At 34.1% G+C, this 115,343-nt stretch carries 94 protein-coding genes, 6 tRNA genes, 1 other RNA gene and 2 pseudogenes (2 of these 103 running past the window's edge); 65 read left to right on the top strand and 38 right to left on the bottom strand.

Features of this window, described 5'->3' with window-relative positions:
• From JJL45_RS06990 to JJL45_RS07080, 19 genes and pseudogenes are all read right to left on the bottom strand, one after another.
• On the bottom strand, window positions 1-353 hold the 5' end (the start) of the coding sequence (locus tag JJL45_RS06990) for a polysaccharide biosynthesis/export family protein (protein WP_068603123.1). The gene continues 430 nt to the left of window position 1, outside the view; the window shows 353 of its 783 coding nt (coding positions 1-353); its start codon is at window positions 351-353; its stop codon lies off the left edge, out of view.
• Window positions 354-377: 24 nt separating this feature from the next.
• A complete protein-coding gene (locus JJL45_RS06995; RefSeq protein ID WP_082935921.1) occupies window positions 378-1,466 on the bottom strand; it encodes an MraY family glycosyltransferase in 1,089 nt (362 codons plus the stop codon).
• Between the two features lie 186 nt (window positions 1,467-1,652).
• Window positions 1,653-2,405: a glycosyltransferase family 2 protein gene (locus JJL45_RS07000; RefSeq protein WP_068603121.1), complete on the bottom strand. Its 753-nt coding sequence runs from the start codon at window positions 2,403-2,405 to the stop codon at window positions 1,653-1,655.
• 15 nt (window positions 2,406-2,420) lie between these two features.
• Window positions 2,421-3,356: a UDP-glucuronic acid decarboxylase family protein gene (locus JJL45_RS07005; RefSeq protein ID WP_068603120.1), complete on the bottom strand. Its 936-nt coding sequence runs from the start codon at window positions 3,354-3,356 to the stop codon at window positions 2,421-2,423.
• Window positions 3,357-3,798: 442 nt separating this feature from the next.
• Complete coding sequence (locus JJL45_RS07010; RefSeq protein WP_068603119.1) at window positions 3,799-4,695, bottom strand: glycosyltransferase family 2 protein; 897 nt, start codon at window positions 4,693-4,695, stop codon at window positions 3,799-3,801.
• Window positions 4,688-5,239, bottom strand: a complete 552-nt coding sequence (locus tag JJL45_RS07015) for a transferase (RefSeq protein WP_068603118.1) — start codon at window positions 5,237-5,239, stop codon at window positions 4,688-4,690. The genes JJL45_RS07010 and JJL45_RS07015 overlap by 8 nt, the downstream gene beginning before the upstream one ends.
• Window positions 5,240-6,403, bottom strand: coding sequence for a glycosyltransferase (locus JJL45_RS07020; protein ID WP_068603117.1), 1,164 nt, complete (start codon window positions 6,401-6,403; stop codon window positions 5,240-5,242).
• Window positions 6,400-6,996 (bottom strand): acyltransferase, encoded by a 597-nt coding sequence (locus JJL45_RS07025; protein ID WP_202664359.1) that lies wholly within the window; start codon window positions 6,994-6,996, stop codon window positions 6,400-6,402. The genes JJL45_RS07020 and JJL45_RS07025 overlap by 4 nt, the downstream gene beginning before the upstream one ends.
• Window positions 6,996-7,154, bottom strand: a pseudogene (locus tag JJL45_RS16305) (DapH/DapD/GlmU-related protein); the annotation flags it as partial. The gene JJL45_RS07025 and the pseudogene JJL45_RS16305, both read right to left, overlap by 1 nt.
• Window positions 7,155-7,618: 464 nt before the next feature.
• Window positions 7,619-8,842, bottom strand: a complete 1,224-nt coding sequence (locus tag JJL45_RS07035) for a glycosyltransferase family 4 protein (RefSeq protein ID WP_068603115.1) — start codon at window positions 8,840-8,842, stop codon at window positions 7,619-7,621.
• Window positions 8,839-10,107 carry an O-antigen polymerase gene (locus tag JJL45_RS07040; protein WP_068603114.1) on the bottom strand — a complete coding sequence of 423 codons (1,269 nt, stop codon included), beginning with the start codon at window positions 10,105-10,107 and terminating at the stop codon, window positions 8,839-8,841. The genes JJL45_RS07035 and JJL45_RS07040 overlap by 4 nt, the downstream gene beginning before the upstream one ends.
• Window positions 10,092-11,378, bottom strand: coding sequence for an oligosaccharide flippase family protein (locus JJL45_RS07045; RefSeq protein ID WP_082935920.1), 1,287 nt, complete (start codon window positions 11,376-11,378; stop codon window positions 10,092-10,094). The genes JJL45_RS07040 and JJL45_RS07045 overlap by 16 nt, the downstream gene beginning before the upstream one ends.
• A 2-nt stretch (window positions 11,379-11,380) precedes the next feature.
• A complete protein-coding gene (locus tag JJL45_RS07050; RefSeq protein ID WP_068603112.1) occupies window positions 11,381-11,923 on the bottom strand; it encodes an acyltransferase in 543 nt (180 codons plus the stop codon).
• 6 nt (window positions 11,924-11,929) lie between these two features.
• Window positions 11,930-12,955, bottom strand: a complete 1,026-nt coding sequence (locus JJL45_RS07055) for an NAD-dependent epimerase/dehydratase family protein (protein ID WP_068603111.1) — start codon at window positions 12,953-12,955, stop codon at window positions 11,930-11,932.
• Window positions 12,956-13,599: 644 nt separating this feature from the next.
• Window positions 13,600-15,057, bottom strand: coding sequence for a UDP-glucose 6-dehydrogenase (locus JJL45_RS07060; RefSeq protein ID WP_082935919.1), 1,458 nt, complete (start codon window positions 15,055-15,057; stop codon window positions 13,600-13,602).
• Window positions 15,058-15,229: 172 nt separating this feature from the next.
• On the bottom strand, window positions 15,230-16,210 hold the full coding sequence (locus JJL45_RS07065; RefSeq protein WP_068603110.1) for a GDP-L-fucose synthase family protein: 981 nt from the start codon (window positions 16,208-16,210) through the stop codon (window positions 15,230-15,232).
• A gap of 172 nt (window positions 16,211-16,382) precedes the next feature.
• On the bottom strand, window positions 16,383-17,501 hold the full coding sequence (gene gmd, locus JJL45_RS07070) for a GDP-mannose 4,6-dehydratase (protein WP_068603154.1): 1,119 nt from the start codon (window positions 17,499-17,501) through the stop codon (window positions 16,383-16,385).
• Window positions 17,502-18,111: 610 nt separating this feature from the next.
• A complete protein-coding gene (locus JJL45_RS07075; RefSeq protein WP_068603109.1) occupies window positions 18,112-18,762 on the bottom strand; it encodes a hypothetical protein in 651 nt (216 codons plus the stop codon).
• 254 nt (window positions 18,763-19,016) lie between these two features.
• Entirely contained in the window at window positions 19,017-19,478 is a 462-nt protein-coding gene (locus JJL45_RS07080) for a UpxY family transcription antiterminator (RefSeq protein ID WP_068603108.1), read from the bottom strand.
• 1,523 nt (window positions 19,479-21,001) lie between these two features.
• On the opposite strand from JJL45_RS07080, the gene JJL45_RS07085 reads away from it, so the two are divergent.
• Together JJL45_RS07085 and istA are read left to right on the top strand one after the other, a co-directional pair.
• Window positions 21,002-21,316: a helix-turn-helix transcriptional regulator gene (locus JJL45_RS07085; RefSeq protein ID WP_068603107.1), complete on the top strand. Its 315-nt coding sequence runs from the start codon at window positions 21,002-21,004 to the stop codon at window positions 21,314-21,316.
• A gap of 198 nt (window positions 21,317-21,514) precedes the next feature.
• Complete coding sequence (istA, locus tag JJL45_RS07090; RefSeq protein WP_068603106.1) at window positions 21,515-22,978, top strand: IS21 family transposase; 1,464 nt, start codon at window positions 21,515-21,517, stop codon at window positions 22,976-22,978.
• A gap of 11 nt (window positions 22,979-22,989) precedes the next feature.
• Here the strand turns inward: istA and JJL45_RS16310 are convergent, their stop codons facing one another.
• From JJL45_RS16310 to JJL45_RS07105, 4 genes are all read right to left on the bottom strand, one after another.
• Window positions 22,990-23,229 carry an integrase core domain-containing protein gene (locus JJL45_RS16310; protein ID WP_082935928.1) on the bottom strand — a complete coding sequence of 80 codons (240 nt, stop codon included), beginning with the start codon at window positions 23,227-23,229 and terminating at the stop codon, window positions 22,990-22,992.
• Between the two features lie 9 nt (window positions 23,230-23,238).
• On the bottom strand, window positions 23,239-23,538 hold the full coding sequence (locus tag JJL45_RS07100; protein ID WP_262895037.1) for a DDE-type integrase/transposase/recombinase: 300 nt from the start codon (window positions 23,536-23,538) through the stop codon (window positions 23,239-23,241).
• On the bottom strand, window positions 23,498-23,773 hold the full coding sequence (locus JJL45_RS16315) for an IS3 family transposase (RefSeq protein WP_082935917.1): 276 nt from the start codon (window positions 23,771-23,773) through the stop codon (window positions 23,498-23,500). Before JJL45_RS16315 ends, JJL45_RS07100 begins: the two co-directional genes overlap by 41 nt.
• 95 nt (window positions 23,774-23,868) lie before the next feature.
• Complete coding sequence (locus JJL45_RS07105; protein WP_068603105.1) at window positions 23,869-24,135, bottom strand: transposase; 267 nt, start codon at window positions 24,133-24,135, stop codon at window positions 23,869-23,871.
• Between the two features lie 68 nt (window positions 24,136-24,203).
• Here JJL45_RS07105 and JJL45_RS07110 point away from each other — a divergent pair.
• Window positions 24,204-24,578 (top strand): annotated as a pseudogene (locus tag JJL45_RS07110) (ATP-binding protein); the annotation flags it as partial.
• 312 nt (window positions 24,579-24,890) lie between these two features.
• Here the strand turns inward: JJL45_RS07110 and JJL45_RS07115 are convergent.
• Entirely contained in the window at window positions 24,891-27,137 is a 2,247-nt protein-coding gene (locus JJL45_RS07115) for a T9SS type A sorting domain-containing protein (RefSeq protein WP_068603103.1), read from the bottom strand.
• Window positions 27,138-27,827: 690 nt separating this feature from the next.
• Here JJL45_RS07115 and JJL45_RS07120 point away from each other — a divergent pair.
• The 13 genes from JJL45_RS07120 (at window position 27,828) to JJL45_RS07175 (ending at window position 47,480) form a co-directional block, all read left to right on the top strand.
• Window positions 27,828-28,391, top strand: a complete 564-nt coding sequence (locus JJL45_RS07120; RefSeq protein WP_068603102.1) for an RNA polymerase sigma-70 factor — start codon at window positions 27,828-27,830, stop codon at window positions 28,389-28,391.
• A gap of 170 nt (window positions 28,392-28,561) precedes the next feature.
• Window positions 28,562-29,713: a FecR family protein gene (locus JJL45_RS07125; protein ID WP_068603101.1), complete on the top strand. Its 1,152-nt coding sequence runs from the start codon at window positions 28,562-28,564 to the stop codon at window positions 29,711-29,713.
• Between the two features lie 82 nt (window positions 29,714-29,795).
• Window positions 29,796-33,278 (top strand): SusC/RagA family TonB-linked outer membrane protein, encoded by a 3,483-nt coding sequence (locus JJL45_RS07130; protein ID WP_082935916.1) that lies wholly within the window; start codon window positions 29,796-29,798, stop codon window positions 33,276-33,278.
• Between the two features lie 11 nt (window positions 33,279-33,289).
• Window positions 33,290-34,792, top strand: coding sequence for a RagB/SusD family nutrient uptake outer membrane protein (locus JJL45_RS07135; RefSeq protein ID WP_068603099.1), 1,503 nt, complete (start codon window positions 33,290-33,292; stop codon window positions 34,790-34,792).
• 17 nt (window positions 34,793-34,809) lie between these two features.
• Window positions 34,810-35,847: a DUF4465 domain-containing protein gene (locus tag JJL45_RS07140; protein ID WP_068603098.1), complete on the top strand. Its 1,038-nt coding sequence runs from the start codon at window positions 34,810-34,812 to the stop codon at window positions 35,845-35,847.
• A gap of 49 nt (window positions 35,848-35,896) precedes the next feature.
• The gene (locus tag JJL45_RS07145; protein ID WP_068603097.1) at window positions 35,897-37,291 is read left to right on the top strand and encodes a TlpA family protein disulfide reductase; all 1,395 of its coding nucleotides are present in this window, start codon (window positions 35,897-35,899) and stop codon (window positions 37,289-37,291) included.
• Window positions 37,292-37,688: 397 nt separating this feature from the next.
• Window positions 37,689-38,468: a T9SS type A sorting domain-containing protein gene (locus JJL45_RS07150; RefSeq protein ID WP_068603096.1), complete on the top strand. Its 780-nt coding sequence runs from the start codon at window positions 37,689-37,691 to the stop codon at window positions 38,466-38,468.
• Window positions 38,469-38,659: 191 nt separating this feature from the next.
• On the top strand, window positions 38,660-41,131 hold the full coding sequence (locus tag JJL45_RS07155) for a T9SS type A sorting domain-containing protein (RefSeq protein WP_082935915.1): 2,472 nt from the start codon (window positions 38,660-38,662) through the stop codon (window positions 41,129-41,131).
• Window positions 41,132-41,194: 63 nt separating this feature from the next.
• Complete coding sequence (locus JJL45_RS16240) at window positions 41,195-41,326, top strand: hypothetical protein (RefSeq protein ID WP_262895031.1); 132 nt, start codon at window positions 41,195-41,197, stop codon at window positions 41,324-41,326.
• Entirely contained in the window at window positions 41,320-41,517 is a 198-nt protein-coding gene (locus tag JJL45_RS07160; RefSeq protein ID WP_068603093.1) for a hypothetical protein, read from the top strand. Before JJL45_RS16240 ends, JJL45_RS07160 begins: the two co-directional genes overlap by 7 nt.
• 217 nt (window positions 41,518-41,734) lie before the next feature.
• A complete protein-coding gene (locus JJL45_RS07165; RefSeq protein ID WP_068603092.1) occupies window positions 41,735-44,539 on the top strand; it encodes a M16 family metallopeptidase in 2,805 nt (934 codons plus the stop codon).
• 15 nt (window positions 44,540-44,554) lie between these two features.
• Window positions 44,555-46,525, top strand: coding sequence for a protein-disulfide reductase DsbD family protein (locus JJL45_RS07170; RefSeq protein ID WP_068603091.1), 1,971 nt, complete (start codon window positions 44,555-44,557; stop codon window positions 46,523-46,525).
• A gap of 46 nt (window positions 46,526-46,571) precedes the next feature.
• On the top strand, window positions 46,572-47,480 hold the full coding sequence (locus tag JJL45_RS07175) for a serine protease (RefSeq protein ID WP_068603090.1): 909 nt from the start codon (window positions 46,572-46,574) through the stop codon (window positions 47,478-47,480).
• 421 nt (window positions 47,481-47,901) lie between these two features.
• Here JJL45_RS07175 and ssrA read toward each other — a convergent pair.
• Window positions 47,902-48,296, bottom strand: a transfer-messenger RNA (tmRNA) gene (gene ssrA / locus JJL45_RS07180).
• A 542-nt stretch (window positions 48,297-48,838) separates the two neighbouring features.
• On the opposite strand from ssrA, the gene JJL45_RS07185 reads away from it, so the two are divergent.
• The 3 genes from JJL45_RS07185 (at window position 48,839) to JJL45_RS07195 (ending at window position 53,529) form a co-directional block, all read left to right on the top strand.
• Window positions 48,839-49,696 (top strand): DMT family transporter, encoded by an 858-nt coding sequence (locus JJL45_RS07185; RefSeq protein WP_068603089.1) that lies wholly within the window; start codon window positions 48,839-48,841, stop codon window positions 49,694-49,696.
• Between the two features lie 1,817 nt (window positions 49,697-51,513).
• Window positions 51,514-52,722, top strand: coding sequence for an NAD(P)-dependent oxidoreductase (locus tag JJL45_RS07190; RefSeq protein WP_068603088.1), 1,209 nt, complete (start codon window positions 51,514-51,516; stop codon window positions 52,720-52,722).
• 27 nt (window positions 52,723-52,749) lie between these two features.
• Window positions 52,750-53,529, top strand: a complete 780-nt coding sequence (locus JJL45_RS07195; protein ID WP_068603087.1) for an SDR family NAD(P)-dependent oxidoreductase — start codon at window positions 52,750-52,752, stop codon at window positions 53,527-53,529.
• A gap of 236 nt (window positions 53,530-53,765) precedes the next feature.
• On the opposite strand, the gene kdsA is transcribed toward JJL45_RS07195, so the two are convergent.
• Window positions 53,766-54,584: a 3-deoxy-8-phosphooctulonate synthase gene (gene kdsA, locus JJL45_RS07200; RefSeq protein ID WP_068603153.1), complete on the bottom strand. Its 819-nt coding sequence runs from the start codon at window positions 54,582-54,584 to the stop codon at window positions 53,766-53,768.
• Window positions 54,585-54,909: 325 nt separating this feature from the next.
• On the opposite strand from kdsA, the gene typA reads away from it, so the two are divergent.
• The 7 genes from typA (at window position 54,910) to JJL45_RS07235 (ending at window position 63,340) form a co-directional block, all read left to right on the top strand.
• The gene (typA, locus tag JJL45_RS07205; protein WP_068603086.1) at window positions 54,910-56,709 is read left to right on the top strand and encodes a translational GTPase TypA; all 1,800 of its coding nucleotides are present in this window, start codon (window positions 54,910-54,912) and stop codon (window positions 56,707-56,709) included.
• A 425-nt stretch (window positions 56,710-57,134) separates the two neighbouring features.
• On the top strand, window positions 57,135-58,451 hold the full coding sequence (locus JJL45_RS07210) for an O-antigen translocase (protein WP_068603085.1): 1,317 nt from the start codon (window positions 57,135-57,137) through the stop codon (window positions 58,449-58,451).
• A 36-nt stretch (window positions 58,452-58,487) separates the two neighbouring features.
• Window positions 58,488-59,447 (top strand): FemAB family protein, encoded by a 960-nt coding sequence (locus tag JJL45_RS07215; protein WP_068603084.1) that lies wholly within the window; start codon window positions 58,488-58,490, stop codon window positions 59,445-59,447.
• Between the two features lie 26 nt (window positions 59,448-59,473).
• Window positions 59,474-60,577 carry a DegT/DnrJ/EryC1/StrS family aminotransferase gene (locus JJL45_RS07220; RefSeq protein ID WP_068603083.1) on the top strand — a complete coding sequence of 368 codons (1,104 nt, stop codon included), beginning with the start codon at window positions 59,474-59,476 and terminating at the stop codon, window positions 60,575-60,577.
• A 3-nt stretch (window positions 60,578-60,580) separates the two neighbouring features.
• Window positions 60,581-62,068 (top strand): oligosaccharide flippase family protein, encoded by a 1,488-nt coding sequence (locus tag JJL45_RS07225; protein WP_068603082.1) that lies wholly within the window; start codon window positions 60,581-60,583, stop codon window positions 62,066-62,068.
• Between the two features lie 17 nt (window positions 62,069-62,085).
• Window positions 62,086-62,652: an acyltransferase gene (locus JJL45_RS16275; protein ID WP_082935913.1), complete on the top strand. Its 567-nt coding sequence runs from the start codon at window positions 62,086-62,088 to the stop codon at window positions 62,650-62,652.
• Window positions 62,653-62,941: 289 nt separating this feature from the next.
• Window positions 62,942-63,340, top strand: a complete 399-nt coding sequence (locus JJL45_RS07235; RefSeq protein ID WP_068603081.1) for a sugar 3,4-ketoisomerase — start codon at window positions 62,942-62,944, stop codon at window positions 63,338-63,340.
• Here the strand turns inward: JJL45_RS07235 and JJL45_RS07240 are convergent.
• Window positions 63,337-64,473: a glycosyltransferase gene (locus tag JJL45_RS07240; protein ID WP_068603080.1), complete on the bottom strand. Its 1,137-nt coding sequence runs from the start codon at window positions 64,471-64,473 to the stop codon at window positions 63,337-63,339. The two genes, JJL45_RS07235 and JJL45_RS07240, sit on opposite strands and share 4 nt — an antisense overlap.
• 38 nt (window positions 64,474-64,511) lie before the next feature.
• Here JJL45_RS07240 and JJL45_RS07245 point away from each other — a divergent pair, with 38 nt between their 5' ends.
• Window positions 64,512-65,606 (top strand): glycosyltransferase, encoded by a 1,095-nt coding sequence (locus tag JJL45_RS07245; protein WP_068603079.1) that lies wholly within the window; start codon window positions 64,512-64,514, stop codon window positions 65,604-65,606.
• Here the strand turns inward: JJL45_RS07245 and JJL45_RS07250 are convergent.
• Genes JJL45_RS07250 through JJL45_RS07260 form a run of 3 tightly spaced genes read right to left on the bottom strand, consistent with a single transcriptional unit; the run spans window position 65,603 to window position 68,576 of the window.
• A complete protein-coding gene (locus tag JJL45_RS07250; protein WP_202664360.1) occupies window positions 65,603-66,538 on the bottom strand; it encodes a glycosyltransferase family 2 protein in 936 nt (311 codons plus the stop codon). The genes JJL45_RS07245 and JJL45_RS07250 overlap by 4 nt on opposite strands.
• Before the next feature lies 1 nt (window position 66,539).
• A complete protein-coding gene (locus JJL45_RS07255; protein WP_068603077.1) occupies window positions 66,540-67,850 on the bottom strand; it encodes a hypothetical protein in 1,311 nt (436 codons plus the stop codon).
• 42 nt (window positions 67,851-67,892) lie between these two features.
• Window positions 67,893-68,576, bottom strand: coding sequence for a cell division ATP-binding protein FtsE (locus JJL45_RS07260; protein WP_068603076.1), 684 nt, complete (start codon window positions 68,574-68,576; stop codon window positions 67,893-67,895).
• Window positions 68,577-68,764: 188 nt separating this feature from the next.
• Between JJL45_RS07260 and JJL45_RS07265 the strand changes: the two genes are divergently transcribed.
• Both JJL45_RS07265 and JJL45_RS07270 read left to right on the top strand, forming a co-directional pair.
• The gene (locus JJL45_RS07265; protein WP_068603075.1) at window positions 68,765-71,785 is read left to right on the top strand and encodes a tetratricopeptide repeat protein; all 3,021 of its coding nucleotides are present in this window, start codon (window positions 68,765-68,767) and stop codon (window positions 71,783-71,785) included.
• Window positions 71,786-71,812: 27 nt separating this feature from the next.
• Window positions 71,813-73,540: a TonB-dependent receptor gene (locus tag JJL45_RS07270; RefSeq protein ID WP_068603074.1), complete on the top strand. Its 1,728-nt coding sequence runs from the start codon at window positions 71,813-71,815 to the stop codon at window positions 73,538-73,540.
• 153 nt (window positions 73,541-73,693) lie between these two features.
• Here JJL45_RS07270 and JJL45_RS07275 read toward each other — a convergent pair whose 3' ends face one another.
• Entirely contained in the window at window positions 73,694-74,392 is a 699-nt protein-coding gene (locus JJL45_RS07275; protein WP_068603073.1) for a class I SAM-dependent methyltransferase, read from the bottom strand.
• Window positions 74,393-74,767: 375 nt separating this feature from the next.
• On the opposite strand from JJL45_RS07275, the gene JJL45_RS07280 reads away from it, so the two are divergent.
• Window positions 74,768-75,259, top strand: a complete 492-nt coding sequence (locus JJL45_RS07280) for a YkgJ family cysteine cluster protein (RefSeq protein ID WP_068603072.1) — start codon at window positions 74,768-74,770, stop codon at window positions 75,257-75,259.
• Between the two features lie 33 nt (window positions 75,260-75,292).
• On the opposite strand, the gene JJL45_RS07285 is transcribed toward JJL45_RS07280, so the two are convergent.
• On the bottom strand, window positions 75,293-76,543 hold the full coding sequence (locus JJL45_RS07285; protein WP_068603071.1) for an exo-beta-N-acetylmuramidase NamZ domain-containing protein: 1,251 nt from the start codon (window positions 76,541-76,543) through the stop codon (window positions 75,293-75,295).
• A gap of 8 nt (window positions 76,544-76,551) precedes the next feature.
• Here JJL45_RS07285 and JJL45_RS07290 point away from each other — a divergent pair, with 8 nt between their 5' ends.
• Window positions 76,552-77,787 (top strand): ABC transporter permease, encoded by a 1,236-nt coding sequence (locus JJL45_RS07290; protein WP_067148829.1) that lies wholly within the window; start codon window positions 76,552-76,554, stop codon window positions 77,785-77,787.
• 7 nt (window positions 77,788-77,794) lie between these two features.
• On the opposite strand, the gene JJL45_RS07295 is transcribed toward JJL45_RS07290, so the two are convergent.
• Window positions 77,795-78,190, bottom strand: coding sequence for a DUF2721 domain-containing protein (locus JJL45_RS07295; protein ID WP_068603070.1), 396 nt, complete (start codon window positions 78,188-78,190; stop codon window positions 77,795-77,797).
• Between the two features lie 158 nt (window positions 78,191-78,348).
• On the opposite strand from JJL45_RS07295, the gene JJL45_RS07300 reads away from it, so the two are divergent.
• The 26 genes from JJL45_RS07300 to JJL45_RS07425 all read left to right on the top strand — a co-directional run bounded on the left by JJL45_RS07300 (window position 78,349) and on the right by JJL45_RS07425 (window position 101,575).
• The gene (locus JJL45_RS07300; RefSeq protein WP_068603069.1) at window positions 78,349-78,642 is read left to right on the top strand and encodes a type II toxin-antitoxin system HigB family toxin; all 294 of its coding nucleotides are present in this window, start codon (window positions 78,349-78,351) and stop codon (window positions 78,640-78,642) included.
• Window positions 78,643-78,644: 2 nt separating this feature from the next.
• Complete coding sequence (locus JJL45_RS07305) at window positions 78,645-79,001, top strand: type II toxin-antitoxin system HigA family antitoxin (RefSeq protein WP_068603068.1); 357 nt, start codon at window positions 78,645-78,647, stop codon at window positions 78,999-79,001.
• A gap of 238 nt (window positions 79,002-79,239) precedes the next feature.
• The gene (locus tag JJL45_RS07310; protein ID WP_068603067.1) at window positions 79,240-80,511 is read left to right on the top strand and encodes a DUF2851 family protein; all 1,272 of its coding nucleotides are present in this window, start codon (window positions 79,240-79,242) and stop codon (window positions 80,509-80,511) included.
• Window positions 80,512-80,546: 35 nt separating this feature from the next.
• On the top strand, window positions 80,547-80,774 hold the full coding sequence (locus JJL45_RS07315; protein WP_067148820.1) for a PspC domain-containing protein: 228 nt from the start codon (window positions 80,547-80,549) through the stop codon (window positions 80,772-80,774).
• Window positions 80,775-80,777: 3 nt separating this feature from the next.
• Window positions 80,778-81,797 carry a potassium channel family protein gene (locus JJL45_RS07320; protein ID WP_068603066.1) on the top strand — a complete coding sequence of 340 codons (1,020 nt, stop codon included), beginning with the start codon at window positions 80,778-80,780 and terminating at the stop codon, window positions 81,795-81,797.
• A 106-nt stretch (window positions 81,798-81,903) separates the two neighbouring features.
• The gene (locus JJL45_RS07325; RefSeq protein ID WP_202664361.1) at window positions 81,904-83,526 is read left to right on the top strand and encodes an alanine/glycine:cation symporter family protein; all 1,623 of its coding nucleotides are present in this window, start codon (window positions 81,904-81,906) and stop codon (window positions 83,524-83,526) included.
• 23 nt (window positions 83,527-83,549) lie between these two features.
• On the top strand, window positions 83,550-84,431 hold the full coding sequence (locus JJL45_RS07330) for a ComEA family DNA-binding protein (RefSeq protein WP_068603065.1): 882 nt from the start codon (window positions 83,550-83,552) through the stop codon (window positions 84,429-84,431).
• Complete coding sequence (locus JJL45_RS07335) at window positions 84,424-85,590, top strand: acyl-CoA dehydrogenase family protein (RefSeq protein ID WP_068603064.1); 1,167 nt, start codon at window positions 84,424-84,426, stop codon at window positions 85,588-85,590. The genes JJL45_RS07330 and JJL45_RS07335 overlap by 8 nt, the downstream gene beginning before the upstream one ends.
• A gap of 84 nt (window positions 85,591-85,674) precedes the next feature.
• On the top strand, window positions 85,675-85,869 hold the full coding sequence (gene rpsU / locus JJL45_RS07340; RefSeq protein ID WP_067148809.1) for a 30S ribosomal protein S21: 195 nt from the start codon (window positions 85,675-85,677) through the stop codon (window positions 85,867-85,869).
• A 449-nt stretch (window positions 85,870-86,318) separates the two neighbouring features.
• Window positions 86,319-87,209: a tyrosine-type recombinase/integrase gene (locus tag JJL45_RS07345; protein ID WP_068603063.1), complete on the top strand. Its 891-nt coding sequence runs from the start codon at window positions 86,319-86,321 to the stop codon at window positions 87,207-87,209.
• Between the two features lie 115 nt (window positions 87,210-87,324).
• Window positions 87,325-87,627, top strand: a complete 303-nt coding sequence (gene hpf / locus JJL45_RS07350; RefSeq protein WP_067148803.1) for a ribosome hibernation-promoting factor, HPF/YfiA family — start codon at window positions 87,325-87,327, stop codon at window positions 87,625-87,627.
• 101 nt (window positions 87,628-87,728) lie between these two features.
• Window positions 87,729-87,802 (top strand) — tRNA-Thr (locus JJL45_RS07355).
• 46 nt (window positions 87,803-87,848) lie between these two features.
• Window positions 87,849-87,930: transfer RNA gene (locus JJL45_RS07360), tRNA-Tyr, on the top strand.
• Window positions 87,931-88,002: 72 nt separating this feature from the next.
• A tRNA-Gly gene (locus JJL45_RS07365) sits at window positions 88,003-88,075 on the top strand.
• 81 nt (window positions 88,076-88,156) lie between these two features.
• Window positions 88,157-88,228: transfer RNA gene (locus JJL45_RS07370), tRNA-Thr, on the top strand.
• A gap of 67 nt (window positions 88,229-88,295) precedes the next feature.
• Complete coding sequence (gene tuf / locus JJL45_RS07375; RefSeq protein WP_067148799.1) at window positions 88,296-89,483, top strand: elongation factor Tu; 1,188 nt, start codon at window positions 88,296-88,298, stop codon at window positions 89,481-89,483.
• Window positions 89,484-89,546: 63 nt separating this feature from the next.
• A tRNA-Trp gene (locus tag JJL45_RS07380) sits at window positions 89,547-89,619 on the top strand.
• A 177-nt stretch (window positions 89,620-89,796) separates the two neighbouring features.
• Window positions 89,797-89,991 (top strand): preprotein translocase subunit SecE, encoded by a 195-nt coding sequence (secE, locus tag JJL45_RS07385; RefSeq protein ID WP_067148796.1) that lies wholly within the window; start codon window positions 89,797-89,799, stop codon window positions 89,989-89,991.
• A 24-nt stretch (window positions 89,992-90,015) separates the two neighbouring features.
• Complete coding sequence (nusG, locus tag JJL45_RS07390; RefSeq protein WP_067148794.1) at window positions 90,016-90,570, top strand: transcription termination/antitermination protein NusG; 555 nt, start codon at window positions 90,016-90,018, stop codon at window positions 90,568-90,570.
• A 74-nt stretch (window positions 90,571-90,644) separates the two neighbouring features.
• Window positions 90,645-91,082, top strand: coding sequence for a 50S ribosomal protein L11 (gene rplK / locus JJL45_RS07395; RefSeq protein ID WP_067148791.1), 438 nt, complete (start codon window positions 90,645-90,647; stop codon window positions 91,080-91,082).
• Between the two features lie 20 nt (window positions 91,083-91,102).
• On the top strand, window positions 91,103-91,792 hold the full coding sequence (gene rplA / locus JJL45_RS07400) for a 50S ribosomal protein L1 (protein ID WP_067148788.1): 690 nt from the start codon (window positions 91,103-91,105) through the stop codon (window positions 91,790-91,792).
• Between the two features lie 19 nt (window positions 91,793-91,811).
• Window positions 91,812-92,333, top strand: a complete 522-nt coding sequence (rplJ, locus tag JJL45_RS07405; protein ID WP_067148785.1) for a 50S ribosomal protein L10 — start codon at window positions 91,812-91,814, stop codon at window positions 92,331-92,333.
• 64 nt (window positions 92,334-92,397) lie between these two features.
• The gene (gene rplL / locus JJL45_RS07410) at window positions 92,398-92,772 is read left to right on the top strand and encodes a 50S ribosomal protein L7/L12 (RefSeq protein WP_067148782.1); all 375 of its coding nucleotides are present in this window, start codon (window positions 92,398-92,400) and stop codon (window positions 92,770-92,772) included.
• 124 nt (window positions 92,773-92,896) lie between these two features.
• Window positions 92,897-96,709 carry a DNA-directed RNA polymerase subunit beta gene (gene rpoB / locus JJL45_RS07415; protein WP_068603062.1) on the top strand — a complete coding sequence of 1,271 codons (3,813 nt, stop codon included), beginning with the start codon at window positions 92,897-92,899 and terminating at the stop codon, window positions 96,707-96,709.
• A gap of 71 nt (window positions 96,710-96,780) precedes the next feature.
• Window positions 96,781-101,082 carry a DNA-directed RNA polymerase subunit beta' gene (gene rpoC, locus JJL45_RS07420; RefSeq protein WP_068603061.1) on the top strand — a complete coding sequence of 1,434 codons (4,302 nt, stop codon included), beginning with the start codon at window positions 96,781-96,783 and terminating at the stop codon, window positions 101,080-101,082.
• 175 nt (window positions 101,083-101,257) lie between these two features.
• Window positions 101,258-101,575: a DUF3467 domain-containing protein gene (locus JJL45_RS07425; RefSeq protein WP_067148772.1), complete on the top strand. Its 318-nt coding sequence runs from the start codon at window positions 101,258-101,260 to the stop codon at window positions 101,573-101,575.
• 41 nt (window positions 101,576-101,616) lie between these two features.
• On the opposite strand, the gene JJL45_RS07430 is transcribed toward JJL45_RS07425, so the two are convergent.
• Together JJL45_RS07430 and JJL45_RS07435 are read right to left on the bottom strand one after the other, a co-directional pair.
• Complete coding sequence (locus JJL45_RS07430; protein ID WP_067148769.1) at window positions 101,617-101,844, bottom strand: (4Fe-4S)-binding protein; 228 nt, start codon at window positions 101,842-101,844, stop codon at window positions 101,617-101,619.
• Window positions 101,845-101,894: 50 nt separating this feature from the next.
• Window positions 101,895-103,484 (bottom strand): peptide chain release factor 3, encoded by a 1,590-nt coding sequence (locus JJL45_RS07435; protein WP_068603060.1) that lies wholly within the window; start codon window positions 103,482-103,484, stop codon window positions 101,895-101,897.
• 215 nt (window positions 103,485-103,699) lie between these two features.
• Between JJL45_RS07435 and idi the strand changes: the two genes are divergently transcribed.
• The 7 genes from idi to JJL45_RS07470 all read left to right on the top strand — a co-directional run bounded on the left by idi (window position 103,700) and on the right by JJL45_RS07470 (window position 111,370).
• The gene (gene idi, locus JJL45_RS07440) at window positions 103,700-104,224 is read left to right on the top strand and encodes an isopentenyl-diphosphate Delta-isomerase (RefSeq protein ID WP_068603059.1); all 525 of its coding nucleotides are present in this window, start codon (window positions 103,700-103,702) and stop codon (window positions 104,222-104,224) included.
• Complete coding sequence (locus JJL45_RS07445) at window positions 104,221-104,631, top strand: 6-pyruvoyl trahydropterin synthase family protein (protein ID WP_068603058.1); 411 nt, start codon at window positions 104,221-104,223, stop codon at window positions 104,629-104,631. The genes idi and JJL45_RS07445 overlap by 4 nt, the downstream gene beginning before the upstream one ends.
• A 131-nt stretch (window positions 104,632-104,762) precedes the next feature.
• Window positions 104,763-105,029 (top strand): hypothetical protein, encoded by a 267-nt coding sequence (locus tag JJL45_RS07450; protein WP_067148756.1) that lies wholly within the window; start codon window positions 104,763-104,765, stop codon window positions 105,027-105,029.
• Between the two features lie 62 nt (window positions 105,030-105,091).
• Window positions 105,092-105,165, top strand: a tRNA-Thr gene (locus JJL45_RS07455).
• 365 nt (window positions 105,166-105,530) lie between these two features.
• Window positions 105,531-107,924, top strand: coding sequence for an arylsulfatase (locus JJL45_RS07460; RefSeq protein WP_082935912.1), 2,394 nt, complete (start codon window positions 105,531-105,533; stop codon window positions 107,922-107,924).
• Window positions 107,925-107,988: 64 nt separating this feature from the next.
• Window positions 107,989-108,981: a transporter gene (locus tag JJL45_RS07465; protein ID WP_068603057.1), complete on the top strand. Its 993-nt coding sequence runs from the start codon at window positions 107,989-107,991 to the stop codon at window positions 108,979-108,981.
• Window positions 108,982-109,012: 31 nt separating this feature from the next.
• Complete coding sequence (locus JJL45_RS07470) at window positions 109,013-111,370, top strand: arylsulfatase (RefSeq protein WP_082935910.1); 2,358 nt, start codon at window positions 109,013-109,015, stop codon at window positions 111,368-111,370.
• A gap of 164 nt (window positions 111,371-111,534) precedes the next feature.
• Here the strand turns inward: JJL45_RS07470 and JJL45_RS07475 are convergent, their stop codons facing one another.
• A complete protein-coding gene (locus tag JJL45_RS07475) occupies window positions 111,535-112,233 on the bottom strand; it encodes a DUF4369 domain-containing protein (RefSeq protein WP_068603055.1) in 699 nt (232 codons plus the stop codon).
• A gap of 720 nt (window positions 112,234-112,953) precedes the next feature.
• On the opposite strand from JJL45_RS07475, the gene JJL45_RS07480 reads away from it, so the two are divergent.
• The gene (locus JJL45_RS07480) at window positions 112,954-113,619 is read left to right on the top strand and encodes a M15 family metallopeptidase (RefSeq protein ID WP_082935909.1); all 666 of its coding nucleotides are present in this window, start codon (window positions 112,954-112,956) and stop codon (window positions 113,617-113,619) included.
• A 3-nt stretch (window positions 113,620-113,622) separates the two neighbouring features.
• Here the strand turns inward: JJL45_RS07480 and JJL45_RS07485 are convergent, their stop codons facing one another.
• Together JJL45_RS07485 and JJL45_RS07490 are read right to left on the bottom strand one after the other, a co-directional pair.
• Window positions 113,623-114,864, bottom strand: a complete 1,242-nt coding sequence (locus JJL45_RS07485; protein WP_068603054.1) for a DEAD/DEAH box helicase — start codon at window positions 114,862-114,864, stop codon at window positions 113,623-113,625.
• 98 nt (window positions 114,865-114,962) lie between these two features.
• Window positions 114,963-115,343, bottom strand: the end of a protein-coding gene (locus tag JJL45_RS07490; RefSeq protein WP_202664362.1) for a B12-binding domain-containing radical SAM protein. 1,809 nt of this gene lie beyond the right edge of the window; the window shows 381 of its 2,190 coding nt (coding positions 1,810-2,190); the start codon falls outside the window, past its right edge — the gene reads right to left on this strand; its stop codon occupies window positions 114,963-114,965.

The raw sequence follows: 115,343 nt of genomic DNA on the forward strand, positions 1-115,343 counted from the left end.
GTATTTCCAGCGATATGAAGTTGCCCCAAAACAGGAAAGTTAATATTTCCATCGGTATCCACCAAATAGGGGAGCGGTCTAGCGGCATTCATATTCATAGAATTCGCAATGATGGGGGTTTCATACAAGTTAAAGGGTATGGCCGCTTCAGCGTTGGTAGCCGTAATGGTAATATTTAGAAGGTCACCCACTTGTATTTCAGGTTCGGTATGGGCTATGGAGTCGCTTAGCTTGGTATAGTCAATTTTTTGAAAGTACTGTACGCTTTCTCTAGAAGCACAGGCACCTAATACTATTGCTAAGCCTAATATGAAAATAAATTTTGAGAAGCTAAAAGGTATTGCTTTTATCATTGTAGAACTTTTGGTTAAGGGATTTTAATTTTGTTTGATTGGAATTTGTGTTTTGAGTTTATAAAAAACACTTAAAAATAAAAGAAAAATTACAAGGAGCATGGCCATCATACCCAAGCTACTAAATTGAGCAGAAAGGTAAATGATTAGTATGGCTAAAACATAATTTAGGCCACCTAAAATAACCGCGATTTTATAATGAGGCATCCCTAAATCTAGTAAGATGTGGTGCACATGATTTCTATCGGCAGTAAACGGGCTATGACCTTGTAATAAACGTACCCCTATAACCCGGAGCATGTCGAAAAAAGGCACCGCCAATACGCCAGTAATGATAAACAATTTGTTTTCTGGTTTAAAGGCAAAGTAATTATATAATAGGCTGTCTACCGTTAAAAAACGCAAACATAAAAATGCAATACAAAAGCCTATAATTAAAGAGCCGGTATCGCCCATGAAAATTTTACGTTGGTGTGAAAAATTATATTTTAAAAATGCCAAAAGCATGCTAATAAGGGTGAGGGCTAAAATAAAATAGAAATGTAAATCAATTTTGTAAAACATTAGAGCTAGCATGGAAAACACACTAATACCTATGGCTGAGGCAAGGCCATCGACGCCATCAATTAAATTGTAAGCATTAATGATAGTTAAAATGATTAAAATATGGAGGATATCAATAAGCAATTGTGGGGCCTTGTATATCCCTAGAAAACCATCAAACGATAAACTGTGAAATCCTGGATGGAAAAAAATGATGAAAATCGCTATAATTTCTACTAAAATGCGTGCTCTAGGTGTAGAAACCGCCAAATCATCCTTTAATCCTATGATAAATACTAAAGTAAGAGCCGCAGCTAAGTTTAAACCAATTTCGTCAATATCTAACTGTTTAAAAAGAAATAGGTTAAGAATAAGTGCCACAAAAAAAGCAAGACCACCCATGGTTGGGGTAGCTCGGGTATGGGAGCTTCTATGCCCCGGCTGTTCACTGAGGTTGTGGTGGTTCACCATAAAAATGATCCTAGGAATCAGGTAATTCACCAAGCCAAAGGAGCCGAAACAGCAAATGAGGGTTAATATAATAGGATTGGTTAAAATATTTGTAAGCATATTATTTTTTCTGATAGTCCAATTGTTGGCATAGTCTTATTTTTTCCGTCATGTTGAACTTGTTTCAGCATCTCATAAAACTTGTTAATATGAATAATTTATTGTGAGAACCTGAAACACCGTGCCTGTCGGCAGGCAGGAGTTCAGGTTGACACTATAGTTTATGATTGATTACGGACTTTCTAATTATTTTTTATAAAATTGGCTTAATTTTGAAACATTTTTAATGAATAAAGTAGACCACCCTCCAATTTGATTCTTATTAAGCGCTTTATAATCTTCTTTAGATTTGGTTATCACATTTTTTAGACTTCTATTGCTCGCTCCTCCAGTACGCATTTTTGTTATTACCATGGGTAAATAAATGAAATTTAACTGCTGGTCTTTAAAGATGCGTAAAATAAAATCATAGTCAGCCGCGATTTTAAAATTTTGGTCAAATATACCATGTTTTTTATAAATTTCCTGCTTTAAAAATAGGGTAGGGTGGGCCGGCATCCAACCTTTTTTTAAGAGTTTAAGGGTAAAGGGGCAACTTTTCCAATAACGCATGATTTTGTTGGTATTTTGTTTATCTACATATTCCAAATCACCATAAACGCCGTCGCATTTTTTCTTTTCAAATTGTGAAGCTATTTCACTTAAAACATTTTCTGAAGCCAAAAAATCATCCGAATGTACAAAACCAATCACTTCTCCAGTAGCCTTAGAAATCCCTTTATTTAAAGCGTCATATATCCCTTGGTCAGGTTCTGAAATTAATGTGATATGGTCATGTTTTTTTAGAAAATCTTTTACGATGTTAAGGGTGCTATCAGTAGAAACACCATCAATAATAAGATGTTCTACTTCTGGGTAATCTTGGCTTAAAACCGATTCGATACAGGTTTTTATCGAAGTCTCGCTATTGTATGTCGCTGTAATTAGGGTTATTTTCATGGAGATTTAAGCCATTTACAATTTGGTTTCAAAGTATTTTATAGTTTTGGTGAGGCCTTCTTCCAGTTCAATTTCAGGCTTCCAACCGCTTAATTTTTCTTTGGCCAGGTTGATGTCTGGCTGGCGTTGTTTAGGGTCATCTTGAGGTAATGGCATAAAAATGGGTTTCGACTTGGAGTTCGTGAGTCGTATAACGGCTTCAGCTAATTCCAGCATGGTAAACTCATTAGGATTTCCTAAGTTTACGGGGCCTAAGAATTTAGGGTCGGCATTCATCATTCTAATGGTACCCTCTACCAAGTCATCCACATATTGAAAGCTCCTGGTTTGTGTGCCATCGCCAAAAATGGTGATGTCTTCGCCTTTTAAAGCCTGCATGATAAAATTAGAAACCACACGACCATCGTTAGGGTTCATTCGTGGGCCATAGGTATTAAATATTCTTATAATTTTTATGGCCACATCGTTCTGGCTGTGGTAATCCATAAATAAGGTTTCGGCACAACGTTTGCCTTCATCATAGCAAGAGCGGATACCAATTGGGTTGACATTGCCCCAGTAGCTTTCGGGTTGGGGGTGAACCGCAGGATCGCCATAGACCTCCGAAGTGGAAGCTTGTAATATTTTTGCTTTCACACGTTTGGCTAAGCCTAAAGTGTTAATAGCACCCATCACAGAGGTTTTTATGGTTTTAATAGGGTTGTATTGGTAGTGCACTGGAGAGGCAGGACAGGCCATATTATAAATCTCATCTACCTCGGCATAATAAGGTTCGGTAATGTCGTGACGTACCAGTTCAAAAAAAGGATTGTTTAGTAGGTGAACTACATTTTCTTTATTTCCTGTAAAATAGTTGTCCAAACAAATGACATCATTTCCTTCGTTTAATAAGCGTTCGCATAAATGTGAGCCTACAAAACCAGCGCCTCCTGTTATTAAAATTCGTTTCATTTTCTACGTTGTAATTCTGTTATTTTAGTTTGAATTTGAAAAAACAAATACTCTTTGGATCTAGCAAAATGCACTCCAGTTATATGGTTAAAAGTGCCTAACTTAAAAAGATAAGTTCCCTAAAAATATAAAAAGGGAAGTAGGCCGGTTGTTAGTAAACCGTATTTTATTCGTTGTTCTAGCGTTCATTGCATGTCCTTTCTTTTTTTAGGTAAGGTAGAGGTAGGTTTGCCCAGAGGAATAGGCAATGTGTCTAGAAATATAGTGTTCTAAGCCTTAATAATCTTTATGTTATATAATGTTTTTTATTGTCACATCTGCTATTTCAATAATGAGGTGTTTGATATGAGGTAGTCTTGCTCTAAAACTGATTGAATGCAGAGTGTTATAGAAACTTTACTTTTGTAGGTCACCGTGAATAGTGTAATTTTTATATATTATCTTACAGTTCTATTTGATAGTGTTCTTTTAAATGTGCTTTTATTTTATGCACATCATCGCCACAAACCTTTTTTATCTCATATACTTTTGCATCTACCAAAGTTCTATACCACCAACCTTGTAAAAAATGCCACAAAAAACCTTCTTTCCCTTCAAGAAATCCTAATTTAAAGATATAACGGTATAAAAAGTATATAAAAGCCCTTAAAAACAAAGGTTGTTTTACATATTTATGTTTCAAATTCCTTTTTTGTAAGGCTTGAGTATCCAACGTCTCTTTTTTAGACTTACTTAATAAACTTAATTCAATATCTAGTAAATCTATAGCTTCACGGATAGCATAACCTATATGTTTTTGTGTCCACCAACTTAGATTATTTAAGTTGTCATCAGAAAAAGAACCTTGGAATTCTGTAATTTTTCCTTCTAATAAATTTATATGCTCATCCATCCATCGGTTTTCGGAACGTCCTTTTCCAGTTCTGAACATTCTTAACAAACGAATATTACCTGTGCCAAACTTGATTTCTCTATTCAAAAAAACTCTTCTAAGCGGGAAGGTTATACCATTCACATCATTCTTAACTTCAGATAAATTATTCTTTAACTCCTTCAAAAGATACTCACTTAGATATTCATCAGCATCAAGTCTAAGTACCCAATCTGTATTAACTTTTAAATTATCTAAGGCCCAATTAAATTGAACTGCATAATTAACCCAGGTATTCTGAAAAAACTCTGCTCCATTACTACGAGCAATCTCTAGTGTATTGTCTGTAGAAAATGAATCAACAACAACGATTCTTTCACACACCTTATTTAACGACTGCAAACACCTTTCTAAATGAATTTCTTCATTGTAGGTTAATACAATGGCCGTAATTGATTGCTTAGTCATTTAATTCTCTTTTTTTAATAAGTTTCGCAGGATTTCCTCCAACTATTTGCCAAGAGCTTACATCCTTATAAACGGATGCAGTAGCGCCTACAACAGATCCTTGTCCAACTACAACCCCCATTCCTATGTACGCCGCCGCTCCAATCCAGGCTTGATCTTTTATAACTATTGGTGCAGTCATCAGAGGGTTATTAGATTTTGTAATGTCATGTGAGGCTGTACACAAATAAGCTTTTTGAGACACCGTAGTATGTGCTCCAATAGATATTAAATCCACATTATAACAATCTACCTCAGGCGCTAGGCACGCATATTCCTCCATGATTAAATTCCAAGGGGCGAAAATTTTAACAGATGAATAAACTACAGCTGTTTTATGTATTTTGGCACCAAAACTTCTTAGTAATATTATTTTCCATGAACTAGCAATACTTCGTGGGAATGGTCTAGCAAAAAGAAACCAAACAGTTTGCCATAGCATACGTTTAAATTGATGCCCTCTTCCTAAAGCATTTTTATATTGCGATAAATCTACTTCAGCCATTTAATCTAATTTAACAAATTCTGGTTTATCTGCTTTATCTAAAAGCCAATTATACATTTGATTTGTTTTTTCTCCAACAATATCCCACGTGAATTGGTTTTTAAGCAAGTTCAATGCTCTATTACCCATCATCGACCTTTCTTCGTCACTTAACTTAAAAAAGTTTAATATTTGTTCACTCATAGACTTAGGGTCTGTAGTGATTCTATAAGCTGCTTTTTGCATAAAACCTTCAGGTAAATTGCATTCATCTGTTATAAGTGCGGGTAAACCAAAGGACCAAGCTTCTAAAACAGCCATTGGTAATCCTTCACTAAAAGATGGTAATATAAATACATCAGCACTTTCTAATTCTCGTACCTTTTCAATACCAAATATAGGTCCTATAAATTCGATCCTTTTATTTAGTCCATATAATCGAACTAATTCTTTCAATTCTTCTTCATGATTCATTTGTGACCACCCCGCTATTTTTAGCTTCCAGTTTTTAATTTCAGAAGAATTTTTAAGTTTGTTTAATGCATGAATCAACTCTTTCAATCCTTTTTTAGGATGAATGCGACCTATAAACAATATTGTTTTAGTACTATTGTTTTCTTTTCTTATATGCTGTTCTTCTCTAAGATTAAAACCATTTGGAATTATGGCTACAGGGTTTGTTAGTCCGTATTTTCTTATGGACCTATATTCAGACTCACACAAGGCATGAATACAATCTGCTTGTCTTAAATTCCTGTTTTCAAACAAGCTCCCCACCATTCTTTTTTTCCAATTTGAATTAGATAATGCCCATGGATCTAACATCCCTCTAGGCGCTATAACCTGTTTTACTCCTGTTTTATTTTTATACCTGTTAGCTATAAAGGAAAAAAACATCCATATACCTTGTTGGTGAATGATTTTTGGAGATTCAATGTGTAATTTTCGATATAAATTAAAAGACAACCCTAAACCCATTGAAGGTAATACCTTATATTTTTGAACCCTTAACCCTTTATATGTTGCGATATCTTCTTTACTATATTCATCGTCATACGACAAAATGGATAGGTTAAACTTGTCCTTTAAACTAAACCCTAGACTTTTAACACTGTTAAACAACCCTCCTGCATTTCTTGAATTAACGGCAGTTAACAAAGTTACCTTTACTTTTTTCTTGCTCATGACTTTAATTCTGTATTTCTATACTTAATTACTTTAGCAGGATTACCTCCAACTATTGCCCATTCTGGAACATCTTTTGTAACTATACTACCAGCAGCAATTATAGAATGGTTGCCCACTCTAACTCCCGGTAAAATAATTGAACGTGTACCAATCCATACATCCGATCCAATAATTACAGCTCTTCTGATTGGTGCGCCCTGCTGAGTCATAGGAATATCTATTCTATCAAAGTTATGACTCCCTGAAAGAATAGATACATTTGGCCCCATCATTACATCATCACCAATTATTGTATCATTAGCCACCCAAGCATTTTTATTGAAGGAAGAATTATTTCCTATCTGAATGTTAACACCAGTACCAAAGTCTACCCCTTGGTGGACCTTAAATTTAGCTGAGGTTTTCAAAAATATCTTTCTAGCCAAGCTAGCTCTTAACTTCATTCCAATTCCACTTAATGGTAATGGAGGAGATGGTAAGTGTTTAGCGAATATATAATACAACAAAATATATAGTGATTTTTGAACTCCAATGCCATGACGCTTAATAACATCATTTCCCTTATCTACAAACTTAGTTTCTTTTTTCACCTATTTTTAATAAATTTAGCAGGTATCCCACCTACAATAGTATATGGAGAGACATCCTTATTTACTAAAGAATTAGCTCCAACTACTGCACCTTTTCCAATTGTAACCCCAGGAAGTATTATACAACCTCTTCCAATCCAACAATCTTCTTCGATAACTATTTTTGAACCGAAATAATCTTGATTTTTAATTGGAGTTGAAGGGTTATCAAATTTATGATTATAGTCACGTATACTCGTATATTCGCCTATAGAAGTACCTTTTCCTATTTCTATGCTAAACATAGAAGTTATATAACAACCATCATTAACCGTTACATTTTTTGAAATTTGAATAACAGATGAAGGAGAACCTTGAAACACACAGCGTTTACCTATCCTCACATTATTAGCAATTCTAATATCTGCACATGGCCAAATAAACTCCACTCTACCATCTATCGCTACGTTCTTTCCTATCTTCCTAAATCCAAATTTACCTATTGATCTATAAAATAATAACCAATACTTTTGTCTAATATATCTTGTAAAATACCATATTAAGGCAAAAGGCAATCGAATTCCGAAATTATTCATTTTAGACCATATGGACCCCTTTACTTTTGAAACAAAACTATGGTTTTTCATTTTATTGCTTTTATTAAATTATCGCCATAACTATTTAAATCATAGTGTTTTACAGTTTTAATAGCCTTTTCTCCCATAGTCAAACGAAGGTCGCGATTTGTTATTAAAATTTTCAATTTTGATTCCATCATATCAACATCACCAGCATTAAATAAAAATCCTTCTTCGTCATCTGTAATGACACTTCCTGATTGGTGAGAAACTAGCACAGGTAACCCCCAACTCATAGCTTCGAACACCACTCTAGCCGACCCTTCAAGGAAAGAGGGTAAAAAGAAAATGTCTGACGATTCATATTGATGCATCAATACTCTTTTGGGCAATTTTCCTAAAATTTTTAAATTTGGTAAATTCAATTTATAAATCATTTTAGAAATTTCTTCTGAAACCTGACCTGCCATATTAAATTTTACATTTTTTTGGTTTTGGAATCTTTTTGCCATTTCAATTAATTCCATTACTCCTTTTCTATACCCTGCATTTCCCACAAAAATGATATTAATTTCACTATGACTTTTTGAAATTCTATTGGAGATAATTTTAGTGTAATCTTCTTGAGTTAAATTGGATTCATAGCCAAAAGGGACCAACTTTATTTTACTTTCGTCCAAACCACTTTTCAGCAATTCATTGTACACATATTTCGAAGGTGCTAAAACTTTGGTAGCCAAAGCCCATTCCTTTTGTTCTCGTTCAAGCATCAGCTTACAATACTCTATATTTTCTTTTTCATCAAATCCATACAAAGTTTGAAAAGATTCATACATTTCTATTTGACTTTTACGTGGTGCAACACTTTGATCTAAAATACATTGATTTCCATTTTTTCTTGCCCATTCAAACAATTCCAAACTTGAGGTATCAAAACCATATACGCCTCCTTTATAATCATTTAAGAATTTAACCGCTTTATTATTTAAACATTTATAAGCTGTAATTTGGCAATGATATTTCTTATAAATATCGGAAGTTCTCATTCCTAGCTTAAATTTTAAAGCTAAATTCCAATCATAAAAAACTTTCTCATGTGGAATCTGTGGGTTATATCTTTTGTAGGTTTCTACTATATTTTTTGGTAACACTCTGTCCAAAAAATTAAAAACTTTTATTTTATCGGGATTATAATAAGCATCGGTAAAAAGTACATCAAGTTCTCCGTAGTTATGAAGAATTTTAGGAACTGCGTAATCTCGTCTTGCTGTTAATTGTGTTACTATCATTTTAAATACCTTAGAGGAATGAGATAAAAGAAATAAAATAAACTACCTCCAATATATAATGCACTACCCGATCCTGACAGCACTACAATATATGGAGTTACAATAGAAACGAAAGCTACATAAAACGTATCATTTCTTCTTAGTAGTTCTTCTGATATTTTTCTTAAAAAATTAAAAAGAAAATAAATAAATAATGCGCCAAACACCCAGAACTCTTTGAATGTCTCAGCTAATATAGTATTCATTAATCCTGTACTAAAAGTTTCTTGTCCGTAATATCTATAAATATCATATTTAGGTTCTGACATTAATAATGATTCTTTAAGTCCTCTACCAACTATCTGTCCCGGTATGAATAAATTTATTATTCGATTCCAATGAATTGCTCCGTATGAAAAATCTAGATTATTATTGCTAACCTCAATTTGAGATATTGCGAAACGAAGTTCTGGTGCTCCTATTAGTTTTTCACTAAATGAACTTTGGTCTAATTGCGCTTGAACACTTTCTATATTAATCTTCTTTCCATGTATAAAATTAACATTGATAGACTCCCTTAGTTCACGTATATAAAAAACAAATAAGAAAAAGATTACACCGCCTAAAATAAGTAGTTTTCTGCTAATTTTATATCCTTTTATATAGTACAATAAAAACACATTAGAGCAGATAAAAATTAAGGTTTCTGTTCTTTTTAGTCGAAATAATAAAACACCTAATATTCCTACAAATACAATAATTGCTATTCTTTTTATAAATCGTTTATTTAACTTTAATGCTGTTACCATAATTAAAGCGTAACCCACATAAACTATTTTTGCAAATACTAAATACAAGACTGGTAACCCAGAATGTTCCCTAAGTAGTATATCTTCAGGTAGACTATAGTATTTATAAAAGAAATAAAACCCTAAAAGACAGTAAACCAAACCTAAACGAAATATATTTTTGTTAGAAGCTTTGCTTCTTTTAAAAACAAAATTAAATAACGAAGTGTTGATGTAGTTGTTCCTAGAAACATACCCTCTATAAGCACAAAACTGAATTGCTATTGCATAAAATAAGCTCCAAGAAATTGTTGAGTAACTAAAAGGGTTAGGATTGTAAAAAACTACTCCTAAATAACCAACCAACACTATACCTACGAAGGAAAAATTAAACAAAGAAAAGAAAGAAAGCAATCTTGCATAGTTCAATAACGACCAACCTATAAAATAAATTGATTGAATTAGTAAAAGTACAAATAGGATTATTGAGATTTCCATTTATTTTGCTTTAAATTAAGCTTGTTAAAAAGGTATTTAACATCAGCTACTCCAGGAATAAAATGGCTAACTCCGCCCTCATATTTAAAATTCTTTATCATTAATATTAAAAACATAAATTGAGCAACCACAAACGCTAAAGCCACTCCAATTAGACCTAAACTATCTGATAAAAGAACACCCAAAACCCCCATAAAAATAATTGATACTAATCTAGAAATCAAGCCTTTATAGGGGTTTCCAGCTCCTCTAATAGATTGTTCTATAATTAAGCCAAGACCTTGAAAACAAGATGAAAAAATTAATATAATAGAAGGTAAAACGGAAGGTTCAAACGCAGATCCGTAGACAAAAGGTATAAAGTACGGTAATAAAAACGCTAGAGGGACACCTAATAAAACATAAGCTAAAAACGTTAATCGAACTGATTTAATTACTTCTTTTTTTGAATGTTTATTTTGCGCAGAATGAGTAAATGCAATAGTGGCAATAGAACCTGAGATTACACTCAGTACACCAGCAGCTGTTAAGGCAACAGAATAAAACCCTAATTGCGTACTCCCTAAAAGGAATAACAATAAAGCTTTGTCAAAATATTGATATATTGGCATTAAAAAATCTGCCAGACCAAAAGAGAAACTCACTTTGAATATATTTTTAATTGTAACATGACTCTTAAGTTTAAATGAATTCAAATTTCCAATAAGTCGCAATATCAATACAATTGCACTAGAAAAAAATAAAGCATATATACATGTCTCTATTGTTAACTTACCCAACAATTTTAAGCTAATAAGAGACAGCAGATATATTGGGTTTAAAATCAACCTAAAGAAATTATACTTTTTAAAATTTCCTTGACCGTGTTCTATAGACAAAATAGCACTAGCCATATGATTAACTAAGATAAACAAACTAAAAAACTGTGTTAGCTTGACAAGTTCTATATCTGTTCCTTCCAATATTATTGGCACTAATAGATAGCACACTAATACACCTAGTGTTCCTGTTATTAGACCACTCAATATAGCAGGCTTAATCAAACCTTTTGATTTGCTTTTTGCTGCATAAATACTAATTCCTGACTTAGTTCCAAAATTGGAGAGACTAGCAAATAAATTTGGCCAGAGGATAATCGATTCAAAAGCTCCTTTACCAACAGGACCTAAAAATCTTGATACCAATATCCCCTGAAAAACCGTTAATACCTGAATTACCATATTGGTAAAAAAAGTACCTGAAATATTTCTTTTGCTAAAAACAGTACTCATGTCTATCGTTTTTTTATCAATTTGGCTGGTACTCCTGCAACAATAGAATCTGTTTCAATATCTTTATTGACTAAGCTACCTGCTGCTATCACAGATCCACTCTCAATAGTAATACCTGCTAGAATGGTAACATTAGCACCTATCCAAACATTGTCTTTTATTACTACTTGCTCAAATTTTAAACCCTGTTTATATATAGGCTGAACTTTGCTTTCAAACTTATGATTGGCTGAGTATATACATACATGGGGACCAATTCTTACATTGTTACCTACCTCCAATCCTCCTGATCCGTCTATAACATTATATGCACCTACAGAACAATTATTCCCAAATTTTATATAACCATTTAACGGTATAAAAATAGCGCCGTCTCTTATTGAAACATTATTACCAAAAGATATAGGATTTGATCCTTTAAACTTAACATTCCATTGTATTCGACTATTTTTTCCCACTTCTAATCTAGGGTTTTGGAGTTTCCCTTTGATTAAAACTAATGATGAAATAACGTTTCTAATAAATGATCTAATGAAATTATACATACTTTATTACTTAGTCTTATAGTAATTTAAAAACCAATCTACATAATTGGATACACCTTGTATTATACTAGTGGAACTATTATAATTATACTCTTTTTGGAGTAAATTTACATCTGCCCAAGTTTGTTCAACATCACCGGGTTGCATTGGTAACATTTCTTTTCGAGCAGTCTTCTCTAGTTTATTTTCTATGGCTAAAATAAAATCTAATAATTTTACAGGTTTGTTATTTCCAATATTGTATAATCGATACAGTTCTTCTTTTTTGTTTTTGTTTATAAGTAAAGTAGTTACACCATTAATAATGTCGTCTATATACGTAAAATCACGGGACAAGTTACCCTCATTAAAAACCTTAATTGGTTGATCTTTTTCTATAGCATCTGTAAATAAAAACATAGCCATATCTGGTCTTCCCCAGGGGCCATAAACTGTAAAAAACCTTAAACCTATAGTCTCTATGCTATATAAATGGCTATAAGTATAGGCCATTAATTCATTAGATTTTTTAGTAGCTGCGTATAAACTAATTGGACGACTTACATCATCTGATTCTTTAAAGGGAATACTATCGTTATTTCCATAAACACTAGAACTACTGGCATAAACTAGTTTTGGTTTGCCATTATGTCTACAAGCTTCTAAAAGGTTTAAAAAACCAACAACATTACTATCAATATATGCTTCTGGATTTTCTAATGAAAATCTAACACCAGCTTGGGCAGCTAAATTACAAACACTATTAAAAGTGAACTTAGAAAACAACTTTGGTAGTTCAGTTCTGTCTTCTAAATTCATTCTAATAAAACTCATTCGAGATCCATAAATTTCACTTTCAGTTATTTTATTAAAACATGTCGTGTCTTTTTGATCAAAGCCTAACTCCTTTAATCTGGAAAATTTAAGGTTTATATCATAATAATCATTGATATTATCTAAGCCTACGATATTATAGCCTTTCTTTAATAAGGATTTGCATAGATGGAAGCCAATAAAGCCTGCAGCTCCTGTTACTAAAATTGTTTGTTGCATGTTTGGTTATTTTTATTCGTATGATTTTAAACTTTATATATCATACCTTTTCTTTAATGGTTTATATTTATGAAGTATCTCAATATTTGAATTTGGATGGGTTAAAAAACAATTATTCAACAATGCTTCATGACTGTAAAGCATATTGTACCAGTTTCTTGATCAATCACTTCAAATCCTGCAGCGAAACAAATGGCATTCCCTGCTACAGTATCCTATTTCATGGTAGTAGCAAAGCGCGGATAGCAATCGGTAAGACCTTCAGCAATTATGTGTAGTTTTAAACTACTGTCTTTAGAAATGGTATCTATGGCTCCCTGTTTTTCTTTCATGGCATCAATAAAGTCTTATTTTTTAGAAGACAGGTTAGGTTTGTTGGCTACCTACTATGGTGAATTTATCCTATTTTAAAGGTATTGGTGATTTTTAGATTTATCGACCATTTGCTCTAACAAGACACCTATTACGGGGTATTTACTTAAACGCGTCTATTTCTGAAATTTAAAACCTTTACTTCGGTATCTATATATCACTAAGCGTATGTTTGTTATTTGCCACAAAGGAGATATTTAATGTAAACTCTTCATTTAATTTATTGGTAGTCTATGGTTTTTTTACATTTCTAGAGGAACCTATTAGGTATATTACCTACCAATAGATTGCACTTGAAATCCGATTGCCTCTAAAGCTTCTTGGTCTAACACGTTACGGCCATCAAAAACAAAGGCAGGCTTACTCATGTTATCGTAAATTTTTTGCCAATCGTATGATTTAAACTCATCCCATTCGGTTAGTACGGCAATCGCATGTGCTCCTTCTAAGGCTTTGTAAGGATCGGTTTCGGTTTGTAAGTAGTTGGCATTTTCTGTTTCCGTTCGAGTGTTCAGGTAATTTAGATCTGCTTGCATCTGTCTAGCAGAAACTTTAGGGTCGTACACCCAAATTTGAGCTTGTTCATCCATAAGGCGATCGGCTACGTAAATGGCAGCAGACTCGCGTGTATCGTTCGTATCTTTTTTAAAGGCCCAGCCTAAGAAGGCGATTTTCTTTCCCGAAACGGTATTGTATAAAGAGGATACGATATTGTTGGCGAAGCGATCACGTTGGTGGTTGTTCATGATGATAACTTGCTCCCAGTAATCGGCCACTTCATTTAAACCTAAAGATTTCGAGATATAAACTAAGTTTAGGATATCTTTTTGAAAACAAGACCCGCCAAACCCTACGGAAGCTTTTAGAAATTTCGGTCCGATTCGAGAATCCATACCAATAGCTCTGGCTACTTCTTCCACATTAGCTTCGGTAGCCTCACAAAGTTCTGAAATGGCATTTATAGAAGACACACGTTGTGCTAAAAAGGCATTGGCCACGAGTTTTGATAACTCTGAAGACCAGAGATTGGTAGTAATAATTTGTGCTTGAGGCACCCAAGCACCATACACATCCACTAAGGATTGAATGGCTGCTTTACCTTCTGGTGTTTGATCACCACCAATTAGCACACGGTCTGGGTTCGCAAGATCCGTCATGGCTGTACCTTCAGCTAAAAATTCTGGGTTTGATAAAATCTGGAATTTGACGCCATTACCTGTATTATCCAAAATACTTTTAATGGCCTGTGCTGTTTTTACTGGAAGGGTAGATTTTTCAACAACGATTTTATCTGTTGTAGCGACCTCAGCAATCTGTCTGGCACAAAGCTCCACATATTTTAAGTCGGCAGCCATACCTTTGCCCGAACCATAGGTTTTAGTAGGTGTATTCACCGAGATAAAAATCATATCAGCCTCATCAATGGCTTGATTAACGTCAGTAGAGAAAAATAAGTTTCTTCCTCTAGCTTCCTCAACCACTTGATCTAAACCTGGTTCGAAAATTGGGAGTTTCGATAAATCGGCATCATTCCAATCGGCAATACGTTGCTCGTTTAAATCAACAACCGTTACCTTAATATCTGGATTCTTTTGTGCGATTACCGCCATGGTGGGTCCACCAACGTAGCCTGCGCCAATACAGCAGATTGATTTTATTGTTTTGTGGTTAGTGGTTGTTGGTTGTTGGTTGTTAGTTGGTGATGTTGTTTTTATGGTTTCTACGGACATAATATTTTTGACTATTGACTATTGACTATTGACTATTGATGGGTGACAGAAGACGGAGGACCGAAGACTGTTAACACTTCGACTGCACTTCGACAAGCTCAGTGTGACATTGCTCAGTGTGACAAACGTGATTTAGCATATAGCGTACGGCATACAGCTTATAACATATTGCCTACATCTTCACCTCTTTAAATGAATCTTCATTCTCCAAAAACCACTCATAAGTATCTCGAATGCCATCTTCTAAATTAATTGCTGCTTTCCAACCGAGGTTGTTCATTTTAGAAACATCCATGAGTTTTCTTGGTGTACCATCTGGTTTATTTGTATCCCAAATGATTTGGCCTTGGTGGCCAACTATTTTTTGAATAGTTTCGGCAAGGGTTTTTATAGTGACATCGGTGCCTGTGCCTACATTATATAAATGTTCTGGTAATTTGTTTTCTACGGCATATATTACGGCTTTTGCTAAGTCGTTAACATGTAAAAACTCGCGCATAGGGGTGCCGCTGCCCCATAAAGTGACCGTTGACTGTTGACTGTTGACCTTTGACGGTTCTTGGCCATTGACGTTTTTCGCTTCGTGGAATTTTCGAATCATAGCTGGTAAAGCATGCGATGATTTTAAGTCGAAATTATCATATGGCCCATAAAGATTGGTTGGCATAAGGCTTACAAAATCTTTACCATATTGATCTCTTATGGCTTTACACAAACGAACTCCAGAAATTTTAGCAATGGCATAACCGTCGTTTGTAGGTTCTAAGGGGCCTGTGAGTAAATAATCTTCTTTTAACGGTTGTGGCGCAAGTTTTGGGTAAATACAAGAGCTTCCTAAGAAAATAAATTTCGAAACGTCCTGCTTATGGGCAGCATCAATTAAATTGTTTTGAATTTGCATGTTTTCCAGTAAGAACTCAAACTGGTATTGACTATTCGCTAAAATGCCACCTACTTTGGCTGCAGCATCGATGATAACATCAGGTTTTTCAGTGCTTATAAAGTCATTTACCGAATGTTGGTTGCGTAAATCGAGTTCTTTACTGGTCTTACCGATTAGGTTGGTATATCCTTCGGCTTCTAAGGCGCACCATATCGCTGAGCCTACCATACCGCGATGGCCGGCAATGTATATTTTGGATGTTTTGGTCATAGGGGAAGGTTGTTTGTGGTTATCGTTGTCGTGAGATGCTGAAACAAGTTCAGCATGACGCTAGGTTGATTGTTTATACGTTTATTTGTTTAACTGTTTAATTAAGCTTGTTTTATTAATCAACCAAACATACAATTCGTAATCTCAACTTTTAACTTTAAACTGATTCAAACTATTCATAATAATTCAACGTCTTATAATCAGCATCAGCTAAATACTGGTCTTTTTTCATAAGGTGTAAATCGCTTTGCATCATGTCTTTTACAAGGTCTGAAAGTTCATATTGGCATTCCCATCCTAGTTTTTTATTTGCTTTAGAGGCATCACCAATTAAAAGTTCTACTTCAGTCGGTCTAAAATATCTTGGGTCTACCGCTAAAACCTCTTTACCGATTTCTAATTGGTATTCGGTGTTGTTACATGATTTTACATAGGCTTTTTCATCAACACCTTCACCTTTAAATTCTAACTCGATACCCACTTCGGCAAAACTTAATCGTACAAAGTCTCTAACGGTTGTGGTTTTTCCTGTGGCAATCACCCAGTCTTCAGCTTCATCGGCCTGAAGGATCATCCACATCATACGTACATAATCTTTGGCGTGTCCCCAGTCGCGTTTAGCGTCTAAGTTTCCTAAGTAAAATTTATCCTGCATCCCTAGGGCGATTCTTGACGTCGCGCGTGTAATTTTACGAGTTACAAAAGTTTCTCCTCGAATAGGAGACTCATGGTTAAATAAAATACCGTTACAAGCATATATACCATAGGCTTCACGATAGTTCACCGTAATCCAGAAGGCATACATTTTGGCAACAGCATAAGGCGAACGCGGATAGAAAGGCGTGGTTTCCGATTGCGGTACTTCTTGAACTTTTCCGTATAATTCGGAAGTCGAAGCTTGATAAATACGTGTTTTCTTTTCTAAGCCTAACAAACGAATAGCGTCTAACAGTCTTAAAGTACCAATGCCATCGGCATTTGCCGTATATTCTGGCATTTCAAAAGACACATGTACGTGACTCATCGCTGCTAAATTATAAATTTCATCAGGTTGAATCTCCTGAATCAAGCGAATAAGGTTCGTACTATCGGTCATATCACCATAATGCAAAATGAAGTTGCGATTTTCAATATGGGGATCTTGATATAAATGATCAATTCTATCCGTATTAAATAAAGATGAGCGGCGTTTTAAGCCATGTACGATATAACCTTTTTTTAATAAAAATTCACTTAAATAGGCCCCGTCTTGGCCTGTTACTCCGGTGATAAATGCAACTTTTTGACTCATTTTTTTTAATATTTCTTTTTTACGATAGGGCTTGCTAGGCCGGTTTGAACTGAATTGCAATGCTTCGTCATGCTGAACTAGTGTGTCATGCTGAACTCCTGCCTGCCGATAGGCACGGTGTTTCAGCATCTCATTATAATATTATGTTTTTTTATTAATGTTTTACTTTTTTTCATTGCCAAAAAAAGTAACAAAAAAGTCTAGGCTGACAAGCTTGTATCTAAATTTTTCGTTCGCCTCCTAAATTTTAGGAACTCGCTTGAATGTTTTCTACAAAATTGATTATGAGATGTAGCTCAAACAGCCTAAAATTTTACGGAGTCTTCACTTCAAATTTTACGATACCGCTTGCTAGGCCGGTTTTAACTGAAGTGCAATGCTTCGTCATGCTGAACTCCTGCCTGCCGATAGGCACGGTGTTTCAGCATCTCACATATTATATTTTTTTATCTAAAGTTTAAATTTTCACCTCATTTCTGTCCCCTTATGGATTACCGAAATGGAAATATTGTTTTCAACATCACTTCGACAAAATCAGTGTGACAAGCTCAATGTGACATTGCTCTTTTTATATGGTTCTCGTTAATGTGTTAACGAGAATAAATTATAATTAATCTCTTTTGGATAGTAAATAAACTAGCCCAAGGTTATACTGCAAATAATGACTCGTGTCTGGAGTGTAGGTGAATTTTGCAGATCCAGACATGTTAAGGGCTATGTTTTTAGTCATCCAAATATTTAGTCCCGCTGTTGGGTTAATGGTAAAACGGTTTTTAGGATCTACAGGTAATCCTGTAACGTCATTGGTATAATCACCAATAGTGGTATAACCTAAACTAGCGCCAGCGTAAAAGTCGAATACTTTCGATTTAATAAATTTTCTAAAGGAATATTTGCTTCCGATATCTACAGCGAAAAAATTAGGCTGGTTTTCAGGGCCTACCACGGTCCCATCGATAGATTTTCCTGATTTAAATTGATTAAAGGATGTGGTTGAAAAAAAACTAATGTTACTGTGCCAGTAATATTCTACGCTTAAAGTGATTGGGTTTTCGAAAGCCCAATTATAACGTCTGTTTTCTTTGATGTCGAATAAGTGATTAATAGCATTTCCAGAATCGTCAACGATATTTAGTCCGATTCCAAAACTCCAGTTGTTTTCAAATTGTGGATTTTCACTTTTAACGACACAGCACGATTGTGCTTTCGCGAAGTTGCAGCATAAGAAAGGTAGGAGCAGGGCTAGTTTTAATAATTTCATAAATGGTTTAGTAGGTTAAGGGTAAACTTTTAATTTGGGGTATAAAAAAAATCATAATTAGCGCATTTTAAAACAGTAGGTGGGCAAATGCGTTAAAAATGAATGTAGGTTATTGTAAATAAAAGATTTTCAGTCTTGTAGGTTCGTGTTTTGATGTTTTGTTCTCTAGTGATTCTTTCACTTCACTCCACCGCTCCGCCTCCTGAGTCACAGCAAAGGTTGGTATTCAAGGCGAAAAATACTTTAAAATAGGCTTAATTCCTATTAAAAGTAATTTTCATATCTAAATCCAAAAGTAATAATTGGATTCTATTGTTGCTAACTTCATGAACAAGTGCTTTTTTGCCTTCAAAAAGCCCTGTTTTAATTTTTATCCGGTCACCAGGTTGAATGCTTTCAACTTGGGCTTGGGTGTTTTTATGGCTAAGCCAATCCTTCATTACTTGTATGTCGCTATCCTTAACCATAGCAGGTTTACCCAACCAAAAAAGATAGCGTACCACTCCTGGAACTTGAAAAACCAAGTCGTGTTCGCTTTCTTTTATTTGAATAAGGACATAGGATTTTAGCAACGGCACTTCTACTTTTTTCTTCCTATCGGACCACTGACGAATTTCAGTTACCGAAGGGCAGTAGGCCGTTATGCCAAGACTAGAAAGCGCCGTAGCAACTTTCTTTTCAGTTCTTGGTTTAACATACAAGACTTTCCAATTCATTATTGTACTTTAATTAAATGTTAATTGTGTTTTTAGCAGCACATGATAACATATAATACAGATAATGATGAGCTAATAATTAGTAGGGAGAGAGAAATGATACTAATAAGTTTAATTTTTTTCACGTTTAAGGGATTAATGGATTAAAAATTTTATTTTATATCAAATTCATAATGTAATATTTCTTACAGCAAAGTTATGTAATTTTATTAACATCAGATTAACTAGATGTTAAAGATGACTGCGAATTTATGACTTTTGTGAGATGCCTAAAAAAATACTCGATATATTATCAATTTTCAAGGTTAACCGTGACTAAAATGTAAAAATGAAGTTTCAATAGTTATGCTATGTGGTATTGAAATTAGATGTCAAAGCAACTAATTGTCATAAACCTAATTTAACAGCTGTATAGTTTAACGATTTGATAACGTTAGCATCTGGTAGTTCTTTAGTTTGACTATATAATAACTCAACACTTGTGCTTTTCGTATAAAGTGATGTTGTTTAGTTTTTATCTAGTTGTTTTATCAATTTATTAATGTGGTAATTTGAAAATTTGAAAATGAAACAATGGAAGTTAAAAGTTAAATATTAGATATTAGAAGGGGAAGTTGGTTGTTAGTTGCAGCAGTTTGGATAAAAGCACGGAGTGGCAACGAGGTACAGCGATTACCCGATTAAACAAATCAACAGTTAAACGGTTAAACAATTTATTAATGAGGTAATTTGAAAATTTGAAAATGTAGAAATGAAAGGAAGAGGTTTAATATTAGATATTAAAAGTTAAATATTTGAAGGGGAGGTTGGTTGCTGGTTGTTGGTTTTTGACTGCTGTATTGGAGTAATGTTTTTGTTACAAATGAAGCGTAACGATTACCCGATTTAACAATGAAAGGTGAAAGTTTAGTGTTAGATATTAAAAGTTAAATATTAAATATTAGAAGGAGAAATTAGTTGATAGTTATAGAGGATTGGATAATAGTAGAGGATAAAAACGAGTCTCCGCGATTATCCGATTAAACAAATCAACAGTTACACAATTTATTAATGTGGTAATTTGAAAAAGGAACAATGGAAGGTAGAGGTTAAATATTATAAGGGGAAATTGGTTGCTGGTTGCAGCAGTTTGGATAAAAGCATAGAGTAAAAACGAGGTACAGCGATTACCCGATTAAACAAATCAACAGTTAAACGGTTACACAATTTATTAATGAGGTAATTTGAAAATTTGAAAATGTAACAATGAAAGGAAGAGGTTTAATATTAGATATTAGAAGTTAAATATTAGAAGGAGAAATTGGTTGATAGTTCAGTGGATTAGATAATAACAGAGGATAAAACCCAGGCTCCACGATTATCCGATATAACAAGTAAACAGTTAAACAATTACACGGTTACACAATTCACTTTTTATGAGTAAAGATTTTGGTGCGTTTTAATTAGTCTAAATTTGTAAATTTATTTTATAACGTGTATTATATTACTCAAAACAACTATATTTGTGTAATATATTACACGTTATGTCTAAAGTTAATTCAATATTATTACCAAAGTTAGAGCGTTTGTTGGAAGAAATGGGCGAGCAAATAAAATTAGCACGTCTAAGACGAAAACTAAGTACAGATCAAGTTGCCGAACGGGCAGGTACTAGTAGAAAAACGCTATATTCTATCGAAAAAGGGAAAAGCTCTGTTAGCATTGGTATTTACATTAAAGTTTTAAATGTACTTGGTTTGGAAAAGGACGTTTTGCACATAGCAAAAGATGATGTTTTAGGTCGAAAACTGCAAGATATTGGTTTAACAACTAAAGAACGCGCTCCAAAAAGAAGCTAAAAATGAAACGGACAATATATGTTTATGCCGATTGGTTGGAGTTAGGTGCAAAAAACGGTCATATTGAGCCACCCACAGCGGATTAAAGTGAGCATAGCTCGGCGGATGAAACTGAGCCACCTACAGCGGGCGAAAGTGAGCCACTAAAAAATCGATTCTATTTGTACGGCAATTCCGATCTTTTTAAACAAAAAGATCATGGCCAATAAACAGATAGATATGCGAAAAATAAAACTAATCTTTAAACTCTATGCAGCAGGTGTTAGTGTTCGTAAAATAAGCCTTCAGTTGGGGATTTCACGTAACACTATTGCTAAATATATTGCTTTCTTTAAGCGGTATCAATTAACTAGCTATGAAGTCTCAGCTATGACTTTAGAAGAGCTGGATAGGCTTTTTAAATCCGATCATAAACCAAAACCTGAGCAACTTGTTATTTTAGAAAAGTACTTCCCTTATTTTGATAGAGAACTTCGAAAAACAGGCGTCACCAAAGAACTTTTATGGGCGGAATATCACGCAAAACATCCCGATGGCTATAAGCTATCACAGTTTAGATATTGGTACCGTGAATGGACAAAAGAAGTGTCTCCTGTCATGCATTTTACCCACAAAGCAGGCGATAAATTATTTATAGATTTTACAGGAAAGAAGCTCTCTATAGTGGATAAAGACACTGGAGAAATACAAGATTTAGAAGTCTTTGTTTGTGTTTTATGTAGTAGTCAATACACTTATATAGAAGCTTGCCAGAGCCAGAAGAAAGAAGATTTTATGGCCTGTATAGAAAATGCTCTTTGGTTTTACGGAGGTGTACCACAGGCTTTAGTGCCAGATAACTTAAGGGCTGCCGTGAGTAAGAGTAGTCGTTACGAACCCAAGGTTAATGCGGATTTAGTAGATTTTGCTGCTTATTACGAAACCGCTGTATTACCAACAAGAGCTTACAAACCACGCGATAAAGCTATTGTTGAAAACACGGTTCGGATTATCTACACACGTATATTCGCTCCGCTTCGTAATGAGACTTTTCATAGCAGTACAAGCATTAATAAAGCCATACAAGAGCAGCTTAAAAAGCATAATAATATGTCTTTTAGTGGTAGAGAATACTCTAGACTCACCTTGTTTAACGAAATTGAAAAACAAGCCTTAAAACCCTTACCAGAGAAGCGTTACGAGATTAAACGACAATCCAGAGCTACGGTTCATAAAAACAGCCATATATACTTCAGTAAAGACAAGCATTATTACAGTGTACCTTACCAGCATATTGGCAAACGTGTAAAAGTTATATTCTCTGAGAGTACTATTGAGATTTACCATCAAAACGAATTATTAACTCTTCATGCCAGGCAGCGTAAGAAATACGCTTATACAACTATAAAAGAACATATGCTGTCCCATCATCAATTTATTAGCGAATGGAGCAGCGAGAAGTTTATCAGTTGGGCAAGCCAAATGGGGATACATTGCCAGACTCTAATCATTAAAATTCTAGACAAAAAACAACACCCAGAGCAATCATATAAATCCTGTTTAGGCATATTGCATTTAGTTAAAAAGGTAGGAAAACAACGTCTGGATAAGGCTTGTAAACGCGCTTTGGATTACGGTTCTTATAATTATAACATTATAGATCGCATCCTTAAAAATGTGTAGACTTCCCCTTTTTAGGACACCTTAAAGTTCGATAAATAATTATTATTTAGGTCAGATTTGATGAAGAATTTAAATTCTTCATCAAATCTGGGCATATATTCTTTAGGAGATTTTTTTCCTAGTGATTTATGCGGATGGTTAAAATTATAATCTTCTCTCCAATTATCGCTTATCTTTTGTAACTGATGTATGTCATTGAAGTAATAGGCATCTAGTATATCTTCTCTAAAGAAACGATTAAAGCGTTCTATATATCCATTTTACATTGGTTTTCCTGGTTGAGTATATTTGATTTCTATAAATTTATTTTTACACCAATTCATAAAGGTTTTAGATATAAATTCTGGCCCATTATCACACCTTATATACTTAGGCGTTCCTATTTCTTCTTTTAAACATTCAAGGGTTTCTACAACAGCCCTTGCTGGATATGATAGTCCTGCTTGAATAGCTAAGGCTTCCCGATTACAGTCGTCTATAACATTAAATACTCTAAGTTTTCTACCATCAGTCAAAACATCACTCATAAAATCCATACTCCAGTACTCGTTGAGTGCAATAGGGACTTCTAAAGGTTGTTTTACACGTTTGACTAAACGCTTTTTGTGCTTGCGTCTTAAAACTAAGTTTCATCTCGCGATACACTCGTAATACACGTTTTCTGTTCCATTTTAAGCCTTCACGACGGATTTTGTGATAGTATTCATCAAAACCTCTAGTGGGATAAGATTCGGCAAGTTCTGTGAGCTTATCAATCACTTCACTGTCATTTTTCTTGCTCTGATAGTACCACATTGACCTACTTAACCCTACAACCTTACAGGCACGTAAAATAGGTATGCTAAACGCTTTAACAAGGTATTTGACACGAACTCGCTTGTCGGAAGGCTTTAGAACTTTTTTGACAATATATCTTTTAGCATTTTATTGTCTAAACTAACATCCGCATACATTTGTTTGAGCTTGTTATTTTCTATTTCAAGCTCTTTCAGACGTTTAAGCTCTTGTTGTTCCATACCGCCGTATTTCTTACGCCAGTAATAAAACGTACTCTTGTCAATACCCAATTCTCTTGATAGATCACCTACGGATCTACCTTGTTGATTCTCCTTGAGAGCCTTGATAATTTGACTCTCGCTAAATTTGCTGTTTCTCATTGTGACAGTTTGAATTTAAAGTTAATAAATTCGAATTTTATGCTGTCCTATTTTTAGGGAAGCCTACAGCGTATGACAACACCTATAAACTTTTTACATTATTAAAAACAGCGAAGGCTGATGGTTCGTATTTAAAGCAAATTAGTAAACTGGAAAAACAAGATTTACTCATCTTAGATGATTTTGGACTTAAAGCGATGGACAATATTAATCGCCACGCTTTAATGGAAATTATTGAAGACCGTCATGGAAAACACAGTACCATAATTGCTTTGTAATTACCAGTAGAAACCTGGTATAAAATGATAGGAGAACAAACTATTGCGGATGCTATTTTGGATCGCTTGGTACATACAGCACACCGACTCGATATTAAAGGTGAATCTATGCGTAAAAAATTAATACTAAATTTAACCACAAAGGAATCGATTTTGAGCACTTAGTTTACTATGCTCAGTTTCATCCGCCGCACGTGGCTCACTTTGTCCGCCCCATCCAGGGTTTGATGCGATTAAATAATTTTAATTCATTTAACAGAAGTTGCATAGGTGTCCGATTTCTAATCCTATTGTTTATTTTCTTAAGGTTATCATTTTAGTTTTGGTACATTGTTAAATCAATGATTTTTAGTTATAGGTAGACAACGACCATTTTTTTTAAAATAATATGTTTGTCTACCCATTACTAAATGAGAGAAGTACTCATGCATACCACTAATGTTGTTTAGGTGATACATGAGTACTTTTTGGTAAATTTTATTTTTTAATAACTTTTCTTACAGCTACCTTGTTTTCTGTATTTTCAATTTTCAGCAAATAAATTCCTGCAGAAAATGAGGACATATCTATTGTAGTATTACTCGTTGTTAGTAATACTTTTCCTGAAATATTAAATATTTGAGCTTTTTTAAACTCTTGCTTTCCTTCTAAATTAATGAATAACGTATTTATTATTGGATTAGGATATACCTTAATAGTACTGTGGAAATTTTCATCTGCAATACTTAGCGTATTACAATCGATAGTACTATAATCTGCAGTTTCATCTTTATCCCAGTCACCAAAGTAAGTATGACCTTCATCTATTTGAATACAAGTTAAGTCAGGGTTATTTGTTGCATTAAGACCTAAGTTTTCATTATTTCCATTAGCAATATTTAAACTTGTTAAACTATTTGAAGAACAGTTTAAAGAGTATACTAATGGGTTTTGAGAAATATCTATACTAGTTATTTGATTTGTATTACAATTTAAAGTCGTTAATGCAGGGTTTTGAGAAACATCTAAACTCGTTAATCCATTTGAATAACAAGATATATAATATAATGCTGGTTTATTAGAAACATCTAAACTCGTTATACCAATAGAATTACAAGTTAATTTTTTTAATGCTGTATTTTGAGACAGATCTAAACTAGTTAAATTCATATTGCTACAAGATAACGTTTCTAATGCTGTGTTATTAGAAACATCTAAAGTTGTTATTTGATTTGTGTGACAAGTTAAACTCTTTATTGCTGTATTATTAGAAAGATCTAAACTAGCGATACTATTAGAAGAAAATGATAAAGTTTCTATTAATGGATTTTGAGAAATATCTAAACTCGTTACATTATTATTCGAAAAAGACAAATATGTTAATGCTGTATTATTAGAAACATCTAAACTCGTTAAACTATTATTAAAAGCATTTAAATATGTTAATGCTGTGTTTTGAGAAACATCTAAACTCGTTAAACTATTATTAAAACAATATAGTTTTGTTAAGCTGGTAAATGCTTCAATACCTGTTAGGTCTGTAATAGACTTGTTAGAAACGTTAATATCACCTGTAAAAGCAGTCGCTTCATCACAAGAAATCTCACCATCATCAGTTGTGTTTATTGCAGTATTGGCTAGCAATTCGGCTTTAAAGATGGCATCTGGTATGTTTACGATACAATCACAATTGGTATTGTAACTTGCAGTTGCATCTTTAGTCCACTCACCAAAGTATGTTACCCCTGCATCTATTTGGATACACGTTAAATCAGGATTACTTGTTGCATCAAGAGATAATCCATTAGCTACACTAGTTCCATTAGCAATATTTAGACTAGTTAAACTATTAGAAGAACAGTTTAAATTTGATAAAGCTGTATTATTAGAAACATCTAAATCTGTTAAATTATTCGAATCACATTTTAAATTTGATAAAGCTGTATTATTAGAAACATCTAAACTTGTTAATTGATTATTAGTAGAATAGAAGTAAAATAATGCTGGGTTATTAGAAACATCTAAACTCGTTAAACTATTATTTTCACAATAGAAATATTTTAAAGCTGACTGTACAGAAACATCTATAGTTGTTAAACTATTTTCTCCAACATCTAATTTTGTTAATGCTGTATTACTTGAAACATCTAAAGTAGTTAATCCCGTATTAGCACAAGATAACGTTTCTAATGCTGTGTTATTAGAAACATCTAAAGTTGTTAATTGATTTGTGTGACAAGTAAAACTCTTTAATGCAGTATTTTTAGAAACATCTATAGTAGTTATGCTATTCGAAGAAAACGATAAAGTTTCTAATAATGTATTTTGAGTAACATCTAAAGCCGATACATTATTATTAGAAAAAGACAAATAATCTAATAATGTATTTTGTGAAACATCTAAACTCGTTAAACTATTATTAAAAGTATTTAAATAGGTTAATGCTGTATTTTTAGAAACATCTAAACTAGTTAAACTATTATTAAAACAATATAGTTTTGTTAAGTTGGTAAATGCTTCTATACCTGTTAAGTCTGCAATAGACTTGTTAGAAACGTTTATATCACCTGTAAAAGCAGCCGCTTCAGTACAAGAAATTTCGCCATCATCAGTTGTGTTTATTGTAGTATCGGCTAGCAATGCTGCTTTAAAGTTGGCATCTGGTATGTTTACGTTACCTGTACATTGTGCATTTGTTTGTATGTAAACTAATACAAACAAGAATAAAGTTAATTTTGTTTTCATAAAAAAAAGAATTTGATTAAAAAAGTTAGTGTATACAAACTAGGTGTCGAAATTGGAGGGTACCCCCCAAAAGAATCAAATATTCCTCTATTTAGATTAACAAGAATTGCTGCTTAAGCCCCTCAATTAGACTAGATTCAATAATATGTATACAACAATAAAACATTCATGTTAATGAGTGAAATGGCACATATTTTATGTCTTCTTATTTCATTTTGGTTGATTATAATTTTTGTTTTTATTGTTTGTAGATGGTCTTTGAATTTTTATCTAGCTCCCTTTTTTCTATCTCATTAGCTTTCATCACCCAATTTGAAGCTAGGGCTTGCAATTTTTAACTTTGAATGTGCCACCAACACCCCAACCGATTACTAAATTGTAGTATTTTTTAGCTAAAATAATTGCCATTTTATTGGCAACTTACTTTCTTTATGGTTTATCTAGTTTATATAGCACTATTTATTCATTACTTGTTTCAATTAGAATAAATAATACATAAAACTACACCTGTTTTTTATTCGAATTATTAAAATAAAGACTTGATTTTATAGATTTAAAAAAAGAATAACTTGTAATTTTTTCTTATAGAATAAGGGCTTAACATTTAATTATTTTAATATATATTGGTTGAAATTTAAATTTTGTATAACTAAAATCATTTAAATATTATTTTTAGTGTTAAGGTAAATTATGTATAGTTCAGATAAAGATGTCATACAAGGATTAAAGAGTAACGATAAGAAGGCGTTAACAATATTGTATAATAATTACTGGAAAGTACTCTATATATCATCATATAATTTATTAAAAGATAAGGAAGTTTGCGAAGAAATTATTCAAGATGTTTTTATTGATCTGTGGAATAAACGCAAAGATCTTGAAATTAAAGTTTCTCTTCAAAGTTATCTTTACGCTTGTGTAAGATATAAAGTTTATGCCGAATTCCGCTCAAATAAAATAATGCGAGTTGAGTTATTTGAAAAATTAGACAAGCGATTTCAATATACAACTCCAGAAACAAAAATGATGCACAAAGAACTACAACAGTATATCGAATTTGTTGTTGAAAGTTTGCCAGAAAAATGCAAACGGGTCTACAAACTTAGTAGAAACGAACAATTAAGCCATAAAGAAATTTCAGAACAATTAGGGATTACAGTTAAAACTGTAGAAAATCATATTACAAATGCACTTCGCGTACTTAGGGTTTCTTTAGGGCCAGTTTTATTCGTTGCCCTGTTTTTAAACAACTAATTTCTTATTTATAACCTAAGTACATTGTACTTAGGTGCTGTTTAATTGATTTGTTTAGATGATGTCTTTCATTCTATTATAACAGTACTATAATTAAAAAAAGAAATAATGTTTTTTTTTTAGGGGATAAGCATCTTTTTAGACACCTACTTAATATATCTATAGATTATATGAAAGACAATCAAAATATAAATCAAGATTTTCAATTTTTAATTGAAAAATATCTCGACGGAAAAATTACGGTTGATGAACTTAAAAAGCTTGTAAACTATTATGAAAGTTTTCAAGAGACACATGATTGGGTTGAAGACTTAGGTTCCGAAAGTAAGATTAAAAATAAAATGCTTCTGCACATTCTAGAATCAATTCAAGAAACGAAAACGGTTAAGGTTATTCCATTTTATAAGAAGAGTATTTTTAAATATGCAGTTGCGGCCTGCTTGATAGCATTTGTAACATTTGGATCTATTTATAAATTTCAACAGAATAAGAACACAGATATTAAGGTGTCTAATTCTTCAATTCAGGTTGGGTCAGATAAGGCAATTTTAACTTTAGAGAATGGAAGCGATGTTATTTTGAATAAAGAGACAAATTACCAGTCTGCCACATTAAAAAGTAATGGTAGGTCTTTGGTTTATAGTAAATCTAAAGAGATGAGTGAAGAGTTAGTATATAATTATCTAACAATTCCTAGGGGTGGACAATTTTTTATAGAATTATCAGATGGTACTAAAGTGTGGTTAAACTCTGACTCTAAATTAAAATACCCCGTAAGTTTTATTAAAGGAAATCCGAGAGAAATTGAGTTAGTATACGGAGAAGCATATTTTGAAGTTTCAAAAAGTACTGAACATAATGGTGATGCATTTTATTTGAAAACCAATGAACAAAGTATACAGGTTTTAGGAACGGTATTTAATGTAAAAGCTTACCGAAATGAACATGATATTATTACCACATTGGTGGAAGGTAGTATCTCGGTAACAAATGATTTACATAAAAATGTTTTACAGCCCGGAGAGCAATCCAAATTATCTCAAGCGAAAAATGACTTCACAATTTCTGTAGTAGACGTAGAAGAAGTGGTTGCTTGGCGCCTAGGGGAATTTAGTTTTACAAATAAATCTTTAGAAGAAATTATGAAGGTTCTTTCAAGATGGTATGACGTGGATATAATAATAGAAAATGAAGAAATTAAAAGTATCGGTTTTACAGGAACTTTAAGTAAGCAATTACCTATAGAAAGCATAATGAAAATTATAAAACAAACCAACGATATGAACTACGTAATTGAAAATGAAAAAATTATAATAGAATAAAAAGGGGTAAAACTAAACATCTCACCGCCAGCGATACCCCTTATTCTGCATTGATTAATTAAAAAAACCAACATGTAAATTTATGAAAAAAAATATTACTAATATACTTCTCTTCCCCAAGAAAAGGTTTTTATCGTTCATCATGAAACTATTTATTTTTCTTTTTTCGATATCTGTCTTTAGTCTATCACCTAAATCCGGATTCTCACAAAATTCTAAAATTAAGATAAAAAACGATCAGGTTGTTTCAGTTGATCAAGTATTTAAATTAATAAAAGATCAAACAGATTACTCTTTTATGTATAGAGTATGTTTGTTTGAAAATTATCCAAACATCTCTTTAAAACAAGGTGTTTTCCAGGCAGATAAGCTTTTAGATATGGCTTTGTCAAAGGGCAAATTTGAATACGAGTTTTCAAAAGAAAAAACGATTCTAATTAAAAAAAAAGAACCAAAGATTGAGGAAATTCCTAACAAATTTAATTTTTTTCAAAATAGGGTAACCATAACTGGGACCGTTATAGATGAATTGGAAGAACCATTAGCAGGTGTGTCTGTGTTAGTAAAAGGTACTAATTTTGGAACTTATACAGATTTTGATGGTAAATATTCCATTGATTTTGACGAAAATAGTGAGCCTACTGTCTTGGTTTTTGTTTCAATGGGATATAAAAAAGAAGAGATAACGGTTGATAGTAAAAAAGTTATTAATATAAAAATGACCACTAGTCTAGATAATTTAGACGAAGTTGTGGTAATTGGATATGGTACTAGTTCTATAAAAGATGTTACGGGGTCAATTTCTAGTATATCCGCTAAACAAGTTGAAGAAGCACCTATGTTGGCCACTGTTCAAAGTTTGCTGCAAGGTAGAGCGGCAGGTGTTAATGTTCAAATAGCATCGGCATCGCCAACTTCGGATATAAGTATTATTATTCGTGGGCAGTCATCCCTTTCTGGTGATAATCAACCTTTATGGGTTATTGATGGTGTGCCACAATATTCAGAAACTAGTTCTGGAGGTGTAAACAATCCGTTAAGTAATTTAAACCTTGACGATGTTCAAAGCATTGATATTTTAAAAGATGCTTCTGCCACTGCTGTCTATGGCTCAAGGGCTGCTAATGGTGTAGTAATGGTTACAACTAAAAAGGGTAAATACAATCAAAAGCCTATCATTGAATTATCTACGCGGGTAGGACTTACAGTTATGGATTTTAATGAATCTCAATATTTTGGAGTAGACGATTATAAAAGGTTTATGATAGCAGCGAGTAAGGAATCTGTTCTTACTTCAGGCTTTAACGATTATAATTCAGCGTTTATAGATGAAAATGCTTTTTTAAATTTAAATACCACACAATATGATGCTTCAGATTTGCAAGTGTCACCAGGTGCCTTTTATGATAATGATATTAATTGGCAAGACGAAATGACGCAAAACCCTTTTGTAATGCAACATAATTTTGCGATAAGAGGTGGTTCAAGTGGAAGCACTTATTCAGCATCATTTAACTATAACGACGCAGAAGGTGTAATAAAAGGTGGAGATAGTGAGTTATTTGGTGGACGTTTTAATTTTAATACAAAAATTAGTGAAAGGTTTAAATTTGGTTTAAATGTAAATGCTAGTAAACGTACTACTAATAATAAGGATGGCTTATTAACTACATTGAAATATGTACGTCCTGATCTTCCTGAGTATAATCCAGATGGATCTATATTTACAGCAGATATATATACAGAGAACCCACTTACTTCCTTGAAAAACACAAATGCAGGAAAAGGAATTTTATTTAACGGGACAACTTCATTAGATTATGATATACTGGAAGGTTTAACCTTAAGAGGGGCTTTCACACATAATTACTTTGATACCGAGTCTTTAACATACCAGCGAATAGGGACTAGCAACAATAATCCTAATAATACTAGAAGTTTGTATCGTCTTAATTCATCATTTAATATTTTAGAAGGTACGTTGTCATATAAATTAGTTAAGAATAAACATGATATTAGTGCTTTAGCAGGGTATTCATCTGAGAATAGAAATAATGGAACATTATATATTTATGCAGAAGACTTTCCTGATGATGAAGTTCTTAATAATTTCACTTCAGCGGCAGAAATAGTTAGATTAACTGAGGAATTCACAGAAAATGCTTTGATTTCGCAATTTGCTCGGTTACATTATAAATTTGATGATCGCTATATTATTTCAGGAACAGTGCGTAGAGATGGATCTTCACGTTTCGGGCCAGACAAACGTTGGGGGGTGTTTCCTTCTGGAGCAGCAGCATGGATTATTTCTGAAGAAAATTTTATGAAATCTTCTAATATTAAAAAATATGTTTCTTTCTTAAAGTTAAGATCATCCATAGGTGTAACGGGATCTCAAAATCTCGGAAATTTTGATTGGGTGACTTTAACGAGTACTTCCACATACGACGATAGTTCTACTATTAATCCATCTACAATAGGAAACCCAACTTTACAGTGGGAGCAAACACAAATGTTAGATTTAGGCTTAGATTTTGGTTTGTTTGATCACCGCTTATCAGGATCGCTTGGTGTTTATGAAAAGATAAGTGATAATTTATTTTATGATCAGCCTATTCCATTGAGTTCTTCATTTGAAACTATTAAAGCTAATGTAGCATCAATCAGTAATAAAGGTTTTGAATTTGATATTAATTATAATATCATAAATACAAAAGATAGTCGATTAACGTTCAATTTCAATTTTTCAAAGAATGTCACCAAAGTTTTAAAAATTAATGGAACTATAGATGAATTATTTTTTCCAGGAAGTTGGGCGCCATACGTAAGGCTTACAGAAGGCGGGGAAACAGGTCAATGGTATGGATTACAAACCTCTGGGAGATTTTATGTTAATGCAGAAGATATGTATGCCATGAGAGGTAACTCAACCGAGACAGGGCAGACCACTTATTTGAGTACGGCACCAGAAACAGTAGGAGATCTTATGTTTATGGATCAAGATGGTGATGGCGTAATAACTAATGATGACCGTGTAAATTTAGGAAGTTCAACACCTTTAGGATATGGTGGTTTTGCTTTTGCTTATCAATACAAAGGCTTTAATGTTAATGCAAATTTTACTTATGCATATGGGCATAAGAGATTTTGGAATTTAACATATACAGATATAGCTAACACGCGTCATTATAATCAAAGTAATGTAATTGCAGGAGAAAGTACAATTTTAAATAATCCGTATGACGCTCTTTTTCCAAGACTTGGACCAGGCATGGCACAAAATGCTAGATTTTCTGATTTCTTTTTGTACGATGCTTCTTATGTGCGTTTAACGGCTTTAAATGCAAGTTATAAGATTCCTAGCATAACATTCGCCAATACGTCTATAAAGGGTGTTGAACTTACTTTTCAAGCTACTAATTTATTTACTATAACCAAGTACCCAGGGTTTGATCCTCAGGGTAATTTTTCTTCCTCAGCAGTGGGCTCAGGTATGTCAGTAGATTCTAGTAGATACCCGGCTGCACAAATATATAGTCTTGGACTTATTTTTCAATTTCAATAAAATTATTACAGATGAAAAAAATATTTTGTATTTTATTAATTAGTCTATGTTTTGGATTCATATCATGTGAAGATAATTTAGACTTGTCACCTACGTATATTTTAAGTGAAAAAAACGCAATAACTAATGCTATTCAAGCAAGAGCCGTTGTTAATGGAATTTATCAAACTATAGTAGATTCAGATCATTTTTCAGGTCAACTATATGCTTCTTTAGCTTCTAAATCGGGCTTTATTAATTGCTCAGATGGCGATTATAATATGGAGTACTCGGAATCAAACGAAACAACTACTAATATAACATATAGATGGTTAGATTATTATACAACCCTAAATACGGCAAATTTTGCAATTTTCAATATAGAAAAACTTACGGATTCACAAATAGAACCCAATGATAAAATCACATTGCTTGCTGAAGCTAAATGTTTAAGAGCATTTGCTAATATAAATCTTTTTTGGAATTATGGGCATTGGTGGTCTACTGATAATGCAAACACTAATGGCATATTGTATCGAGATAAACCAGTTACTTTTGGTACAGTGCAGGCAGCAAGATTAAATGTAGGAGAAAGTTATCAGAAGATATTTGATGATCTTGATTTTGCTATTATTAATTTACCTTCATTTACTAGTAATAGATATGTTTCAAAACAATTTGCTAAAGTTTTAAAGGCTAAAATACTGCTTTATAGAAATGGATTTAATGGCGGAACAGCCAATCTTAGTGAAGCTCTAGCCTTGGTAAACGATGTTTTAGAAAATCATGTTTCTGGATTTTCTATGCAAGGAGATTTAGCTAAGGTTTATACCGATTCATGGGATTCTAATGAAAATCTATTTTCTAGTTATATATCAGATAATGCAGATAGAGTGAATAACGTAAGTTCTTTTTACTCATATAGTTTGATTTTTAGTTATGCAACTCGTTTGCCTTTAGCTAGTGGTCAAGAACTTGATGCTAAACTAATTCATGGTTTCGATTGGTTTTCTGCAGATCCAAGATGGAATATTGTAACAGGCGAAGTTAGTTCGCCCATTATATGGGATCCTACTAAGCGATTTACTTTTACTAAATTAGCAAGACTTGGCCGACTTGATGGGCAAAATGCAAATCCCGAAGATTTAAAATATAACACCTATTTTTTTAGATATCCTGAGCTGTATATTTTAAAAGCAGAATTATTAGCAAGAACAGGTGCTTCTGTTGCTGAAGCGATTGCACCAATTAACGAGATGCGTTCTAAAAGAACAAATCCTGTTTTGCCAAGTTTAAATCCTCAAAACGAACAAGACTTAATGGATACGATTTTTAAAGAATATTTCTTTGAAACTTTCTTAGAAAATGGTAGTGAATATTTTGCTTCTTTAAGATTTAAAAATAATGCAGGCATTCTTTGGATTGAAGCTTTAAGAGATGGTGAAGTGTTAAATATTAATCGTCTGTGTTATCCTATTCCAAGTATTGAGATTGAACTTAATAAGGAAATAGAACAAAACACTGACTTAAAGTAATTTAATTAAAAAATAATATGAAATTTAAACCCAAATATATAGTTGCTATAATTAGTTTAGGATTATTATTTAGTTGTGAAGAGGAATTAGAACTTTTAGTACCTTATCCTAATGATATAACTTTTAATGAACTAACGTTGGGTAGGTTTACTTTTAAAACTTACAACGAGCCATTTGTTGCTGGAGATAATGAATCAGGTATAATTACCGCTAATGCTGTTAATACAGGTAATGGAACACATTCTGGTTTCGCATTATCTAATCAAAATTTACGTTCTTATCCTTGGTATTCAAGTCCGAAATTTGCACCAACCAGTCTTTCAGAAACAGAAAAGCAACAGTCTATTGATTCGTCAGCTTATAGTGTTTATACATATGGAGTAAATAGAACAGAAAATTATCTTGTGGGAAATACTACTGGAGATAATGCTTATTTTACCTTAGAAAAACCAGGTGTTGTAGAGCATGTACTAGTCGCTAATACCAGCTATAACTATCTTTTAATGCAATACGGATCTGTCTATTCTGGTACAATAGATTCACAAACGCAAACTTGGTTGATTAATGGTAATCCTGTTAAAAATCCTAATATACCTAACACAAGCACTGATTATTATGCAACTTTTAGACTCCCTTCTACAGCCGATGTTGAAGCTGTAAGACTTTCGGGACATGTAATTTTAGAGAAACGTAAAGTTGGAGAGATTGTTAGAGCAGCGGTTTTAGACTCCGGTGGTACAGAGGCAGAAGGAGAAACAGCTTATAAAGCGGCATATAAAGATTATAGTACAGGCTACCTTAAATTAACGATGGAAGGTTATTTAAATGGAAATAAAACAGGTGAGGTAGATGAATATTTAGCATTAAAACCAGGTGTAGATCCTGTAAATCCAGAATATAATTTTACATTAAATGACTGGAGAAAAGTAGATTTAACGTCTTTGGGACAAGTAGACAAGGTACTATTTAAAATGTCATCTTCCTATGTGGATGCTCAAGGAAAAATGATTTACCCAACTTTATTTTGTTTAGATGGAATTCGACTTTCAAAATAATAAAAATTAATTATCTCAATTTAAACTTCTAAACTTTTAAACTCCTAAAATGAAAAAAGGTATCTCTCTATTATTTTTTATATTATTCTTAACATCTAGTATAGCTCAAAAACAAACAGCAGTAAAAAAACAAAACAAAGATTACATATTATTTTCTGGAACGATTTTGAATGCCCCTTCCAAAACATTTAAACTTCGTGATGGTTTTGGGGAGTCAATTACTATTCAATTAGATAAAAATGGGTCATTTGCAGATACGTTAACTTCAGGTTCTAGTCATTATATTTTGTATGACCCAAGTCATAGATTAGATTTTTATTTTATTAATGGAGAAGAATACAATTTGAAAGCTGATTTATATAAATTTAAAAGTACAACAAATTTAACGGGAACAGATCTTGATGCCTCTAATTACATAATGACAAGAACAGCCAGATTTCAACAAATTAGAGGTGACGATGAAGAATTATACTATTTAAATGAAAAAGATTTTATAGCAGAAGTAATGGAACTTAATAAAAGTTATATTGCTTATTTAGAAAGTTTTCAAGGTATCCCCACTGAATTAGCTTTAAATGAACGTCAAGAAATAGAATATCTTCGGCTTTTAACCTTAATTAAATATCAAAATTTAAATCGATATTACACAGAACGACCTGATTTTAAGGTTTCTGAAAGTTTTACTAAACAGTTTGATAAAGTTAACTATTTAGATGAAAAGGCGTTTAGAGCTAAAGGCTATTATGATGATTTAGTGTCGGAACATTTTAATCTTAAAGCTCAGGAATTAGCAGAAAATACAGAAGTAACTATATATTTTGCTAGATTAAAAGTGTTTGGAGCAATTTCAAATGAGTTTATTAAAAATAAATTATTGGCATCTGTAGGTTCACGTGATATTGCTAAAGTAGACAATAAACAAGAGTATTATAATGCCTTTACTTCAGTCTCTACTTCAACTAAAAATAATGAAAAGGTTAAAGAAAAACATGAAGTTTTAAAACTTCAAGAAAAAGGGCAGCCTTCACCCGTTTTTACAAATTATACTAATCATGCCGGAGGAACAACATCTTTAAGTGATTTCAAAGGTAAATTCGTATATATTGATGTTTGGGCAACTTGGTGTGCTCCTTGTATTAAAGAAATACCTTCGCTTAAAAAAGTAGAACAACAATATCATGATAAAAACATTGTATTTATTAGTATATCTGTCGATGTAGAAAAGAAATACGATGCTTGGAGAGAAATGGTGTTATCTGAAGAATTGTCTGGGGTTCAGTTGCTTGCAGACGATGGTTTTAGAAGTGAATTTATAGATGATTATAAGATTAATGCCATACCTCGTTTTATTTTAATAGGACCAGACGGTACTATTGTAGATCGCAATGCGCCAAGACCATCAGACCCTAAATTAATTAACTTATTTACCGAACTTAAAGTTTAATTGAATTGAAATAGATAGATTTAAAGTAATATGTTCATAAGTAATTGTATTGTTATTAAATTATTTTTAAAAACATATATGAAATTAGAGAGGGTAAGGTGGGGCTGATCTAATTCGCTCTATCTATTTAAAACGATGTTTTAACTTACTAAAATATTAATAAGCTACACAAAAATAATCGTTGATAAGATTATAGTTTTTTCAGGTTTTATAGTGATTATTAGACTATAAGCGAGTGTCTTTTTTGTTATAACATTATAATTATTACTATAAAAGGAAAAAAAATGATTTTATTTTGGGGGGTATTAATCAATATTGACACTTAGTTAATATATACTTAACCAGATTACATTATAGAACTATAAATAAACCTTTTAACCATTTAATTATTTAATATATGAAGCATTTTTACAAAAACTATTTATTACTAGCTATTACATTAACAATTACGGGTTTAACTTATGCGCAAAATTCAGCAGTTTTTACCGATAATCGTACGGGATCACTTGGAGAAGTGCCGTTCAAAATTGATTTTACTGAAAAGCAGAATTCTACTTATGAAAGCCAAATAATAACTGAAAATCTTGACATATATTATTTTAGAGCGGCACGTTTGAGTTCTATACAACCTGTTTTTAATTACCCTTACGAAGTTTATAGTAATTTTTCTGTAACTTTTGAAAAACCTATTGAAAATTTAAAATTATACTTAGTGGGGACAAGACCTGTAGATATTAAGTTCAATCATCCATTTGGGTTTGCAGAAGGTGCTTATAATGTAACAGCTACAAGTGAAACTCAAATACAAGTTAAATACCCTGGTTATGCTATTATAGAGTTTACAGAACCAGTTACAACATTAACCTTTACGCCACTTTCTGTGCCAGGATCAGGTTATCAGTCACTTACATTTACAGACGGCGATTCATTATTAGGAATAGATGATATACTTCCTAATGTAAATAACCTTAGCTTATACCCAAATCCTTCTTCAGATTTCATCCAAGTTTCAGGATTAAATAAAACAGTAGACTACAGAATCTATAGCGTTTTAGGTTCAGAAGTTGGTTCGGGAACAGTATTTGAAAACAAAAAAATAGGTATAGCTAATTTAATAAATGGAATTTACTTTTTGAAACTTGAAAGTGGACACACAATTAAGTTTGTAAAGAAATAAACATCATTACTATTTGCTAACCATAATACATAATAGCAGTTAAGAACAAATTTTAGTTTTTAACTGCTATTTTAATAGCAAGAAGAAGATAAAGATGGTTTTAAATATCCCGAAAGTTCAAACATAGCAACAAGTTCTATAAAATACTTAATCTAAGTTTACATAATATTATTAGTAAATAAATCTCTTTAATGATGAATAAATTACTTAAAAATATAATTTTTACTATTCTTTTGGCTCAGACGGCACTGACTTTTGGTCAAGCTAGTTTTGATTTCATTGGTGAACCAGCACAAATTCACCCAGATGGAACTTTAGCACCAAACGACCCTTTTGTTTTTGTGGTTAGAGATGTTCCAAAGGGGCAAAGTAATGCAGTTTTATTTCGTCTTTACCCGTACCCTGATGGCGTTAATATGAATGCATATAGTAATGGCTGGCAAAATGGAAATAATAAAATTGAGATGCCTTTAGGTAATTTAAATGATATTGATGTAAATAATGGTTTTTTTAAAACGGAAACTGTAGACAATGGTGATGGGACATTTACAAAAACGTATACTGTCTCTAATGTTAGTAGAGATGTTACACTTGCTAGTACAGCTAAAAATGGAGGTATGACAGATGGTGTAAGTTACGCGCCAATCGTAAGAATAATACAGGCTAATGCACAGATCCTTGATTCTACAGGACAAATGGCTACAGGAGACAATCCTTTTGAAGTAGATCAAGCAAGTTTAGACAGAAGTCCTGATTACATTACAACCAGTTTTGCTTTTAGTTATTATCCTCCAGAAGAAAATGCAACAACAGGAGCAGGTGAACACCCTCACATTACAGCGACCTCTGCAATTGATTTATACACAGATGGTAATGGATCTGATAAACTAAATCAAATCATATCATTTTCTAATCAAGTATTTAAAAAATACTCTAACGATGCTCCTTTTAATATTTCAGCAACATCTAGTTCTGGCTTAACTGATATAACTTATAGCGTGGTATCTGGACCGGCAAGTATAAGTGGCAATACAGTAACATTAGACGGTAATAGTGGTGGTATTGTAACCATAAAAGCAACACAGGCAGGTAATTCAAATTATAATGCATCAGAAAACTATCTACAATTTGATGTTGTAGATTTAGGTCTTTATAATCCTACTATTACTACGAGACTTACCGAAGATTATTCAATAGAAATGCCGTCATTATATGCTTATCCTATTTATGTAACTTCGAGTATCGAAGAACCTAACCTATTAAGTATAGATAGGGTAGAGATTAGTGTTAACGATAAAACGGTTTCTTCAAGTGGTGAAAATGGAGAGTTTGTTGGACTCTGGACACCAACTTCATATGGGCTTCACACTGTAAAAATCATTTCATATGCTACTAATGGAACTAGTACAACAATTACAAAGAACATTGAGGTTACTAATAGTATAGCTTCTCAAAATGTACAAACTCTGGATGATGTTGTGATAGAGTATGGTGTAACTGGTCAATGGCACTACGGTACTTATACTTTACCACAACATGTTGGCAGTTATAATAAAATAATAGCAAACATGTCTGTAGAATGTCCATCAACCACAGGGGATTGTGATGATTGGGATCGTTTAGCCTATATAGATGTTATGGGACCTGATGGTAATTGGATTCAGATCATTCGTTATGCCACTCCATTTGGTGTTGGATGTAGCCATGCTATCGACTTAACTGATTATGAAAGTCTTCTTCAGGGAGAGGTACAGTTTAGAATGTATATTGCTACTTTCGGGTCTGGAGGTTGGCAAATATCATTAGATTTCGATTTTGAAAAAGGGACTCCTGAATATTTGTACTCAAAAGTTGATGAATTATGGGATGGGTCATGGGAATTTGGTAATCCAACAAACTTACAACCTGTACCAACTAAAACTTACACTTATAATTCTAATGTCTTAAAATCTCATTTGCGATTATCTACTACGGGTCACGGTTGGGGAGAAAACAATTCTCAAAATGCTGCTGAATTCTATGAAGCCTATCATTATATTGATATTGATGGGGCTACAAATTCCCTTCACTATAATTGGAATGAATGTAATCCAAATCCAGATAGTTGTACAGGGCAAAGAGGTTCTTGGGCTTATAACAGATCGGGTTGGTGTCCAGGTGCCATTTCACCACCAAACATTACAGATATGACTGCTCAGATAGCAAAAGGTACTGTTGATTTTGGATATAGATTTGACCCTAGATATGTGGATTATTGTCACCCTGATAATCCTGATTGTATTAGTGGTGTTACTTGTGAAGATTGTAATGATACATTTATAGCACAATATGTCGTTGATGGACAGCTTATTAATTTTAGCAATAATCCATTAGTAGAAGAAACTTTAGGTGTTGAGGATGTTAATAATACATCGAATTACAAGTTATATGCCTACCCAAATCCATCAAATGGGGTTTTTAACATCACTACAGCAAGTACTTTTGGTAAATCTGTAGTGAATATTGTATCTATTTCTGGTGAAATTATTAAATCGTATTCTATTAATTCTAGTGAAGAATTAAACCATACTACGTTCAACTTGACTTCTCTTGCAACCGGGCTTTATTTTGTAACTATTGAGAATAATTCAGGACAAGGAACTTTAAAACTTATAATCAATTAAGAATTGAAGAATCAGGTACTAGGCAGTGGGCTAATAACTGTATCCAAATCTACTGCTGTACGCATGACAAGAATAAAAAATATTGAAGAATATTACACTCTTTTTATGGTTGCTTCTACCGAAGAAAAACAGAAAAAGAATATCACAGAATTGTATGAAAGTTTAAAAGAAGTTGAAAAAGGAAAACAATGGTAAAAGAATATGAATTAGGAGGCATACAACATTTTGCCGATAACGTTTTTAAATCTAAGTTTATTAAGGATTACGCAATCAGTGATATTTCTAAATTTATTTTGTTAGATCTTTCAGAAAATATTGTTTCTGAAAATGCTCCAAGATCATCAAGCCTAGTTTTAATGTCATTATTCAATAATCTAGATATATAACATTTGTATGTAAACCAGGCTTTCTATTTTAAAATAATACAAACTAATAACAATCTCTCTTAGATTTTTTAAGAATGTCTCGCTTTGAATTAGTCATAGTCAATGTCTGGGAAAGGTTTAAAGGGTTATTTGAAAAAGTAACCCTTTTAAATTAGTTTAAAGTCATTACTTTTTTTTCAAAAAGAATTATCTCCTTAATTTTTAAAAAATACAATTCATGAAACATTTTTTTTCATTTTTAACGCTGCTATCTCTGAGCTTATTCGCGATGGGTCAGAATATAGATTTAAAACAACCTATAGCTGCAGACCAAAGCGTAATAAAAGGCGTGTTGCCTAACGGATTAACCTATTATATAAAAAGTACAGAGGTTGTAAAAGATGCGGCGAGTTATTACATCATTCAAAATGTAGGGTCTGTTTTAGAAAACGACGACCAACAGGGTTTGGCTCACTTTTTAGAACACATGGCTTTTAATGGGACGCAAAATTTTCCGGGAAAAAGTATGCTAAATACATTGCAAGCCCATGGTGCCGTTTTCGGAAAAGACATTAACGCATATACATCTTTCGACGAAACAGTTTATAATATGAATAACATTCCAACCAAAGATGGTTTGATAGATACCTGTTTAACGGTATTAAGCGATTGGTCTAATTATTTATTGTTAACCGATGAAGAAATAGATGCTGAACGTGGCGTGATTAAAGAAGAATGGCGAACCAGACAAAACGGACGCATGCGTTTGTTTGCTAAATCTCTGCCTATCACTTACAATCATTCTAAATATGCAGATAGATTACCTATTGGACAAATGTCTGTGGTGGAGAGTTTCGATTATAAGGCCCTTCGGGATTTTTACCACGATTGGTATAGAACAGACCTTCAGGCTATTGCCGTAATTGGTGATTTCGATGCGAAGGTTATAGAGCAAAAAATCATTGAAAAATTTTCTACAATTCCAGCTGTCGACAATCCTAGAGCGCGCTTTATAATCGATATTCCAGATAACAAAGAGATGATGTATAGCTTAGGGATGGACCCAGAGATATCAACAGCAAATATTGCATTTGGGATACGTCATAAAAAATCATTAGAAACAGAAACTGTGGCCGATTTAAAACGTTCAACGCTTCAATCTATGGCGGTAGGAATGTTAAATGCTAGAATTTCTGAATTGGCTCAAAAACCAGAGGCTTCATTTTTAGGCGCAGGAATGAGTTATAGGAGTATGTCTAGAACAACTAATGCTTTTAGTATCGGAATTTCACCAAAACCCAACATGCAAAAAGAAGCTTTTCAAGAGGTGTTAACAGCAGTCGAGCAAGGTGTAAAGTTCGGGTTTACGCAATCAGAATTGGATAGAAGTATAGTAAAGTACAGCACTTCCTACGAAAATAGAATAGCCAAGCAAGCGAGTATTAGTCATAAAAGTATTATAGGTGGAATAAAGAAAAATTATCTTGAAAATGAAACCATTTCAGATTTAGAGAAAGAATACGAAGTGGTGCAACAAATATTTAAGACCATAACAACAGAAGAGCTGCATACCACCCTTAAAGCAATGTATGCTAAAGACAATAGATATTTAAATGTTACAGGTGTAGAAGGACAAGCAAACTTAACGAAAGCAGAAGCCTTAGATATTATGAGTACTGTTGAAAATGATAAAACACTTCAACCGTATCAGGAAGCTATAGCAGGAAAAACCTTAGTTTCGGGGATTAATTTTGTGCCTGGTGAAATTGTAGAAACGACCGTTAATAACGAGCTGAATGCTACAACGTATGATTTAAGTAATGGTATTAAAGTACATTATAAATTTGTTGATAAAGAGAAAGATAAAGTCGCTTTAAACGCCTTTAGCTACGGTGGAACGTCATTATTGAATACAGAAGATTTACCTTCTGCAAATTTTGTATCGAGTTTAGCTCAGAAATCAGGTTTAGGCGATTTTAATGCTACAGACTTAAGAAAAGTATTAGCAGGAAAAACAGCAAATGTATCTATTGGTTTAGGAGCTATTAATGAAAGTATTTCTGGTGGATCTAATACCAAAGACGTAGAAACCATGTTGCAAATGGTGTACTTGAATTTTGTGAATCCACGTTTTGAAGCGTCTGCTTTTACCGTTCTAAAAAGTGGTTTAGATAATTATATTATTAGAAAATCGAATAGTGTAGCAGATAAAATGAAAGACAGTTTAACTGTAACGGTTTATGGTGAAAACAATCCTAAAGCGCGTCTTTTTACAGAAGACTATGTTTCCGACATTAAATTCGAAAAGATAAAATCGATTTACGACGCACGTTTTCATGACGCTTCAGACTTTGAGTTTTTTATTGTGGGCGATTTAAAAGCAGAACAATTACTACCGCTGTTAGAAAAATATATTGCGAGTATTCCAACATACAATACCACAGAAGCCTATAAAGATAACGGCCCTGAATGGAAATCAGACCATATTAAAGAAGACATTTATTTGGTTATGGAAGACCCAAAAGCGACCGTAAATATCGCTTATAAAAAAGAAATGTCGTATTCAACAGCGCATGCAATTTATACCAATGCGCTTGGCGATATTCTTCAGTTACGTGTTACAGAAAGTATAAGAGAATCTGAAGGAGGCGCATACAGCCCAAGAGCAAATGCAAGTTTGTCTAGAGAGCCAAAATCGCAATTAAACGTGTCATTTAGATTTGATTGTAACCCTGATTTGGCCGATAAATTAGTCGATATCGTGACTGCAGAACTACAGAATATAGCAGATGGAAACGTAAGAGAAGACGATTTAAATAAAACACGAACCAATTTCTTAAAGGAACGTTTACAGTCTAAGGATAAAAATAGTTACGATATGCGATTGCTAACTAGTTTCTATCGCTATGATTTAAATCTAAATGCCCCTAAGAATTTTGAAGATATCGTAAACAAGATGTCTATTAAAAACATTCAAGATATGGCGCGTGAAGTTTTAAATGAAGGAAAATCGTATCAAGTTGTGTTTAAACCAAAGCAATAATAAAACACCTAATTAATGAAAAACATACTAATAGCACTCGCTTTTTTAACATGTGGTTTTGTAAATAGCCAAGTCCTAGATCCTGTAAAATGGACCACTTCTGTAGAGAAAATATCAGATACAGAATATAACTTGATTGCAACAGCAAATATCGATGCGGGTTGGCATTTATATTCGCAAGTCGTACCCGAAGGTGGGCCGATAGCGACGACCTTTATCTACGATAATTCGGAAGAAAATTTTACTTTAAACGGTAATACTGTAGAAGGTGAAGGGCATACGGTTCAAGATCCTGTTTTCGAAATGGAAATAAAATATTTTGATGGTGAAGCAAAATTTATTCAAAACGTAAAAGTCACAAAATCAACCTCTACAATAAACGGATTTGTAGAGTTTATGGTCTGCGACGATACCCGTTGTTTACCACCTACAGAAATAGATTTAGAATTTCAGCTTCACGGAAATAAAGCTTTAGCTACAGAATCGACTGAAGCTGTAACACCAGCAGTCGCTACAGATAATACCATTAAAATTATCGAGGATTCAGCCTCTAATAAAGGACTTTTGTCAATCTTTTTTATTGCCTTTCTATCAGGGTTTGCAGCCTTATTAACACCATGCGTATTCCCTATGATTCCAATGACTGTGAGTTTCTTTACTAAGCAAAGTAAAAACAAAGCCGCTGGAATTAAGAATGCCATTATTTATGGTATTTGTATCATCGTTATTTATTTAGTGTTGGGGATTGCTGTAACCGGAATTTTTGGAGCCGATGCGCTTAATGCGCTAGCCACTAATGTTTGGTTTAATATTATTTTCTTTGTGCTTTTAGTCGTTTTTGCGGTGTCTTTTTTAGGTGCTTTCGAGATCATGTTACCAAATTCTTGGGCGAATAAAGTTGATTCTCAAGCAGATCGTGGCGGACTTGTCGGTATCTTTTTTATGGCCTTAGCCTTGGCTATTGTGTCCTTCTCATGTACAGGTCCAATTGTGGGAACTTTATTAGTGGAAGCGGCATCAAAAGGAGGAGTCGCACCAATAATTGGAATGTTCGGATTTTCATTAGCTATTGCATTACCATTTGCACTATTTGCAGCCTTTCCAGGTTGGTTAAACTCATTACCAAAATCAGGTGGTTGGTTAAACACCGTAAAAGTAGTTTTAGGATTTTTAGAATTAGCCTTAGCATTTAAATTTTTAAGTCAAGCGGATTTAGTTTTGCAGCTTCACATTTTAGAAAGAGAGGTATTTATCGCGATTTGGATTGCCATTTTTGGAACCCTAGCGTTTTATTTATTCGGGAAAATTAAATTACCACACGATTCTCCATTAACGCATATTTCGGTAGGGCGATTAAGTTTAGGACTTATCGTGTTAACCTTCACTATTTATATGATTCCAGGACTTTGGGGGGCACCATTAAATATTATTAGTGCATTCCCGCCACCACAAGATTATAGCGAATCGCCTTATGGAGTTGGCTTCTCTAAATTAGGATCAAGTGGTAGCGCATCCGCTCATGGCGATTTACCTGAAGGGGCACATTTATTAGCGCCACACGATATCATGGCCTTCAACGATTACGACACAGGTTTAGCTTATGCTAAAAAAGTAGGTAAACCTGTGATGCTAGATTTTACAGGTTGGGCGTGTGTAAATTGTAGAAAAATGGAACAAAATGTATGGCCTGAGCCAGAGATTTTAAATCTATTGAAAAACGATGTGGTTTTAATCTCGTTATATGTCGATGACAAACGAAAACTTGAGGCTGATGAGATTGTAGACTCTCAATTAAAACCAGGAAAAAAGTTAAAGTACATCGGACAAAAATGGAGTGAGATGCAAACCATTAAATACAAATCAAATTCACAACCATTTTATGTTATAATCGATCATAATGAAGAGAAGTTAGTAGAGCCCGTGGCTTATCTACCGGATGCTTCAGAATATAAAGCGTGGTTGGAATTGGGGCTTTCAAAATTCTAAATTATAATAATTAGTACATCATATTTTAAATAAAAACAAACTTAAAATGAAAATCAATTATATACTTTACTTATCTTTAATATTAGCTCTTAACAGTTGTAAATCAACCCAAAATGTTCCAGACACTACCGCTACTGCAGTTGAAATATTTGATGAAGAAGCCGAAAATGGCTCAGAGTTTGTTAGCGCTGCAAGTGTAGAAGTTAATAAATTAGTAGCGGCCAATTTGCATACGCCATTTACAAAACTTAAGGAAGACAGAACGAAAAACTTTGAAGTTAATTCAGGAGTTGAGATCGCACATATGAATTCAGATAAAAAGACAGGGAATCAAATGTATCATCACTTGCAGAAAAGCACATTATATATTGGATCTTCATACTTATGTGATAAATGTCCGAATGTACATTTAAGTGCAGCTTCAGGCTTTATAATTCACGAAGATGGCGTTATTGTAACTAACTACCATGTTATTTCACCTAAAGATACTATTGAGTATGATGGTCTTTTTGCAGTAGATCATGAAGGCACTGTTTATGTGGTAACCGAAGTGTTGTCTGCCAGTAAAGCTAACGACTTAGCGATTCTTAAAATTGATACAAAAAGGAAGAAATTAAATGCATTACCATTAGCAGAAACAGAACTTGTTGGAGAAGATGTATATATGATGGGGCATCCTTTTAGAAATACCTTCTTTATGACTAAGGGGATTATTTCTAGAAAATACGTAGCCTCTAAAAAGGCACAACCTAAAATGACCATTACAGCAGAATTTGGTCTAGGTGCGAGTGGAGGACCGGTAGTTAATGACTCGGGTGAAGTTGTTGGAGTGGTAAGTGCTACGCGTGCAAATTATACCGGAGAAGGGACGAAGGAAAAAGGAGATTTACAGCTTCTATTAAAAATAGTTATACCGGTAAGTCAACTTAATAAATACCTTAACGAGAGCGTTTAAAAATTATCATTTATTGTGAGCTTTACTGGAGGCTTTAGTTTTTAAAGCCTTGTGTTTATCTCCTTTAATAAAAGTTGATTTAGGATATGTTTTACTGAAAAAATGAAATTTTATCGATTGAATTTTAGGAAAATATCATATTTGAAATAATAAAAGGAAAAGTGTTTCAAATTATCATTTATGGTTAATGATGTAATATTTTAAATTTAAAAATAATGAGTATTATAAATTTCTTAAAGGATATTTTTAATTCAAATAAAACTTCGGTAACAGAATCCAATTTAGAACAGTTCGGTTTTAGGGGAAGCTTACACTACTACTTTAGCATATAACAACAAAATAAGATAAGAAAACAGAATTGTCAACGATTCTGTCAACGCAAAAATAAAACCCTCATAAACACTGGGTTTATAAGGGTTTTTAGTGGAGTCGGAGAGAATCGAACTCTCGTCCAAACAAGTAACCAAAGGGCTTTCTACACGTTTATTCTTTTCTTGTTTTTTCGATTATAAGCTGGTTAAAGACAACCTACTTATAACTTAGCTTCTTTAGTTTCGTAAAAGCATCAAAGCACTGCTTAAACTATATTGACATTTACGATGCCTCAAAATGGAACGCCGTCAATCAAGGCTTTCCGGAGACATAAAGCTTTCCCGCCTTGCGGGACTAGGCCAATCTTACTATAATTCAGATTATGCAGCTAAAGCGTAGTTATTCTCGCCGTTTAAAATTTGGTCTAGCCTTTTACGTGTTTCAATGCCATTACACGACGTGCTTACCGTTCAATTAATCTCGCTGTCAAAACCAGTCGACCCCAATATGCTTGCGCTAGCAAGTAATTTATAACTGAAACGTATTTTTAACTCAAAAATGCATTTAAAATAATACGGATGAACTTATCAAGTTTGTCGGAAAAACTTAAAAAAGCTATCACCTTCACATTACTTTTTAGAAAACAACAGTTTCATTAGAATGCGTTTTTTGGGCGTTTCCCTATCGGGTCAGGCTTTTCGCTATATCTTTTTTGTGCTGAACTTGCTTCAGTATCACATCAAATAAGTGACTCAGATCTAAGTTCGAAATCATTTAAAATTTTAAACTAAGCACAAAAAAGGATGCCGCTGCAATCCTTAACGCGGGCGTCAAAGGTATTAAAAAAGTTTCAACTTCAATAGGAGCATTTGTATTTCCCTCGAAAAATGGTTTTTTTAGAATATCAACACTAATAAAACTTACAAGTTATTCAGCCTTTAGTCTCCATACTTAGTTGTCCTCATCAACAATTTAATAAATTATAACATCGAGGCGTTTAAGCTATTTCATTTAAGATTAAATTTGGCAAAAAAAACGAATTTTCAATGAACAAACCAAGGGTCGCTTTAGTTGTTGCCATTTTATGCATCTCAATTTTTCCCATTCTTGTGAAACTAAAATTAACACCAGGTGTTATTTCAGCCTTTTATAGAATGCTTATTGCTTCTATCGTTATTTTGCCTTATGTGCTTATTACCAAGCAATATCAGATTAAAAGTAAAGCAGCTTGGGCACTTTCGGCTTTATGCGGCTTGGTGTTCGGCTTAGATGTAGCCGTTTGGAATATTGCCATACAAGAGTCTACCGCCACACAAGCGTCATTGTTAACAAACCTTTCTCCTGTTTGGGTGGGCATTGGTGCCTTTCTATTTTTAAAGGATAAGCCCAAACGTAACTTCTGGCTGGGGACTTTAGTGGCACTTTTCGGTATGGTTCTGTTAGTCGGATTTCAAATTTTCATGGATTTCGATTTCGACCGCGCGTTTTGTTTTGGCGTACTTTCGGGCATGCTTTATGCCGTGTATATGTTAGTTAGTAAAAGAGTACTCCGCACACTAAATGTGCCTACTTTTATGACCATCAGTTTGGTGTCTGCCTCCATATCACTTGGTGTAATAAGTTGGAGTATTGGGGAGCCTTTTTCTGGGTTTTCAACCTCGGGTTGGTTGGTGCTTTGTGTACAAGGTATGGTTTGTCAGCTGCTAGCATGGTTGCTTATTAGTTATGCTACGAAACATATGAGGGCAACAAGAGTGTCGGTGAGTTTATTGGGACAAGGGATTTTAGCCTCTATTTTTGCTTGGTGCTTTTTAGATGAAGCCATAAGTTTTCAGATGGTCGTTGGCGGACTCATCTTACTTTTAGGCATTCGGATTACTTTTTTTGAAAAGCCTTTGGTTTAAAAGGGAGTTTTTAAAGTTGTTTAGTAATAAAGTTAAAAGGTTAAAAGGTTGAAAAGTTACAGGGTTTCAAAGTTTCGAAGTAGCAGGAATTTCTATAGAGTTATAAGTTTACAGCCTACTTCTTTTTGCCTAAAGCATACAGGGGCTTTGTGTTACAACTTTAAAACTTTAAACTTTCTAACTCTAAAAAAAACAGATTCTTCAGTCGTACCTCCTTATGAATGAACTACTAAACTTGTCATGCAGAACGAAGTGAAGCATCTCCATAAGCTCTTAACAAAACCTCTGCGAATCTCAGTGCTACCTCTGTGATTCTCTGTGTCTCAATTGCGAAGCATTGTAACTCAAATACACGGTGTTCGAGCGAAGTCGACAACATTATATCTTCGATTATACAAAACTTCTCGACTCCGCTCGAAGACCGTTAATATAAGCTCGGGGACCTCTGTGTTTCAGCTTTCAAATTTTAAACTTTCTAACCTCTAACTCAAAAAAAACAGATTCTTCAGTCGTACCTCCTTATGAATGAACTACTAAACTTGTCATGCAGAACGAAGTGAAGCATCTCCATAAGCTCTTAACAAAACCTCTGCGAATCTCAGTGCTACCTCTGTGATTCTCTGTGTCTCAATTGCGAAGCATTGTAACTCAAATACACGGTGTTCGAGCGAAGTCGAGAACATTATATCTTCAATTATACAAAACTTCTCGACTGCGCTCGAAGACCGTTAATATAAGCTCGGGGACCTCTGTGTTTCAGCTTTCAAACTATAAAAAACACCCCCTAACCCCCTCAATGTGGAATTGACTCCGACTTTATATATAACGATATACTCCGTGAAACTCAGCGTGCCCTCTGTGGTTCTCTGTGTTTCAATTCCGAAGCTTTGTAACTCAAATATACGGTGTTCGAGCGAAGTCGACAACATTATATCTTCGATTATACAAAACTTCTCGACTGCGCTCGAAGACCGTTAATATAAGCTTGGGGAATCCGTGTGTTACAACTTTCAAATTTTAAACTTTCTAACCTCTAACTCAAAAAAACAGATTCTTCAGTCGTACCTCCTTATGAATGAACTACTAAACTTGTCATGCAGAACGAAGTGAAGCATCTCCATAAGCTCTTAACAAAACCTCTGCGAATCTCAGTGCTACCTCTGTGATTCTCTGTGTCTCAATTCCGAAGCATTGTAACTCAAATACACGGTGTTCGAGCGAAGTCGAGAACATTATATCTTCAATTATACAAAACTTCTCGACTCCGCTCGAAGCCCGTTAATATAAGCTCGGGGACCTCTGTGTTTCAGCTTTCAAACTATAAAAAACACCCCCTAACCCCCTCAATATGGAATTGACTCCGCCCTTAGATATAACGATATACTCCGTGAAACTCAGCTTACCTTCTGTGATTCTCTGTGTTTCAATTCCGAAGCATTGTAACTCAAATAGACGGTGTTCGAGCGAAGTCGAGAACATTATACCTTCGATTATACAAAACTTCTCGACTGCGCTCGAAGACCTTTAATATAAGCTTGGGGACCTCTGTGTTACAACTTTCAAACTTTAAACTTTCTAACCTTCTAACTCAAAAAAAACAGATTTTTCAGTCGTACCTCCTTCTGATGAACTACTAATTTTGTCATGCAGAACGCAGTGAAGCATCTCCATAAGCTCTTAACAAAACCTCTGCGAAACTCAGTGTACCCTCTGTGATTCTCTGTGTTTCAACTTTAAGGCTTTGTAACTTTCTAACTTCGTATCTTAGTAATTACAACGCTACAAAAACAGTTTCCTAGCACCTAAGAACAAAACCTATGAAATTTGCCATTATCAAAGAACGTATCACACCACCAGACCCAAGAGTGGTTTTTTCGCCTTCAAAATTAAAGGAAGTAACACGTCGGTTTCCAAAAGCACAATTCAAAATTGAAGCTTCAAACGATCGTACCTTCCCAGATGATGCTTATAGAAAGGAAGGATTTGAGGTGACTAGCGATGTTTCCGATTGTGACGTTTTTATTGGTATCAAGGAAGTGCCTGCGGAAGCGCTTTTTCCTAATAAAACCTACATGTTTTTTTCCCATACCATAAAAAAGCAAGCTCATAACCGAAAGCTTTTAAAAGCCATTCTAGATAAAAATATCACACTTTACGATCATGAAACGCTGGTAGATCGTCATGGTGTTCGCCTTATTGGTTTTGGGAAATACGCGGGTATTGTTGGGGCTTATAATGCGTTTCGAACTTGGGGATTGAAATTTAACAGTTGGGAATTACCTACAGCACAACATTTAAATAGTACCACTGCTTTGCAAGAAGAACTTGGAAAGCTAAAACTGCCTAGCATTAAAATTTTAGTAACGGGCAATGGGCGCGTCGCAAAAAGCGTACATATGATGTTAGACACTATGGGGATTAAAGCAGTTTCTGTTGCCGAATTTCTAAACGGGTCTTTTAATGAGCCAGTGTATTGCAAAGTTCATGTTGGTGACTATAACATCCACAAATCAGGAAAGACTTTTATTAACGCTGATTTTTATAAAAACCCACAGGACTATAAGTCTAATTTCATGCGATTTGCTCAGGTGGCCGATTTATTAATTACAGGTCATTTTTATAGTGCCGGCGCTCCTAAATTTTACACCCAAGCCGATGTAAAATCACCCCGTTTTAATATTAAAGTTGTAGCCGATATTAGTTGCGATGTTAACGGACCTTTGGCTACAACGCTTCGAGCTTCAAACATCGATAATTCTATTTATGGTTACGATCCAGAAACTGGAAGTGAAGTCGATTATAGAAATCAAAAAGCCATTGCTGTTATGGCGGTAAGTAATTTGCCTTGTGAAATTCCGAAAGATGCCAGTAGAGGCTTTGGAGAAGTATTTTCACAAGAAATCATACCAGCCTTTTTTAATAAGGATAAAGATGGTATTTTGCAGCGGGCAAAAATCACCGAAAACGGAAAACTAACGCCTAAATTTTCCTATCTGCAAGATTTTGTAGATGACAACGAACTATAATTGATTACTAAATAGAACAAATTAAGCATGAAAACAGCTTTGGTAACCGGTGCAGCATCCGGACTGGGATATGAACTCACCCTATTATTAGCAAAAGACCACTATAAACTTATATTGGTTGATGTGAATCCAGAAGCATTAGAGCAAGCCAAAACCAATCTGTTACAGGATTTTGATGTGGAGGTAATCACCTTAGTTAAAGACCTAGCCGTTCCTAATGTGGCGGAAGACATTATGAAATCTATTGATTACCAACCTATAGATGTGCTAATAAATAACGCTGGTTTTGGTTTGTTTGGAACCTTTGCCGAAACCGATTGGAAACGTGAATCGGCCATGCTACATGTGCATATTTTATCCGCCACACATTTAACCAAACTGGTGTTAGAAGGCATGGTGAAACGCGGTTCGGGAAAAATTTTAAACATGTCCTCATTAGCAGCCTTTCAACCTGGACCATTAATGTCTATTTACTATGCTTCCAAAGGCTACATGTTGTCTTTTTCTGAAGCCATTGCTAATGAATTAAAAGGGACAGGGGTTACGGTAACCGCAGTATGCCCTGGTCCGACACAAACGTCTTTTCAGCAAACGGTTTCGGAGAATACGACCGATAACAAAATTAAATTTAATATGGCCTGTGCTAAAAGTGTTGCCGAGTATGGTTATAAAGCCATGTTGCAAGGGAGAACCTATGCCATTCCTGGGCGATTTAATAAGTTCTTAGCTACCTTGCCACGTTTTCTTCCAAGGAGAACCGCTACGTATATTGTGAGTACCATTCAGAAGAAAAATCGAGAAGAGTAGTTTTTTATGTTGCAGAGTTTCAAGGCTACAAAGTTTCAAAGCTTCAAAGTATCAAAGTTAGCTTTGGATACAGTGAGTTGTTTTAAACTTAAAACCTATAGCTGTTTGTGTCCTTCGGCAAGCTCAGGATGATTGTTTTTGATAAACACTATTAAAATACAGAGTCCCTAATTTACCTCTGTAACTTTGAAACTCTTTATCTATGAAACTTTACGCTTTGGAAACCTCCATAAAATCTACAAAGCATTAATCGTTTTTCTAATGGCTACTAAATTGGTTAAAAGCCCTTCTAAATTATCCAAATGAAGCATGTTAGCGCCATCACTTTTAGCATTTGCAGGATCGAAGTGGGTTTCAATAAACAAACCATCAACGTTGTTAACGATGCCAGCTCTTGCTATGGTTTCAATCATATCGGGTCTGCCGCCAGTAACTCCAGCCGATTGATTCGGTTGTTGTAAGGAATGTGTTACATCTAAAACCGTTGGTGCGTACTCGCGCATGGTAGGAATACCTCTAAAGTCTACAATCATATCTTGGTAACCAAACATCGTACCTCTATCGGTAATCCATGCTTTATAGCTACCAGCATCTTTTACTTTTTGAACGGCGTGTTTCATGGCTTCCGGACTCATAAACTGGCCTTTTTTCAAATTAACCACTTTACCTGTTTTAGCTGCTGCAACAACCAAATCGGTTTGACGCACTAAAAATGCTGGAATTTGCAAAACATCTACATATTCTGCAGCCATAGTAGCATCTGTTACTTCATGAATATCGGTAACCGTTGGGACATCAAAAGTTTCCGAAACCTTTTTTAAGATTTTTAAAGCCTTTTCATCTCCTATACCTGTAAAACTATCAATTCTACTGCGGTTGGCTTTTTTGAAACTCCCTTTAAAAACATAAGGGATTTCTAATTTGTTTGTGATTCCCACTACCTTTTCAGCGATACGTAGCGCCATGTCTTCGCTTTCAATAGCACATGGGCCACAAAGCAAAAAGAAGTTATTAGAATTGGTGTGTTTTAACTTAGGTACGTCGTTAAGGGTCATAGCCATGAATTTTTGTGCGTCAAAGGTACGTATTAAAAATATTTTTTTTCACGAATTATTTGTGACCGTTAATTAAGAAATCGACGTAATTTTCAACTTATTGATAGGAAAAGGGGAAGGTTAGGAGTATTTCAGTAGTATAATAAGTGATATTTTAAATTTAAATTCTGTTTTATAAGTATCTGAAATATATGTTTATAGGTTAAATTATGGGCTTTGTTTAATCTGTAGTAATGGTAAAATGAAACCTTGGTTAAAATAAAAAACAAAAAAACAATTTTCTATGAAAAAAGAGTACCTTTGCCGCTCAATTTAAGGCACTTTTATGGCTACTATTAAAAATATTGCAATTATTGCACACGTAGATCACGGTAAAACTACGTTAGTTGACAAGATCATGTATCATTGTCAGTTATTTCGTGAAAACGAAAACACAGGAGATTTAATTCTTGATAATAACGATTTAGAACGTGAAAGAGGTATTACAATTACTTCTAAAAACGTTTCTGTTATCTATAAGGATACTAAAATTAATATCATTGATACACCAGGTCACGCCGATTTCGGAGGTGAAGTAGAGCGTGTTTTAAACATGGCCGATGGTGTTTTACTATTAGTTGATGCCTTTGAAGGACCGATGCCACAAACGCGTTTTGTACTTCAAAAAGCTATTGACTTAGGATTAAAACCATGTGTGGTTGTAAACAAAGTTGATAAGGAAAACTGTACGCCTGATGAGGTGCATGAAAAAGTTTTCGATTTGATGTTCGAATTAGGTGCTGAAGAATGGCAATTAGATTTCCCTACAGTGTACGGTTCTGCAAAGAATAACTGGATGAGTGACGATTGGCAAAAGCCAACTGAAAATATCGAACCATTATTAGATATGGTAATCGAGCATATTCCTGAGCCTAAAATTCCTGAAGGAAATACACAAATGTTAATTACGTCTTTAGATTTCTCTTCTTTTACGGGACGAATCGCAATTGGACGTTTAACACGTGGTGAACTTAAAGTAGGTCAGAATATCTCTTTAGTGAAACGCGATGGAAGTATCGTTAAAAATAAAATTAAAGAACTTCATGTTTTTGAAGGTCTTGGACGTATAAAAGTAGACGAAGTTCAAACAGGTGATATCTGTGCGATTGTTGGATTAGAAGGTTTTGAAATTGGTGATACTGTTGCCGATTTTGAAAACCCTGAAGGTTTAAAAACCATTGCTATCGATGAGCCTACTATGAGTATGTTATTCACGATTAACGATTCACCTTTCTTTGGGAAAGATGGAAAGTTTGTAACGTCTCGTCATATTAAAGACCGTTTAACAAAAGAGCTTGAGAAAAACTTAGCTTTACGTGTTAACGAAACTGATAGTGCTGATAAATTCATGGTTTTTGGCCGTGGGGTACTGCATTTATCTGTTTTAATTGAAACGATGCGTCGTGAAGGTTACGAGCTTCAAATTGGTCAGCCACAAGTAATCATTAAAGAAATTGATGGTGTTAAATGTGAGCCTGTTGAAGAGATGACTATCGATTTACCTGAAACTGTTTCTGGTAAAGCTGTAGAAATGGTAACCATGCGTAAAGGTGAAATGTTAAGTATGGAAGCTAAAGGTGACCGTATGGTTTGTGAGTTTATTATTCCTTCAAGAGGGATTATCGGACTTAGAAATCAATTGTTAACGGCTACGGCTGGTGAGGCGATTATGGCACACCGCTTTAAAGAGTATCAACCTTTAAAAGGTGGTATTCCAGAACGTCAAAACGGATCGTTAGTATCTATGGAAAAAGGACAAGCAATTCCTTATTCTATCGATAAATTACAAGATCGTGGTAAGTTTTTCGTAGATCCAGGTGAAGATATTTATGAAGGTCAAGTTATTGGTGAAAATTCACGTGGTGATGATATGACGGTTAACGTAACGAAAACTAAAAAGTTAAGTAACGTTCGTTCTTCTGGTGCCGATGATAAAGCTAAAATTGTACCTGCTATTAAGTTTTCTTTAGAGGAAGCTTTAGAGTATATCCAGAAAGATGAATATGTTGAGGTGACACCAAACTTCTTACGTATCCGTAAAATCTACTTAACAGAGGTTGAACGTAAAAGAAATAAATCAATATAATAGATAGATGGAATTTCTAGGAATCGCTTGGGTAGAATGGCTTGGTTATCTTGCTATGGCTGTCCTTTTGATTTCTTTCCTAATGACATCTGTTAAAAAATTACGAATAGTAAACTCCGTTGGGTGTTTACTATTCGTGTTTTATGGCATAGCCTTAAGTCCTTCTTCATTACCCATTATTATTACCAATTCAGCGATCTGCTGTATTAATATTTACTACTTGTATTTTCGAAAAAGTTAATAATAGAAACGCTTTAACTTGAGCTGTTTTATCAACTTCAAAACAACCCCTTAGAATTTAAATGATTTTGTATATTTGGTTTCTTATAAATTGATAATAGACCAATAATTAGTCTTTTTATGTGTTAATCACACAAGAGGAGTGTGATTAAAATATCAATTAATTAACCAAACCAAACCATTAATTGAAGGAATTAATAGACTATATAAAAAGCAAGGTTTTAGTAAAAATTGCTTCTTTACAAATTTTCGCTGTATTCACAAGAATTGTAGCAGGACTATTAACTTCTAAAGCTATTGCCGTATTTATTGGAGCCGAAGGATTAGCACTAATTGGGAATTTACGCAATTTTGTGCAAGCTTCCCAAACGGTAGCTTCTGGAGGGCTTTATAAAGGCATTGTTAAATATGTAGGCAAGTTTAATGACAGTACCTCCGAGCTCAGTAAAGTTATTTCCTCGGTTTTTTACGCTGGGTTTGTGTGCACCGTTATGGTGTGTTTTTTTTGCTACCTCAAGGCAGATTGGATTAATGACTTGGTTTTTCCCAATTATAACGACTATGCCTATGTGATTAAAATCTTCGCCATAGCTTTACCTTTTTATATTCTGAATATGTTTTCATTTTCAATAATGAACGGATTTTCAAAATATAAAATACTAATTGTAATTAATATTATTGGCCAGATTTTAAGTGTTTCTATTACACTAATATTAATTTTCCAAAACAAAATTGATGGCGCTCTGATAGCGGTGGTTATTTCTGAATCATTAATCTTTCTAATTACCTTAGTGGGTATCATTAATAGACGTAGTTTAGTGCCGCTCATTAAGGCTAGTATGTTTAGTTTTGGGTACTTGAAAAAAATGCACATGTTTGTGCTTATGGCTATTTTTTCTGGGGTGTTATTACCTTTAGTAGCGCTTGCAATTCGAACACATATTATTGAAAACATAGGCTATAAAGATGCAGGTTTTTGGGAGGCTATGATGCGAGTTTCAAAGTATTATTTAATGTTTGTGACCGCGTTAATCACCCTTTATCGCTTACCCCGATTTTCGGAATTCAAGGAGGTCACTCAATTTAAAAGGGCTGTGATTCGCTTTTATAGGCGTATGATTCCTTTTCTAGTCATCGGACTTTTTCTAATTTACCTGCTTAGAAAATATGTAGTGCTAGTGGTTTTTACTGATGAGTTTCAGCCTGTAGAAGATTTGTTTTTATGGCAGTTACTAGGTGATTTTATTAAAGTTTTGTCCATGGTAATTGCTTATCAATTCTTGGCAAAAAAAATGTTTTGGCATTATGTATTAACCGAAGCCTTTTTAATGATTACGTTGTATAGTTCGAGTATCTATTTTATTAATTTATTTAATGGTATTCAAGGGGCCGTTATTGCGCATTTTGTGAGTTATTTGATGTACTTTGGTATCGTTTTGCTTGTATTTAGAGGTACGCTTTTTGGGTTGGAGGTTAGTGATAAAACCAATTTGAAGATTTAAAACCAATGAGTGTTCAATTGCTAATACTGTTCAGATATGGTGGGTGAGTTTAAAGAATATGCTGTTGTAAGATATACAGATTCATATTATAATCAATGGAATAACTTTGTTGAAAATGCAAAAAATGCTACTTTTTTATTTCATCGCGATTTTATGGAATATCATAAAGATCGCTTTGAAGATTTTTCATTATTAATTTTTAAAAAGGATAAAATAGTAGGCCTCTTGCCTGCAAATATTCAGGATAATCGAATTTATTCTCATCAAGGATTGACTTATGGGGGGCTTTTGTTGCAATACGGAATTTCAGCTATTAAAGTTTTTGAAATTTTTAAAACACTTTGCTTTTTTTTAAAACAAGAAGGTTTTTTAAGTTTTTTTATAAAACAAGTTCCTGATTTTTATTGTAATGGATCTAATTTTGAAATCCCTTATATTTTAGGAAATGAAAAAGCTTCACTAGACCGCCATATGGTTCTTGCTATCGATTATTCATATCCTATTAATTTTCATAAAACCAAAATTAAGAATCGTAGGAAAAGTGAGGCGTGTAATTTTGAAATTAAAGAAAATGACGCATTGGAAATTTTTTGGAAGAATGTGCTAGAACCTCGACTGCAAAAAAAATATAATTCAATGCCAGTACATTCTTTAGATGAAATAGCATATTTACAATCTCGTTTTCCATCCAAAATAAAGCAGTATAATATTTATCATAATGGACAGGTTCTTGCTGGAATAACTATTTTTGAAACTCAATATGTTGTAAAATCTCAATATGGAGCCACAACTACTTTAGGGGAAAAAATGAGGGCGTTAGATTATTTATTCCTTTTCTTAATAGAAAAATATAAAAATGAAGGCAAAAAATTTTTCTCGATGGGGACTGTAACAGATAGTAGTGAAACAGGATATAGTGAAGGGATGTTAAAGCAAAAGGAGGAATTAGGTTGTAGCATTTATTTGCAAGATTATTTTACTATAGATTTAGTTTAAATTCAATTTATAATTATACCATTTAAATGATAAAATTTCTAGAATTAAAAAAAATAAATGCTCGATATCAAGATGAGTTTAAAAACCAATTTGATTTTTTTTTAGATTCAGGGAGTTATATTTTAGGTGAACAAGTATCTAGTTTTGAAAAGGAGTACGCCAATTACTGTGGTACAAAATTTTGTATAGGAGTAAGTTCTGGGCTTGATGCGCTTCAACTTGTATTTGAAGGTTATAAATCACTTGGTGCTTTAAAGGTTGGTGATGAAGTTCTTGTGCCTGCAAATACCTATATAGCAACTGTGTTGGCGATAAGCAATACTGGATTAAAACCAGTTTTGGTAGAACCAAATAAAGAAACCTATAATATTGACCCTTTAGAAGTTTTAAAAAAAATTACTCCAAGTACCAAAGCTATTTTAGGGGTTCATTTGTATGGTCAATTATATAATGTTGAAGCTTTAGAAAAAATATCTAGAGATTATAATTTATTATTAATTGAGGATGCAGCCCAAGCCCATGGGGCAACCAATAGCGATGGACGTAAGGCAGGCAGTGTTTCAAATGCTGCGGCTTTTAGTTTTTATCCAACAAAAAATTTAGGAGCATTAGGAGATGCAGGTGCGATTACAACTAATAATGAGGAATTAGCAAATGTAATATTCAAGCTAAGAAATTATGGGCGAAAATCCTCTTATGAGAATGATATAAAGGGATTTAACTGTAGAATAGATGAGTTGCAAGCAGCTTTTTTAAGGGTGAAATTAAAATTCTTGGACAGTGACAATAACAAGAGAAAGGAAATAGCTTCAACTTATTTGAATAGTATCAATTCCCCTTCAATCCTATTGCCTACGATTGAGAAGAAAAATGCACATGTTTTTCATTTGTTTGTAGTAAAGAGTAAGAAAAGAGATGAATTAAAAGACTTTTTGTTTAAAAATGGAATCGAATCTTTTGTTCATTATCCAATTCCAATTCATAAACAGTTAGCTTTCAAAAATTGGAATGCTGTTAGTTTACATAAAACAGAAAGTATTCATAACGAAGTTCTTAGTTTACCTATGAACCCTATGTTAAATGATGTAGAGGTAAATAAAATAGTTTCGGTGTTATCCAAATTTCATTAATGCTTGGAAAAACAATCAACTTCATACAAACAAATTTTAAAATCCACCTCTTTATTTGGTGGTGTTCAGATATTTAATATCCTATTATCAGTAATTAAAACAAAAATAATAACTGTTTTAGTTGGAGCTAGTGGTTTAGGGGTGTTAGGACTGTTAACCTCTACAGTTAAACTTATTGTAGATTTTACAAAATTAGGATTAGAGACAAGTGCTGTTAAAGAAATTTCAGAGTATGATTCTAAAGCGAATAGGAGTGAATTTCATTCATTTGTTGATGTTTTAAATAAAGTCGTTTGGTTTACAGCTATTATAGGAGCGTTACTTTGTATGTTTTTTTCTGGTTGGTTAAGTACATGGGCTTTTGGGAATTCAAATTATAAGATTGAATTTATGTGGTTGTCATTAGCGGTTTTTTTTACTCAACTAACTAATGGAAAAAAAGCGATATTGCAGGGTACCCGGCAATTAAAAAAACTTGCTAAAGCAAATTTATGGGGCAGTTTTTTAGGGTTGTTGGTGGCAATTCCTATTTATTATTACTATAAAATTGATGGTATTGTTCCTTCAATAATTTTAAGTGTAATAATCGCTTATTTCATTGTTGTTCTTTATGTTGAACACAAAGGGTTTAAAATAAGAAAAATAGGTATTGTAGAAACTTTCAAAAAAAGTAAGTCTATGCTTAGTTTAGGGCTCTCCTTGAGTGTTAATTCGCTTATTGTAGCCCTAACGCTTTGGTTGATTCAAATATATATAAGAAATTCAGGAGGATTACAAGAAGTGGGTTATTATAGTGCTGGAATGCTTATTATTAATTCCTATGTAGGGTTGATTTTTAATGCTATGGGGACAGATTATTTTCCTAGGTTGTCTGCGATAAATAAAGACAATAGTTTAATACAAAAAGTAGTTAATGAACAAGCCGAAATAGCAGTACTTTTAATTACACCAATTATAGCTGTTTTTTTTGTATTTGCTCCCCTAGTACTACAGCTGCTATATTCCCAGGAATTTATTGTTATTTTAGGATTCGTGACTTTTGGAGTATTAGGAACATTATTTAAAGCCATATCATTTACATTAGGCTATGTTATAATAGCAAAAGGTAGTTCCAAATTATTTATTAAAATTTCTATTGTATTTAATTTTTTAATGCTTTTAATTAGTTTTTTTAGCTATAAAGCAGGAGGCCTAACAGGATTGGGGGTTGGTTTGGTGATTTATTATATAATTCATTTTGTTACTTTAAAAATTTTAACGGGGTATTACTATCAATTAAATTTGAAAAAATCATTTTATAGAATTTTTTTTATTTGTATTTCTATTTGTGTTTTTTCTTACTTAGGAACTTTGGTTCAAAACCGGTTTTTGCATTATTTATGGTTAACTTTAATGGCAATAGTTTCTTTAATTTTTACGTTTACAGAAATTCAAAAACGAATAAATATTAAGTATTTGATTAAAGGTTTTTTTAAGAAAATTGAAAAATAAAATAAAGCTGTGCTGTAATGATTAAAAAGTTGATAATAAAAGCGTATTTATACTCTAGAAAGGTAGTGTACAGTCGTTTTTCTAATAACAAAAAAGTTGTTGGGAAGTATATGGAATATCAGCCTGTCGTTTTAAAAGGGGAAGGGGAGATTAATTTTGGAGAGCATGTAAGTTTTGGTGTAATAAACTCACCTTTTTATTTAAATTCGTATTGTTATATTGAGGCTAGATCAAAAAAAGCCAGTATTTTCTTCGGAAATAATATACATATCAATAATGCTGTCTCTATTGTTTCAGAGAAGAAAATTATTATAAAAGATAATGTGTTAATAGGTCATTCTTGTACGATTATGGATAGTAATTTTCATGATTTAACTGCTAATAATCGCACTAGTACTGATCCTGATCCTCAAGAGGTCATTATTGGAAGGAATGTTTTTATAGGTAACAAGGTAACTGTGTTAAAAGGAGTTGTTCTTGGTGAAAATACTGTGGTTGCTGCGTGTTCTGTTGTAACAAAAAGTTTTCCTTCAAATGTGGTTATTGGAGGGAATCCTGCTAAAATAATTAACACGCTAGCTTAGGGGTATATTCTGTTCTAAGAACCGAAACTTTTTTGTTAATACTTATAAAATTATTTTCTTTTTCAATAAAAAAAATAGTGTTTTTGATACCCTCTATTTTATAATGCTTGATCAAAATGTAATGGCCTTTTCTTAAGTAATCCTAATTATTTCATGAAATAAGATCTATTTTGATAGCTTATATAATGATTTGCGATAATGAATTATATTTACAGAAAATAAGCAGGCGTTATAAGTTGTTCATGTATTTGGATGTTGGAGAAACTACTTGCTTAAAACCAGTATAATAATGAATGGTGAATTCAAAATAATCAATATTCCAAAAATTTCAGACCCAAGGGGTAACTTATCTGTTATTGAAAAAGATTGTATTCCTTTTGGAATTAAGAGGGTATATTATTTATACGACGTTCCTAGCGATTCTTACAGAGGAGGACACGCACATAAGGAGCAACTTGAGTTTTTAATAGCGCTAAGCGGTAGCTTTGAGGTTATTTTAGATAATGGGAAATACAAAGAAAAGGTAATGCTTAATAAACCAAATAAGGGATTGTTAATACCGACTAGGATGTGGCGTGAATTAGAAAATTTTTCTTCTGGAGCAGTATGTTTGGTGTTAGCCTCAGATGTTTATGATGAAGTAGATTACATTAGGGATTACGATGAGTTTTTAGAAAGTAAGCGTTAAGTATTCCAACAATCTATGTATTGTTGTGCTACTTTTTTATAGTCATGAATCTCTTCAATATAATCTCTAGCATTTTTACTAATACTTTCAATTTCTTTAGGGTTTTCAATTAAATAGCTTAGGTTATCTATAATTTCTTGAAGGTTCGGTGTTGTATTTATAGCAATTCGTTTTTTTATCTTATAGTGATCTAAAAATTCCTCACTAACACCTGTGAAAACAACTTTTCCTTTGGCCATGGCTTCTAGAGCATTATAACCTTGGTCGTAAGCATATACTTGGTCAAGTAAGATATGACTTTCGTTATAAAGTGAAATATAGTCTTTGTAAGGAATATTTTCTACTTCAACAATATCTACTTGATTAGGGTATTTTTCTTTTATAAAATTTAAAGCCGAACAGAAAAAATCATTTCCTTTTTTATGGTAATTAATTCTATTAATTCCATGAAAAATTTTCACTTTATCTTTAATTTTTACAGGCTTGTACGCCAAAAGATCTATGTTTATAGGAAAAGGAATAAGAGGCTTTGCTTTAGGATGGTTTTTGTATGCCATTTCGTAATCCATGTCTCCAGGAATGTAAGCTTCTGCATTTTCTAGTACGAAGTTGTGTAGCTTTTTATGAGCTGTGTTTAAATACGCTAGACTATATTTAAAATGCTCCTTTAGTTTAGGGTTTTTAATGTATGGTGTTAATATGTGATGGGGTAAATCGGCATTTAAAATATAATTTAAATAGATTACATCATTTCCACAAGCTGATACATATATTTTGTTGTTATTTTTAAAAATGAATTTAAGTAATATTTTGTCAAAATATGGTGTAGATTTAATAGGGTATTCGTTAATCAGTTGCACATAATCAAAGCCTTTTAGTTTGTGCTTATTTCTAAAAAAATAATATGAGGTTTCAAAGGCGGCGATATCAAACTTAAAAAGCTTAATCAGTAAATAGCGAAGATATTTTAATGGTGTTTTGGCTAATAATTGGGGTTCAAAAGAAACATCTACAGGAAGAGATTTAAAACCATCTTTACGACCAGCTAATACAACCGAGTAATTAAGCTTTTCAAGACCTTTTTTTAATGTGTTATGAAAGTTGCTGTATTCGCCTAATAAAAGAATTTTCATAGCTTATTTTGTTGGACGTAATTTAGTAGATTTATCCCATGAAACAAAATCCCAAAAAGAAAGTTTGTTTAATCGTTGATAGTTTAAGTGTTGGTGGCGCAGAGCGTGCAGCAGCATTGCTGTCAATAAAATTAAATGAATTAAATTATAGCGTATCTATTATAGCTTTACGGGATGAAATTTCATATGATTATCAAGGCGTATTGTATAATCTAGGGAGTAATGAATCTTCTGTTAAAATAAAAAAGCAGTATGATAAGTTTTGCTTGTTTAAGAAGTATTTTAAAGAGGTGGATGCAGATGTGTATATAGATTTTAGAGTGCGAAATAGGATAGTAATGGAGTTCCTGTTTCATAATTTTATATTTGATATGCGTAAAATGATTATGTCAATTAGAAGTCATAATGTTTTTTTACATATACCTAAAAATCTCTTTTTTTATAAAAAATACGAAAAAGCAAAAGCTATAGTTTGTGTTTCAAAGGTTATTTGTAATCGTATGGGCGAGTTGTATAGCTTTAGTAACTTACTAAGTATTCCTAATTTTTATAAGGCTTCTTTACAACATAACAAAAGTGAATTAACGGAATTTTTAAATAAACGTGCTTTTGTATTGGCTGTTGGTAGGTTAGATAATAGTATAAAACAGTTTGATAAATTAATTCTAGCATATAAAGCGTCTAAACTAGTTGAGCAAAGTGTTTCATTAGTTATTTTGGGAGAAGGGAAAGATCGAGGGGAATTGGAACGTCTTATTGAAGAAAATCAGTTAGAAGACTTTGTAAATCTTGGTGGTTATTCTGCTGATGTTCATAAGTATATGGTTTCGGCTAAATTTTTAATATTAAGTAGCAAGTTTGAAGGTTTTCCAAATGTTATATTAGAAAGTTTAGCTTTAGGAACTCCAGTTGTTGCGTTTGACTGTAAGTCTGGACCCTCAGAAATGGTTGTAAATAAAGGAAATGGCATTCTAGTTGAAGATCAAAATTTTGAAGCTTTAATTGAAGCAATGAACAAGATGGTGTACGACACTAAGTATTATGATAAATGTAAGGGTAATACATTAAAATCTATTTCAAAATTTTCAGAAAATGCTGTTATAAATCAGTGGATTGAGTTGATTGAAAGCTAGTAACTTGTTAGTCTTATTTTGAAATGGTTTAGGATGAAAAATTTACATGCCCTAAGTTGGATCAAAATGTTTTTGGGTAAACACAACATAATTCGTTGTTTATATGATAAATTTCTTTTGTTTATTTTTTTTACGATGTCTTCTTTTAAAGAATAATTGCCTTCATAAGTGTATTTTATAGCGTATTTATATCGTTGTATATCAATGAACTTTATGGCAGAAGGTAATTCTTTATGTTTTACTTGGTAATAGTCTAAGTCCGGAATTATATGCTTAGAAATTGGTGCTCCAGAGAGCTGACTTCCAGAATCGTAGTTTTTAATCATAAGACCTTGAAAAGCAAAAACAATAGAACGATTATATAAATGGTTAAGGTAGAAGTCCACATCCTCGTTATAAGTGATGTTGCTATTATAATTGCGATTTCTTAGAAATGAGCGCTTAAAAACTAAGCTGCTTTGATCAAGAATAAAAGCATTGAAATTCACCTGAAAAAAATCCTTTAAAATAACCGGTTTAGTATTTTTTTTTTTGGAATAAGGTAGTATTTTTTTATTGCGTTTTTCTTTATACCCCGTTGCGAAAATAGATTCGTTAGGGTGTTTAATAGTCATGTTATAAATTACTTGAAGATAATTATTTTCCCAAAGGTCATCGGCATCTAATAAAGCTACAAATTTACCACTAGCCAACAGAATACCTTTATTTCTTGAAAATGATAAACCTTTATTAGGTTGATTGTGAATTTTAATCTTTTTAGAATTAAAAGATTGGGCTACAGATAAACTGTTATCGGTACTGCCGTCATTAATAATTATGATTTCAAAATCACTAAAAGTTTGATTTAAAACACTGTTAAGCGTTTTTTTTAATTCGGTTTCTTTGTTATATAAAGGTATAATTACCGAGAAGTAAGGAGGTGTGTTCACCATATTAATTAATTTTATTCCTTTGTAAAACTTTTTTGGCAATGATTTTTGAAGCCTTTAGGTGTTTAGCATTTATAGTACCTTGAATCAAATTATTGTGCTTTAAGTTGTACAGAAAAAAATAACGATTTTTATCATCTAACTTGAACTCTAATCCTTTCTCTAATATCCAACTTAAGTTTTCCGACGGCGTATAACTAATACAGATTTTAGTAGAGTTGTAATAAGATTTACCTAATACAACTACACTTTTTTTTAAGCTAATAGCTTCAATACCTACAGTAGAATTATTAACGACAACGAGGTTCGAGTACGCTAAAGCTTCTTTAAGAGAAGATGCATTGTCAAATTTAATATCATGCTTTGAAGCATATTGGTATAATGCTTTTTCATATTTACCTCTGTAGACGGGGTGTTCTCTAATAACTAATTGTGTTTTTTGGGGGAGATTTTCATGAACCGATTTTAAAATAGAAAAATGGTTATTAAAGTATGGACTATGATAGATCATGTTTACATCCATCGGAACTTGCAAAATAAGGAGTATGATATTGTTATTAGGATTAATAATAACATGTTCTTCTTTTTTTCTTTTAAACAATATAGGGAAGGTGTCGGTATGTTTTAAATCGGGAGGGTAAAGTTTTGTTTTTTCAAACAAAATCGAAAAAATAAAATCAAACCCTCTATAGATGAATGATCTCTTCTGCTTTTTTGGAGCAACTGAGCTTATAAGTTTATCGACTTCTTGTTTTATCTCAGAGAAGCTTGCTTTGGTATGTGTCTCAGAAATAACGGCATTAGCATTGGCGCCTACGTCATTAAAAAATGTAGTGTTAAAAGGGCCTTGTTCAACATAAAATATTTTAATTTCTAGTTTTTTAGCAACAGCAACGCACGTTTCTATTATAAGTCTTGAATCTCCAAGTAATATTAGTGTGTCAGTTTGATGTTTTCTGAAATAAGCTTTAAAGAAGTCGATATAAGCTAAGCATTGTAATAATAATTGTGTTTCAGAAATATTCTGATTTAAATTGATGTGGTAGCTGATGAGTTTCTTGTAATTTATGCCATCATATACATCGGTTTTGTTTATGATTTCTTTGTATTTTTTTTTATTTTTTGATGCCTGTATCCAAACTTTTAAGGGGGGCCATTGGCAGCTTCGATACCTAATAAAGTTATACAAAAAACCACTAAAACAGATGCTTAATATTTTAAAGCTTAAATTGTTCCTTGTTTTTCTAAGTTCTTTTCTTATATCTAAATAAAACCTAGAGTGTTTATCAAAATAACCAATACAAGTAACATTCATAATATTGAATCAAAAATACACTTAAAAGTTGTTTTTTAGGTTTTACCCTTTGCGCTGAACCACTTCAAATATGGCATTATCCTCACATTTTAAAGTTTTACTCGGGTATTTTAGAAGCAAAGCATAATCGTGAGTGGCCATTAAAATAGTATTACCATTTTTGCTAATATCTTGAAGTACTTCCATCACTTCAATACTCGTTTGCGGATCTAAATTTCCTGTAGGCTCGTCAGCCAAAATAAGCTCAGGCTTGTTTAACAAAGCTCTGGCTATAGCCACACGTTGTTGTTCGCCTCCAGAGAGCTCATGCGGAAATTTAAAGCCTTTGGTTTTCATGTCTACCTTCGTTAAAACTTCTTCGACACGCTCGGCCATTTCTTTTTTGTCTTTCCAGCCTGTAGCTTTTAAAACAAAGGTAAGATTGTCGTTTATAGTTCTGTCGGTAAGTAGTTTGAAATCTTGGAAGACAACGCCTAGCTTTCGTCTTAAAAACGGAATCTCTTTTTCTTTAAGTGTTTTTAAATCAAAATCTACAATATGTCCCTCACCTTTTGTTAAAGGTAAATCGCCATAAAGGGTTTTCATAAAACTACTTTTACCAGTTCCTGTTTTTCCAATTAAATACACAAAATCACCTTTGTTAACTTCAACATTAACATCTGAAAGAATGAGGTTTTCGCCTTGATAAATAGAGGCGTCCTTTAATTGTAAAATGGGATTGGACATGAAATAACGCGATTATTTTTAGTGTCGTAAATGTATAACTTAAAAGTGAAACTGTAAAACGTGTAAAACGATAGTTTATTTCCAATAAATTAAATCATTTAATAAATCGGTTTATAATTATACGAAGATTGTTGCGTTATAAAAGCTGTATTAAATATCTTTGAGTTTAAATTAAAACCAAATTATTAATGACTAAAAAAAATATGGTATCCCTATTAGTGGCAATACCTTTTAGTTTACAAATAATAGCGCAAGAATCTGCTACCTACACGAATCCTCTAGCAGACTACCAAAAAGCCGTTTCGTTATACAATAATCAGGTATATGGAGCAGCACAAGCGCTTTTTCAAGAAGTTCAGGAAACGACCAAGGAGTTGAATGTTGAAGCCGATTGTGCCTATTACGCAGCAAATTGCGCCATACGTCTAAACCAACAGCAAGCCGAGCAAATGGTTGAAGATTTTGTAGAAGACTATCCTACAAGTAGTAAGCGCAACAACGCTTATGTTGATGTGGCCAATTATTACTTCGATAACGCGAAATACGCTTATGCCAGAAAATGGTATGCTAAAGTTGATGAGGAGGCTTTAAGTTATGCCGATCAAGAACGTGTTTATTTTAATCAAGGATACACCGCGTTTTTAACTAAGCAATACGACGATGCTAAAAAGTATTTTAACAAAGTTGAAAATTCTCAAGAGTATGGCTCACAAGCCAAATACTATATTGGGCATATGGCTTATCAAGGCGACGATTACGACGAGGCTACGGCTTATTTCGATCAGGTAAGCAATCAAGAACGCTACAAGGAAAAAATGTCTTATTATCAAGCCGATTTAAACTTTAAGCTTGGTAATTTCGAAAAGGCCATTCAAATGGCTACAGAACGCTTAGATTCCAGTTCCCCAGAAGAAGTATCCGAGCTTTCTAAAATTATAGGCGAAAGTTATTTTAACTTAAAAAAATACGACGAAGCTATTCCGTACTTAAAGGCATATGAGGGTAAAAAGGGAAAGTGGACGAACACTGACTTTTACCAACTGGGCTATGCCTATTACATGAAAAAAGATTATGCCAATGCGGTTTCTGAATTTAATAAAATTGTTGAAGGCAATAATCCCACTACCCAAAATGCTTATTACCATTTAGGTGAAAGTTATATTCATTTAGATAAAAAACAAGAGGCTCTAAATGCTTTTAGAACGGCTTCGTATATGACTTTCGATTCGAAAATTCAGGAAGATGCCTGGTTAAATTATGCTAAAATTAGTTATGAAATCGGGAATCCATACGAATCGGCTCCACAGGTTTTAACGGGTTACTTAAAAAAATATCCAAAGTCTACTCATACTGCAGAAATAGAATCCCTTTTAGTCGATTCATACATTACTTCTAAAAATTACAAAGAAGCTTTAAAATTACTAAAAAGTAAAAGCAGTTTTGAAAGTAAAGTGGCTTACCAAAAAGTGGCGTTTTATCGCGGTTTAGAATTGTATGACGAAGGTCAATTTATCGCTGCCAAGGAGATGTTTGAAAACTCTTTGTCTGAACCTAGAGAGCCTAAATACACTACAAGAGCTACCTTTTGGAAAGCTGAATCGGATTATAACCTAACTAATTATGACGATGCCCTGATTAGTTTTAAACAGTTTGAACAGCAGGCTGAAGGTTTAGAGATTCCAGAAGTCGATAATCTTGATTACAATATGGCTTACACGTACTTCAAGTTGAAGAAATACGAACAGTCGGCCGAATATTTTAAACGTTTCGTTTCTGGAACTAGTAGTGATAACGCGCGACTCAACGATGCCTATTTGCGTTTGGGTGATGCGTATTTTGTGTCTACATCCTACGATAAAGCCATTTCTGCTTACGACAAGGCGATTTCATTGGATAAAGTAAATTCAGATTATCCAGCATTTCAACGAGCCATGAGTATCGGTTATATGGGGAATGCTTCCAAAAAGATTCAGGCTTTAGATCAGTTTATAAAGGAATATCCGAAGTCTAAACTGCGCGACGATGCTATGTACGAACTAGGGAATTCTTATGTTAAAGAAAACCAAGTCGATAAAGCCATGGGGTCTTACAACGCTTTAAGTACCGAGTACCGCATGAGTTCTTTCGTGCCTAAAGCTTTACTGCGTCAAGGTTTGGTGTATTACAATGCTAGTGATAATGCTAAGGCACTTACAAAATTTAAAAAGGTAGCCAGCGAATATCCTGGTAGTCCAGAGGCAGTGCAAGCTGTATCGACCGCTCGTTTAATTTACATTGATATGGGTGAAGTAGATCAATACGCAACATGGGTAAAAACCTTAGATTATGTAGAGGTTACCGATGTCGATTTGGATAATGCTACTTATGAAGCAGCTGAAAAACAATATTTAGACAATAACACCGAAAAGGCTATTAAACAATTTAATGGTTATTTGGCACAATTCCCGAAAGGGCTAAATGCTTTAAACGCCCATTTTTATGTAGCGCAATTGTACTCCAAACAAAATTTGCCAGACAATGCTTCTGGACATTATAAGTATGTTGTAGACGCAGCTCCTAGTCAGTTTACCGAAGAAGCCTTAACAAAACTTGCTCAATACCAGTTAAATAATAAAAATTGGGATGGCGCCACACCATTGTTGTTGAGGTTAGAGGGAGAAGCACGATTCCAACATAACGTTATTTTTGCCCAATCGAATTTGATGAAAGCCTATTATCAAATGGCCGATTATAAGAAAGCCGTGTCCTATGCAGAAAAAGTTTTGGCAAATTCTAAAGCCGATACTAAAATTCAGAGTGATGCGCATATTATTATTGCTCGATCGGCTATGAAAACAGGTGATAAGGCTAAAGCTAAAACCGCATATCAAAAAGTTGAAAAAGTAGCCACAGGCGAAACAGCTGCCGAAGCTCTATACTATAACGCGTATTTTAAAAATGCAGAAGGGGAATTTGAATCTTCGAATGAAACCGTTCAAAAATTAGCTAAAGATTTTTCGGGATATAAATATTATAGCGCCAAAGGTTTAGTGCTTATGGCTAAGAATTTCTATGCTTTAAAGGATGCTTTTCAAGCCACTTACATTCTGGAAAGTGTTATTCAAAACTTTTCAGAGTTTGATGATGTTGTTATAGAAGCTTCAGAAGAATTAGCAAAAGTTAAGGAAGAAGAAGCTAAAACGAATGCCTCAATTCATTCAGAAGATTAATTTATTTATAAAAGTAAAACGATACCAATGCGCAAGCACATAAAAAATATATTTTCAGTTGTTTTCTTATTAAGCATTACAGTTGGTTTTTCTCAACGAAAAGAAAACGATACGTTACAAACCGGAGTGATTGATGTTGTTAAGCCTTACGTGCCTACAATTTCTGACGCTTTTAAAGTGAAAGAAACACCGAGACTTGAAGATGAAACTACCGATACTAAAAAGGAGATTCAGTACAATATTTTTTCAATTCCTGTAGCTTCAACATTTACGCCTTCAAAAGCGAATGCGACTTTGCTGCAAAGAAAAAAACGAACCAAATTATACGATAATTATGCCTCGTTAGGCGGTGGGAATTTTAGAACCGTATTGGCAGAAGCTTACGTGAATCATATGATTAGTCGTTATGAAAGTGCTGGAGGGTATTTAAGTCATCACTCATCCAACGGCGGGATTGATGATGCTGTTGTACCAAGTAGTTTTTCTAATTCTAAGATAAATTTGCATTATAATTCCCAATCAAGAGATTTAACTTGGGGTATTGCAGGTGGATTTCAGCATCAGTTTTATAATTGGTATGGTATCCCAGAGCCTATTGCAAGTGATAATGTTTTGGTGTATTATTTAGATGTGGGACACTCTTTTTATGACGCCCACCTTGGAGGTCATGTGACTTTTGAAGATTCTTATTTTAATAAAACCAATGTGACTATACAACGCTTTTTTGATAACAAAGGTTCATCTGAAAGTCGTGTTGTTTTAGAGGGTCAAGCTGATATTCCTATTAACTATTCTGAAATTTCTATTCCTTTTAAATTTGATTATTTAAGCGGTGATTTTGATAGGACGTATGATATCGATGAGCTGTATGAGTTTAGTAATTTTCAAGTGACAGCAACACCGACTTTCGAACTCAAGGAGTCTGATTTTACTTTCAATCTTGGGGTGGCGGTTACCTATTTTAATGATATGCAAAACAGTGAGAGTAAATTCTATTTTTACCCCAATATTTTGGCATCCTATGGTATCGTAAATCAGTTGTTAGTGGCTTATGGTGGTGTAACAGGTGGTTTAAACCAGAATACGTACCGCGATTTTGCTAATGAAAATCCGTTTGTCTCACCTACATTGGAGATCACTCCAACCAATCAGGCTTATAATGCTTTTGTTGGTATAAAAGGGAAGTTATCCAATAATGTTAATTATGATGTTAGCGGACACTATATTTCAGATAAAAACAAAGCGCTTTTTAAAGCCAACCGTATCAAAGATATTTCGGGGGTGTATGATTATGAATACGGAAATTCCTTCGGTGTTGTTTATGACGATGTGACGAGTTTCGGACTTTCAGGAGCCTTGGATGCCGTGGTGCATGACAACGTGAAATTGGGTGTGAAAGCCGATTATTTTCTTTATGATTCTGATACTGAAGCCGAGGCTTGGAATTTACCTAATTTAAGCGGATCCCTATTTGCAGATTATCAAATTGATGAACATTGGTTCGCCGGGCTTAATATGTTCTTTATGGGACAACGTAAAGATGCTCGAAGTTTAGATTCAGATCCAGACGAACAAACCGTTGATGTGGGCGGGTATTTAGATGTTAATATTCATGGTGGTTATCATGTAAACGACCAATTAACCATTTTTATAAAAGCCAATAACCTAACAAATAACAGTTACGATAGATGGCAGACCTACCAGGTTCAAGGATTACAAATTCTTGGTGGCGCCACGTATAAGTTTGGGATATAAGAGGTTGTAGGGGTGTAAAGTTACAAAGACTCAAAGACTCAAAGACTCAAAGTTTCAAAGTTTCAAAGTTGTAGAGTTGTGAAGTTGTAACGCCGAGCTTCACAGAGCTTGTACCTACGGTCTTCGAGCGGAGTCGAGAAGTTAGTTACAAGGTTACAAAGTTAAACGCGCTAAATAGTCATAATGTTCGCCTTCAAGAACCAGTTCACACTTTAAATCTACTGTATCACAAGCTAGTTTTAAAGTGTCAAAATCGAGATATAACCACTTCATCGGGACTTCTTTTTCATTTTTGTATGAAAGGAAATAGTCAAGTTCGCCATAATAACCAGCATTCATATCCATCCAAAAACCGCCATCTTCATCTTCATACATGTATTTTATGTCGGAAGAATCGATAAGAATTTGTCCGTTTGCCTTTAAAAGACTTTTTAAATGCTGTAAGTATTGTGAAATTTTAGCGGTTTCTTGAAAAATCCCCGTGCCATTCATGAGTAATAAAATGGTATCGAATTGTTCAGTTTCTTCTAAAAGGCCTTTGTTTTCGGTATGTGTAACACCTCGTAATTTAGAGACTGCTATAGCGCCTTGTGAAACATCAATAGCTTTAACCTTTAGTCCTTTGTTTTGTAAATATAAACTATGACTTCCAGCACCGCAGCCAACGTCTAGAACTTTGCCTTTGCTTAGTTTTAAAGCTTCTTGTTCCAGTTTGGGCATGTTTTTATAATCGCGGAATAAATAGGGTAGTGGTAAACTGTCCTCATCAGAAATATGGGTTGAGGTGATGAGGTCTTCGGTGTAGTTCCCGTTTTGATAGTCTAATAAAGCTTTTCCGAAAAGGTCTTTCATAAAGTAAATTTCTTTTTTTATTTCCGCGAAAGCGAAAACATTCTCACCGATGTCATGACTAAATATTTTTTCTTTTACACTGAGTCACACATAGGCGGCTGAGATAAAAATATCACCTAAACACCAGAACTCCGTGTTTCTCTGTGTAATTCTTTGAGAACCTCTGTGTAATAATTTCATTTTTGTAATACAAATTTACAATATAGGGTTGTCCTAAATAACTATTGTTTTTACACTGAGCTACCCAGAGGCGCACTGAGATGTACAGAGTTAAAAATATTATCTTAACATCAGAACTCTGTGTTTCTCTATGAAATTCACTGTGAAACTCGGTGTAATATTTCATCTAATCATCAAAAGGATTATTTTTGCACCATGCAGGACATTATAAACAACCTTCCAAAGCAGGCCAAAGATAAGCATAACGAGAATAAAAAATTCTTCGCTAAGCTTAAAAAGAAACCGCCTAAAAATTTAGACTATATCATGCAGGAGTTGCATGAAGATGCCTTTGAAAAAACCGATTGTTTAGAATGTGCTAACTGCTGTAAAACCACGGGGCCGCTCTTTACAGATAAAGATATTGAGCGCATAGCAAAATCTTTTAGGTTGAAACCCCAGCAATTTATAGATCAATATTTGCGAATCGACGAAGAGAACGACTACGTTTTGCAAAGCGTGCCTTGTACATTTTTGGGAGCCGATAACTACTGTTCTATTTACGATGTGCGACCTAAAGCTTGTCGTGAATTTCCGCATACCGACAGAAAAAAGTTTCAGCAGATTTCAAATCTAACTTTAAAAAATGTGAGTATTTGTCCCGCAGCTTATAATATCGTTGAAGCCATGAAAAAACGGATCGGTTGAATCTAAATACCTAGATGTCCATTATTCGGGTGTCTATTTATAAATTAAATATTTTTCACGTGTTTTTCTAAAAGCTTCCAAGCCACTTTGCCACGAAGCTTTGATAGCTTCCGCACTTACACCCGATTCAATTTGCTCCTGTAATTTTGAAGTGCCTGATAATTTGATGAAAAAGTTATTGAAAAAATCTGCTTTGTTTTTTGTGTTTTGATAAGCCTCTATAAGCCATGAAAGGTTTAGGTGGGCTAGTTGTTTTTCTTCAGATAAATCCCTTCCGTAGCATAATTTATTTTGATGTTTTGGATATTTCGCACCCTCATTGGCTACTGGAGTATATTGGTAGTTAAAAACCGATGGGTTTAAAAACGGACTCCCAAATATTTGAAATTGCTTATTGGTGCCACGACCGGCATTTAAGTTAGTACCCTCAAAAAAGCACAAACTAGGGTATAAGTTTATGGATTGGTCATTGGGTAAATTCGGACTCGGTTTTATAGGGAGACTGTAGTTTAACTTGCGGTTGTAATTTTTTACTGGAATCACGGTGAGTTCACAACTTATTTCGCCAGCTAACCATTTTTCACCATTTATCATTTTAGCGTATTCTCCAATAGTCATTCCATGAACCACCGGAATGGGATGCATGCCAACAAAACTGGTGTTCTTTTTTTCTAAAATAGGTCCGTCAATATACCTTCCGTTCGGGTTTGGACGGTCTAAAATGAGCATAGGGATATGTTGTTCGGCACAGGCTTCCATAACATAATGTAAGGAAGAAATGTAGGTGTAAAAACGGGTTCCAACATCCTGAATGTCAAAAATCACGAGGTCTAAACCTTTAAGTTGTTCGGCCGAAGGTTTTTTGTTTTTTCCGTAAAGGGAAACTATAGGTAGTTTCGTTTTGGTGTCGATGCCATCTTTTACCACTTCTCCTGCATCAGCTTGTCCTCTAAAGCCGTGTTCTGGAGCAAAAACTTTTCGAATATCAACTTCTAATGTAAGAAGCGAATCAACAAGATGTGTATAGGTTTGATCCTTTTTGAATATCACCGAAGTTTGATTAGCTACGATACCAATCTTTTTTCCATGTAATAAAGGCAGGTAGTTTTCTGTTTGATTGGCGCCTACTATAATTTCAGCCTTCTTAGAAGCTTTTTGAGTGACTTCATCTGTGGTATTATTATGGACTAAATTTTCAACATTTTCATTTTTCGCTTTAGACGCGCAAGAAATGATTGCTAAAACAAATAATAAAACTGTATTTTTGAAAATATTAAACTTCATGATATAAATTGAATTACGAATTTTTTTTAGCTAAACGTATTATTGGTAGTAAAGCGTATAAAAGTAGCGTTTCGGCGCCAATAATAAAAATTGGTATTGCTGCAATTGCTATTGGTATTATCGTTATGATGATTGCTATTGCTACAGGAATTGGTTTGCAACAAAAAATACGTGATAAGGTGGTGGCCTTTAATGGGCATGTTACCATTTCTAATTTTGACAGTAATCATTCTCATGAAAGCTTGCATCCTATTTCTTCAAATACCGATTTTTATCCGGAGTTTAAGTCGGTGGAAGGTGTGAAACACATTCAAGCTGTAGCCTCTAAATTTGGCGTGATTCGTACGGAAAATGATTTTGAAGCTGCTTTTCTAAAAGGGGTGGGAGCCGATTATGACTGGCGCTATTTTAAAGAGTTTCTGGTTGAAGGTCGTTTACCAGATTATACACAAAAGCGTAACGAGGATATTTTAATTTCTTCCTACTTAGCCAACCGCCTCCATTTTAAGGTGGGCGATAAAATGCAAATGGTTTTTGCGAAAGAAGATCCTGAAAAGTTACCCAATATCATTACTTTTAATATTGTTGGCGTTTATAATTCTGGATTTCAGGAATTGGATGCGCAGTATATTTTTGGGGATTTAAGACACATTCAACGTATAAACCGATGGAAAAACGATCAAATCGGGAATTTTGAAGTCTTTTTGGAAGATTACAATCAATTAGATGAAAAAGCTCGCGAAATTTATGAAAATACCCCATCAACTTTAAACACTGAAAGTATCAAAGATCGTTACTATTCTGTTTTTGAATGGATAAAAATATTTGATAAGAATATTTACGGAATTATTGGTATTATGATTTTAATCGCTGGCATTAATATGATAACCGCGTTGTTGGTTTTAATTCTTGAACGTACCCAAATGATTGGTCTTTTAAAAGCATTAGGCAGTAATAACTGGAGCGTTCGTAAATTGTTTTTATACAATGCGTCCTATTTAATTCTTTTGGGCTTGTTCTGGGGTAATGTTATTGGACTCGGACTCCTTTTTGCTCAAAAATATTTGAAGCTTTTACATCTAGATCCTAGTGTGTACTATGTTACCGAAGCGCCTGTTTATATCAGTTTAGGTTATATTCTAATTCTAAATATAGGAACACTAGTTTTGTGTTTACTTATGCTGCTTTTACCATCTTACATCATTACCAAAATTTCGCCGGTTAAGGCGATGCGTTTTCAGTAAAGTCCGATTAACTGTTTTCAATATCAGAGATATGATGCTCTAAGGCTTTTACCGAAATTTGAATCTCCATAATTAATAAGCCTAAGGAAACAATAAGCAAAACCAAAGCAAATCCAAATACCCAAACGGCAAGCATGCCTTGTTCTATGTATATTAAAAACATGGTAAGCACACATAACAATAAACTAGAAATACCTGCAATTTGCATAGCGCGTGTTAGGTAAAGACGTCTTTTTATGTTTTTAATTTGTTTGATATACCGCTCGTCTGGATTTTTAAGGTATTTAGCATGTAGGTCTCTAACTACCGCAGCATAGGCTAAGAAACGGTTGGTGTAAGCTAACATAATTAAGGAAATCGCCGAAAATAATAGCGCAGGTGTAGATAAGTCAAGTCCGTGCATAAATAGATTTTTTACAAATTTACTAAACCTACTTTGTTTTTAATTGAAATGCATTAATAAGTTAGGGGACTGCGTTAATTGGCGAGGTGATAATAAGTTGAGAATAAACAATACCATTTTGGGAACTTTTTGTTATATTTGTGATAAATAAGTATAATGTGAGAGTTATTTCGAAGCGAACTTTACGAGATTTTTGGGAAAAACACGCAGACTGTGAAGAGCAATTAAAATCTTGGTTTAGAGAAACTGAAAATACAGAATGGAAAAATATTAATGAACTAAAAAATGATTATCCAAGTGCCAGTATTTTAAAAGATAACAGAATTGTTTACAACATTAAAGGGAATAACTACCGGTTGATTGTAAAATTTAACTTTGAGTACCAAATTTGCTGGATAAGATTCATAGGAACCCACGCTGAATACGACAAAATAGACGCTAATAATATCTGATAATGAAAATAGCACCAATAAGAAATGAAATGGACTATCAAAATGCTCTAAACAGACTTGAAGAGATTTTTGATGCTAAAAAAGGAACGGATCAAGGAGATGAACTGGAAATCCTTTCCATCTTAATTGATAGATATGAAAATCTGAACTTTCCAATTGGAATGCCAGACCCAATTGAGGCCATTAAATTCCGAATGGAACAGATGGGGATGAAACAAAAGGATTTAGCCGAAGTTGTCGGGTTTAAAAGTAGAGTTAGCGAAATTTTAAATAAAAAGCGTAAGCTCACATTAGGCATGATTAGAAAACTTAATGAAACACTACATATTCCTACGGAAGTGTTAGTTCAAGATTATTAAAATAAAACTAGGCGTCGCTCGACGTATAATTATTTACCTAGTCCAAGCTTGTTAACGACGGCTTTTACAGATTTATTCAGATTTTCCGCTATTTCACACGCCTATTTACTGCATAAATCATATGATAAACAGTTAATATTACCTTCTTGAATCTAGTGCTGTAAAGGCAGCGGCCTGATAATTTCATATAGCTAAAAATAAATCATTTTATTTTTGTAGGAATTTTTATATTTATTGAATGAATGAAGATTTTCTACACTACATATGGAAGTATAAAAAATTCCAAATCACACAATTGAAAACCACCCAAGGTTTACCTGTGATTATCTCCTCAGTTGGGACTCATAATTTCAATTCTGGACCAGACTTTTTTAATGCTAAACTGAAAATTGACGAACAGGTTTGGGCTGGTAATGTTGAGGTGCATGTAAAGTCATCCGATTGGTATGTACATAACCACGAGCAAGATCCTGTTTATGATAATGTCATTCTCCATGTGGTTTGGGAACACGACACCGATATTTATAGAAAGGACAATACGTGCATTCCTACTTTAGAACTTAGAAGTTATGTGACTTCAGAAATGATTAACAAGTACCAAGCGCTATTTTCAAAGCAAAAGCATTGGATAAAATGTGAAAATGATTTCAGTTCGGTTGATGATTTTATTTTAGAAAATTGGTTAGAGCGTTTGTTTTTTGAGCGTTTGGAACGTAAATCAAAAACCATCACACAGCTTCTTGAAGCTTCTAAAAATGATTGGGAAGCGGTGTTGTTTCAAATGTTGGCTAAGAATTTCGGACTTAAGGTTAACGGAGAAGCGTTTATGAGTTTGGGGCAGTCGGTAGATTTTTCGGTAGTGCGTAAAACGCTAAGCAATCAAAATACTTTAGAAGCACTGCTTTTTGGACAAGCAGGTTTATTGGAAAATCAAGTTGAAGATGCTTATCATGTAAGTTTGGTTCGGGAATATCAGTTTTTGAAACAAAAATTCAACTTGGAAAACCAACACGTTTTACCGGTTCAATTTTTTAGGTTACGCCCATTAAACTTCCCAACGATTAGATTATCACAGCTAGCAAGCTTGTATCATAAACATCAAAATTTGTTTTCAAAAGTTATGGCTTCATCGAGCCTCAATGAGTTTTATGATATTTTTCTCGTGGAAACTTCAGATTATTGGAAATCCCATTATACTTTTCAAAAGACATCTCATTCTTCCGCGAAAGCGCTAAGCCGGGGTTTTATTAATTTGTTATTAATCAATACCATTTTACCTATTAAATTTTTATACGCCAAACACTGTGGCGATGAAAATGCTTCGAAGATTATGGTCATGGCTCATCAAATCCCTTCAGAGCATAATAGTGTTATAAAAGCTTTTAATAATTTGAAACGTGTATCAAAATCGGCTTTGGACTCCCAAGCGCTAATTCAACTTAAAACAGCGTATTGCGACAAACATTTGTGTTTAAAGTGTGCTGTTGGACATCAACTTTTAAGCAAATAACTTTTAAAGGATAGCAGGATGTTTTAAATTGCGGCATGAACAATATTTATAAATTGCTATTGTTTTTTCAGAAACGTGGATACTACGTGTGCCAACGTATAGCCGATAAACTCGGGATTCGAGCTAAAGTGGTACGCACTTCTTTCATGTATCTTACCTTCGTAACGCTAGGTTTTGGCTTTGCCTTATATCTGTTTCTAGCTTTTTGGATTCGTATTAAAGATCTCATTTATACGAAACGTTCATCTGTTTTTGATTTATAATTTATGAATTTAGTAAATCGATTTTTTAGAGTTAGGATATACAAGGCGCTTTTATTGCTTGTCATTATCTTGTTAATTGGCGTTTTTGGATATCGTTTTATCTCCAATTATAGCTGGATAGACGCCTTATATATGTCGGTTATTACCATGACAACTGTAGGCTTTAGTGAGGTGATGCCGCTGGATGATGAGTCTAAAATTTTCACCATTTTTTTAATTTTAGCTAGTGTTGTAATTTTAGGTTACGCTGTTTCTATTATTACCGAATTTATTTTAAGTAAAAACGATGTTGAAGAATTAAAACACAAAAGGATGCAAAAAATGATTGATAGTTTTAATGAACATATTGTTATATGTGGTTATGGTCGTAATGGAAAGCAAGCGGCCAGAAAACTAATGGCGCATAAAAAGCAGTTTGTTGTTATCGAAAAAAATAAAGAATTAGAAGAACGTCTTCAATTGGATGAGGTGCCGTATGTGATTGGAAATGCCAATGAAGATGAAGTTTTAAATGCGGCAGGGGTAAATCGTGCTTCGAGTTTTATTTCAGCATTACCCAACGATGCCGATAACTTGTTTGTGGTGCTTTCTGCAAGACAATTAAATAGCACTATAAATATAATAAGTCGTGCTTCAAACGAGTCGTCTTACGATAAATTAAAGTTTGCCGGAGCAAATAATGTGATTCTTCCTGATAAAATTGGCGGCGACCATATGGCGTCCTTAGTCGTGGTGCCCGGGCTAATGGAGTTTATCGATAACCTATCTATCGTAGGAAAGTCTGATATTAATGTCGAAGAAGTGCCTGTTGAAAAATTGTACGATACACAAAACCTAAAAAGTATAAAAGAACTGGATGTGCGACGAAAAACAGGATGTACTGTAATCGGATTTAAAAGTGAAAAAGGAGAATATATTGTAAATCCAGAGGCCGATTTGATATTGGTTCCAAATTCTAAAGTGATTTTTTTAGGACGCCCAGATCAAATAGCTTTATTAAATTCGGTATACAATATTACATAGCACGCATTGCATTTTTAACAGCTGTGGTTTTAAAAAACCATTTTTTTTTACCATCTTGCTTGCTTTTAAAACAAAAACCACAAAAATAAGTTATAATTACTACCTTATGAAGAAATATCTTCTTTCAGTTTTCACATTAATCTCACCAATTTTAATTTTTGCCCAAGAATCAACCTCACAACAAGTAGATCGTATTTTTAAAGACTACACAGGATGGTTTGTAGAGGCGATTTTTTATGAAATTCCATTTTCTGAAACTTATCAAATACCTTGGGTTTTAATTGTTTTAATGGGTGGAGCGATTTTTTTCACCATTTATTTTAAATTTATAAACTTTACAGGGTTTAGAAAAGCTATTCAAGTTGTTCAAGGTAAATATGAAGATATTGAGAAACATGGAGCCGATACTTTATATGGGGATCAAACACCTAATGAGGATGAAAATATTATCGAAACCTTAAGAGACGATAGTGCACATGGTGAAGTATCACATTTTCAGGCTTTAACCGCAGCACTTTCTGCAACTGTAGGTCTTGGAAACATTGCTGGTGTAGCTGTTGCCTTATCTATTGGAGGACCAGGAGCAACATTCTGGATGATTCTAGCTGGTTTATTAGGAATGGCTTCAAAGTTTGCCGAGTGTACACTGGGTGTTAAATATAGAGATGTTGGTAAAGACGGAACGGTTTACGGCGGTCCTATGTATTATCTAACCAAAGGTTTCCAAGAAAAAGGCATGAAAGGTTTTGGTAAGGTGCTTGCCGTACTATTCGCCATATTCGTTATTGGTGGATCTTTTGGTGGAGGAAACATGTTCCAAGCCAATCAAGCAGCAGCTCAATTTACCAAACTTTTTAACTTCGAGAATGAAGATGCAGGAATGTATTTTGGTTTTGTTATGGCTATTATTGTTGCCGTAGTAATTATTGGAGGAATTAAAAGAATAGCTAAGGTAACCGAGAAAATTGTACCTTTTATGGCTGGAATTTACGTATTGGCTTCCTTAATTATTTTAGTGGCTAACTGGAGCTTGATCGATGATGCCTTTAGTTTAATTTACCATGGTGCTTTTTCTGGTTTAGGTATTGCTGGTGGTCTTGTCGGGGTTATGATTCAAGGTATACGACGTGGCGCTTTCTCTAATGAGGCAGGTGTTGGTAGTGCTGCTATCGCGCACTCAGCCGTTAGAACAAAATATGCTGCTAGTGAAGGTATTGTAGCGCTTTTAGAGCCTTTTGTAGATACTGTTGTTATTTGTACTATGACCGCTTTAGTAATTGTGATTACGAACTTTGATGGAGGCTTTATGGAATATGGTGTGCCAATTAAGGAAGGTGTAGAATTAACAGCTGTGGCTTTTGACACGGTGATACCTCACTTCTCTATTGTACTTATCATTGCTGTAATATTATTTGCATTTTCAACCATGATTTCATGGTCGTATTACGGTATGCAGGGTTGGGTATTTTTATTCGGAAAAGGAAAAGTAAGTGATTTAGTTTACAAAATATTGTTCTTGTTTTTTGTAGTTGTAGGATCGTCAATTAGCCTAGGTGCCGTAATTGATTTCTCTGATGCCATGATTTTTGCCATGGTTGTCCCTAATATTATTGGTGTGGTTATCTTATCGCCAGTAATTCGTAAGGAGCTGGAAAAATATATGAATGCAATCAATTTGAAGAAAGATGCCTTGGAAGAAGGGGCCGAAGATCTTACAAAACATATGTAGTCTTAAAATAATAGATTATACAAATGAAATCCCATGTTACTTTTTCTAGAAATCAGCGGCATGGGATTTTTTTATTACTCCTGGTAATTATTGTTTTACAATGTGTTTATTTTTTTATTGATTTTCCTTCTGAAGATGTTGCAGTCGATGATACGCGTTTGGTTCAGTTTGAAAAAACTATAGATTCTTTGCGTTTAGACAAACTTCAAAAGTTAAAACCGAAGATTAAGCCCTTCAACCCAAACTATATTGATGATTTTAAAGGAGCATCCTTAGGCATGAGTACAAAGGAAATTGATAGGTTGCTCGTTTTTAGGAGTAAGAATCAATGGATAAATTCTTCGGAAGAATTTCAAAGCGTCACTAAAATATCAGATTCCCTGTTTGAAGCCATTTCGCCATATTTTAAATTTCCGGACTGGGTAAAGACTTCGAAAGCTAAAAAAGTAACATCAAACAATTTCAAAGGCATAAAAACTTATGCCGAAAAGAAAGATCTAAATACAGTGACGGCAATCGAGCTTCAGGAAGTTTCTGGGGTAGGAAAGGTACTCTCAAATCGTATTGTAAAATATAGAAACAGTCTTCTCGGTGGTTTTTCCGATGTTATTCAGTTAGAAGATGTTTATGGCTTAAGTCCTCAAGTCATTGAAAATATGGCCAAACAGTTTGCTGTGAAAACACCAAAAGTGATACAGAAAATTGAATTAAATACAGCAACGGTGAATCAATTGGTAACCATTCCTCATATAGATTACGATTTGGCTCATCATATTATTGAATACCGACAATTAAGAAGTGCTTATAAAGCGATAAATGAATTATTGAAAGTAAAGGACTTCCCTACAAATAAATTCAAGATAATTCAATTATATTTGCACCTCGAAAAAAACATAGATGAATAACTTGTACTTCACAGAAGAGCACAATCTTTTTAGAAAAAGCCTTCAAGATTTTTTGCAAAAGGAAGTTGTTCCTTACATAGATAAGTGGGAACAAACGGGAGAAATAGAACGGTTTATTTGGAAGAAATTTGGAGAGATGGGTTTTTTAGGGATTAAATACCCTGAAGCTTACGGTGGAATGGATTTAGATTTGTTTTATACCGTAATTCTGCTTGAAGAACTTCAAAAGGTGAATTCAGGAGGTTTTGCTGCAGCTATTTGGGCGCACGCTTATTTAGCGATGACGCACCTTAATGCTGAAGGTAGTGAAGCTATCAAACAAAAATATTTAGCGCCTAGTATTTCTGGCGATATGATTGGTTGCTTGTGTATTACCGAGCCTTTTGGGGGAAGTGATGTTGCAGGTATGCGCACAACAGCGGTTAAAGATGGTGACTTCTATATCATAAATGGTTCTAAAACATTCATAACAAACGGTTTGCTTAGTGATTACCTTGTTGTAGCAGCCAAAACCGACCCAACAGTAGGAGGGAAGGGTATTAGTATGTTTGTTGTTGATCGTAAAACGTCAGGGCTTTCTGCTACGAAATTAGATAAGTTAGGATGGCGAGCTTCAGATACTGGTGAAATCGCTTTTGATCAGGTTAAAGTTCCAACAGAAAACTTACTAGGAGAAGCTGGCAAAGGATTTCCATACATTATGCAGCATTTTTCGTTAGAGCGCTTAATTATGGGGATTAACGCTCATGCTAGAGCCGAATTTGCTTTAGAATACGCTGTGAAATATATGAGCGAGCGCCAAGCATTTGGGAAAACAATCGATCAGTTTCAAGCTTTAAGACATAAAGTAGCCGAATTATCAACCGAAGTAGAATTTTGTAAAGCATTTAATTATTCGGTGGCTTACCGATTAAATAAAGGTGAGTATGTGGTAAAAGAAGCTACCATGTCGAAATTAAAATCTACAAAAGTTGCCGATGAAGTTATTTATGAGTGTTTGCAATTTTTAGGGGGCTATGGTTACATGGAAGATTATCCTTTAGCACGCTTGCTTCGCGATAGCCGATTAGGACCTATAGGCGGAGGTACATCAGAAATTCTTCGTGAAATTTTAGCTAAAATTATTATAGATAAAAAAACATATAAGCCGGCAACGTAAAATATTTTATTTTTTTAGATATAAATAGATTTAATTTTTATATTTGCACCCGAAAAATTTTAAAAGAGAGGAGGTTAAGACACTATGTTAATAATTCCAATTAAAGAAGGAGAGAATATAGATAGAGCGTTAAAGCGTTATAAAAGAAAGTTCGATAGAACTGGAACTAAACGTGCATTACAGACTGGTAAGCAATTTGACAAGCCTTCTGTTGTTCGTAGAGCGCAAATTCAAAAAGCTCAATACATCCAAGGACTAAGAGATGCAGAAAATATTTAATTCATATTAATGCACTTAATAGATACAAATCCCGCTTTATGCGGGATTTTTTTGTTTTGAGGCTATCAGAAAAGTTGATTTTAGGCTAATCTGAATTTATTTCAGATGCTCATTACTATGGGTTTTCAGAGAGGAGAGATGCTATTCTTATTATGGTATAAAGATTTCTCAAGGTTTTAAAATAGTATCTTTTTGTTTTAACCAACACTGAAGTATGAGACGCCTCATAAATTAGTATCTTTAAAACACTTAAATCATATATCCATTGACAATTGACGGTTGATAAAAGAACAATGAACAAAATCGAAAAACCATTAACCAATTGCAAAGTTGCCAACCTTTATTCATATATTATTGAGTAATTGTTCATATGTTTAATGTGGGAAGAGCAAAATCAAAATTTCAATTTTAGTTTCCTTTAAACTATTAACCAATAACCAAAACCCAAAATGTCTTTCAAACCTTTCACTGAATATTTGTTACTTGAAAAAAACTACTCTAAGTTGACGGTTAAAGCTTATCAAAGTGACTTGGTAAGTTTTTCGGAATTTATAAAGGACACTTATTCTAGTTATACGATTCAAGATGTGAATTATGCTCAAATCCGATCTTGGATTGTTTTGTTAGTAGAAAGCGGCATCACCAATAGAAGTATTAACAGAAAAATCTCTACATTAAATACTTATTTTAAGTTCTTAATTAAGGTTGGTGATGTGGATGTCAATCCGCTTGCGAAACATAAAGCATTAAAAACAAGTAAAAAAATACAGGTGCCTTTTTCTGAAAGTGAAATTAATACCGTTTTAGATGATCTTAATATAGGAGATGATTTTGAAAGTGTAAGAAATAAATTAATTATCGAAATATTTTATTCTACAGGGATTAGACGTATTGAGCTTGTGGGATTAAAACTATCGAGTTTAGATTTAGATAATAAAACTTTAAAAGTTATTGGAAAACGTAATAAGGAGCGTATTGTACCGTTACTAAATACAGTAGTTGTGACTTTAAAGGTGTATTTAAAATTGCGCGGTGACTTAAATTCTACAGTAGATCATGAAAGTTTATTTTTAACTAAAAAAGGCGTTAAAATATATGAAACTCTTGTTTACCGAATAATAAATGATTATTTTAGTTTGGCATCTTCAAAAGTAAAAAAGAGTCCTCATATATTAAGACACTCTTTTGCTACTCATTTGTTAAACCAAGGTGCCGATTTAAATGCTGTTAAAGAACTTCTAGGACATTCAAGTTTGGCTGCAACGCAAGTTTATACCCATAACAGTATAGCCGAACTTAAAAAAGTACATATTAATGCACATCCCAGAAGTAAAAAATAAATTCACATATTGTCTAACCTAAATGAGTGACATATACTGTGTGATGAATAAGTTGAAAGTTTAAATATTCAAAACCTGTATTATGAAACTAATTTATTAAATTAAAAGTAAACAGATGAAAGTAAACACGCAATCCGTAAATTTTAATGCAGATGTAAAATTATTAGCCTTTATCCAGAAGCGTATGGATAAATTGGATTTGTTTTATGACAAGGTTATCAAATCAGATGTTTTTTTGAAAGTTGAAAATACGAGTGATAAAGAAAATAAAATATTCGAAGTTAAAGTGAGTGTGCCCGGCGATAGTCTTGTGGTAAAAAAGCAATGTAAAAGCTTTGAAGAAGGCGCAGATATGGCGATAGCATCCCTAGAAAGACAGTTGAAAAAGAAAAAAGAAAAATTAAGAGCATATTTATGATAAAATTTATTCAAAAATGTTTTGAATAATATAAAAAAACTATACATTTGCAGTCCGTTAGAAATAGCGGGCTGTTTTTATATGTAAAAAAGACAGAAAAAGCCGATGTAGCTCAGCTGGCTAGAGCAGCTGATTTGTAATCAGCAGGTCGTGGGTTCGAGTCCCTCCATCGGCTCTGAAATATTGAAGTATAACTTTTGAATTTTATTTAAAAGTGGTCCGGGGAGATACTCAAGCGGCCAACGAGGGCAGACTGTAAATCTGCTGACTACGTCTTCGCAGGTTCGAATCCTGCTCTCCCCACAACAAATTTCTGCGCAGGCAGAAATCTATTTGAAATATTGAATACCAGATAAGTTTAAAGCTTATCAAAATGCGAGAGTAGCTCAGTTGGTAGAGCGTCAGCCTTCCAAGCTGAATGTCGCCGGTTCGAACCCGGTCTCTCGCTCTAAAACCTGCGGAGGCAGGAATCTCTTTTTTTAAAATGCCGTTTAGGTGGTTTTAAAAGAATAGGAAATAAAAACTTTACGCCGGTGTAGCTCAGGGGTAGAGCGTTTCCTTGGTAAGGAAGAGGTCACGAGTTCAAATCTCGTCATTGGCTCTATATTGAAATAAAAAAAGATTACACTAATATTATTATATAACTAAGATTAAAATTATTTAAAAACATGGCAAAGGCAACTTTCGATCGTTCAAAACCACACTTAAATATTGGTACAATTGGACACGTAGATCACGGTAAAACAACTTTAACTGCTGCTATTACTAAAGTATTAGCTGATGCAGGTTTATCTGAAGCAAGAGATTTCTCTTCTATTGACAACGCTCCAGAGGAGAAAGAAAGAGGTATTACAATTAATACTTCTCACGTAGAATATCAAACAGCTAACCGTCACTACGCTCACGTTGACTGTCCAGGTCACGCCGATTACGTAAAGAACATGGTTACTGGTGCTGCTCAAATGGATGGTGCAATCTTAGTGGTAGCTGCTACAGATGGTCCTATGCCACAAACTCGTGAGCACATCTTATTAGGTCGTCAAGTAGGTATTCCTCGTATCGTTGTTTTCTTAAACAAAGTTGATATGGTTGATGATGAAGAGCTTTTAGAATTAGTAGATATGGAAGTTAGAGATTTATTATCTTTCTACGAGTACGATGGAGATAATGGTCCTGTAGTTTCAGGTTCTGCTTTAGGAGCACTTAACGGTGAGCAAAAATGGGTTGACACTGTATTAGAATTAATGGATGCATGTGATAACTGGATCGAAGAGCCAGTGCGTGATATGGATAAGCCTTTCTTAATGCCTATCGAAGACGTATTCTCTATTACTGGTCGTGGTACTGTTGCAACTGGACGTATCGAAACTGGTGTAGCTCAAACAGGAGATCCTGTAGAGATTATCGGTATGGGTGCTGAAAAATTAACTTCTACTATTACAGGTATCGAAATGTTCCGTCAAATATTAGATAGAGGTGAAGCTGGTGATAACGCTGGTATCTTATTAAGAGGTATTGAGAAATCTCAAATCTCAAGAGGTATGGTAATTACTAAGCCAGGTTCTGTAACACCACACGCTAAATTTAAAGCTGAGGTTTATATCTTGAAAAAAGAAGAAGGTGGACGTCACACTCCATTCCATAACAACTACCGTCCACAGTTCTACGTACGTACAACTGACGTAACTGGAAACATTGCGCTTCCTGATGGTGTTGAGATGGTTATGCCTGGAGATAACTTAACTATTACTGTAGAGTTAATCCAACCAATTGCAATGAACGTAGGTTTACGTTTCGCTATCCGTGAAGGTGGTAGAACAGTTGGTGCAGGTCAAGTAACTGAAATATTAGACTAATTATTAGTTTAAACATATAATAAGTTAAGGTATCTCTTTTTTGAGATACCTTGATTTATGTTTACGGGCGTAGCTCAGTTGGTAGAGCACTGGTCTCCAAAACCAGGTGTCGGGAGTTCGAGTCTCTCCGCCCGTGCATATGATGAAAATTTTCGATTTAGATGATTTTCAAAATGAAATAAAAAAGCATGATACGAGATGTTTATCCTGAGCGAAGTCGAAGGAAGTCTCTCCGCCCGTGCAAATAAAATAGGTTTCACCTATTAATATTAAAATTGATATCGTTTCAATTAGATCAAAAAGAGATAACACCATGGCTGGATTTGCAAATTATATAAAAGAATCATTCGGAGAACTAAAGAATAATGTTACTTGGCCTACTTGGGCTGAAGGACAGAGTTTGACTGTTTTAGTCGCTGTTTTTTCAATTATATTCTCTCTAGTAATCTGGGGAGTGGATACAGTGTTTAGCAAGGTGATATCAGCTTACTTTCAATGGATTAGTTAATACTAAAAAAGAAAAAGGAATTTTATGTCTGAAGTAAGTGAAAAAAAATGGTATGTTGTTCGAGCTGTAAGTGGACAGGAAAACAAGATTAAATCTTATATCGAAAACGAGATTGCTCGTTTAGGGATGCAAGATTATGTTGATCAAGTTTTAGTGCCTACTGAACGTGTTGTGCAAATCCGTAACGGTAAAAAGATTCATAAGGAGAAAGTATTTTTTCCAGGTTATATTATGGTTCAAGCTAACCTTACTGGAGAAATACCTCATATTATCAGATCGGTAACTAATGTTATCGGATTTTTAGGAGAAACTAAAGGTGGTGATCCTGTTCCATTAAGACAATCTGAAGTTAACAGAATGTTAGGGAAAGTGGATGAGTTATCTGTTGAAGAAACTGCCAACGTTGCGATTCCTTATACAAAAGGAGAAACAGTAAAAGTTATCGATGGACCTTTCAATGGGTTTGACGGTACCATTGAGAAAATCAATGAAGAGAAGCGTAAACTTGAAGTTATGGTTAAGATTTTCGGAAGAAAAACACCATTAGAGTTAAGTTATATGCAGGTTGAAAAAGTATAATAATTGTTACACTATATAAATGATATCTTCTTTAGCTTCCAAAATTAAGAAGGATATCAACTAAATTATTAAAAATGGCAAAAGAATTAAGTAAAGTAGTTAAGTTACAAGTTCGGGGAGGTGCAGCGAATCCGTCGCCACCGGTTGGACCCGCTTTAGGTGCTGCTGGAGTTAACATCATGGAGTTCTGTAAGCAATTTAATGCTAGAACTCAAGATAAAGCCGGTAAAGTTTTACCAGTTGTTATCTCGGTATACAAAGACAAGTCATTTGACTTTGTTATCAAGACTCCTCCAGCTGCAGTACAATTATTAGAAGCGGCCAAGGTGAAAAAAGGTTCAGGTGAACCAAACCGAAAAAAAGTAGCTAAAGTATCTTGGGATCAGATCAAGACTATAGCAGAAGACAAAATGGTAGATTTAAATGCATTTACTCCAGAGTCTGCTATGAAAATGATTGCTGGTACAGCAAGATCGATGGGAATAACTGTAACAGGGAAATTTCCTTCTTAATCTATTAAAGACATTACAAAATGGCAAGATTAACAAAAAAGCAAAAAGAAGCTTTAGCGAAAATTGAAAAAGGAAGAGTGTATTCTTTAGAAGATGCATCAGCCTTAGTTAAAGAAATTACCAATACAAAATTTGATTCATCTGTAGATATCGCTGTACGTTTAGGAGTAGATCCTCGTAAAGCTAATCAAATGGTAAGAGGTGTTGTATCTCTTCCTCATGGTACTGGTAAAGACGTAAAAGTATTAGCATTAGTAACACCAGATAAAGAAGCAGAGGCTAAAGAAGCTGGTGCTGATTATGTAGGTTTAGACGAATATCTTGACAAAATCAAGAGTGGTTGGACAGATGTAGATGTTATTATTACTATGCCTAGCGTTATGGGTAAATTAGGTCCTTTAGGACGTGTATTAGGTCCTCGTGGTTTAATGCCTAACCCAAAGACAGGAACAGTAACAATGGATGTAGCAAAAGCTGTAACAGAAGTAAAAGCTGGTAAAATTGACTTTAAAGTTGATAAAACTGGTATCGTACACGCTGCTATTGGTAAAGCATCATTTAGTGCTGATAAAATTGCTGAAAACGCAAATGAATTATTACAAACATTAATAAAATTAAAACCAACAACTGCAAAAGGAGTTTACGTGAAAGGTATTTCTATCTCTTCAACAATGAGTCCTAGTATCGCTGTTGATTCTAAAATTGGTTAATTAAGTTAAAACTTTTATTATGACAAGAGAAGAAAAATCATTAGTAATTGAGGAATTGACTGCAGAATTAGCTAATAATGCCAATGTTTATTTGGCAGATATTTCAGGATTGAATGCAGATGCTACTTCAAACTTACGTCGTGCTGCTTTTAAAGCAAACGTACAAATGGCGGTTGTTAAAAATACATTACTTGCTAAAGCCATGGAAGCTTCTGAAAAAGATTTCGGAGATTTACCTTCTGTGCTTAAAGGAAATACATCTGTGATGTACTCTGAAACAGGTAATGCACCAGCAAAATTAATTAAAAACTTCCGTAAAAAATCTGAGAAGCCTCTATTAAAAGGAGCCTTCATCGAGGAAGCTGTTTACATCGGTGACGCACAATTAGACATGTTAGTTGATATCAAGTCTAAGGAAGAGTTACTTGGAGAAATTGTTACAATCTTACAATCTCCTGCTAAGAATGTTATTTCAGCCCTTAAATCAGGTGGTGGAACCATTGCTGGACTTATTAAAACACTATCTGAAAGAGAAGGATAGTATCAAACAGTACGCACTTATTACAATTATATTATTATTACAAAATTATTAAAACGATAGAAAAATGGCAGATTTAAAAGATTTCGCAGAACAATTAGTTAACCTTACTGTAAAAGAAGTAAATGAGTTAGCAACTATATTAAAAGATGAGTACGGTATCGAGCCTGCTGCTGCTGCTGCAGTTGCTGTTGCTGGTCCTGCTGCTGGTGGTGAAGCTGAAGAAGCTCAAACTGAATTTGATGTTATCTTAAAAGCAGCTGGTGGTTCTAAATTAGCTGTAGTAAAATTAGTTAAAGAATTAACTGGTTTAGGATTAAAAGAAGCTAAAGGTTTAGTTGATGACGCACCAAGCGCTATCAAAGAAGCTGTATCTAAAGATGAAGCAGAAGCTTTAAAAGCATCTTTAGAAGAGGCAGGAGCTGAGGTTGAGCTTAAGTAAGCTTAGTACTTAAAACACATAAAGGTTTAGGTCTGAAGAAGTTACTTCAAGACCTAAACCATTTTGCGTATATAACAGGTATATACGTTTTTATTATTTTTTTTAATCAAAATTCCGTCCATTGATGTTATCAACACAAGCTGAAAGATTAAATTTCTCCTCTATTGTAAATAGAACAGAATATCCAGACTTCTTGGATATTCAGATTAAATCCTTCCAGGATTTTTTCCAATTAGAAACTAAATCTGAGGAAAGAGGCGATGAAGGTCTTTACAATACCTTCATGGAAAACTTTCCAATCACAGATTCTCGTAATCAATTCGTATTAGAATTTTTAGATTACTTCGTAGATCCACCAAGATATGCTATTGAAGAGTGTATTGAGAGAGGGCTAACTTACAGCGTTCCGCTAAAGGCTAGGTTAAAGTTATATTGTACAGACCCTGAACATGAGGATTTCGAGACCATTGTTCAAGATGTGTATTTAGGAACTATTCCTTACATGACGCCTTCAGGAACTTTTTGTATTAATGGTGCAGAACGTGTTGTTGTTTCTCAATTACACCGTTCACCAGGAGTTTTCTTCGGGCAATCTTTCCATGCCAATGGAACCAAATTATATTCAGCAAGGGTTATACCATTCAAGGGATCTTGGATTGAGTTTGCTACAGATATTAACCAGGTAATGTATGCTTACATTGATAGAAAGAAAAAATTACCTGTAACTACGCTTTTCCGTGCTATCGGTTTTGAGCGTGATAAAGACATTTTAGAGATTTTTGACTTAGCAGAAGAAGCTAAAGTATCAAAATCTGGATTAAAGAAATACTTAGGAAGAAAATTAGCTGCTCGTGTATTAAATACATGGCATGAGGATTTTGTTGATGAAGATACTGGAGAGGTGGTTTCAATCGAGCGTAATGAAATCGTGCTTGATCGTGATACTATCCTTGACAAAGAAAATATAGAAGAAATTCTTGAAGCTGACGTTAAAACGATTCTTTTACATAAAGAAAGTACAGAACAAGGGGATTATGCCATTATCCACAACACGCTTCAAAAAGATCCAACAAACTCTGAAAAAGAGGCTGTTGAACATATTTACAGACAACTACGTAATGCAGAGCCGCCAGATGAGGAAACTGCACGTGGTATTATTGATAAATTATTCTTTAGTGACCAACGTTACTCTCTTGGAGAAGTTGGACGTTATAGAATGAACAAAAAATTAGGTCTTGATATTGGTATGGATAAGCAAGTGCTTACTAAAGAAGATATCATTACCATCATTAAATATTTAATCGAGCTTATCAACTCTAAAGCAGAGATTGATGATATCGATCACTTATCTAACCGTCGTGTTCGTACCGTAGGAGAACAATTATCATCACAATTTGGTGTTGGTTTAGCTCGTATGGCGCGTACCATTCGTGAGCGTATGAACGTTCGTGATAACGAGGTATTTACGCCTATAGATTTAATTAATGCTAAGACTTTATCGTCTGTAATTAATTCTTTCTTCGGAACAAACCAGTTATCTCAATTTATGGATCAAACCAATCCACTTGCTGAAATCACGCACAAGCGTCGTTTATCAGCTCTTGGACCAGGAGGTTTATCAAGAGAGCGTGCTGGGTTCGAGGTACGTGACGTTCACTATACTCACTACGGTCGTTTATGTCCTATTGAAACACCAGAGGGACCAAACATTGGTTTAATTTCTTCACTTTCTGTTTATGCAAAAGTGAACCCAATGGGATTCATCGAAACACCTTATAGAAAAGTAACTGATGGTGTTGTTGATATTAAAAATGATCCTGTTTATTTAAGTGCAGAGGAAGAGGAAGAAAAATTAATCGCTCAAGCAACAGTTAAAGTTGATGACGATGGTAAAATTCTTCACGATAAAGTTATTGCTAGAATGGAGGGTGATTTCCCTGTTATTGAGCCAGAAAAATTAGACTATACGGATGTAGCGCCTAATCAAATTTCTTCAATTTCAGCATCGCTTATTCCTTTCTTAGAGCATGATGATGCGAACCGTGCCTTGATGGGATCAAACATGATGCGTCAAGCGGTACCATTATTAAGAGTAGATGCACCTATTGTAGGAACTGGATTAGAGCGTCAAGTAGCTTCAGATTCTAGAGTATTGATTAATGCAGAAGGAGAAGGAGAAGTACTTTACGTAGATGCTAAAGAAATCCAAATCAGATACGAGCGTACTGAGGATGAAGCTAAAGTAAGTTTTGATAGCGATGTTAAAACATACCAATTAGTAAAATACAGAAAAACAAACCAAGGAACTTCTATTAACCTGAAACCAATCGTGGTTAAAGGTGATAAAGTATCTAAAGGTCAAGTTTTATGTGAAGGATACGCAACTCAAAAAGGAGAATTAGCTTTAGGTAGAAATATGAAAGTAGCCTTTATGCCTTGGAAAGGGTATAACTTTGAGGATGCGATTGTAATTTCTGAAAAGGTGGTTCGTGAAGATATTTTCACGTCTATTCATATCGATGAGTACTCTCTAGAAGTTAGAGATACTAAATTAGGTAATGAAGAATTAACTAACGATATCCCTAACGTTTCTGAAGAGGCTACTAAAGACCTTGATGAAAACGGTATGATTCGCGTTGGTGCCGAGGTTAAACCTGGCGATATTCTTATTGGTAAGATTACACCTAAAGGGGAATCTGATCCAACTCCTGAAGAAAAATTATTACGTGCGATCTTTGGTGATAAAGCTGGAGATGTAAAAGATGCTTCTTTAAAAGCTTCACCTTCTTTAAATGGTGTTGTAATTGAAAAGAAATTATTCGCAAGAGCCGTAAAAGATAAACGTAAACGTGCACAGGATAAAGATGATATTCTTGCTCTTGAAGCACAATACGATAGAAAGTTCGACGAGCTTAAAGATATTTTAGTTGAAAAACTTTTCAATATTGTAAACGGAAAAACAGCTCAAGGTATTTATAATGACTTAGGTGAAGAAGTACTACCAAAAGGTAAAAAATTCACACTTAAAATGTTAAATGCTGTTGATGATTATGCGCATTTAGTGTCTGGAAAATGGACTACTGATGATCATACTAACCAATTGGTGGCTGATTTAATTCACAATTATAAGATTAAAGAAAACGATTTACAGGGTTCTTTACGTCGTGAGAAGTTTACAATTTCTGTTGGTGATGAGTTACCAGCAGGTATCATAAAATTAGCTAAAGTTTACATCGCTAAAAAACGTAAACTTAAAGTTGGTGATAAAATGGCAGGACGTCACGGTAACAAAGGTATTGTTGCTAGAATCGTTCGTCAAGAAGATATGCCATTCTTAGAAGATGGAACCCCTGTTGATATTGTGTTAAATCCACTTGGTGTACCTTCTCGAATGAACATTGGTCAAATTTATGAAACTGTACTTGGTTGGGCTGGACAAAAATTAGGACGCAAATATGCTACACCTATTTTTGACGGAGCAACAATCGATCAGATTAACGGATTTACAGATGAAGCTGGAATTCCAAGATATGGTCATACCTACCTTTATGATGGTGGTACCGGACAGCGTTTTGATCAGCCAGCAACAGTTGGTGTGATTTACATGCTGAAATTAGGACACATGGTCGATGATAAAATGCACGCGCGTTCTATTGGACCTTACTCATTAATTACGCAACAACCATTAGGTGGTAAAGCACAGTTTGGTGGTCAGCGTTTTGGTGAGATGGAAGTTTGGGCACTTGAGGCTTATGGCGCATCAAGCACCTTACGTGAGATCTTAACTGTAAAATCTGATGATGTTATTGGTAGAGCTAAAACTTACGAGGCAATCGTAAAAGGTGAACCAATGCCAGATCCAGGATTACCAGAATCATTCAACGTACTTATGCACGAATTGAAAGGTTTAGGTTTAGACATCAGATTAGAGGAGTAAAATAATAGTTTACAGTCACAGCGTTCAGTAATTACTCTGAACTGTGACTGAAAACTGAAGACTTAAAAAACATGGCAAGAAAACAAGATAAAAATACAGTTAAGAGATTTAATAAAATCTCAATCGGTTTAGCTTCTCCAGAGTCTATTTTAGCAGAGTCTAGAGGCGAAGTTTTAAAACCAGAAACTATCAATTATCGAACTCACAAACCAGAACGTGATGGTTTGTTCTGTGAGCGTATCTTCGGTCCTGTAAAGGATTACGAGTGTGCTTGTGGTAAATATAAAAGAATACGCTACAAAGGTATTGTATGTGACCGTTGTGGTGTTGAAGTAACAGAAAAGAAAGTACGTCGTGATCGTGTTGGGCACATCAACCTTGTGGTTCCTGTGGCACACATCTGGTACTTCCGTTCGTTACCAAATAAAATTGGTTATTTATTAGGATTACCATCTAAGAAATTAGATATGATTATTTACTACGAACGTTACGTAGTTATTCAACCAGGTAATGCTAAAAATGAAGAAGGTGAACCATTACAAAAAATGGACTTCTTAACAGAAGAAGAATACTTAAATATTCTTGAAACCCTTCCTCAAGATAATCAGTATTTAGACGATTCAGATCCAAATAAGTTTTTAGCTAAAATGGGTGCTGAATGTTTAATCGAATTATTAGCAAGAATTGACTTAGAGTCTTTATCATACGAATTACGTCATAAAGCAAATACCGAAACGTCTAAACAACGTAAAACGGAAGCTTTAAAACGTTTACAAGTTGTAGAGTCTTTACGTGAGTCAAATCAAAATAGAGAAAATCGTCCAGAATGGATGATTATGAAAGTAATTCCAATCATTCCGCCAGAATTACGTCCTCTAGTACCACTAGATGGAGGTCGTTTTGCAACGTCTGATTTGAATGACTTATACCGTCGTGTTATTATTCGTAACAACCGTCTTAAAAGATTGGTTGAAATTAAAGCTCCTGAAGTTATTTTACGTAACGAAAAACGTATGCTTCAAGAGTCTGTGGATTCGTTATTCGATAATACACGTAAATCTTCTGCAGTAAAAACAGATTCTAACAGACCGTTAAAATCTTTATCAGATTCATTAAAAGGTAAGCAAGGTCGTTTCCGTCAAAACTTACTTGGTAAGCGTGTGGATTATTCAGCACGTTCTGTAATTGTTGTAGGACCAGAATTAAAATTATTTGAATGTGGATTGCCAAAAAATATGGCAGCTGAATTATACAAACCTTTTGTAATTAGAAAACTAATTGAAAGAGGTATTGTTAAAACAGTAAAATCAGCAAAGAAAATTATAGATAAAAGAGAGCCTGTGGTTTGGGATATCTTGGAAAACGTTCTTAAAGGACATCCAGTATTACTAAACCGTGCGCCTACCTTACACCGTTTAGGTATTCAAGCTTTTCAACCAAAATTAATTGAAGGAAAAGCGATTCAATTACACCCATTAGTATGTACGGCATTTAACGCCGATTTCGATGGGGATCAAATGGCGGTGCATTTACCATTAGGGCCAGAGGCTATTTTAGAGTGTCAAATGTTAATGTTGGCATCTCACAATATCTTAAACCCTGCTAATGGTTCTCCGGTAACGGTACCTTCTCAGGATATGGTACTTGGTCTTTACTATATGACCAAGCTACGTAAGTCTACACCAGAAGTGCCAATTAAAGGAGAAGGATTAACCTTCTACTCTCCAGAAGAGGTAGAAATTGCTTTCAATGAGCAACGCGTTGATTTGAATGCTGGTATCAAAGTAAGAACGATTGATATTAATGAGGAAGGTAAACTTGCTCCGGTTATCATCGAAACTACAGTTGGTCGTGTATTATTTAACCAACACGTGCCTCAAGCAGCTGGTTATATTAATGAAGTATTAACTAAAAAGTCGTTAAGAGATATTATTGGTAATATCTTAAAAGCAACTTCAGTTCCTGAAACTGCCGATTTCTTAGATGCTATTAGAACTTTAGGATTTAAATTCGCCTTCCAAGGTGGTTTATCATTCAGTTTAGGAGATATCATCATCCCGCCAGAAAAGCAAGGTATGATCGATAAAGCTAACGGTTTAGTTGATGGTATTACTGGTAACTATAACATGGGACTTATTACCAATAACGAACGTTACAACCAAGTTATTGATATCTGGACCTCGACAAATGCTGAATTGACAGAGTTGTCTATGAAACGTATTCGTGAAGACCAACAAGGGTTTAACTCAGTGTTTATGATGCTTGATTCTGGAGCTCGTGGATCTAAAGAACAGATTCGTCAGTTAACCGGTATGCGTGGATTAATGGCAAAACCTAAAAAATCTAACGCTGGTGGTGGTGAAATTATTGAAAATCCAATTCTTTCTAACTTTAAAGAAGGTCTTTCAATTTTAGAGTACTTTATCTCTACCCACGGTGCACGTAAAGGTCTTGCCGATACGGCCCTTAAAACTGCCGATGCTGGTTACTTAACAAGACGTTTAGTAGACGTTTCTCAAGATGTTATTATCAATACTGAAGATTGTGGTACATTAAGAGGTGTTGAAGTTGAACCATTGAAAAAGAATGACGAAGTTGTTGAAACTTTACAGGAAAGAATTGTAGGCCGTGTTTCATTAAATGATGTATTTAATCCTTTAACTGAAGAGAAATTAGCTTCTGCTGGTCAATTAATTGATGATGCTGTTGCTAAAGCCATTGGAGCATCTCCTTTAGAAAGTATTGAAGTACGTTCTGCTTTAACTTGTGAAGCGTTACAAGGTATTTGTGCGAAATGTTACGGTCGTAACTTAGCTACAGGTAAAATGGTACAACGTGGTGAAGCTGTTGGTGTTGTTGCGGCACAATCAATTGGTGAGCCTGGTACACAGTTAACACTTCGTACGTTCCACGTAGGTGGTATTGCAGGTAATATTTCAGAAGAAAACAAGCTTGCTGTTAAGTTTAACGGTATTGCTGAAATCGAAGATTTAAAAACAGTTAAAGGTCAGGATAACGAAGGAAACGAAATTGATATCGTAATCTCTAGAACGTCTGAACTTAAACTTACAGATAAGAAAACTGGTATTGTATTAAGTACTAATAACATTCCTTATGGTTCTACTATTTTTGTTAAAAATGGTCAAGAATTAGCTAAAGGTGATGTCGTATGTACTTGGGATCCATATAACGGTGTAATTATTTCAGAATTTGCTGGTAAAGTAAGATATGAAAACATCGAACAAGGGGTGACTTACCAAGTTGAAATTGATGAGCAAACAGGTTTCCAAGAAAAAGTAATTTCTGAATCTAGAAACAAAAAGCTTATTCCAACACTTCATATTGAAGATGCTAGTGGTGAAACCATGCGTTCTTACAACTTACCAGTTGGCGCTCACCTTATGATTGATGATGGAGAGAAAATTAATGTAGGTAAGATTTTAGTTAAGATTCCTCGTAAATCTGCAAAAGCAGGGGATATTACAGGTGGTCTTCCACGTGTTACCGAGTTATTCGAAGCGCGTAATCCATCTAACCCAGCAGTTGTTTCTGCTATTGATGGTGTGGTTTCTTTCGGAAAAATTAAGAGAGGTAACCGTGAGATTATCGTAGAATCTAAATTAGGTGATGTTAAGAAATACTTAGTGAAGTTATCTAATCAGATCTTAGTACAAGAGAATGATTACGTTAAAGCTGGTATGCCATTATCTGATGGTTCTATTACACCAAACGATATCTTGAATATCAAAGGGCCTTCAGCTGTTCAACAATACTTAGTAAATGAAGTACAAGAGGTATACCGTTTACAAGGGGTGAAAATTAATGATAAACACTTCGAAGTTGTTGTTAGACAAATGATGCGTAAAGTTAGAATTATAGATTCTGGTGATACGATTTTCTTAGAAGATCAATTGGCTCATAAAGCAGATTTCATTAAAGAAAATGATGATATCTTCGGAATGAAAGTGATTGAAGACGCTGGAGATTCTTCTACGCTTAAAGCAGGTCAAATTGTTTCTCCACGACAGTTAAGAGATGAAAATTCTATTTTACGTCGTGAAGATAAAGCACTTGTTACGGCTAGAGATGCTCAACCAGCAACTGCGACTCCAATACTTCAAGGTATTACAAGAGCTTCGCTTCAAACGAAATCATTTATTTCTGCGGCATCCTTCCAAGAAACAACTAAAGTATTAAACGAAGCTGCAGTAGCAGGTAAAGTAGATGCTTTAGAAGGCTTGAAAGAAAACGTTATTGTTGGACATAGAATTCCTGCAGGTACTGGTATGAGACGTTACTCTGATATCATTGTAGGTTCTAAAGAAGAGTTTGACGAAATGATGCAAGTGAAACAAGAATTAAATTACAACTAAAGCATTCCCGCGAAATCGAAAATTCACGAATACCTTATTCGAGGTAAGTGTCGATGAGTAAGGCGGGAATCTTAAAAATAGAAGCCTTCATGTATATTTATACTTGAAGGCTTTTTTATTTTAAAATCATAAAAATTTAAAACATTTCCTCTATATTGGGAAAAAATATTTAAATATGGCAGACGAACAAGACAAGCAAAAACAAGGGCAAATAAATATAGAATTAGATGAAAAAGTAGCTGAAGGGACTTACTCTAATTTGGCCATTATAAACCATTCTGTTTCAGAATTTGTAGTAGATTTTGTTAATATTATGCCTGGTGTTCCTAAAAACAAAGTGAAGTCAAGGATTATATTAACGCCGCAGCATGCTAAACGCTTACTAAAAGCACTTGGTGAAAATGTAGCGCGATTTGAAAATGCTCATGGTGAAATTAAAGATTACGATCAACCACCAATTCCTTTAAACTTTGGACCTACAGGTCAAGCATAAAAAAAAGCCATTGAACAAATTTTTGTTCAATGGCTTTTTTATTAAAAGGCCATTTCCTTTTTGTGGAGTTTATACTTTAATGCTCCTGATGGGCATTTTTTTATCTGTTTAATGATTTTTTCAGTAGTACTACCTTCTGGATCAATCCATGGAATTACCGAGTTTTGAAAGACATCTGAAAGCTCTTGCGTACAGATATTAGACTGTTGACATTGAAAAGGACAATAGGTGATACTAATTTCTCGGTTTCCGTATTCCGTTGTTTTCATAGTTTTAGAATCAGCGAAGACTTTAGTTAAAATTGGGTTTCCTAAAAAGACTAATTAAATTCTGAAGTAAAATGAAGCTTAACATTCGGGTACTTCTGTTGGGTCATTTGCAGTGAAAATGCAGAGTCAGCCAGGAATACCAATTGGTTACGTTTGTCTTTTGCTAAAAAGCGTTGCTTCACACGAACAAACTCTTTATATTCATCTGTTTTTGAGTTACTAGGATCTACCCAACACGCTTTATGAACATTTAAATTTTCATAGGTACATTTAGCCCCGTATTCATGTTCTAAGCGGTATTGAATCACCTCATACTGTAATGCTCCAACAGTTCCAATAACCTTTCTACCGTTAAGTTCTAAGGTGAATAATTGTGCAACACCCTCATCCATTAATTGATCTATGCCTTTAAAAAGCTGTTTAGATTTTAAAGGGTCAGCATTATTGATGTATCTAAAATGTTCCGGTGAAAAGCTTGGAATACCTTTATAATTTAAAATTTCACCTTCAGTAAGGGTGTCACCAATTTTAAAGTTTCCTGTATCTTGTAAACCTACAATATCACCAGGGTAGGAGATATCTACAATCTCTTTCTTTTCAGCAAAAAATGCATTCGGACTTGAAAACTTAACCTTTTTACCATGTCTCACATGTAAATAAGGCGCATTTCTTTTAAATTCACCAGAAACTATTTTAACAAAGGCTAAACGGTTTCGGTGGTTAGGATCCATATTGGCATGAATCTTAAATACAAATCCAGAAAATTTATCCTCATCGGGTTTAACAAGGCGTTCTTCACTGTTTTTAGGCTGTGGTTTTGGTGCAATTTCAACAAAACAATCGAGGAGTTCACGAACACCAAAACTGTTTAAAGCCGATCCAAAAAATACAGGTTGCAGCGTACCGTTTAAGTAATCTTCATGGTTAAACTGCGGATAAATTCCATCAACCAATTCCAACTCTTCTCTTAAGGTTTCAGCGGCATTGTCACCTACTAATTTATTTAGTTCTTCAGATTCTAAATCTGATATTTCAATGGTTTCTTCAATGTTTTTACGGCTATCACCACTAAACAAATTGATGTTTTTTTCCCAGATATTATAAATACCTTTAAAATCGTACCCCATACCTATAGGGAAACTTAAAGGCGTTACCGTTAAACCTAACTTTTGCTCGATTTCATCTAGAAGTTCGAAAGCATCTTTACCCTCGCGATCCATTTTATTAATAAAAACAATCATCGGGATGTTACGCATTCTACAAACTTCAACCAGTTTTTCTGTTTGTTCCTCAACACCTTTTGCAACATCAATAACAACAATCACACTGTCCACCGCCGTTAAAGTTCTAAAGGTATCTTCGGCGAAATCCTTGTGACCAGGTGTATCTAAAATATTAATTTTAATACTGTTGTACTCAAAAGCCAAAACCGAAGTAGCAACAGAGATTCCACGTTGACGCTCAATTTCCATGAAGTCACTTGTAGCCCCTTTTTTTATTTTGTTGCTCTTTACAGCGCCTGCTTCTTGGATCGCTCCACCAAAAAGTAATAATTTTTCAGTTAATGTGGTTTTACCAGCATCGGGGTGCGAAATAATACCAAAAGTACGTCGTCGTTGTATTTCTTTTAAAAAACTCATAAATCTTGTTGCAAAATGGGTTGCAAAGATAAGATATAACTTCAATAAGCATAGCAGATAAAAACACTTTTTAAATTTCTATTTGTATTCATTCGGTATTCGAAATTTACTTGGTATTTTTGTTTTTTATGATTTAATTCTAAATGGTAAAATTTTATAAATTCCTTTAATCTAGGGAATTTATAAGCCTTAATTCTAAAAACAGAAATTGATAGATGGAAGAAGAAAAAGTAATACTTGTAAATGAAAAAGATGAAAAAATAGGCTTGATGCCAAAAATGGAGGCTCATGAAAAAGCCTTATTACATCGTGCCTTTTCTGTTTTTGTTTTCAACGATAAAAATGAATTGATGCTTCAGCAACGCGCTTTGGATAAGTATCATTCTCCTGGGCTTTGGACTAATACGTGCTGCAGTCATCAGCGCGATGGCGAATCTAATTTAGATGCAGGTAGAAGACGTTTACAAGAAGAAATGGGTTTTGAAGTTCCTCTAGAAGAATCGATTTCTTTTATGTATAAAGCCCCTTTTGATAACGGGTTAACCGAACATGAATACGATCATATTATGTTAGGAACCTTTAATGGCGAACCCAATATTAATCCCGATGAAGTGGCGAGCTGGAAATGGAAGCCCTTAGAAGAAGTTAAAGAGGATATTGAAAAACAACCAGAAATTTACACAGCTTGGTTTAAAGTTATTTTCGATAAGTTTTACGATAGTATAAAGTTGAACACATGAAAGCAACTGTAAGCAGAAAGGCTCATTTTAATGCAGCTCATAGATTGTATAACAAAAACTGGACTTTTGAGAAAAACGATGCTGTTTTTGGTAAATGTAATAACCCTAATTACCACGGACATAATTACGAACTTATTGTAAGTGTAACTGGAGAAATTAATCAAGAGACAGGTTTTGTTATTGATGTCGCCATATTAAAGGAATTAATTGAAGTTGAAATTGAAGCAGCTTTTGATCATAAAAACCTTAATCTTGAAGTTCCAGAATTTGAAAACCTAAATCCTACTGCAGAAAATATTGCTGTTGTTATTTATAATAAGTTAAAACCCAAATTAGATGCTTCGTTAGAGCTCGAAATAACACTTTATGAAACGCCTCGTAATTTTGTACGGTATTCTGGAGACTAACTTAAAATTAATCCCATCGAGCTAGGCTTACACTCAAAATATTAGAAGTGTTTTAGACTGTAAAATATATCTTAAAATAGCGGTCTATTGGAAGTTTATATGTAATTTTGCTCAAAATAAATTAAGAAATTATGGCAAATGTTAGAGACCTAAAAAAAGATATAAATTTTGTTTTAGGTGATATTATTGAAGCGGTTTATGTTTGGGAATACGAAAACACTGATAAAGACACAAAAAAGAGTGAAGCAATTATCGATGAAGCAATAAATACTTTTGATGAGTTAATTGCTAAGGTAAACGCTAAATCTGAAAACCCAAAAGCTCATTTTAAGGCGATTAGCAACGAGCTAGAAACTAAAGGAAAAGGGTTGATTGATAAAATTAATGCATTAGGATAAAAATTTTTAACGGAATGCTTGCAATTAAAAAAATTGCGATTATATTTGCACCCGTTAAATAAGCCGATGTAGCTCAGCTGGCTAGAGCAGCTGATTTGTAATCAGCAGGTCGTGGGTTCGAGTCCCTCCATCGGCTCAAAAAAGCTTCACTTTTAGTGAAGCTTTTTTTATGCTTTTAAGTGACCTATTTGTGTTGTCTTAAGCTTAAAAAAAAACAGCCTTGTAATGCTATGTTACAAGGCTGTTTTCTTAGCTGTTGAAATTAATGGCTAAATCTCAAAAAGTTGTGTATTTTAAGAAACTGGGATTGATTTACAATTTCTTGGAAGTAAAGCAAATTAAATTTCAATCACCACAGGTTTAAGTAAGAATAATAGCTAAATTTGGAATGTATAACATGGTTTAATCCTTAGATTATATCTATTTTTATGTGAATTTTCATGTTCTATAGAACTACCTTTAAAATTTAAAGAAATTTTTAAATACTTAACTAATCGAAAAATGAATACTAAACTATCTGTAATTTTACTTATCGTTCTGGTGACTTTTTGTTCTTGTAACGATACTAAAAAGGAAACGCCCAATGTAAGTTCTGTAAATAAGTCTGATGCTTCCGGAGCTGTATTGCCTTTTCCGCCAACTCCAATGGCAAGCGTTACCAAGGCACGAGTTCAAGATTCTAAAATGAAATGGCCTGAAGAAACACAGCGTTTACCTAAGGATGCACCCAATGTTTTGTTAGTATTACTAGACGATGTAGGTTTTGGAATCTCTGAAACTATGGGCGGAGAAATTCATACACCAAATTTCGATAGAATTGCTAAAGAAGGCTTATTATATAATACTTTTCATACTACGTCAATCTGTTCTCCAACACGCGCTGCCTTACTTACGGGTAGAAATCACACTAGAGTGAGCAGTGGCACCATAGCAGAACGCGCCGTTGCTTTCGATGGTTATACAGGAATTATTCCTAAAACGGCTGCAACCATTCCGGAAATTTTAAAAGAATACGGGTATCATACATCTGCTTTCGGAAAATGGCATAACACTCCAGCTACAGAAACAACCATGATGGGACCTAAAAATCATTGGCCAAATGCTTATGGTTTTGAGCATTTTTATGGTTTTTTAGGTGGCGAAACTTCTCAGTGGGAACCTCGTTTAACACTTAATTACGACCATATAGAACCACCTCACGACGAGAATTATCATTTAACTGAAGACTTGGCAAAGCAAGCTTTGAATTGGATAGATAATAGTCGTGCATTTTCTCCAGACAAACCATTTTTTATGTATTGGGCTCCTGGAGGTGTGCATGGTCCACAGCATGTTGCAAGTGAATGGGCAGATAAATACAAAGGTAAATTTGACGATGGCTGGGATGCCTACCGTGAACGTGTTTTTAAACGTCAGCTAGAAATGGGAATTATTCCAGAAGGAACAAAATTAACTCCTCGTGACAGTACGTTAAATGGATGGGCAGATATTCCAGAAGATCAGCGTGCATTTCAAATTAGGTTAATGGAAGTTTTTGCAGGTTTTGTGGAGCATACAGATACACAAGTTGGTAAAATACTTGACGGACTAGAAAACCGTGGTTTAAAAGAGAACACCATTGTTATTTATATTTTTGGAGATAATGGTTCTAGTGCCGAGGGACAAAATGGTTCTATTTCAGAATTATTGGCTCAAAACAATATCCCTAACACCGTAGAACAACAAATTGCCGCGTTAGAAAAAGTGGGAGGTATTGATGCTTTAGGGTCACCGCATACCGATAATATGTACCACGCAGGATGGGCGTGGGCAGGAAGCACTCCTTTTAAAGGAACCAAATTAGTGGGTAGTTATTTTGGAGGAACACGTAACCCTATGGCTATTTCTTGGCCAAAAGGTATTAAGCATGACAGTGTAGTACGTACACAGTTTCATCACGTTATAGATATTGCACCTACTTTATATACTATTTTAGGAATTCCGCATCCCGAAGAAGTACATGGGTATAAGCAACAAAAAATGGACGGTATTAGTTTAGCATATACTTTTAATGATGCTAAGGCAAAAGGACAAAAGAAGGAACAGTTTTTCGATAATAACGCCAGCCGAGCAATTTATAAAGACGGATGGATGGCCTCTACTTTTGGTCCATTAATTCCATGGAATACGCCAGCTTCAGTAAACCGCATTAAGAATTGGGATATGGATAATGATGTTTGGGAATTATATAAACTAGAGGATGATTTTTCTCAAGCTCATGATTTAGCAAAGGAAAACCCAGAAAAATTAGAGGCCCTTAAAAAAGACTTTTTGGTTTTGGCAGAAGATAATAAGGATTTTCCAATAGGTGCAGGAAATTGGTTGCGTACACATCCAAAAGATATTCGTAAACCACCCTACAAAGAGTGGAATTTCAGCCAAACGACACAACGTATGCCTGAATTTAATGCTCCTGGTATTGGTAGAGAAAATAATACTGTTACTGTAGATTTGGAAATAGGAAACAAGGCAAACGGGGTGTTGTATTGTGTTGGAGGTGCTGGTGGAGGTATTACGCTTTATATGGAGAATGGCATTCTAAAATATGAGTATAATATGTTGCTTATTGAAAATTATTCGGGACAAAGTGCTCAGCCACTTAAAAAAGGTAAACATAAAATAGTTATTGATACTCAAGTAAAAGGGGCGGCACAAGCAGGAACAGTAAATGTTAGTGTGGATGGTAGCGAGGTTATAAATGTATCTTTAAAACGTACCGTGCCATTGGCTTTTACTGCTACCGAAACTTTTGATGTTGGCGTAGATTTAGGATCGCCAGTCTCCTACGAATACTTTAAAAAGCGTCCGTTTAAATTTGATGGGATTATTAAAAATGTCCACGTTAAATTAAATTAAGATTGAATCAGTAAAAATGATGTGTCTTTCGATACATCATTTTTATTATAAACAAATTAATTATATGAGATATAATGTCCTGAAATTAGTGGTTTTTACCATAGTGTTTAGCAATTGGATTAAAGGGTTTTCTCAAGCCGAAACACCTACGACATTTTTTATGCCTCCTGAAGATTTAATGGCTATAAATCTTCAGTATTTAAACTTAGAATCTAATTTATCACCATCTCAGGATGTAGTGTTAGCTAGTGGAACTATTAATGTAGATGCGTTTATAGTGCCATTTTTATATTCGTTTAATCTTGATGGTCGTATTGCTCAAATTTTGGTAACACCTACCTATGGAAGTATGACAGGTTCCGCAGATATTTCAAGGTTATCAGAAGGGCTTCCTGATGGCATTCCTAATGAGTTTGAATTTATCAATAAATCGGGTTTCATGGACTCTAGTGTGTGGTTACGAGTAGGATTACTAAATGCACCTGCTTTGGGTTTAGCCGATTTTAGTCAGTATAATGCCAAATTTCAAATGTATGCACTAGTTGGGTTTACTGCTCCTACTGGAGAATATAATCAAAGTCGTCGTGTAAATTTAGGAGCCAATCGTTGGGCATTCCGTTTAGGTTTACCTATGGTTTTAGCTCTGAATGAAAACAAAAAAGCATTAGCACATTGGGAGATAAACCCAAATTTATATCTGTACACGAACAACAATAATCCTTTTGCAGGAGAAACAAAAAGGCAAACACCTTTATTTGTATTAAATCAGCATGTGTCAAAATATTTTATGCCAAAGTTTTGGGGTTCTGTAGATTTAGGCTACCAATATGGCGGGGTTTCTCAAATAGATGATTTACCAAAAGGGGAAAGAGTTAATCAATTGGCGGGAGGCCTTACTTTAGGATATAGCCTTACAAGCGCTATTAAAATACAGAGTAGTTATGGTCGTATTTGGTTTAATGAAAGTAACGGACATATGTTCCGATTTTTGGCAACTTTGGCCATTCCATCTAAATCCGACCGCGAGATGCTTGCAAAAATGAAACAAAATAACTAACTCATAAACTAAAAATTAAACTTACGCTATTATGAAATCAAAATATGTATTATTTTTTGTTTTAATGGTTCTGGGAGGCGGTGTAACAGCTCAACAAATTTTACCATTTCCACCAACGCCATCGGCTTCGAAACCGGGGTTAACCATGGAAACATCAACTTACAAAAAACGACCTGAAGCGAAGCGCTTACCTTCCGATGCACCAAATATTTTAATCATTTTAATGGACGATATTGGTCCAGGAACAGCATCAACCTATGGAGGAGAAATTAATGCTCCAACTTTAAGTCGTATCGCAGATCTTGGTCTATCTTATAATCGTTTTCATTCAACAGCCATGTGTTCGCCAACACGAGCATCTTTACTTACAGGAAGAAATCATACAGGGGTTGGAAACGGACAAATTGCTGCATTAGCAAACGATTTTGATGGTTTTAGTGGTGTTATTCCTAAATCAGCAGCTACGATGGCCGAAGTTTTAAAGGCTTATGGTTATAACACAGCAGCTTTTGGAAAATGGCACAATACACCAGAAGACCAAATTACTAATAAAGGGCCGTTCGACTTTTGGCCAACAGGATATGGTTTCGAAGAATTTTACGGTTTTTTAGCCGGAGAAGCATCGCAATACGAACCTACTTTAGTACATAATACAACTTACGTTACAGAGGAACGTGAAGAAGGATATCATTTATCTGAAGACTTAGCGAATAAAACCATTAAGTGGTTACAAGAGCAAAAAACATATGCTCCAGAGAAACCATTTTTTGTGTATTGGGCTCCAGGAGCAGCACATGGGCCTCATCAGGTTCCTCAAGAATGGGCAGATAAGTACAAGGGGAAATTTGATGATGGATGGGATGTCTATCGCGAACGCGTTTTTAACCGTCAGAAGAAACTAGGATGGATTCCGCAGAATACAAAATTAACGCCACGCGACGAAACCATGGCATCGTGGGCATCTATTCCTGAATCTGAAAAACCATTTCAAAGACGATTAATGGAAGTTTGGGCTGGATTTGCAGAGCATGCAGATTATCATGCTGGTCGTGTAATTGATCAAATTGAAGCTATGGGAGAATTAGATAATACTTTGATCTTTTACATTTGGGGCGATAACGGGTCGTCTTCAGAAGGATTGCATGGTACGATTTCCGAACAATTAGCTCAGAATGCCATTCCAACAAAGATTTCAGAACATATAGAAGCGTTAAATGCGCTTGGAGGTTTAGATGTTTTAGGGACAAATAAAACAGACAATATGTTTCATGCAGGTTGGGCATGGGCAGGGTCAACACCATATAAAGGAACAAAATTAGTTGGTGGATATTTTGGAGGTACACGTCAGCCAATGGCCGTATCATGGCCTAAAACCATTAAACATGACAAAACACCAAGACCACAGTTTCATCATGTTATTGATGTTGTACCAACGGTTTATGAACTATTAGGTATTACAGAACCAGAAGTTGTAAACGGTTTTGAACAAGTTGATATGGATGGGGTAAGTATGGTATATTCATTTAATGATGCTACGGTAAAAGGAACTCATAAAACACAGTTTTTCGATATTATGGCTAGCCGTGGTATTTATAGCGACGGATGGATGGCGAGTACTATGGGCTTAAGAAAACCATGGGTTGGTGGTATTCCTAAAGGCGCTAAAACATGGAATCCTATGAATGATACATGGGAGCTTTATAATTTAGATGAAGATTGGAGTCAGTCTACCGATTTGTCTAAGCAATACCCTGAGAAATTAGAAGAAATGAAAATGCTCTTTATTTCTGAATCTACAAAATATAAAAATTTACCAGTTGGAGGCGGGTTGTGGGCTACAGCTATCTTTCATCCAGAAGATGCGCCAGCTTCAGCACTAACAGAATGGACTTTCGATGCTCCATTAACACGTATGCCTGAATCTGCTGCACCTAAACTTGGTAAAATGAGTAGTTTAGTGACTATGGAGTTAGATGTACCAAAAGAAGCCAATGGCGTATTATATGCCTTAGCGGGATTTAGTGGAGGCGTTACATGCTTTGTAATGGATGGTTATTTACATTACGAATTCAATTTATTTGAAATAGAAAGAACCAAAATAAAATCAGAATCTAAACTGCCAGAAGGAAAAGCAACCATAGTTGTGGAGTCTAAATTGGTAGATAGAATTGGAGGTGCTATGGATGTAACACTTAAAGTTAACGGTAAGGCAGTAGCGCAAAAACGAGTGCCACGTGCTATGTCTTTACACTTTACTTCTAACGCTACTTTTGATATTGGAACGGACTTAGATTCGCCAGTAGCCTTAGAATATTTTGATCAAGCACCGTTTTCTTATAACGGAGTAATTGGTAAAACCATTATTAAATATACCGACGTAAAAAAATAACAAATCGTATTAAGTTTTATAATACCAACAAAAAGCCCTTATCTAAAATGAATTTGATAAGGGCTTTCTTTTGGGACTATATTAAACATACTGTACGTATTATTTAATGTGCTTTAATTCCAATTTTTGTATAAACCAATAATTTGGGTTGATCCATATTAATACTATTTCTCTGCACTTTTAATAGTTTCAATAAAATCGTTAAGTTCCTTTCCGTATTTTGAGTCTTTAACTTTTGGGGTTAACGACTTATTAATAGTATCTAGTAAATCTAACCTTGCATTGTAAATTTCTGAAAGCGCTAAAAAAGGAGCAACTTCACTATCCTTATTTTGTATTGCAAAATTTACCGTGTATAAATATTTTCTTTTTATGGTACTGTTTTCTTCCTTTTGAAGCTCTAATAGTTTAGTAGTGTCTTTGGCAATTTGAGCTTCAAACTTTTCTTTAATGATATCTAAGTCTCTGTTATTTATTTTCGAAATAAGCGCTTTATATTTTTCTAGTACTTCCTGCTGTTTAGAGCCTTTAATTTTTGCATCATATACGAAGTTTTTAAGAGTTGTATTGATTTCTGTAACACCACGATCGGCAAAAAAGCCTATGCGATCTTGTTCTGTACTATTTTTATCAAGATCTATGTAAAACATTTCAGGAGATTCCAGTTTACTATGCAGTTCAAAACTCGAATTACCATTAATTACAATTGAATCGACAGTTACTAGAGTTGTGTCTTCTACTTTCTTTAAATATACGGTTCCTTTTTTAAGTCCTTTTACATGGGTTTTTACCGTTAAATCGTTGCTGTTATCTCCACAAGATAGGCATATGAAGGTTAAAAGTAGTATAGATATTTTTTTCATGAATAGGGTATTTAATTATCGGCAAATATCTAATAATTAATTTTTAAATACTATGAATAATATGAACATTGTTAAATTATTCACAAAAGCCCAAAACTATAATTCATTTGGTATATCTATTGCTAATTTTGTACCGAATGCATTTGCGATATGGTTTATTGAGTGGTTACTTTAAACTAGTAAATGTGATTCATATTTTTGGTTGGTTAGTTAGTGAAAAAGCACCTTTTTTTTAAGAGGTGCTTTTTCCATTTTAAATGGTATTAGTTTGGATTTTATTAAGAAGAAAAAAATTACATAATTTACTGTGGTTAGATTATATTTGTAAGATGTTTCTTGGTAATTGTTGTCAAATGTTAATAATTTGTGTATTTAATCGAAAATAACGGTATTTAGTCGTTTAAATTAGGGTGTTTGTATTATATTTGAAGTGTACTAAATAATACATTTTTTTTAGTTCAATGGATTAATTAATTAATATTTGCATATGTTGTTAATGGGGTGATCCCAAATCTAACTTCATAAAACTAACAGCAAATTGATAAGAAACCGAGTTTGAGGGAGCTCGGTTTTTTTTATGCTTTAATTTTAGGCAAGACTATCAGTGCGTCATGACATTATGATTCTTGTCAAATGTGCCAGTCCTAATAATAAATGCCAATATTTAAATTAGTTACCCAATAGGCTTTTATTTTTTAAATTCGCAGAAATAAAAATAAAATGAAATTTAAAGTTTTTATACTAGCGTGCTTGACTAGTTTTGGTTTATTTGCCCAATTGCCTGAAGGTTTTGTTTACGTAAAAGAAGTGATTCCCGATTTGGATGTTGAACTACGCTATAACACCAGCTTTAATTTTGTAGGTAAACCTGTAGAGGGCTACCATGCTAATAAACTCATTTTAACCAAGGAGGCGGCCCATGCCCTGAAACTAGTAAATGATGACTTACAAATGCAAAATTTGTGTTTAAAAGTCTATGATGGTTATAGACCACAACGTGCCGTAAATCATTTTATGAAATGGGCTAAAGAGGTGAATGATACCTTAACCAAGCAAATCTTTTATCCGCATATTAGAAAGAAAAACTTATTTCGAGAACAATATATAGCAACACATTCTGGACACAGTAAAGGAAGTACTGTCGATTTAACCATTATTGATGGAAATACGGGGGAACCTTTGGATATGGGAAGCCCTTTTGATTTTTTCGGACCAGTATCTTGGTATAACAATCAAGAGATTACTGAAAAGCAAAAAGCAAACAGAAAACTACTTCATGATACCATGCTTAAACACGGTTTTAGAGGTTATTCTAAAGAATGGTGGCACTTTACTTTACGTCATGAGCCTTTTCCTCATACCTATTTTGATTTCCCTGTAGAATAAACCTTAATACCAGCGTTTCTTTTTCTTTTTTGAAGCCTCGCTCTTTCGCCCTTTTTTGTGTTTACTCCCCGTTTTTTTGGATTTATGAACAATAGGCTTGGCTTTGGGGTCTAATGGATATGGGTGGTCTTCAATAACATCCAATTGGACTTGAATAAGCTGTTGTATGGTTTGTACATAAGTCTTCTCATCAGCAGAACACAGCGAATATGCTACACCCGTATTACCCGCTCTAGCCGTTCGTCCTATACGATGGACATAAGTTTCTGGGATATTTGGTAAATCAAAGTTAATAACAGCATCTAAATCATTAATGTCAATTCCTCGGGCAGCAACATCGGTAGCTATTAAAATATTAGCATCCCTATTTTTGAAATTACTTAAGGCGTCCTGTCTTGCAGTCTGACTTTTGTCACCATGTATACTTTCTACTTTATAACCATTTTTAAGCAAGGTTTGTTCTAGCTTTTCAACGCCAAATTTGGTACGTCTGAAAATGATTATATGGCCCTTAATCGTATTTCTTAGTAAGTGCAAACACAATTCAATTTTATTGCGTTTAGGCACATAATAAAGCAATTGATTAACATTCTTAGACGTTGAAGCGTTTTGAGCAACTTCAACACGTTCAGGATTATTTAATATTAAATTTGCTAATTGTTCTACCTTGTATGGAATAGTTGCCGAAAAAAGTAAAATTTGTTTTTCTTTGGTGCAGAGGCGTTCAATTTTTTTAACATCATCAATAAAACCCATGTCTAACATCAAATCGGCTTCATCTAAAACTAGCGTTTCTACATAGTCTAAATTGACAATATCTTGTTTGTGTAAATCTAATAAACGACCAGGTGTTGCTATTAAAATATCGACACCCTTTTTTAAAACTTCCTTTTGAGGTTCAATAGAAATACCACCGTAAACAACAGCTGTTCTTAAATTAGTATAGGTACTATATTTATTAAAGTTGTCGCTAATTTGTGATGCCAATTCTCTTGTAGGGCTTACAATGAGGGCTTTTACTTGTTTACCTTTTTTTGGGGCATCTTGTCGGTCAAATAAAGATTGAAGTATTGGCAGGGCAAAAGAAGCTGTTTTTCCTGTTCCGGTTTGAGCCGAAACAATCATATCCTTTTTTTCTAATATTAAAGGGATGGTTTTTTCTTGAACTAAAGTCGGGTTATCATACCCAGCTTCAGCTACAGCTCTTAAAATTGGCCTGTTGAGTTTTAAATCTTTAAATGACATGTAGAAAGTTTCCGCAAAGATAGTGGAAATTGTGTTGGCTTTCCTTTAGCGGAAAAAATAAGAATATGATTCTTTTTTATCTGAAAGCAATTTCAATTTTATAAAACCAAAAGTCCATTTTCCCTTAAAGTCATAATAGATTTTGAAAACCAAAACAATTCAAAATTGTCAAAATGGCTTTCAAAATCTTTTTTCAATTCGGAAAGCGTTAATAATTGCTCATTATTTGGTGTGAGTTTACTAAGCATATCTATAAACCAATCGCCATGATTTTTGTTTAGCGTAATATCAATCGTATCCGTTTTTAAATGAAAGGATAGTTTTAAATACGCATAGGTATTTCCTTTTTTAGTTTTTGAAAATTCACTAATTAAAGGGAGTGATCCTAACCAAAGAGCTTTGCCTCGTGGTTTTAATTTGAAATCTACAGGTGTTTCCAAGCTATCATAAATGAAATCACGATGAATAGTGGTGTGTGG

Origin of the sequence: Tamlana sp. s12 (assembly GCF_016767215.1) — a bacterium.
Taxonomy (GTDB): Bacteria; Bacteroidota; Bacteroidia; order Flavobacteriales; family Flavobacteriaceae; genus Pseudotamlana; species Pseudotamlana agarivorans.

What these genes read in the sequence shown, in the direction of transcription:
- JJL45_RS06995 (WP_082935921.1), bottom strand. Translation starts at nt 1,466, where the DNA reads ATGCTTACAAATATTTTAACCAATCCTATTATATTAACCCTCATTTGC.
- JJL45_RS07000 (WP_068603121.1), bottom strand. Translation starts at nt 2,405, where the DNA reads ATGAAAATAACCCTAATTACAGCGACATACAATAGCGAGACTTCGATA.
- JJL45_RS07005 (WP_068603120.1), bottom strand. Translation starts at nt 3,356, where the DNA reads ATGAAACGAATTTTAATAACAGGAGGCGCTGGTTTTGTAGGCTCACAT.
- JJL45_RS07010 (WP_068603119.1), bottom strand. Translation starts at nt 4,695, where the DNA reads ATGACTAAGCAATCAATTACGGCCATTGTATTAACCTACAATGAAGAA.
- JJL45_RS07015 (WP_068603118.1), bottom strand. Translation starts at nt 5,239, where the DNA reads ATGGCTGAAGTAGATTTATCGCAATATAAAAATGCTTTAGGAAGAGGG.
- JJL45_RS07020 (WP_068603117.1), bottom strand. Translation starts at nt 6,403, where the DNA reads ATGAGCAAGAAAAAAGTAAAGGTAACTTTGTTAACTGCCGTTAATTCA.
- JJL45_RS07035 (WP_068603115.1), bottom strand. Translation starts at nt 8,842, where the DNA reads ATGATAGTAACACAATTAACAGCAAGACGAGATTACGCAGTTCCTAAA.
- JJL45_RS07040 (WP_068603114.1), bottom strand. Translation starts at nt 10,107, where the DNA reads ATGGAAATCTCAATAATCCTATTTGTACTTTTACTAATTCAATCAATT.
- JJL45_RS07045 (WP_082935920.1), bottom strand. Translation starts at nt 11,378, where the DNA reads ATGAGTACTGTTTTTAGCAAAAGAAATATTTCAGGTACTTTTTTTACC.
- JJL45_RS07050 (WP_068603112.1), bottom strand. Translation starts at nt 11,923, where the DNA reads ATGTATAATTTCATTAGATCATTTATTAGAAACGTTATTTCATCATTA.
- JJL45_RS07055 (WP_068603111.1), bottom strand. Translation starts at nt 12,955, where the DNA reads ATGCAACAAACAATTTTAGTAACAGGAGCTGCAGGCTTTATTGGCTTC.
- JJL45_RS07060 (WP_082935919.1), bottom strand. Translation starts at nt 15,057, where the DNA reads ATGTCCGTAGAAACCATAAAAACAACATCACCAACTAACAACCAACAA.
- JJL45_RS07065 (WP_068603110.1), bottom strand. Translation starts at nt 16,210, where the DNA reads ATGACCAAAACATCCAAAATATACATTGCCGGCCATCGCGGTATGGTA.
- gmd (WP_068603154.1), bottom strand. Translation starts at nt 17,501, where the DNA reads ATGAGTCAAAAAGTTGCATTTATCACCGGAGTAACAGGCCAAGACGGG.
- JJL45_RS07075 (WP_068603109.1), bottom strand. Translation starts at nt 18,762, where the DNA reads ATGAAATTATTAAAACTAGCCCTGCTCCTACCTTTCTTATGCTGCAAC.
- JJL45_RS07080 (WP_068603108.1), bottom strand. Translation starts at nt 19,478, where the DNA reads ATGAATTGGAAAGTCTTGTATGTTAAACCAAGAACTGAAAAGAAAGTT.
- JJL45_RS07085 (WP_068603107.1), top strand. Translation starts at nt 21,002, where the DNA reads ATGTCTAAAGTTAATTCAATATTATTACCAAAGTTAGAGCGTTTGTTG.
- istA (WP_068603106.1), top strand. Translation starts at nt 21,515, where the DNA reads ATGGCCAATAAACAGATAGATATGCGAAAAATAAAACTAATCTTTAAA.
- JJL45_RS16315 (WP_082935917.1), bottom strand. Translation starts at nt 23,773, where the DNA reads ATGTGGTACTATCAGAGCAAGAAAAATGACAGTGAAGTGATTGATAAG.
- JJL45_RS07105 (WP_068603105.1), bottom strand. Translation starts at nt 24,135, where the DNA reads ATGAGAAACAGCAAATTTAGCGAGAGTCAAATTATCAAGGCTCTCAAG.
- JJL45_RS07115 (WP_068603103.1), bottom strand. Translation starts at nt 27,137, where the DNA reads ATGAAAACAAAATTAACTTTATTCTTGTTTGTATTAGTTTACATACAA.
- JJL45_RS07120 (WP_068603102.1), top strand. Translation starts at nt 27,828, where the DNA reads ATGTATAGTTCAGATAAAGATGTCATACAAGGATTAAAGAGTAACGAT.
- JJL45_RS07125 (WP_068603101.1), top strand. Translation starts at nt 28,562, where the DNA reads ATGAAAGACAATCAAAATATAAATCAAGATTTTCAATTTTTAATTGAA.
- JJL45_RS07130 (WP_082935916.1), top strand. Translation starts at nt 29,796, where the DNA reads ATGAAAAAAAATATTACTAATATACTTCTCTTCCCCAAGAAAAGGTTT.
- JJL45_RS07135 (WP_068603099.1), top strand. Translation starts at nt 33,290, where the DNA reads ATGAAAAAAATATTTTGTATTTTATTAATTAGTCTATGTTTTGGATTC.
- JJL45_RS07140 (WP_068603098.1), top strand. Translation starts at nt 34,810, where the DNA reads ATGAAATTTAAACCCAAATATATAGTTGCTATAATTAGTTTAGGATTA.
- JJL45_RS07145 (WP_068603097.1), top strand. Translation starts at nt 35,897, where the DNA reads ATGAAAAAAGGTATCTCTCTATTATTTTTTATATTATTCTTAACATCT.
- JJL45_RS07150 (WP_068603096.1), top strand. Translation starts at nt 37,689, where the DNA reads ATGAAGCATTTTTACAAAAACTATTTATTACTAGCTATTACATTAACA.
- JJL45_RS07155 (WP_082935915.1), top strand. Translation starts at nt 38,660, where the DNA reads ATGATGAATAAATTACTTAAAAATATAATTTTTACTATTCTTTTGGCT.
- JJL45_RS16240 (WP_262895031.1), top strand. Translation starts at nt 41,195, where the DNA reads ATGACAAGAATAAAAAATATTGAAGAATATTACACTCTTTTTATGGTT.
- JJL45_RS07160 (WP_068603093.1), top strand. Translation starts at nt 41,320, where the DNA reads ATGGTAAAAGAATATGAATTAGGAGGCATACAACATTTTGCCGATAAC.
- JJL45_RS07165 (WP_068603092.1), top strand. Translation starts at nt 41,735, where the DNA reads ATGAAACATTTTTTTTCATTTTTAACGCTGCTATCTCTGAGCTTATTC.
- JJL45_RS07170 (WP_068603091.1), top strand. Translation starts at nt 44,555, where the DNA reads ATGAAAAACATACTAATAGCACTCGCTTTTTTAACATGTGGTTTTGTA.
- JJL45_RS07175 (WP_068603090.1), top strand. Translation starts at nt 46,572, where the DNA reads ATGAAAATCAATTATATACTTTACTTATCTTTAATATTAGCTCTTAAC.
- JJL45_RS07185 (WP_068603089.1), top strand. Translation starts at nt 48,839, where the DNA reads ATGAACAAACCAAGGGTCGCTTTAGTTGTTGCCATTTTATGCATCTCA.
- JJL45_RS07190 (WP_068603088.1), top strand. Translation starts at nt 51,514, where the DNA reads ATGAAATTTGCCATTATCAAAGAACGTATCACACCACCAGACCCAAGA.
- JJL45_RS07195 (WP_068603087.1), top strand. Translation starts at nt 52,750, where the DNA reads ATGAAAACAGCTTTGGTAACCGGTGCAGCATCCGGACTGGGATATGAA.
- kdsA (WP_068603153.1), bottom strand. Translation starts at nt 54,584, where the DNA reads ATGACCCTTAACGACGTACCTAAGTTAAAACACACCAATTCTAATAAC.
- typA (WP_068603086.1), top strand. Translation starts at nt 54,910, where the DNA reads ATGGCTACTATTAAAAATATTGCAATTATTGCACACGTAGATCACGGT.
- JJL45_RS07215 (WP_068603084.1), top strand. Translation starts at nt 58,488, where the DNA reads ATGGTGGGTGAGTTTAAAGAATATGCTGTTGTAAGATATACAGATTCA.
- JJL45_RS07220 (WP_068603083.1), top strand. Translation starts at nt 59,474, where the DNA reads ATGATAAAATTTCTAGAATTAAAAAAAATAAATGCTCGATATCAAGAT.
- JJL45_RS16275 (WP_082935913.1), top strand. Translation starts at nt 62,086, where the DNA reads ATGATTAAAAAGTTGATAATAAAAGCGTATTTATACTCTAGAAAGGTA.
- JJL45_RS07235 (WP_068603081.1), top strand. Translation starts at nt 62,942, where the DNA reads ATGAATGGTGAATTCAAAATAATCAATATTCCAAAAATTTCAGACCCA.
- JJL45_RS07240 (WP_068603080.1), bottom strand. Translation starts at nt 64,473, where the DNA reads ATGAAAATTCTTTTATTAGGCGAATACAGCAACTTTCATAACACATTA.
- JJL45_RS07245 (WP_068603079.1), top strand. Translation starts at nt 64,512, where the DNA reads ATGAAACAAAATCCCAAAAAGAAAGTTTGTTTAATCGTTGATAGTTTA.
- JJL45_RS07250 (WP_202664360.1), bottom strand. Translation starts at nt 66,538, where the DNA reads ATGGTGAACACACCTCCTTACTTCTCGGTAATTATACCTTTATATAAC.
- JJL45_RS07255 (WP_068603077.1), bottom strand. Translation starts at nt 67,850, where the DNA reads ATGAATGTTACTTGTATTGGTTATTTTGATAAACACTCTAGGTTTTAT.
- JJL45_RS07260 (WP_068603076.1), bottom strand. Translation starts at nt 68,576, where the DNA reads ATGTCCAATCCCATTTTACAATTAAAGGACGCCTCTATTTATCAAGGC.
- JJL45_RS07265 (WP_068603075.1), top strand. Translation starts at nt 68,765, where the DNA reads ATGACTAAAAAAAATATGGTATCCCTATTAGTGGCAATACCTTTTAGT.
- JJL45_RS07270 (WP_068603074.1), top strand. Translation starts at nt 71,813, where the DNA reads ATGCGCAAGCACATAAAAAATATATTTTCAGTTGTTTTCTTATTAAGC.
- JJL45_RS07275 (WP_068603073.1), bottom strand. Translation starts at nt 74,392, where the DNA reads ATGAAAGACCTTTTCGGAAAAGCTTTATTAGACTATCAAAACGGGAAC.
- JJL45_RS07280 (WP_068603072.1), top strand. Translation starts at nt 74,768, where the DNA reads ATGCAGGACATTATAAACAACCTTCCAAAGCAGGCCAAAGATAAGCAT.
- JJL45_RS07285 (WP_068603071.1), bottom strand. Translation starts at nt 76,543, where the DNA reads ATGAAGTTTAATATTTTCAAAAATACAGTTTTATTATTTGTTTTAGCA.
- JJL45_RS07295 (WP_068603070.1), bottom strand. Translation starts at nt 78,190, where the DNA reads ATGCACGGACTTGACTTATCTACACCTGCGCTATTATTTTCGGCGATT.
- JJL45_RS07305 (WP_068603068.1), top strand. Translation starts at nt 78,645, where the DNA reads ATGAAAATAGCACCAATAAGAAATGAAATGGACTATCAAAATGCTCTA.
- JJL45_RS07310 (WP_068603067.1), top strand. Translation starts at nt 79,240, where the DNA reads ATGAATGAAGATTTTCTACACTACATATGGAAGTATAAAAAATTCCAA.
- JJL45_RS07315 (WP_067148820.1), top strand. Translation starts at nt 80,547, where the DNA reads ATGAACAATATTTATAAATTGCTATTGTTTTTTCAGAAACGTGGATAC.
- JJL45_RS07320 (WP_068603066.1), top strand. Translation starts at nt 80,778, where the DNA reads ATGAATTTAGTAAATCGATTTTTTAGAGTTAGGATATACAAGGCGCTT.
- JJL45_RS07325 (WP_202664361.1), top strand. Translation starts at nt 81,904, where the DNA reads ATGAAGAAATATCTTCTTTCAGTTTTCACATTAATCTCACCAATTTTA.
- JJL45_RS07330 (WP_068603065.1), top strand. Translation starts at nt 83,550, where the DNA reads ATGAAATCCCATGTTACTTTTTCTAGAAATCAGCGGCATGGGATTTTT.
- JJL45_RS07335 (WP_068603064.1), top strand. Translation starts at nt 84,424, where the DNA reads ATGAATAACTTGTACTTCACAGAAGAGCACAATCTTTTTAGAAAAAGC.
- rpsU (WP_067148809.1), top strand. Translation starts at nt 85,675, where the DNA reads ATGTTAATAATTCCAATTAAAGAAGGAGAGAATATAGATAGAGCGTTA.
- JJL45_RS07345 (WP_068603063.1), top strand. Translation starts at nt 86,319, where the DNA reads ATGTCTTTCAAACCTTTCACTGAATATTTGTTACTTGAAAAAAACTAC.
- hpf (WP_067148803.1), top strand. Translation starts at nt 87,325, where the DNA reads ATGAAAGTAAACACGCAATCCGTAAATTTTAATGCAGATGTAAAATTA.
- tuf (WP_067148799.1), top strand. Translation starts at nt 88,296, where the DNA reads ATGGCAAAGGCAACTTTCGATCGTTCAAAACCACACTTAAATATTGGT.
- secE (WP_067148796.1), top strand. Translation starts at nt 89,797, where the DNA reads ATGGCTGGATTTGCAAATTATATAAAAGAATCATTCGGAGAACTAAAG.
- nusG (WP_067148794.1), top strand. Translation starts at nt 90,016, where the DNA reads ATGTCTGAAGTAAGTGAAAAAAAATGGTATGTTGTTCGAGCTGTAAGT.
- rplK (WP_067148791.1), top strand. Translation starts at nt 90,645, where the DNA reads ATGGCAAAAGAATTAAGTAAAGTAGTTAAGTTACAAGTTCGGGGAGGT.
- rplA (WP_067148788.1), top strand. Translation starts at nt 91,103, where the DNA reads ATGGCAAGATTAACAAAAAAGCAAAAAGAAGCTTTAGCGAAAATTGAA.
- rplJ (WP_067148785.1), top strand. Translation starts at nt 91,812, where the DNA reads ATGACAAGAGAAGAAAAATCATTAGTAATTGAGGAATTGACTGCAGAA.
- rplL (WP_067148782.1), top strand. Translation starts at nt 92,398, where the DNA reads ATGGCAGATTTAAAAGATTTCGCAGAACAATTAGTTAACCTTACTGTA.
- rpoB (WP_068603062.1), top strand. Translation starts at nt 92,897, where the DNA reads ATGTTATCAACACAAGCTGAAAGATTAAATTTCTCCTCTATTGTAAAT.
- rpoC (WP_068603061.1), top strand. Translation starts at nt 96,781, where the DNA reads ATGGCAAGAAAACAAGATAAAAATACAGTTAAGAGATTTAATAAAATC.
- JJL45_RS07425 (WP_067148772.1), top strand. Translation starts at nt 101,258, where the DNA reads ATGGCAGACGAACAAGACAAGCAAAAACAAGGGCAAATAAATATAGAA.
- JJL45_RS07430 (WP_067148769.1), bottom strand. Translation starts at nt 101,844, where the DNA reads ATGAAAACAACGGAATACGGAAACCGAGAAATTAGTATCACCTATTGT.
- JJL45_RS07435 (WP_068603060.1), bottom strand. Translation starts at nt 103,484, where the DNA reads ATGAGTTTTTTAAAAGAAATACAACGACGACGTACTTTTGGTATTATT.
- idi (WP_068603059.1), top strand. Translation starts at nt 103,700, where the DNA reads ATGGAAGAAGAAAAAGTAATACTTGTAAATGAAAAAGATGAAAAAATA.
- JJL45_RS07445 (WP_068603058.1), top strand. Translation starts at nt 104,221, where the DNA reads ATGAAAGCAACTGTAAGCAGAAAGGCTCATTTTAATGCAGCTCATAGA.
- JJL45_RS07450 (WP_067148756.1), top strand. Translation starts at nt 104,763, where the DNA reads ATGGCAAATGTTAGAGACCTAAAAAAAGATATAAATTTTGTTTTAGGT.
- JJL45_RS07460 (WP_082935912.1), top strand. Translation starts at nt 105,531, where the DNA reads ATGAATACTAAACTATCTGTAATTTTACTTATCGTTCTGGTGACTTTT.
- JJL45_RS07465 (WP_068603057.1), top strand. Translation starts at nt 107,989, where the DNA reads ATGAGATATAATGTCCTGAAATTAGTGGTTTTTACCATAGTGTTTAGC.
- JJL45_RS07470 (WP_082935910.1), top strand. Translation starts at nt 109,013, where the DNA reads ATGAAATCAAAATATGTATTATTTTTTGTTTTAATGGTTCTGGGAGGC.
- JJL45_RS07475 (WP_068603055.1), bottom strand. Translation starts at nt 112,233, where the DNA reads ATGAAAAAAATATCTATACTACTTTTAACCTTCATATGCCTATCTTGT.
- JJL45_RS07480 (WP_082935909.1), top strand. Translation starts at nt 112,954, where the DNA reads ATGAAATTTAAAGTTTTTATACTAGCGTGCTTGACTAGTTTTGGTTTA.
- JJL45_RS07485 (WP_068603054.1), bottom strand. Translation starts at nt 114,864, where the DNA reads ATGTCATTTAAAGATTTAAAACTCAACAGGCCAATTTTAAGAGCTGTA.